Annotated in this window: 97 protein-coding genes and 1 pseudogene (1 of these 98 only partly in view); 45 read left to right on the forward strand and 53 right to left on the reverse strand. The window is 58.9% G+C overall.

Annotated features, from left to right (window positions below; genetic code table 11):
• On the forward strand, positions 1-663 hold the 3' portion of the coding sequence (locus GNX18_RS19395; protein ID WP_205828024.1) for a BapA/Bap/LapF family large adhesin. It extends 5,052 nt beyond the left edge of the window; only the last 663 of its 5,715 coding nucleotides appear in the window; the start codon falls outside the window, past its left edge; the stop codon is at positions 661-663.
• 105 nt (positions 664-768) lie between these two features.
• Here GNX18_RS19395 and GNX18_RS00825 read toward each other — a convergent pair whose 3' ends face one another.
• Positions 769-3,876, reverse strand: coding sequence for a Mur ligase family protein (locus GNX18_RS00825; protein WP_166214835.1), 3,108 nt, complete (start codon positions 3,874-3,876; stop codon positions 769-771).
• 736 nt (positions 3,877-4,612) lie between these two features.
• Between GNX18_RS00825 and GNX18_RS00830 the strand changes: the two genes are divergently transcribed.
• Positions 4,613-7,489 (forward strand): glycosyl hydrolase family 18 protein, encoded by a 2,877-nt coding sequence (locus GNX18_RS00830; RefSeq protein ID WP_138235896.1) that lies wholly within the window; start codon positions 4,613-4,615, stop codon positions 7,487-7,489.
• A gap of 97 nt (positions 7,490-7,586) precedes the next feature.
• Entirely contained in the window at positions 7,587-9,155 is a 1,569-nt protein-coding gene (locus GNX18_RS00835) for a glycosyl hydrolase family 18 protein (protein WP_138235897.1), read from the forward strand.
• 99 nt (positions 9,156-9,254) lie between these two features.
• Here the strand turns inward: GNX18_RS00835 and GNX18_RS00840 are convergent, their stop codons facing one another.
• Positions 9,255-10,067: a S1/P1 nuclease gene (locus GNX18_RS00840; protein ID WP_138235898.1), complete on the reverse strand. Its 813-nt coding sequence runs from the start codon at positions 10,065-10,067 to the stop codon at positions 9,255-9,257.
• A 281-nt stretch (positions 10,068-10,348) separates the two neighbouring features.
• On the opposite strand from GNX18_RS00840, the gene GNX18_RS00845 reads away from it, so the two are divergent.
• Positions 10,349-13,507, forward strand: coding sequence for a TonB-dependent receptor (locus tag GNX18_RS00845; RefSeq protein ID WP_166214837.1), 3,159 nt, complete (start codon positions 10,349-10,351; stop codon positions 13,505-13,507).
• A gap of 131 nt (positions 13,508-13,638) precedes the next feature.
• On the forward strand, positions 13,639-15,234 hold the full coding sequence (ushA, locus tag GNX18_RS00850; RefSeq protein ID WP_166214839.1) for a bifunctional UDP-sugar hydrolase/5'-nucleotidase UshA: 1,596 nt from the start codon (positions 13,639-13,641) through the stop codon (positions 15,232-15,234).
• A 61-nt stretch (positions 15,235-15,295) separates the two neighbouring features.
• Here ushA and GNX18_RS00855 read toward each other — a convergent pair whose 3' ends face one another.
• Genes GNX18_RS00855 through puuE form a run of 4 tightly spaced genes read right to left on the reverse strand, consistent with a single transcriptional unit; the run spans position 15,296 to position 18,193 of the window.
• Positions 15,296-16,714, reverse strand: a complete 1,419-nt coding sequence (locus GNX18_RS00855) for an AtzE family amidohydrolase (RefSeq protein ID WP_166214841.1) — start codon at positions 16,712-16,714, stop codon at positions 15,296-15,298.
• On the reverse strand, positions 16,711-16,944 hold the full coding sequence (locus tag GNX18_RS00860) for a DUF4089 domain-containing protein (RefSeq protein WP_166214843.1): 234 nt from the start codon (positions 16,942-16,944) through the stop codon (positions 16,711-16,713). Before GNX18_RS00860 ends, GNX18_RS00855 begins: the two co-directional genes overlap by 4 nt.
• A gap of 21 nt (positions 16,945-16,965) precedes the next feature.
• Positions 16,966-17,259: a DUF1330 domain-containing protein gene (locus GNX18_RS00865; RefSeq protein ID WP_166214845.1), complete on the reverse strand. Its 294-nt coding sequence runs from the start codon at positions 17,257-17,259 to the stop codon at positions 16,966-16,968.
• A 10-nt stretch (positions 17,260-17,269) separates the two neighbouring features.
• Entirely contained in the window at positions 17,270-18,193 is a 924-nt protein-coding gene (puuE, locus tag GNX18_RS00870; RefSeq protein ID WP_166214847.1) for an allantoinase PuuE, read from the reverse strand.
• A 364-nt stretch (positions 18,194-18,557) separates the two neighbouring features.
• Between puuE and GNX18_RS00875 the strand changes: the two genes are divergently transcribed.
• The 4 genes from GNX18_RS00875 to GNX18_RS00890 all read left to right on the forward strand — a co-directional run bounded on the left by GNX18_RS00875 (position 18,558) and on the right by GNX18_RS00890 (position 23,746).
• A complete protein-coding gene (locus tag GNX18_RS00875) occupies positions 18,558-20,105 on the forward strand; it encodes a gamma-glutamyltransferase family protein (protein WP_166214849.1) in 1,548 nt (515 codons plus the stop codon).
• Between the two features lie 92 nt (positions 20,106-20,197).
• The gene (locus tag GNX18_RS00880) at positions 20,198-21,436 is read left to right on the forward strand and encodes an alanine--glyoxylate aminotransferase family protein (RefSeq protein ID WP_240914334.1); all 1,239 of its coding nucleotides are present in this window, start codon (positions 20,198-20,200) and stop codon (positions 21,434-21,436) included.
• A 67-nt stretch (positions 21,437-21,503) separates the two neighbouring features.
• The gene (locus GNX18_RS00885) at positions 21,504-22,529 is read left to right on the forward strand and encodes an adenosine deaminase (protein ID WP_166214851.1); all 1,026 of its coding nucleotides are present in this window, start codon (positions 21,504-21,506) and stop codon (positions 22,527-22,529) included.
• Positions 22,526-23,746 carry an allantoate amidohydrolase gene (locus tag GNX18_RS00890; RefSeq protein WP_240914136.1) on the forward strand — a complete coding sequence of 407 codons (1,221 nt, stop codon included), beginning with the start codon at positions 22,526-22,528 and terminating at the stop codon, positions 23,744-23,746. Before GNX18_RS00885 ends, GNX18_RS00890 begins: the two co-directional genes overlap by 4 nt.
• A gap of 22 nt (positions 23,747-23,768) precedes the next feature.
• On the opposite strand, the gene GNX18_RS00895 is transcribed toward GNX18_RS00890, so the two are convergent.
• The 4 genes from GNX18_RS00895 to GNX18_RS00910 all read right to left on the reverse strand — a co-directional run bounded on the left by GNX18_RS00895 (position 23,769) and on the right by GNX18_RS00910 (position 27,358).
• Entirely contained in the window at positions 23,769-24,404 is a 636-nt protein-coding gene (locus GNX18_RS00895) for a TetR/AcrR family transcriptional regulator (RefSeq protein ID WP_166214853.1), read from the reverse strand.
• Positions 24,405-24,465: 61 nt separating this feature from the next.
• On the reverse strand, positions 24,466-25,101 hold the full coding sequence (gene upp, locus GNX18_RS00900) for a uracil phosphoribosyltransferase (RefSeq protein ID WP_138235909.1): 636 nt from the start codon (positions 25,099-25,101) through the stop codon (positions 24,466-24,468).
• A gap of 63 nt (positions 25,102-25,164) precedes the next feature.
• Positions 25,165-26,064 (reverse strand): cytidine deaminase, encoded by a 900-nt coding sequence (gene cdd, locus GNX18_RS00905; RefSeq protein WP_166214855.1) that lies wholly within the window; start codon positions 26,062-26,064, stop codon positions 25,165-25,167.
• Between the two features lie 85 nt (positions 26,065-26,149).
• Complete coding sequence (locus GNX18_RS00910) at positions 26,150-27,358, reverse strand: NupC/NupG family nucleoside CNT transporter (protein ID WP_166214857.1); 1,209 nt, start codon at positions 27,356-27,358, stop codon at positions 26,150-26,152.
• 294 nt (positions 27,359-27,652) lie between these two features.
• Here GNX18_RS00910 and deoA point away from each other — a divergent pair, with 294 nt between their 5' ends.
• From deoA to GNX18_RS00930, 4 genes are all read left to right on the forward strand, one after another.
• Positions 27,653-28,987 (forward strand): thymidine phosphorylase, encoded by a 1,335-nt coding sequence (gene deoA / locus GNX18_RS00915; RefSeq protein WP_166214859.1) that lies wholly within the window; start codon positions 27,653-27,655, stop codon positions 28,985-28,987.
• A 1-nt stretch (position 28,988) separates the two neighbouring features.
• Positions 28,989-30,278 carry a phosphopentomutase gene (locus GNX18_RS00920; RefSeq protein WP_166214861.1) on the forward strand — a complete coding sequence of 430 codons (1,290 nt, stop codon included), beginning with the start codon at positions 28,989-28,991 and terminating at the stop codon, positions 30,276-30,278.
• A complete protein-coding gene (gene deoC / locus GNX18_RS00925) occupies positions 30,275-31,255 on the forward strand; it encodes a deoxyribose-phosphate aldolase (RefSeq protein WP_166214863.1) in 981 nt (326 codons plus the stop codon). Before GNX18_RS00920 ends, deoC begins: the two co-directional genes overlap by 4 nt.
• An 80-nt stretch (positions 31,256-31,335) precedes the next feature.
• Positions 31,336-33,498 carry an aldehyde dehydrogenase family protein gene (locus GNX18_RS00930; RefSeq protein WP_205828026.1) on the forward strand — a complete coding sequence of 721 codons (2,163 nt, stop codon included), beginning with the start codon at positions 31,336-31,338 and terminating at the stop codon, positions 33,496-33,498.
• Between the two features lie 7 nt (positions 33,499-33,505).
• On the opposite strand, the gene GNX18_RS00935 is transcribed toward GNX18_RS00930, so the two are convergent.
• From GNX18_RS00935 to xdhA, 8 genes are all read right to left on the reverse strand, one after another.
• Entirely contained in the window at positions 33,506-34,834 is a 1,329-nt protein-coding gene (locus tag GNX18_RS00935) for an endonuclease (RefSeq protein WP_166214865.1), read from the reverse strand.
• Positions 34,835-35,028: 194 nt separating this feature from the next.
• A complete protein-coding gene (locus GNX18_RS00940) occupies positions 35,029-36,273 on the reverse strand; it encodes a urate hydroxylase PuuD (protein ID WP_166214867.1) in 1,245 nt (414 codons plus the stop codon).
• A gap of 106 nt (positions 36,274-36,379) precedes the next feature.
• On the reverse strand, positions 36,380-37,735 hold the full coding sequence (gene guaD / locus GNX18_RS00945) for a guanine deaminase (RefSeq protein WP_166214869.1): 1,356 nt from the start codon (positions 37,733-37,735) through the stop codon (positions 36,380-36,382).
• A 54-nt stretch (positions 37,736-37,789) separates the two neighbouring features.
• Positions 37,790-38,122, reverse strand: a complete 333-nt coding sequence (gene uraH / locus GNX18_RS00950) for a hydroxyisourate hydrolase (protein WP_166214871.1) — start codon at positions 38,120-38,122, stop codon at positions 37,790-37,792.
• Positions 38,123-38,155: 33 nt separating this feature from the next.
• Positions 38,156-38,653, reverse strand: coding sequence for a 2-oxo-4-hydroxy-4-carboxy-5-ureidoimidazoline decarboxylase (uraD, locus tag GNX18_RS00955; RefSeq protein WP_166214873.1), 498 nt, complete (start codon positions 38,651-38,653; stop codon positions 38,156-38,158).
• The gene (gene xdhC / locus GNX18_RS00960; RefSeq protein WP_166214875.1) at positions 38,650-39,558 is read right to left on the reverse strand and encodes a xanthine dehydrogenase accessory protein XdhC; all 909 of its coding nucleotides are present in this window, start codon (positions 39,556-39,558) and stop codon (positions 38,650-38,652) included. Before xdhC ends, uraD begins: the two co-directional genes overlap by 4 nt.
• The gene (xdhB, locus tag GNX18_RS00965) at positions 39,555-41,906 is read right to left on the reverse strand and encodes a xanthine dehydrogenase molybdopterin binding subunit (protein ID WP_166214877.1); all 2,352 of its coding nucleotides are present in this window, start codon (positions 41,904-41,906) and stop codon (positions 39,555-39,557) included. The genes xdhC and xdhB overlap by 4 nt, the downstream gene beginning before the upstream one ends.
• Positions 41,899-43,353, reverse strand: coding sequence for a xanthine dehydrogenase small subunit (xdhA, locus tag GNX18_RS00970; protein WP_166214879.1), 1,455 nt, complete (start codon positions 43,351-43,353; stop codon positions 41,899-41,901). Before xdhA ends, xdhB begins: the two co-directional genes overlap by 8 nt.
• 285 nt (positions 43,354-43,638) lie before the next feature.
• Here xdhA and GNX18_RS00975 point away from each other — a divergent pair, with 285 nt between their 5' ends.
• Positions 43,639-44,958 carry an NCS2 family permease gene (locus GNX18_RS00975; RefSeq protein ID WP_166214881.1) on the forward strand — a complete coding sequence of 440 codons (1,320 nt, stop codon included), beginning with the start codon at positions 43,639-43,641 and terminating at the stop codon, positions 44,956-44,958.
• Positions 44,959-45,053: 95 nt separating this feature from the next.
• Here the strand turns inward: GNX18_RS00975 and GNX18_RS00980 are convergent, their stop codons facing one another.
• From GNX18_RS00980 to gltA, 6 genes and pseudogenes are all read right to left on the reverse strand, one after another.
• Complete coding sequence (locus GNX18_RS00980) at positions 45,054-45,602, reverse strand: DUF3365 domain-containing protein (protein WP_166214882.1); 549 nt, start codon at positions 45,600-45,602, stop codon at positions 45,054-45,056.
• 20 nt (positions 45,603-45,622) lie between these two features.
• Complete coding sequence (locus tag GNX18_RS00985; protein WP_166214884.1) at positions 45,623-46,966, reverse strand: cytochrome c3 family protein; 1,344 nt, start codon at positions 46,964-46,966, stop codon at positions 45,623-45,625.
• Positions 46,967-48,982 carry an FAD-dependent oxidoreductase gene (locus tag GNX18_RS00990; protein WP_166214886.1) on the reverse strand — a complete coding sequence of 672 codons (2,016 nt, stop codon included), beginning with the start codon at positions 48,980-48,982 and terminating at the stop codon, positions 46,967-46,969.
• Positions 48,983-49,079: 97 nt separating this feature from the next.
• On the reverse strand, positions 49,080-49,244 hold the full coding sequence (locus GNX18_RS19795; protein WP_371808095.1) for a hypothetical protein: 165 nt from the start codon (positions 49,242-49,244) through the stop codon (positions 49,080-49,082).
• A pseudogene (locus GNX18_RS00995) lies at positions 49,177-49,668 on the reverse strand (hemerythrin domain-containing protein); the annotation flags it as partial. The gene GNX18_RS19795 and the pseudogene GNX18_RS00995, both read right to left, overlap by 68 nt.
• A gap of 387 nt (positions 49,669-50,055) precedes the next feature.
• Positions 50,056-51,345, reverse strand: a complete 1,290-nt coding sequence (gltA, locus tag GNX18_RS01000) for a citrate synthase (RefSeq protein WP_138235928.1) — start codon at positions 51,343-51,345, stop codon at positions 50,056-50,058.
• A gap of 659 nt (positions 51,346-52,004) precedes the next feature.
• Between gltA and sdhC the strand changes: the two genes are divergently transcribed.
• The 12 genes from sdhC to GNX18_RS01060 all read left to right on the forward strand — a co-directional run bounded on the left by sdhC (position 52,005) and on the right by GNX18_RS01060 (position 65,600).
• Entirely contained in the window at positions 52,005-52,379 is a 375-nt protein-coding gene (gene sdhC / locus GNX18_RS01005) for a succinate dehydrogenase, cytochrome b556 subunit (protein ID WP_138235929.1), read from the forward strand.
• Complete coding sequence (gene sdhD, locus GNX18_RS01010; RefSeq protein ID WP_138235930.1) at positions 52,373-52,741, forward strand: succinate dehydrogenase, hydrophobic membrane anchor protein; 369 nt, start codon at positions 52,373-52,375, stop codon at positions 52,739-52,741. Before sdhC ends, sdhD begins: the two co-directional genes overlap by 7 nt.
• A gap of 3 nt (positions 52,742-52,744) precedes the next feature.
• Positions 52,745-54,517, forward strand: a complete 1,773-nt coding sequence (sdhA, locus tag GNX18_RS01015) for a succinate dehydrogenase flavoprotein subunit (RefSeq protein WP_166214888.1) — start codon at positions 52,745-52,747, stop codon at positions 54,515-54,517.
• A gap of 18 nt (positions 54,518-54,535) precedes the next feature.
• Positions 54,536-55,240 (forward strand): succinate dehydrogenase iron-sulfur subunit, encoded by a 705-nt coding sequence (locus tag GNX18_RS01020; RefSeq protein ID WP_138235932.1) that lies wholly within the window; start codon positions 54,536-54,538, stop codon positions 55,238-55,240.
• A gap of 172 nt (positions 55,241-55,412) precedes the next feature.
• The gene (locus tag GNX18_RS01025; protein WP_166214890.1) at positions 55,413-58,238 is read left to right on the forward strand and encodes a 2-oxoglutarate dehydrogenase E1 component; all 2,826 of its coding nucleotides are present in this window, start codon (positions 55,413-55,415) and stop codon (positions 58,236-58,238) included.
• 86 nt (positions 58,239-58,324) lie between these two features.
• On the forward strand, positions 58,325-59,527 hold the full coding sequence (odhB, locus tag GNX18_RS01030) for a 2-oxoglutarate dehydrogenase complex dihydrolipoyllysine-residue succinyltransferase (protein ID WP_166214892.1): 1,203 nt from the start codon (positions 58,325-58,327) through the stop codon (positions 59,525-59,527).
• 325 nt (positions 59,528-59,852) lie between these two features.
• Positions 59,853-61,292: a dihydrolipoyl dehydrogenase gene (gene lpdA / locus GNX18_RS01035; RefSeq protein WP_138235935.1), complete on the forward strand. Its 1,440-nt coding sequence runs from the start codon at positions 59,853-59,855 to the stop codon at positions 61,290-61,292.
• A gap of 155 nt (positions 61,293-61,447) precedes the next feature.
• A complete protein-coding gene (gene sucC, locus GNX18_RS01040) occupies positions 61,448-62,614 on the forward strand; it encodes an ADP-forming succinate--CoA ligase subunit beta (RefSeq protein WP_138235936.1) in 1,167 nt (388 codons plus the stop codon).
• A 2-nt stretch (positions 62,615-62,616) separates the two neighbouring features.
• Positions 62,617-63,489, forward strand: coding sequence for a succinate--CoA ligase subunit alpha (gene sucD, locus GNX18_RS01045; RefSeq protein ID WP_166214894.1), 873 nt, complete (start codon positions 62,617-62,619; stop codon positions 63,487-63,489).
• Between the two features lie 90 nt (positions 63,490-63,579).
• The gene (locus GNX18_RS01050) at positions 63,580-64,239 is read left to right on the forward strand and encodes a DUF6795 domain-containing protein (protein ID WP_166214896.1); all 660 of its coding nucleotides are present in this window, start codon (positions 63,580-63,582) and stop codon (positions 64,237-64,239) included.
• A gap of 24 nt (positions 64,240-64,263) precedes the next feature.
• Positions 64,264-65,418, forward strand: coding sequence for a lipase family protein (locus tag GNX18_RS01055; RefSeq protein ID WP_166214898.1), 1,155 nt, complete (start codon positions 64,264-64,266; stop codon positions 65,416-65,418).
• Entirely contained in the window at positions 65,415-65,600 is a 186-nt protein-coding gene (locus GNX18_RS01060) for a hypothetical protein (protein ID WP_105101600.1), read from the forward strand. The genes GNX18_RS01055 and GNX18_RS01060 overlap by 4 nt, the downstream gene beginning before the upstream one ends.
• A gap of 84 nt (positions 65,601-65,684) precedes the next feature.
• On the opposite strand, the gene GNX18_RS01065 is transcribed toward GNX18_RS01060, so the two are convergent.
• The 4 genes from GNX18_RS01065 to selD form a co-directional block, all read right to left on the reverse strand.
• A complete protein-coding gene (locus tag GNX18_RS01065) occupies positions 65,685-66,068 on the reverse strand; it encodes a YciI family protein (protein ID WP_166214900.1) in 384 nt (127 codons plus the stop codon).
• 112 nt (positions 66,069-66,180) lie between these two features.
• Positions 66,181-67,500, reverse strand: a complete 1,320-nt coding sequence (locus tag GNX18_RS01070) for an RNA polymerase sigma factor (RefSeq protein WP_240914140.1) — start codon at positions 67,498-67,500, stop codon at positions 66,181-66,183.
• Complete coding sequence (mnmH, locus tag GNX18_RS01075) at positions 67,488-68,600, reverse strand: tRNA 2-selenouridine(34) synthase MnmH (RefSeq protein ID WP_205828027.1); 1,113 nt, start codon at positions 68,598-68,600, stop codon at positions 67,488-67,490. The genes GNX18_RS01070 and mnmH overlap by 13 nt, the downstream gene beginning before the upstream one ends.
• Positions 68,597-69,667 (reverse strand): selenide, water dikinase SelD, encoded by a 1,071-nt coding sequence (gene selD, locus GNX18_RS01080; protein ID WP_166214902.1) that lies wholly within the window; start codon positions 69,665-69,667, stop codon positions 68,597-68,599. Before selD ends, mnmH begins: the two co-directional genes overlap by 4 nt.
• Positions 69,668-69,858: 191 nt before the next feature.
• Here selD and GNX18_RS01085 point away from each other — a divergent pair, with 191 nt between their 5' ends.
• Entirely contained in the window at positions 69,859-71,304 is a 1,446-nt protein-coding gene (locus GNX18_RS01085) for a catalase (protein WP_166214904.1), read from the forward strand.
• A gap of 70 nt (positions 71,305-71,374) precedes the next feature.
• On the opposite strand, the gene GNX18_RS01090 is transcribed toward GNX18_RS01085, so the two are convergent.
• The 4 genes from GNX18_RS01090 to can all read right to left on the reverse strand — a co-directional run bounded on the left by GNX18_RS01090 (position 71,375) and on the right by can (position 75,416).
• Positions 71,375-72,145: a glycerophosphodiester phosphodiesterase gene (locus GNX18_RS01090; RefSeq protein WP_240914141.1), complete on the reverse strand. Its 771-nt coding sequence runs from the start codon at positions 72,143-72,145 to the stop codon at positions 71,375-71,377.
• Between the two features lie 146 nt (positions 72,146-72,291).
• The gene (locus tag GNX18_RS01095; RefSeq protein ID WP_166214908.1) at positions 72,292-72,837 is read right to left on the reverse strand and encodes a flavin reductase family protein; all 546 of its coding nucleotides are present in this window, start codon (positions 72,835-72,837) and stop codon (positions 72,292-72,294) included.
• A 151-nt stretch (positions 72,838-72,988) separates the two neighbouring features.
• Positions 72,989-74,641: an FAD-dependent oxidoreductase gene (locus GNX18_RS01100; RefSeq protein WP_166214910.1), complete on the reverse strand. Its 1,653-nt coding sequence runs from the start codon at positions 74,639-74,641 to the stop codon at positions 72,989-72,991.
• A gap of 118 nt (positions 74,642-74,759) precedes the next feature.
• Positions 74,760-75,416 carry a carbonate dehydratase gene (gene can, locus GNX18_RS01105; RefSeq protein WP_205828028.1) on the reverse strand — a complete coding sequence of 219 codons (657 nt, stop codon included), beginning with the start codon at positions 75,414-75,416 and terminating at the stop codon, positions 74,760-74,762.
• 192 nt (positions 75,417-75,608) lie between these two features.
• Here can and GNX18_RS01110 point away from each other — a divergent pair, with 192 nt between their 5' ends.
• Complete coding sequence (locus tag GNX18_RS01110) at positions 75,609-75,809, forward strand: hypothetical protein (protein WP_138235946.1); 201 nt, start codon at positions 75,609-75,611, stop codon at positions 75,807-75,809.
• Between the two features lie 31 nt (positions 75,810-75,840).
• The gene (locus GNX18_RS01115; RefSeq protein ID WP_240914142.1) at positions 75,841-76,341 is read left to right on the forward strand and encodes a GNAT family N-acetyltransferase; all 501 of its coding nucleotides are present in this window, start codon (positions 75,841-75,843) and stop codon (positions 76,339-76,341) included.
• Between the two features lie 18 nt (positions 76,342-76,359).
• Here GNX18_RS01115 and GNX18_RS01120 read toward each other — a convergent pair whose 3' ends face one another.
• Positions 76,360-77,205 carry an SPFH domain-containing protein gene (locus tag GNX18_RS01120; protein WP_138235947.1) on the reverse strand — a complete coding sequence of 282 codons (846 nt, stop codon included), beginning with the start codon at positions 77,203-77,205 and terminating at the stop codon, positions 76,360-76,362.
• A 72-nt stretch (positions 77,206-77,277) separates the two neighbouring features.
• Positions 77,278-77,739 carry an NfeD family protein gene (locus GNX18_RS01125; RefSeq protein WP_166214914.1) on the reverse strand — a complete coding sequence of 154 codons (462 nt, stop codon included), beginning with the start codon at positions 77,737-77,739 and terminating at the stop codon, positions 77,278-77,280.
• Positions 77,740-78,104: 365 nt separating this feature from the next.
• Between GNX18_RS01125 and GNX18_RS01130 the strand changes: the two genes are divergently transcribed.
• The 8 genes from GNX18_RS01130 (at position 78,105) to GNX18_RS01165 (ending at position 87,540) form a co-directional block, all read left to right on the forward strand.
• Positions 78,105-78,827 (forward strand): hypothetical protein, encoded by a 723-nt coding sequence (locus GNX18_RS01130; protein ID WP_240914143.1) that lies wholly within the window; start codon positions 78,105-78,107, stop codon positions 78,825-78,827.
• A gap of 102 nt (positions 78,828-78,929) precedes the next feature.
• On the forward strand, positions 78,930-80,087 hold the full coding sequence (locus GNX18_RS01135) for a phospholipase A (protein WP_240914144.1): 1,158 nt from the start codon (positions 78,930-78,932) through the stop codon (positions 80,085-80,087).
• 32 nt (positions 80,088-80,119) lie between these two features.
• Positions 80,120-80,524 carry an NUDIX hydrolase gene (locus tag GNX18_RS01140; RefSeq protein WP_166214916.1) on the forward strand — a complete coding sequence of 135 codons (405 nt, stop codon included), beginning with the start codon at positions 80,120-80,122 and terminating at the stop codon, positions 80,522-80,524.
• 139 nt (positions 80,525-80,663) lie between these two features.
• Entirely contained in the window at positions 80,664-82,637 is a 1,974-nt protein-coding gene (locus GNX18_RS01145; protein ID WP_166214918.1) for an aminotransferase class I/II-fold pyridoxal phosphate-dependent enzyme, read from the forward strand.
• Positions 82,638-82,938: 301 nt separating this feature from the next.
• A complete protein-coding gene (locus GNX18_RS01150) occupies positions 82,939-85,188 on the forward strand; it encodes a TonB-dependent siderophore receptor (protein WP_166214920.1) in 2,250 nt (749 codons plus the stop codon).
• Between the two features lie 89 nt (positions 85,189-85,277).
• Complete coding sequence (locus tag GNX18_RS01155; RefSeq protein WP_166214922.1) at positions 85,278-85,559, forward strand: hypothetical protein; 282 nt, start codon at positions 85,278-85,280, stop codon at positions 85,557-85,559.
• A complete protein-coding gene (locus GNX18_RS01160; protein ID WP_205828029.1) occupies positions 85,556-85,876 on the forward strand; it encodes a hypothetical protein in 321 nt (106 codons plus the stop codon). Before GNX18_RS01155 ends, GNX18_RS01160 begins: the two co-directional genes overlap by 4 nt.
• Positions 85,877-85,890: 14 nt before the next feature.
• Complete coding sequence (locus GNX18_RS01165; protein WP_166214924.1) at positions 85,891-87,540, forward strand: PepSY domain-containing protein; 1,650 nt, start codon at positions 85,891-85,893, stop codon at positions 87,538-87,540.
• A 104-nt stretch (positions 87,541-87,644) separates the two neighbouring features.
• On the opposite strand, the gene GNX18_RS01170 is transcribed toward GNX18_RS01165, so the two are convergent.
• Positions 87,645-87,830 (reverse strand): M23 family metallopeptidase, encoded by a 186-nt coding sequence (locus GNX18_RS01170; RefSeq protein ID WP_166220263.1) that lies wholly within the window; start codon positions 87,828-87,830, stop codon positions 87,645-87,647.
• A complete protein-coding gene (locus tag GNX18_RS01175; protein ID WP_166214926.1) occupies positions 87,827-88,615 on the reverse strand; it encodes a ThuA domain-containing protein in 789 nt (262 codons plus the stop codon). Before GNX18_RS01175 ends, GNX18_RS01170 begins: the two co-directional genes overlap by 4 nt.
• Positions 88,616-88,706: 91 nt before the next feature.
• On the opposite strand from GNX18_RS01175, the gene GNX18_RS01180 reads away from it, so the two are divergent.
• Both GNX18_RS01180 and GNX18_RS01185 read left to right on the forward strand, forming a co-directional pair.
• A complete protein-coding gene (locus GNX18_RS01180) occupies positions 88,707-89,084 on the forward strand; it encodes a YbaN family protein (RefSeq protein ID WP_166214928.1) in 378 nt (125 codons plus the stop codon).
• 182 nt (positions 89,085-89,266) lie between these two features.
• The gene (locus GNX18_RS01185; protein ID WP_166214930.1) at positions 89,267-90,043 is read left to right on the forward strand and encodes a LytTR family DNA-binding domain-containing protein; all 777 of its coding nucleotides are present in this window, start codon (positions 89,267-89,269) and stop codon (positions 90,041-90,043) included.
• On the opposite strand, the gene GNX18_RS01190 is transcribed toward GNX18_RS01185, so the two are convergent.
• The 3 genes from GNX18_RS01190 to GNX18_RS01200 all read right to left on the reverse strand — a co-directional run bounded on the left by GNX18_RS01190 (position 90,030) and on the right by GNX18_RS01200 (position 94,601).
• Positions 90,030-90,512, reverse strand: coding sequence for a (2Fe-2S)-binding protein (locus GNX18_RS01190; protein ID WP_166214932.1), 483 nt, complete (start codon positions 90,510-90,512; stop codon positions 90,030-90,032). The genes GNX18_RS01185 and GNX18_RS01190 overlap by 14 nt on opposite strands.
• Positions 90,513-90,514: 2 nt before the next feature.
• The gene (locus GNX18_RS01195) at positions 90,515-92,725 is read right to left on the reverse strand and encodes a xanthine dehydrogenase family protein molybdopterin-binding subunit (RefSeq protein ID WP_166214934.1); all 2,211 of its coding nucleotides are present in this window, start codon (positions 92,723-92,725) and stop codon (positions 90,515-90,517) included.
• A gap of 217 nt (positions 92,726-92,942) precedes the next feature.
• Positions 92,943-94,601, reverse strand: a complete 1,659-nt coding sequence (locus tag GNX18_RS01200) for an acyl-CoA dehydrogenase family protein (protein WP_166214935.1) — start codon at positions 94,599-94,601, stop codon at positions 92,943-92,945.
• A 278-nt stretch (positions 94,602-94,879) separates the two neighbouring features.
• Between GNX18_RS01200 and GNX18_RS01205 the strand changes: the two genes are divergently transcribed.
• Both GNX18_RS01205 and GNX18_RS01210 read left to right on the forward strand, forming a co-directional pair.
• Complete coding sequence (locus GNX18_RS01205) at positions 94,880-95,236, forward strand: DMT family protein (protein ID WP_166214937.1); 357 nt, start codon at positions 94,880-94,882, stop codon at positions 95,234-95,236.
• A gap of 68 nt (positions 95,237-95,304) precedes the next feature.
• Positions 95,305-96,264 (forward strand): DUF4862 family protein, encoded by a 960-nt coding sequence (locus GNX18_RS01210; protein ID WP_166214939.1) that lies wholly within the window; start codon positions 95,305-95,307, stop codon positions 96,262-96,264.
• Positions 96,265-96,317: 53 nt separating this feature from the next.
• Here the strand turns inward: GNX18_RS01210 and GNX18_RS01215 are convergent, their stop codons facing one another.
• Positions 96,318-96,704 (reverse strand): DUF2750 domain-containing protein, encoded by a 387-nt coding sequence (locus GNX18_RS01215; protein ID WP_166214940.1) that lies wholly within the window; start codon positions 96,702-96,704, stop codon positions 96,318-96,320.
• 231 nt (positions 96,705-96,935) lie between these two features.
• Between GNX18_RS01215 and GNX18_RS01220 the strand changes: the two genes are divergently transcribed.
• Positions 96,936-97,760 (forward strand): alpha/beta fold hydrolase, encoded by an 825-nt coding sequence (locus GNX18_RS01220; RefSeq protein ID WP_138235963.1) that lies wholly within the window; start codon positions 96,936-96,938, stop codon positions 97,758-97,760.
• A 61-nt stretch (positions 97,761-97,821) separates the two neighbouring features.
• Here the strand turns inward: GNX18_RS01220 and ccoG are convergent, their stop codons facing one another.
• The gene (ccoG, locus tag GNX18_RS01225) at positions 97,822-99,195 is read right to left on the reverse strand and encodes a cytochrome c oxidase accessory protein CcoG (protein ID WP_138235964.1); all 1,374 of its coding nucleotides are present in this window, start codon (positions 99,193-99,195) and stop codon (positions 97,822-97,824) included.
• 115 nt (positions 99,196-99,310) lie between these two features.
• On the opposite strand from ccoG, the gene GNX18_RS01230 reads away from it, so the two are divergent.
• A complete protein-coding gene (locus GNX18_RS01230; RefSeq protein ID WP_166214941.1) occupies positions 99,311-100,720 on the forward strand; it encodes a PLP-dependent aminotransferase family protein in 1,410 nt (469 codons plus the stop codon).
• A 15-nt stretch (positions 100,721-100,735) separates the two neighbouring features.
• On the opposite strand, the gene GNX18_RS01235 is transcribed toward GNX18_RS01230, so the two are convergent.
• On the reverse strand, positions 100,736-101,065 hold the full coding sequence (locus GNX18_RS01235) for a hypothetical protein (protein WP_138235966.1): 330 nt from the start codon (positions 101,063-101,065) through the stop codon (positions 100,736-100,738).
• Between the two features lie 321 nt (positions 101,066-101,386).
• On the opposite strand from GNX18_RS01235, the gene GNX18_RS01240 reads away from it, so the two are divergent.
• Positions 101,387-101,575 carry a hypothetical protein gene (locus tag GNX18_RS01240; protein WP_138235967.1) on the forward strand — a complete coding sequence of 63 codons (189 nt, stop codon included), beginning with the start codon at positions 101,387-101,389 and terminating at the stop codon, positions 101,573-101,575.
• A 103-nt stretch (positions 101,576-101,678) separates the two neighbouring features.
• On the opposite strand, the gene GNX18_RS01245 is transcribed toward GNX18_RS01240, so the two are convergent.
• Positions 101,679-102,170, reverse strand: coding sequence for a DoxX family protein (locus GNX18_RS01245; protein WP_166214943.1), 492 nt, complete (start codon positions 102,168-102,170; stop codon positions 101,679-101,681).
• Between the two features lie 147 nt (positions 102,171-102,317).
• On the opposite strand from GNX18_RS01245, the gene GNX18_RS01250 reads away from it, so the two are divergent.
• On the forward strand, positions 102,318-103,229 hold the full coding sequence (locus tag GNX18_RS01250) for a LysR family transcriptional regulator (RefSeq protein ID WP_138235969.1): 912 nt from the start codon (positions 102,318-102,320) through the stop codon (positions 103,227-103,229).
• Positions 103,230-103,260: 31 nt separating this feature from the next.
• Here the strand turns inward: GNX18_RS01250 and GNX18_RS01255 are convergent, their stop codons facing one another.
• From GNX18_RS01255 to GNX18_RS19400, 10 genes are all read right to left on the reverse strand, one after another.
• Positions 103,261-103,668, reverse strand: a complete 408-nt coding sequence (locus tag GNX18_RS01255; protein WP_166214944.1) for a GFA family protein — start codon at positions 103,666-103,668, stop codon at positions 103,261-103,263.
• Positions 103,669-103,710: 42 nt separating this feature from the next.
• On the reverse strand, positions 103,711-104,415 hold the full coding sequence (locus GNX18_RS01260) for a hypothetical protein (RefSeq protein ID WP_166214946.1): 705 nt from the start codon (positions 104,413-104,415) through the stop codon (positions 103,711-103,713).
• A 479-nt stretch (positions 104,416-104,894) separates the two neighbouring features.
• Complete coding sequence (locus GNX18_RS01265; RefSeq protein WP_166214947.1) at positions 104,895-105,536, reverse strand: OmpA family protein; 642 nt, start codon at positions 105,534-105,536, stop codon at positions 104,895-104,897.
• 51 nt (positions 105,537-105,587) lie between these two features.
• Entirely contained in the window at positions 105,588-109,610 is a 4,023-nt protein-coding gene (locus GNX18_RS01270) for an autotransporter domain-containing protein (RefSeq protein WP_166214949.1), read from the reverse strand.
• A 199-nt stretch (positions 109,611-109,809) separates the two neighbouring features.
• The gene (locus GNX18_RS01275) at positions 109,810-110,874 is read right to left on the reverse strand and encodes a helix-turn-helix domain-containing protein (protein WP_166214950.1); all 1,065 of its coding nucleotides are present in this window, start codon (positions 110,872-110,874) and stop codon (positions 109,810-109,812) included.
• Positions 110,875-110,916: 42 nt separating this feature from the next.
• Positions 110,917-112,461 (reverse strand): BCCT family transporter, encoded by a 1,545-nt coding sequence (locus GNX18_RS01280; RefSeq protein ID WP_166214951.1) that lies wholly within the window; start codon positions 112,459-112,461, stop codon positions 110,917-110,919.
• 238 nt (positions 112,462-112,699) lie between these two features.
• A complete protein-coding gene (locus GNX18_RS01285; protein ID WP_166214953.1) occupies positions 112,700-113,749 on the reverse strand; it encodes an oxidoreductase in 1,050 nt (349 codons plus the stop codon).
• A gap of 126 nt (positions 113,750-113,875) precedes the next feature.
• Positions 113,876-114,379 (reverse strand): YcxB family protein, encoded by a 504-nt coding sequence (locus GNX18_RS01290; protein ID WP_240914148.1) that lies wholly within the window; start codon positions 114,377-114,379, stop codon positions 113,876-113,878.
• A gap of 113 nt (positions 114,380-114,492) precedes the next feature.
• Positions 114,493-114,930 (reverse strand): erythromycin esterase family protein, encoded by a 438-nt coding sequence (locus tag GNX18_RS01295; protein ID WP_240914150.1) that lies wholly within the window; start codon positions 114,928-114,930, stop codon positions 114,493-114,495.
• 19 nt (positions 114,931-114,949) lie between these two features.
• Positions 114,950-115,270 (reverse strand): erythromycin esterase family protein, encoded by a 321-nt coding sequence (locus tag GNX18_RS19400; RefSeq protein ID WP_205828031.1) that lies wholly within the window; start codon positions 115,268-115,270, stop codon positions 114,950-114,952.
• Positions 115,271-115,343 lie beyond the last annotated feature (73 nt).

Raw genomic sequence — 115,343 nt, forward strand, 5'->3', positions numbered from 1 at the left:
GGCGTCGGCAACTTTGTGGATGTGACCGGTACGGATGTTGTAGAGGTTACAGGTACCTATGGAACCTTGTCCGTTACCGCCGATGGCAACTATGTCTATACGCCAAGTACGTCTGCTGCGTACTTTACTGAGCCGTATGACGAAGTGTTTGTCTATCGTCTGTTGCTCCCGACTGGGGAAACCGCGACAGGGCAGCTTACGGTAACGGTCGATCCGGAAGGTGTGGGCATTGCAAGTCTGATAGAACCGCTCTCGTCGGATTCCATGTCTGTGGCGCTCGTCGATGATGCTGAGGCATCAACCGACGACGATTTTGCGCTACAAAGCAGTGAATCCGGTCTGGAGACGCTCTACTGGCAAGGCGGTGAAGGTGTTGTCGCTCTGGGAGACTATGGTGGCGACTTCAGTGGTATCCAGGCTGTGGATCTTGATCAGGATAATGCCGTAACGCTTTCGGTTGGTCTTGAAGATCTGCTTGCTATTTCCGGTGGAGAGCAAGTTCCGCTCTACATTACCGGCAATAGTGAGGATACAGTGGATACGTTGGGTAACTGGACCGCATCGCAAGCAGGTTCTGCGCACGGTATCGACTATGACATCTACGTGTCTGAGGACGATCCAACGCAGGAACTTTGGGTGCAAACTGGCATCAGCGTCGTCTGACTGCCGCACATTAAAAAGCCGGGCCTAATGGCCCGGCTTTTTTTTGCTTCGTTGTTTTTTGCTAGTTCAGTTTCACGATGTCAGTTCAGTTCAGTTCAGTTCAGTTCAGTTCGCTGGCTCTGGTTCCAGCAGTTCTTTGACCAGCAAGTGCAGGCCGCTGCCATGGGAGCCTTTAAAGAAAAGGAGGTCTTCGTCGTCAATGGAATTTAGGATTTCATGTTTGAGCTGTGATGAATCCTGATATGCCGCGCTATTTATTCCTTGTTCTATTAGGGTTTCATTGATGCTCCCGATTTCCTGGCCCAGCAAGAGCACCCTATCTGCACCTGTTTCTGTGATGTGGGGGACTAAATCATGGTGGAATTGTTTTGACTGCTTACCCAATTCACGCATGTCTCCGAGAACCAGTATTTTTTTTGCGGTATGGCGCGATAATTTTGTTTCCCCGGCGAGGCGTAATGCGGCCTTCATGGATGCGGGGTTGGCATTGTAGGCCTCGTCAATGAGATGGACCTGTTTCCCCTGAATTCGTACCCGGGAAAAATCACCGCGCCCGGGCAAAGGTTTGAACAGGGGCAGTAATGGCAGTGCAACTTCAATATTCAGCCCAAGCGTATGGATGGCGGTAAGGCATGCGAGGCTGTTGATGGCCATATGCCGCCCGCGGGCCCCGGGAGTGAACTCAAAGTCTCTACCGTTCGCACTTATGACGGTTCTCCCTGTATCTGCTGTGTAGTTCTTTAGCCGAAAGTGGCTATGAGGGTGCTCGCCAAAGGTGGCCACCCTTAGCTGGTGTTTACGCGCTTCGGCTTCGATGATTGGCCACTCCGGAATATCCCTGTTGATAACGGCAATAGCGCCAGGTTTCATTCCTGAAAAAATACGGCTTTTTTTTCTGGCTATTTCTTCGGTATTGTTGTGGTACTCAAGGTGGGCGGGGTGGATGTTGGTGATCATTGCCACGTCGGGCCTGGCGATGGCAGAGTTGAGTTGCATGTTGCCCACCGCCATTTCCAGTACGGTAAATGGTGCATTCCATGGGATGGAGGCCAGGTTCCAGGATATGCCTAGGGGAAGATTGGCATTGTGCTCGGTTTTTCCGATGGTTCCCCAGGCACGTAGCAGGTGATGAAGCAGCGCGACCGTGGTGGTTTTACCGGAGCTGCCGGTAATACCTATTATCTTTCCTTGGATCTGGCTTCTTGCGTAGCGGCCCATATTCAGAATGGCATTTCTCAGGTCGGGAACCCGCAGTATTGGCGTCGAGTCTGGGAGAGAAAATTCCGGGTCATCGGTAATGACTGCCTGCGGTTTATACGAAAGTGTATTCAGGCGATTTTGGGGAATGAATCTGTCTCCATTTTTCGGCCTCACTACCACGATATTCCCGGGGCGCATGCCTGGGGGGAATATACAAAGACCAGTGGCTCGCCAGGTGGGCGATTGGGGCGGTGTTATCCAGCTGCCCGAGGTTGCGCTTACGAGATTTTCCGTATTCCAGTTGTCCGATACTGTTGCGAATCCAGTTTGACTTGCTGTGGATATAGCGCGTGTGGCGTTTTGTGTGCACTTGTTCTGGAGATAATTTCGATAGGCGACGAACCCGGAAAGGTAATGCTCCACATCATCAATTCGGACGCGGAAAGCGTGGTGTCTGATAAAGAAACTACCAAGAATCTTTCCTGGTTTTTCGAAGTACATGGCGTATTCCGGCCAGAAGTGGCCGTTTAGCAGATAGTGGGCTCGATACTCAAGGGCCGCATGAAATTTTTCCAGGTCAACGCGGGCGAGTAGATGGCTGAACGTATTCTTCTGCTGCATTCGGGTCAGCATGCGCTCGGCGGCCATCATCAATTCCAGAAGTGTTGGGAATGTGGTGATGCGCTCTAGCACAAAATCCAGATACTCGGAGAAATTATCTATGCCGAACTGGAAATATTTTTCCTCCGGCCGATAGAGTGTCAGCTCATTGACGCAGTAGCTCAGCCAGTGATCATGTGCTCGCCAGTGCTTGGCTTTGATAAAGTGCTCAAACGCCTTTTCCACAGCGGTGAGCCAGCGGTCGTCTCTTGTCAGTCCGTAGAGCCTCATTAACCCAAAGGCGGCCTCACCGTCGTAGTAGATAATGCGAAACTTTTCCTTGACCGCAAGTGAAGGGTATTCCAGCACGTGAACAAATTTTCCGCTCTGAGGGTCCTGCATGTGGCAGATTCCCAGCGCCAGTTGTTCCATCAGGGTGAGAAATGCGTCATCGCCGGTCAATGTGGTGTACTTTACGAGTGCGAGAAGGCAAACGCCATTACCTCCCAGCTTTATCTCTCTGCTGCTCTCGACTAAAAATGCGGCGGTGGTGCCGTTGGGAAGTCGTGCGGTTTTGATCAATCGGCTAGTTAGATATTCCAGCGCCTGAAGAATGGCTGACTTGAGACCTTCGTCGCCGGTGACTTCCCAGGCTTCCAGCATCGAGTAGATGCTGCTGGCGTGACGGAGGTTGTTATAGGCCGCAATCGGTCGGTCGAAACAGGGGTGCCAGCCATAGCGGAATTGACCGTTCTTTTTCACTTGGCTGGCGAGGTATGTGCTGCTGTCTCTGATTAGCCGGTATACACAGTCTTCATCGAGTTCCTGGATGATTCTGCGCCCCGCATCGCGATTTGGTCCGTTGAGTGGTAAAGGTCCTTCTGTGTTGCTGCAAAAGATTCCTCTGGTAAACAGCAGGTACACCGCTCTCTCAGGAGAAAAATCCAGCTTTATTTCCGATCCATAACGCTTCTTTGCGTAAATGATGAAATTCTTTTCATTGATGATGGCATGAGTGATCTGGTTGCCACCATAGAGCATCGCATTGGCATTCAACTCTGGTTCGAGAAAGCTGAATTTGAAGTCTGGATCAAGTGCGATACCGCGGCGGAAATAATTGCGCTTGGTTATCTCCAGTACATCTTTTAGTTGCCTCCAGGTGGATTCCCGGCTAGTGAAAACCCAGTCAACCCGCAGCCAGCAAACATCAAGCTTCTCGGTTTCCGCCAGTTCCAACGCGCAGGCCTGGCCTTCCTCCCAGGCCTGGAGAAAGCTTTGCCCTTGTACGTGGACGACGCTTGCCCGACGTTGGCTGTCACAAAGGGAAAAATACAGGGTATAGGGTGGGCGCAGTCTGGAAAGTTCCTGCTCTACGGAGGGACGAATGCGGGTGAGTAGTTCTGTTAATGACATGGCTTCCCTGCCTTTTATTTACATTTTTATTCACTGGTACGCGGCTACAGGCGCAACTTCGCACATCGCGTCTATTATAGTTCCTGCTCTGTATTTGGACGGGAGTGGCGCGAAACTATACTTGTATTGTCCCGGGAAGACTCCCCCATCGCGAGACGAGGTGGAGTGCCAAGAAGAAGCGGTCCGTAACGGAGACTGAACATGACCGTAAATAGACCCACAGCGGGTAACCACTGGTCTGAGATTGATTTCAGCGAGTGAAAAAGCGGGAAGTTTCAGTCAGCTTGATTGGGTAAATGGGGTGAGCGGTCGATATTTATCGGCCGCTTTTCTTTTGGCGTCATCTTATGACGGCTATATGGGGGATCAATGCCCAGGCACGATCTGGGTCCGATTTCGCGAGAACTACCGCGCCACAAGCCGGCTTCCGGGTGTGACTTACCTCTCAGGACTGCCTTAGAAGGCTGGTCAACACGACCTGTACCGGAGTATTGTGAAAACTTGATGACATCGCTGTCATTTTCTTGATAAAAATGACAGCGATGTCATTGTGCCCGGGTCACAGCGGGCACCAGAGGTACCTGTTCTCAGAACAGACAAGAAGTACCGGCATGGAGGTAGTTATGCCGTTCAATCGGGGGCAGCGAAGCCCGTTGAGGTATGACGGAACAACACTTCGTTGCTCTCATTGATATAGATCCTGATCAATACAAAGATAACGACAAGGTGAACATCAATGAAAGGGCTCACACCAAGCCACTGGCGCCGCGCACTGTTAGCGCTCGGCCTAGCCAGTTCTTCCGTCATCGCCGCACCGGGCGCCCCCACTATCGACTGGATGGAAACCAGCTTCGCCATCATCGAGGTGGACGACGCGGCCACCGCTTACGAGCAGCTGGTTACCATCCACGACTATGCCGAAGTGCCGGTGTCCTGGTCCAAATGGTCCGGCGATGCAGCGACCAAAGCGCAATACCTTCTGAACGGACAGGTGGTGCAGGAACAGAGTATCAGTGGCGACGGAACCCAGACCGGCAGCGCGACCCTGCAGGTTGCGGAGGGCGGGCAGTATGAACTTCAGGTCGCCCTCTGTAACGACGACGGTTGCGCCACTTCCGCCGCGGTCGACATCGTGGTGGCGGACACAGACGGCAGCCATCTGGACCCGATAGTGCTCACTGCGGGTGAAAACAACCAGCCCTATACCAACACCAGTGGTTCCGTGGTGGGCACCTATTTTGTGGAGTGGGGTGTGTACGGGCGCAAGTTCTCCGTGGACATGATTCCCGCCTACAACCTGACCCATATCATTTACGGTTTCGTACCGATCTGTGGCGGTGACGGTATCAATGACAGTCTGAAGGAAATTGAAGGCAGTTTCGCGGCGTTGCAGCGCTCCTGCAGCGGCCGCGAAGATTTCAAAGTATCGCTGCACGATCCGTTTGCCGCAGTACAGAAATCCCAGAATGGGCAGACCTATTCCGATCCCTACAAGGGCAACTTTGGCCAGTTGATGGCGCTGAAGCAGGCCTATCCGGACCTGAAAATATTGCCGTCCATTGGGGGCTGGACCCTGTCCGATCCGTTCTTTTTCTTCGGCGATCCGGCCAAACGCAAGACGTTTGTGGACTCGGTGGAGGAATTTATCCGTACCTGGAAATTCTTCGATGGTGTGGATATCGACTGGGAATATCCAGGCGGCCAGGGCGCCAATCCGAATCTCGGTGATGCGTCCACCGACGGCGAAACCTATCGCCTGCTGATGCGCGACCTGCGTACGATGCTCGACGAACTGGAGCTGGAGACCGGCCGTGAATACCAGCTGACCTCCGCCATCGGTGCCGGCTCCGACAAGATCGAAGATGTGGATTATCTCGATGTACAGCAGTACATGGATTACTTCTTCGTGATGACCTACGACTTCTACGGTGCATTCAGCCTGGATACGCTCGGCCATCAGACCGCGCTGTATGCGCCGGCCTGGAGGCCCGATACCGACTACACCACCCACAATGGTATCCAGGGCATGCTCGCCAAGGGTGTTGATCCGGGCAAGCTGGTCGTGGGCGCGGCCATGTATGGCCGCGGCTGGACCGGTGTTAACGGTTGGACCGGCAGCGACCACATGACCGGCACGGCCACTGGAGCGGTTGCCGGCACCTGGGAGGCGGGTGTGGTGGACTATCGCGATATCGTTGCGCGCCTCGCCACCGGTGAGTGGGAAGAGTATTACGATGCGACCGCCGAAGCGCCGTACATGTTCAAGCCGGGAACCGGCGACCTGATCACTTACGACAACCGTCGCTCCGTACTGGCCAAGGGCGCCTATGTGCAGTCAAAAGGCCTCGCCGGTCTGTTCTCCTGGGAGATTGACGCGGACAACGGTGACATCCTGAATGCCATGCACGAGAGCTTGGGCCATGGAGACGGCCCGCAAAATCGCACCCCGACCGCGCGCGCCGGCGGTGACCAGAGTGTGAACAGCGGTGCCGTGGTGACTCTGGACGGCGGCACTTCCAGCGATCTGGATAACGACCCGCTGACTTACCACTGGGAGCAGGTGTCCGGCGAACCGGTAGATCTGCAAAACGCGCAAAGCGCCGCCGCCAGCTTTACCGCACCGAGCGTAACGGCCGATGCGGAACTGGTTTTCGCGCTGACCGTTACCGATACCAGCGATGCCAGCAACACCGATCAGATCACCGTGACCGTGCTGGCGGATCAACCCAATCGCGCGCCCAGTGCGCATGCGGGCGACGATCAGATCGTGGTTACACCGGCGACGGTAACCCTGAACGGCAGCGGCTCCAGTGATCCTGATGGCGATGCCCTGACCTACAACTGGACTCAGATCTCCGGTGCCGCAGTAACCCTCAGTGACGCGACCGCAGCAAATCCCACGTTCTCTGCCACGGAGGTTGCCGCCAGTGCGGAACTGGCGTTCGCACTGACCGTCAGCGACGGCAGCCTGAGCGATGAAACCCCGGATCAGGTCAGCATCTTCCTACTGCCACCGGAGGCCAACACACCGCCGGAAGTATCCGTGCCCGCCCTGGTGACGGTAGCGGAAGGTGCAACGGTTTCTGTCACCGCAACCGGAACCGACGGTGACGGCGATGCGTTGACCTACACCTGGTCCGGTATGGCTACAGGCAGTGGATCGAGCATCACCATCACCGCACCGCAGGTCGAGCAAGACACGGATTTCACCCTGAGCGTAACCGTCAGTGACTCCATTGATAGTGCCAGCGCCGACGTGATCGTGCGGGTAACCAACACCGTTATCGGCGATGGCTGTGAACTCAGCGACCCCAATGCGGCGAGCGTGCCGGCATGGCAGTCCGGCGGTACTTATCTCGGTGGCGATCAGGTGAGTTATGAAAGCCTGGTCTGGGAAGCGAAATACTGGACGCAACAGGAGCCGGGCTTTACGTCCGCAGACTGGAACCTGATCAGTGAGGTGGAGGTGCCCTGGAACGCCAGCACCGCCTACAGCGGCGGGGCAGAGGTCAATCACAACAACCTGCGCTACCGCGCCCAGTGGTGGACCCAGGGCGATGAGCCCGGAGTAAACAGCGTGTGGGTGGAAATCGGACCTGCAAGTTGCCATTGAGCCCTTTATGTAAACGTGTGGTATTGCAGTACACAGGGGGCGCATTCGCGCCCTCTGTTTTTCTTTCAGCGAATAACTCAAATAAAAGGAACACATCATGAAAAGAAGTCTGCTGAGTATTGTCGCCCTCGGGCTGCTTGCCGCAGAGGCCGCTGCGGTGGACTGCAGCGCGCGCCCGAACTGGGAGAGCAGTGCGATCTATGTGGGCGGGAATGCCGTTCAGCATCTGGGCAACGGCTACACCGCCAATTACTGGACCCAGAACAATAACCCCGTGACCAACTCCGGAACCTGGGCGCACTGGAAATACGATGGTGCCTGTGACGGTAGCTCGTCCAGCTCCTCGTCCAGTTCTTCCAGTTCGTCATCGAGTTCTTCCAGTTCATCTTCCTCCAGCTCCTCCTCCTCCAGTTCCAGCGGTGGTTCCGGCGGCGGCTTGTGTACCTCGCTGCAGTATGTTGCTGGTACCAGTTACACCGCCGGTCAGCAGGTGCAGAACGTGGGGCTCGAATTCCAGTGCAATATTGCCGGCTGGTGTTCATCTTCCGCGGCCTGGGCCTACGAGCCGGGTGTGGGAATGCACTGGCAGGATGCCTGGAGTCAGGTTGGGGATTGCGCCGGCTCATCCTCCAGCTCATCTTCCAGCAGTAGCGGGGCTAGCTCGTCCTCCGGTTCCTCTTCCTCTGGCGGTAGCTCGTCAGGTGGCAACAGCGGCCTGCTGCCAAAACACGCGCTGGTCGGTTACTGGCACAACTTCGACAATGGCTCCGGTCTGTACCGCATCAGCGACGTGTCCGATGTGTGGGATGTGATTGTTGTGGCTTTTGTGGACGACGCAGGTAACGGCAACATTGCATTTAATCTGGATCCGGGCCTCGACAAGCAACAGTTCATTGCCGATATTGCGGCCAAGCGCGCTGCCGGCAAGATCGTCATTGCCTCTTACGGTGGTGAGAAGGGCACTGTGACGCTGAACACCGATGAGAATGTGGCTAACTTTGTCAGCAGCACCGCCGCGATGATTGACGAGTACGGTTTCGACGGTATCGACATCGATCTGGAATCCGGCGCGGGCGTGATGCACGGTGCACCGGTGATCCAGAACATGGTGAAGGCGGTCAAACAGTTGAAGCAGCTCTATCCCGGCATGTACCTGTCCATGGCGCCAGAACACCCCTATGTTCAGGGTGGCTACGTGTCCTACACCGGCATCTGGGGTGCCTACCTGCCGATGATCGATCAACTGCGCGACGATCTGGATTTACTGCATGTACAGCTTTATAACAACGGCGGTCTTGCCACGCCTTACAATGGCTCGGCCTACGCGGCGGGCTCAGTGGACATGATGGTGGCGTCCGCTTTAATGCTGATTGAGGGCTTCCCGCTGGGTTACGGTAGTGCGGGTTTCTTCGAAGGGTTGCGACCGGATCAAGTTGGTCTGGCGTTGCCATCCGGACCCAGCGCCGCAGGTAGTGGCTTTGCCACCACTGCGGATATCAACCGTGCACTGGACTGCCTGACCCAACAGCTGAACTGCGCAACTCTGACACCAAGCCAGGCCTATCCATCCTTCAATGGTGTGATGACCTGGTCTATCAATTGGGACATGCACGATGGTGGTATTTTCTCCGGCCCCGTGGGCAGCCATGTGCACAACCTGCCGTAATCGAGTGTTGTGATTACGCCGATGTGTTAAAAAAATCCCCGCACCAGTATGCCGGTGCGGGGATGGATGTATGCTCTCATGCCACGGGCACCCCGTCGGTCAGTGTTCGCGGGCGCCAAGAGCTCGATTGATGACGCCCGCCAGTCTAACGCCGCCCTGGCGCAGGCGCTGTTCAACAAAGGCCCGGTTGCGCTGGTAGTAGTCTTCCCCCAGAAATTTCTCCGCTGTGTACGCATAACTGTGTGCCAACGCGTGGGACTCTGCCGCCCACTCTTCGCTATGGCTGCGCTGCCAGGCTGAACGCTGCGCCTCGGTGATTTCCCATTGTTGCCGTTGGGCATACTTCCTCCAGTCTTCTGCAAAACCGGCGGGTAAATAGACGTCCCATAACGCATGCAGATTGGTGGGGAATCCGAAGAACTGCACTTCTATATCATTGCCACCGCGGTCCTCCCGCAGTCCGGTGTGCATCGGTTGGTGCAGGTCGCCCACAAAATGGGCAACAAACAACAAGGCCTCTGCGCGCTCGCTCTCTGTGGTATCCGGGCTGCGCAAAATTTCTTCATATTTCTCCAGTGCTTTCACAATACAGCCCGCGGGCGGGCAGTCTCTGGCTTCCACGTAGCCGTGCCAGTCGCGTGGAAGGTTGATGTAGTGCAGTGGTGCCGTCCATTTGTATTGCTCATCGTGGCGAATACGGTCGGCCCAGGTACTGGCTTCGGCCAGCCCAGGTTCCCCGGCAATCTGCAGCAGTTCAGTTACCCGGGATTTCACCTCCGGTTGCAGAAAGCCCCAGGCAATTTCTCCCACAATCTGGTGGCCATTGTCACCCCACGCCTGCGCATTCGCAGCGCTCAGAAGCAGAGAGAGGTTGAGGAGTATCCCGGCCAGGAAACGTTTTTCTGACTTCACTTTGCGCCCCCTTTGTCATTTTTGGATTCCCTATATTACTCGCATTCCGTCATAAAAAGCTGAACAAGCGGACAGGTTTTTGGCATGAAAGTTGCTGGATCATCTTTATGTTGTCCTATTGGTCAACATTCTGGAAGTTTTAACGTCGGTGTCACATTTCTCGCCGAGAATCTCGCCACACCGACTTCCGCCGCCAACGGTGACGACGGATACGGATAACGACAAACATCGAATTACAACGACGGTCGTTGTTAAGGCCATCTGACAATGAGGAGAACTTCATGAAACGCAGTCTTTTCCCACATGGACTTTTGTCTGTCGCCGTGATGTCGGCGATGGGTGTGGCGCCGATGGCCATTGCTCAGGAAACCAGCACCGCCATTCGCGGTATCGTGACCGGTGCGGATGGCCAGCCAGTGGATAATGCCAAGGTCATCGCCATTCATACCCCGTCCAACAGCCGTCGTGAAATTCTCTCCAGTGAATCCGGCCGCTTCAGTCTGAATGGCCTGCGTGTGGGTGGACCCTACACTATCCGCGTGGAGTCGGACGAGGGCGAAGAGGTTCTGAATGACATCTACCTGAGCCTGGGCTCACCGCTGACTCTTCCCATTGACCTGGGTGCGTCAGGCCCTGAATTGAATGCGGTTGAAGAGGTGGTCGTGGTTGGCGAGGTTCAGACTTACACCAATCGCGGTTCCAGTGGTGTCTTTGGTGAAGACCAGATTGCGAACACCGCCACTTTCAGTCGTGATATCAAAGAGGTGATTCGCGCCAATCCGCTGGCGTCAGTCAGCCCTGATGGCGTCGAGCTGAGCATCGCCGGCAGCAATCCACGCTACAACTCCATCACCATCGACAGCGTGGGCATCAACGATACCTTCGGCCTCAACTACAGTGGTTATCCTACCACCCGTCCACCCATTGCCCTGGATTCCGTGGAGCAGCTCTCCGTTGAGTACGCGCCCTTCAATGCGCGCAAGGGCAAGTTTTCCGGTGGCAATATCAATGCCGTAACCAAGTCCGGTACCAATGAGTTCCATGGCAGTGCATTCTTCGAATCCGTGCCCTGGACTGGAACTGCGAAAGACGACAAATTGTCAGAAGACGGTTCGGTAACCGAGTACGATATCGACAACGAAGAGGAAACTGTGGGCCTCACGTTCAGCGGCCCCATCCTTCAGGACAAACTGTTCTTTTTCACTTCCTATGAAAAATGGGAAGAGGAACTTGTGTTCAATTACGACCTGGACTCGCTGGCCGGACACCAGGTTACTACCGCAGAGCGGGACCGGGTTCTGCAGATTATGCAGGATGTATACGGCGTGAGCGACGGCAGCGGCGCGGCGCCATCTCCCGATAGCGACGAAAAACTGCTGGTAAAACTCGACTGGAACATCAGCGACGACCACCGCGCCGACTTCACCTACAACAAGCAGGAAGGCAAGGCCGGTCGCAACTACACCGATGACAACGGAACTCTCCGCCTCTCGTCCAACTTCCGCGTAGCCGCGGAGGACAACACCTTCTACTCGGCACACCTTTTTTCCGATTGGAGCGATGCCTTCAGTACCGAGGTGAATCTTTCCTACAAGGACTATGCGCGCAGTTCCGTGAACAGTTCCAACTGGGGAGAAATCAATATCCAGACCGAGGACGGCAGTATTGTTGCCGGCCAGGACGACAGTTACCAGGCGAATGAACTGGCCAACGAGGTCTGGACATTCGGTGTGCATGGCACCTATCTGGCGGGTGATGTCCAGTACCGTTTTGGTGCGGAAATGGAAGACACCTGGAACTACAACCTCTACGGCCGCAATGCCGACGGTACCTGGTATTTTGACAGCATCGACGATTTTGAGAATCAGGTCATCGGCGACTTCACCTATGGCAATGCTTACACCAATAATATTCAGGACATCGCCTACGACGTCAGCGCCACCACTTACGCTCTCTACGGCGAGGCTACTCTGGAACCCTTCGCCGGTTTCGAACTGGTGGCAGGTTTGCGCTACGAAACCCAGTCTGTCGACAGCACCCCGGGTCTGAACCAGAACTTCCTGGACACCTACGGTTATGCAAATACCGAGAACCTGGACGGCCGCGATATCTGGCTGCCGCGTGTCGGCTTCACCTGGGACCTGCGCGACGATCTGACCCTGCGCGGCGGGGTCGGTCGATATAGTGGCGGTACGCCACAGGTGTGGATTTCCAATGCCTACACCAACGATGGCACCACGCTGGACTCCGTTACTCTCAGCAGCCTGGATCCGGGTCTGGTGGACTTTACGCGTGTGCCCCAGTTGGCCATGGACGCCTTGGCCGCCGGTACCGGTAGCACCAACAACATAGATCCCAACTTTGAGCTGCCTTCGGACTGGCGCTATCAGTTGGCCGCGGACTACGCCTTCGATATTCCCGGCGTGGGCGAGGATTTCAACTGGACGACGGAACTGACCTACACGGACCGCCAGGACTCCGTGTACTGGCGCGATCTGTCGCGGGTAGACAGCGGCAACAGAACCGTGGACGGGCGCATTATCTGGGACAATGTCTACGCCGGCACTGAACTTGAAGGCAACTACGATCTGGAACTGACCAACGTGGACAATGGTGGCCGCAGCATCATCTGGACCACCTCACTGGATAAGGCCTTCGACAACGGTCTTTCTTTCAACCTGTCCTATACCAATCAGGACATCACCGAGGTCAATCCGGGCACCAGTTCCACCGCCACATCCAACTACCAGTACGAGGTGACGGAGAACCGCAACGAGCCGCTCGTGGGTACTGCCTACTACGAAGTGGAGCATCGCTTTGTACTGAACCTGGGTTATCGCACGGAGTTTGTGCCTGGCTACGCCACCAACTTTAACCTGTTCTGGGAGCGCCGCTCCGGGCGCCCATTCTCCTGGGTGCTGGGTTCTTATCGGGATGACGATCTCGGCGACCAGAGCGCGTTCTACCAGTCTGACGTCTACCTGCCCTATATCCCCACTGGCGCGGACGACCCCGCGGTGGATTTCGCCAGCGGTCTGAGTTACGAGGAGATCATGGCATTTGCGGAGGCAGCCGGCGTGGCTGGTTATGCCGGTGGTTATGTCGACAAGTACTCCGGCACCCAACCCTGGGTAACCACCATGGACCTGGCCATTACTCAGGAAGTGCCTGGGTTCCTGCCGGAGCACCGCGGCATCCTTTACTTCACCATCGACAATTTCGCTAACCTGCTGAACGATGACTGGGGTAAGGTTTACGACCTCGAGTTTCCGCAAAAGCTGCTGTATGACTACGACGTAAACGCGAATGGTCAGTACGTCTACCATGCACCCTTTGGTGGCACGAATGATGATGGTTCCCTGAATGCCAACAACTATGGCCGGTTCCGCGCCGAGCAATCCACCTGGCGTGTGAAACTGGGCCTGAAATACAACTTCTGATCACCGTATCCGTCATTGCTTCAAAGCCGGCGCATCAGCGCCGGCTTTTTTGCTTGAATCCCTGCAGGGACCGCACGGTTCCAGCTTCTTAACATTCCGCATCAGAAAATCACAACCATTCCGGAGCAACCATGGCCAAACAGAAACTACCTTCGCAAGGCATCGGTTTTTACACAGCATTGCTGGTGGCACTGCTACTGATTTCCGGTTGCACACCTGAAACGCCCGCAGCGCAATCCGACGAGCCTGTGCGCCTCACCCTGTTGCACACCAACGACAATCACGGCCGCTTCTGGCCCAACCAGTACGGCGAGTACGGTATGGCCGCGCGCAAGACCCTGATCGACAGAATTCGCGCGGAAGTGGAGGCGGATGGAGGCTACACCCTGCTGTTGTCCGGCGGCGATGTGAATACCGGTGTGCCGGAGTCCGACATGCAGGATGCCGAACCGGATTTCAGAGGCATGAGCCGCATGGGGTACGACGCCATGGCGGTGGGCAACCACGAGTTTGATAATCCACTCGAGGTCATCAGGAAACAGCAGACGTGGTCCAGTTTTGATTTTCTGTCAGCGAATATTTACGACGGCAGTGGCGAGCGTCTGTTCAAACCCTACCGGATTTTCAATAAAGGTGGTGTACGCATCGCGGTCGTCGGACTGATTACCGAGTCCACCCGTTTTATCGGCAACCCGGAATACGTCGAGGGGCTTGAATTTGTCTTACCGGAAAAAGAGATGGCCACGCTGTTGCCTGAACTGAAGCGCCAGGCGGAAGTGGTGATCGCGCTCACTCATATGGGGCACGAGATGCAATCCATCGGTACAGATGTCGCCCTCGCCAAAGCCGTCGATGGCATCGACCTTATCGTCGGCGGCCATTCACAGCAGCCGGTGTGCACCGATAGCGAGGGCGCGTTGCTTGCGGATTATCAACCGGGAGCGCCCTGCAAGCCCGACTTCGAAAACGGCACCTGGATCATGCAGGCGCACGAATGGGGGAAATATGTCGGCCGCGCGGACCTGGTCATCGAAAAGGACTCTGTTCAACTCGTCGATTACCAGTTGATTCCCGTCAACCTGAAAACCGGGCGAGATGAACACGCGGAAATGGTCCAGGCCAGTATCCCTCCGGATGCGGAATTGCAGGCCTTTCTTCAGGACTTTCAAGACAAAGGCGGCGAAGCCTTGCGCCAGGTCATTACCCGTGCGGAAGCAACCTTTGACCGCCGCGACAAACGCCGTCCCTCCAACGTCAGCCCGCTGGGCAGCCTGATCACCCAGGCATTCAGGCAGTTTTCCCGCGCGGATATCGCCATTACCAACAGCGGTGGTATTCGGGACAACCTGTATGAGGGCGATGTCACGGTCAAATCGCTGATGCAGGTCATGCCCTTTGCCAATACCGTCGGTTATGTGGACTTAAATGGCGAAGAGCTACAGCAGTATTTCGAGGCGATCGGACTGTCGGGCGGCAACCAGCGTGGCGTACAGTTTTCCGGTATGTCGTTTACGACCGATGGTGACATTGTTGTCGGCGATGAAAACCAGCCGCTGGATCCGGCAAAGATATACCGACTGGCGACAAACAGTTTCCTCGCCGCCGGCGGTGATGGTTATCCGTCTCTGTTGGACAAACCAACCTATGTGAACAGCGGGGTTGTGGACTTTACCACGGTGCAGCAACTGCTGGCCGGTAAGGAGAGCATATCGCCGGCGCAATTCTGAAGCATGTTGCCGCCGATGGCATTGAGCGGAGGTCCCGCGAGCGCGGGGCTTCTCTATGCTGTCAGACCGCGGCCAGCTTTCTGCTCAATGCATCTGGTTCCCGGGCAGTAAAGCCGCGGGTTTCCAGTGCAAAGGCAACTCGCAGGCACAGGTCTTCCCGCCAGGGCGCAGCGATGATCTGAACACCAATCGGCAGGCCGCTTTCTTCATCCAGCGTTGGCACCACACAACTCGGCAGACCGGCAGCGGAAATGGGCTGGGTAAAGTAACCCAGGTTCGCACGCAGGGGTTGTGCTTCGCCCTGGATGGTCAGGATTTTCTCACCCATGCGGGGCGCCACACAGGGTGTGGCCGCGGCGACAATCACATCCACATCACGGAATACTTCCGCCGCTTTTCTGGCATACCAGTGCCGCACCTGTTGTGCGCGTGCATACCAGCTGGCTGGCAGCAGGGCGCCGGCGATAAAACGATCGCGGGTATCCGGATCAAAGTCCTGGGGGCGTGTGCGCAAACGCGGCAAATGCAGGCGGCTGCCCTCCACAATGGTAATCAGGTAGGCCGCACAGCGGCCCTCCTGGGTGCCGGGTATCTCCACCTCCGATGTGCAATTCAGCGCGCGGCAGACTTTGTCTACCGCACGCGCCGCCGGGGGATAGCTTTCCAGAGAAAAGTAGCCGCCGGCGCGTCTGATTCTCAGGTTTTCCAGGCCTCGCTCCAGTGCGCCGATACAGTCCAGCGCCGGCCGGTCGGCACAGGCGTGGTCACTGTTGCTGTAGCCTTGCATTGCGTCGAACGCGAGGGCCAGATCGCGGCTGGTACGCGCCATGGGTCCCAGGTGATCGAGACTGTCGCTGAAAGGATAGGTGCCGCTGCGGGGCAGGCGGCCGTATGTGGGTTTGAGGCCGAAAATTCCGCAGAAAGAGGCGGGCACACGGATCGATCCGTTGGTGTCGGACCCCAGTGCCAAAGGCACCAGCGTGCCACCCAGCGCGCTGCCGGATCCGGAGGACGAGCCTCCGCTCATGCGCGCGGTGTCCCAGGGGTTGGCGCAGTTGCCGTAGTGCGCGTTTTCGCCGGTAAAGTCGTAGGCGTATTCCCCCATGCCGAGGGCGCCGATCAGTATTGCCCCCTCCGCTTCGAGGCGGCGGATCAATAGCGCATCGTCCCGTGCGGGCGCGTGGTCGGCATTGATGGCGGAGCCTGCGAGCGTGGGGAGGCCGCAGATGTCGAACAGATTTTTTACCGCGAAGGGGACGCCGGCGAGCCTCCCCGGCTTTTTTCCCCGCGCCAGTTGCGCGTCGATGTGTGCCGCCCGCGCCGTCGCCCGCTCCGCCAGCACGGCGGTAAAGGCGTTCGACGCCGGGTTCATTCGGGCGATGCGCGCGAGGAACATATTCACCACTTCGCGCGCACTTAAGTGGCCGGCGCTGACCTCTGCGGCAATATCTCCTGCGCTGGACAACGGTAGATCACTCACGGTGTGGTCTCGGTAGTTGTGCGCTCCCCACCGCTATCCGGCGTGAACGTGCCGGCCAGCACCAGGCTGTCCGGGTCCAGGTCGGCGGCCTCGAGAATATCCGCCATACGCGCTGCATTCGCCAGGTGCAGGCAGACACCGGCTTTCCACTCCTCGCGCACGGGAATATCTAGGATTGTCTGCATTAATTCCAGGTAGGCCGGCGGATCAATGGCATTTTTATTCGGCATGATTTTGTCCTTTGCGGTGAATCAATCCACGCCATCGCACAGCAACATATCGCACTGATAGCTGTTGTTCCGCCGCATATTGTGAATATCCGCAAGCGCGGGGTCCGCGAGCCAGGCCTGGGCCCTTTCGCGGCTCGGGTACTGCATGATCACAATGCGCTCGGAAATCCAGCCGCCGTCCAGCGTCTGCGGTTTGCCGCCGCGCACCAGGTAGCGGCCGCCGTAGTTCGCAACCGAAGGTGTTATCAGCTCGATATAGCGACGGTACTCGTCCGGATTCCTGATTTTGATATCCACGATAACGAATGCGCTCACAGCGGTCTCCTCAACGTACTTCGCCGCAGCGCGACGGGTGATGGTGCTTGTGCCAGTGTCGGGCGATGTCCTCGCGCCGGCAGACCCAGACTGCGGACTTTTCCCCAATGTATTGCAGGAAGCGCTTCAGCCCCTGCAGCCGCCCGGGGCGGCCGGCAAGGCGACAGTGCAGGCCTATATTCAGCATCCTGGGATGGCTGGCTCCCTCTTCGTAAAGGGTGTCGAAAGCGTCTTTCAGGTAGGTGAAGAACTGTTCACCGGTATGGAATCCCTGTGCGGTGGCGAAACGCATGTCGTTGCAGTCCAGGGTGTAGGGAATTACCAGGTGAGAACCATGGGGCCCGGGCGTCCAGTAGGGCAGGTCGTCGGCGTAGGAATCGGAGTCGTACAGGAAGCCGCCCTGTTCCTGAATCAGGCGGCGGGTATTCGGGCTGTCGCGTCCGGTATACCAGCCCAGCGGACGGCTGCCAGTGACCCGCTGGTGGGTTTCAATCGCCAGTGCGATCTGCGCGCGCTCTGTTTCCTCTCCCATAAACTGGTGGTCGATCCAGCGGTAACCATGGCTGGCAATTTCCCACCCCGCGTTCAGCATCGCGTCCACCGCCTGTGGGTTGCGCGCCAGTGCCATGGCGACGCCAAAAACCGTGACCGGGAAATCAAAATCAAGGAACAGCCGCCACAGGCGCCAGAAGCCGGCGCGGCTCCCGTACTCATACACGGATTCCATACTCATGTGGCGCATGGGATAGGCGCGGGCACCTATGATTTCCGAGAGAAAGGTTTCGGAGTGTGTGTCACCGTGCAGTACGCAGTTCTCCGCCCCCTCTTCGTAGTTGACGACAAACTGCACCGCAATACGGGCGTTACCCGGCCAGCGCACCAATGGGGGCTCGATACCATAGCCGATCAGATCGCGCGGGTAGGGGCTGTTCATGAGGTGGCTCCAAATCCACGTTTACGCTAATAGGCAGAATGCAAAAAGCTGACCAAGTGGATAATTTTTTACGTGGTTCAATCGGACTGCACAAGAGCGCCCGGGCGGCTTCGTGGTGTACCGGAGCAGCGGATGTGGCATTGTTGTGCGTGTTTCGTCACCGCGCCTGTTTGTAGTGCGTGATGCAGATCATCTGAAGCGGCGCAGTGATGTACGATAAACGGCGTTGCAACGTCGATCCTCAGCAACAAAAAAGTTAACCGATAGGACAGGATTTGGCGCAGATGTTGCAGCCAGCAGCAAAGCACAAACACGCGCAGCACATGCAGCGGGGCAGCCAAATAGAAATCGTTGAGAATTATTCATGACACACATTGCCTTCACCGCCCCGCACTTCAAAGCGACCGAAGCGGGAATGGAAATTCTGCGGCGCGGTGGCTCGGCAGTGGATGCCATGGTGGCCGCCGCGGCCGCCGTCGCGGTGCACTACCCCCATATGAACAGTCTCGGTGGCGACGGTTTCTGGTTGATCCAGCGCAAGGGCGAAGCGCCCGTAGCCATCGATGCCGCCGGCTGTGCGGCTGCGTCCGTCGATCCTCAATGGACCCCGCCGTACCGCGGCGTCGGCGCCGCGTTTACCTCTGCGGGCACCGTAGCCGGTTGGGAAGTGGCGCGGACTTATATCGGGCAATTTACCCAGCTTGAGCCGTTGGAAACCCTTTTTGCCGAGGCGCGCCGGGGCTGTGAGAGCGGCATTGAGGTGACCGACAGCCTGGCTACTGTACTGCGAAAATACGAGGGCTGTAAGGATATACGGCAGCTCTACTACCCCGATGGAAAACTTCCGTCTGTGGGCGCGCGGCTGTGCAATCCGCGCCTGGGACAACTTTTCGAACGGCTCGCGGCGGAGGGGCTGGACGGCTTTTACCGCGGCACGCTGGCAGAGGACATCGGCGCGGCGCTTGAGTGTGCCGGCAGTTTATTGCGGGCAACAGACTTCTACGATTACCGCGCCCGCTTGCAATCGCCCCTCAGCGTACAGACCTCGCACGCGCAGCTTTTCAACCTTGGGGCGCCCACGCAGGGTATTGCATCGCTGCTGACTCTCGCGATTTACGACCAGCTGTATGAGGCATCCTGGAGTGAACTGCAGCGGGTACACCACCTGATTGAGGCCACCAAACAGGCCTTCCGGGTGCGCGATCGCGAAGTGGCTGATCCGGCCTGCCTGAGTGAACAGTGGGATCAGCTGTTGCAGCCCGGGTATATCCGCGGGTTGGCCGCGGAGATCCGGGGGGACAGGGCGCAACCCTGGGGCAAAGTGGCGGAACCCGGCGATACCGTGTGGATGGGAGCGCTGGACGGCGACGGCACACTGGTAAGTTTTATCCAGAGTATCTACTGGGAGTTTGGCTCCGGGCTGGTGCTGCCGGAACTGGGGCTGGTATGGAACAACCGCGGCCTGGGCTTTTCCCGTGATCCTTCATCCCGCAATTGTCTAGCGCCGGGGAAAAAACCATTCCACACACTGAACCCGGCGATGGCAAATTTCGCCGATGGCGGTCGCGCGGCCTACGGCACCATGGGGGGCGAGGGACAACCGCAGACCCAGGCAGCCATTTTTACCCGCCGTTTTTATCAAGGACTGCCGCTGGCGGACGCCATAGCCGAGAGCCGCTGGTTGTTAGGGCGGACCTGGGGCGAGGCGTCTGTGAATCTGAAAATGGAACAGGCGCTCTACCAGCGGATCGGGCCGCAGCTTGCGGCATTGGGGCACGAGATACGGCCGGTGTTGAATTGCAATGGAATGATGGGGCATGCCGGCGGTATTTACATTGATGCCAGCGGTCGCGTCGAATGTGCCACAGATCCGCGCAGCGATGGCCTGGCACTCTGTGAAACCCTGGGCTAGAGAAAAGACGGTTAGATTGATGTCGAAAAAAATATTTTCCATTTTCTCAGCGGGAATAATTTACCGCGCAGCCATGGCATGAGTACTCAGTGATGTGGAATCCCGGCAAGCAGAATATGAACGGCTTCGTGCCTCCGCCCCGACTGTTGATGGGCCCCGGGCCCATCAGCTGTCATCCGCGCGTACTGCAGGCCATGTCACAGCAATTGGTGGGCCAGTTCGATCCGTCCATGACCGCGTGCATGAACGACACCATGGCTCTCTACCGCGATGTATTCCGCACCCGAAACCACTGGACGTTTATGGTGGACAGCACCGCCCGCGGTGGCATAGAGGCGGCGCTGGTGTCTTTGCTGAAACCTGGCGAGCGTGTGCTGGTACCGGTAATTGGCCGTTTCGGCCTGCTGCTGAAGGAAATTGCCGAGCGCGTCGGCGCCGAGGTGCATTGCATCGATGTCGAGTGGGGGCGTGTCGCCGAGCCCGGGCAGGTGGCAGCGGCCATTGATCGTTTCAAACCTCAGCTAGTTGCGCTGGTACAGGGAGACACGTCCACAACCATGTGCCAGCCACTTGCGGAAATTGGCCAACTATGCCGGGAGAAGGGGCTGCTCAGTTATTGCGATGCCACGGCGTCCATCGGAGGCAACCGGTTCCTGACCGACGAGTGGGGTATTTCCGCGGTGTCTGCCGGCCTACAGAAATGTCTCGGCGGCCCGTCCGGCATTGCACCCATCACTCTCAATATAGACGCGGTGGAAAGAATCAACCGCCGCCGTCATGTCGAGGCGGGGATACGCGCCAGCCACCACCGCAATGCCGCCGGTGCGCGTATCGGCTCGAACTATTTTGACCTGGCGATGATCATGGATTACTGGGGGGAGGAGCGGCTCAATCATCACACGGAGGCAACCAGCATGCTGTACGCCGCGCGGGAGTGCGCGCGCCTGTGGCTGGAAGAGGGGGGCGACAACGTCATCGCTCGACACCAGCGCACCGGCGCCGCCATGGCTGCTGGTCTTGAAGCCATGGGCCTGCGGCTGTTCGGCGACTCGCATTACCGCATGAACAACGTGACGGGCGTCTATATTCCACAGGGTGTGGATGGCGAAAAAGTCCGCGCGCAACTGCTGCAGGAGTTTGCTATAGAAATCGGAACCTCCTTCGGGCCGCTGCACGGGCGCATCTGGCGCATCGGCACCATGGGCTACAATGCGCGCATTGACGCGGTGCTGCAGACACTGGCGTGCCTGGAACAGGTGCTGCTCCTGAACCGGGTAACGGTCAATGCCGGCGATGCCGTTGCCGCGGCCCTGGATATTTTCAAGTCATAGGAACCTGCCTGCCTTTTCGTCTGCAGGCTGGTGCTTGCACGTTGCATGGACTTCTTTAGGAAAAATGATGGTAAGCGAACAAAACCGTTTTGAAGATTGGCTCCGTGCTGCGCCCAAAGCAGAACTGCACCTGCACCTGGACGGTACCCTGGAAGCGGGTCGCCTGCTGCAATTGGCGGATAAAAACAATGTGCCGCTGCCCTACAACACACTGCAAGAACTGGAAGCGGCCTATCATTTTGAAAACCTGCAGAGCTTCCTCGATCTCTATTATCTCGGTGCTTCCGTGCTGCGCGAGGAAGAGGATTTCTATGCGCTGATGATGGATTATCTGCTGCGCTGCCGGAAAAACAATATCGTACATACGGAAATCATGATCGAACCGCAGACCTACCTGCCCAATGGTATCGACTTCCCGGTGTTCATGGCCGGATTCCAACGCGCGGTGATGGAGGCCCGCAGCCGCTGGGGGCAGTCGGTGCAACTGATCCTCAGTTTCCTGCGTCACCTGCCGGAGTCGGCGGCGCTGGATGTGCTGGACAAGGCCGAACACTACCGCGATGACTTTGTCGCCATCGGTCTCGCCAGCAGCGAGCAGGGCAACCCACCACAGAAATTTACCGAACTCTATCGCCGTGCCCGGGAGCGCGGCTATCGTCTCACCGCTCACGCCGGAGAGGAGGGGCCGCCCGCATTTATCCGCTCTGCACTGGAAGACCTGACGGTAGAGCGTATCGACCACGGTGTGCGTTGCCTGGAGGATGACACACTGGTGCAAGTACTGCGTGAGCGGCGTATCCCACTCACTGTCTGTCCGCTCTCCAATGTGCGCCTGTGCGTGTTTCCCACAATGAGGCAGCACAACATCCTGCAGCTGTTGGCGCGCGGATTGGTGGTGACGGTCAATTCCGATGATCCAGCCTATTTCGGTGGCTATTTGAACGACAATTTCATCGCGCTCCACCGTGCGCTGAATCTCAACCGCAGCCAGGCACTGCAGATGTTGCGCAATGGCTTTGAGGCGAGCTTCCTTGCGACGGCGGAAAAGTCGGAACTGTTGAAAAAACTCAACGACTTTGCGGAGGCGTCGTGAGTGCCGGGCGACTACTGCAACGCTGTGAACTGCTCGCATCCATCACCGCTATCGAAGGTGGTATTTGTCGCACCTACCTCACGGAAGAGCACCGCCGCTGCAACCGGCAGGTGATGCAATGGATGCGGGAGGCCGGTATGGAAACCCATACCGACGCCGCCGGCAACTGCTGGGGCCACTATGCGGGCAGCGATATGGATGGGCAGACTCTGTTGCTCGGGTCGCATCTGGACACGGTTCCAGGGGCCGGCCGTTACGACGGTATCCTCGGTGTGCTGGCAGCCATCGAGGTCGTTGCGCGTTTCCATCGTCGCGGCAGGCGCTTTCCTTTTCATATCGATGTGGTGGGATTTGCCGACGAGGAGGGGAGTCGCTTCGGTGCCACCCTGTTGGGCAGTCGCGCCGTCGCCGGTCAGTGGGATTCAGCACTGTTGGCGCTGTGTGACGCTGAGGGTGTATCCATGGCCGAAGCGTTCATCGAGTTTGGTCTCGACCCCGCAAAGGTTGCCACGGCCTCCCGCGCTGGCGCGCGGCTGCTGGGATACTGGGAGCTGCATATCGAACAGGGACCGGTGCTAGAGGAACTCGATTTGCCACTGGGGGTGGTGAGCGCCATCGCCGGCGCGCGACGATGCCTGTTTACCCTGCAAGGCAGCGCCGGTCACGCCGGTACGGTGCCTATGACTATGCGCCGCGATGCGCTATTGGCGGCGGCGGGTGCCGTGCAACTTGTCGACGCGGTCGCGCGCCGCTGTGGCGTGGTGGCAACCGTTGGAAACATCGAGGTGTGGCCGGGTGTGGTCAACGTGATTCCCGGGTGCTGCGAATTTACTTTGGATATCCGCAGTGGCGAAGACCAGATTCGCGACCGCGCACTGGCGGAAATCATAGACGGCATTGATGCCCTCTGTGATCGCTCGCAGGTGGCGGTGACGTATCGCGAGATTCACAGCGCGGCTGCGGTGGCTTGCGCTGCGCGGCTGCGCGAGGCCGGCAGCCGCGCCCTGGCACGCTGTGGGCTTCAGGACTTTTCCCTGCCCAGTGGCGCCGGGCACGATGCCATGGCCATGGCAGCCATAACCGATGTGGGTATGCTGTTTTTACGCTGTGCGGGGGGAGTCAGCCACCACCCGGAGGAATCCGTCGACGCCGCCGATGTGGCGTTGGCACTGGATGTGCTCGAGGCGGCGGTGGAGGAGACGTGGGAGCACGCCTGATCTCTTGCGCCGAGGTGAATTGCTATTTGAGAACGCCATGTAGGATCAGGCGAATTACATCCTCGATTGCTTCTTCCCGTTGCGCTTTTGTCAGGCGCTTGTTGTCGTTCAGAATCCGGATCTGGTAGTCGTAGTCGGCGTAGTATTGCGTCGTTGCCCAGATCATATTCAAAAGGCTCTGCGGACTGACCGCCTGGATTCTGCCTTCGTCGATCCAGGACTGTATCCGCTGAAGCACGGTGACATCGCAGGAAATCAGCGCCTTGCGGATCTCTTTGCCCATTACCGGGCCGCCCTGAATAACCTCGAGCGCCCACATCCGGGAGCCCTTGGGGCGAGAAAAGGAGTGCTCCATTTTTGCTCGAATATAAGAGCGTAGCACTTCCTCCGGGTCTGATGAGTGATTGAATATCTCTGCATCCTTCTCCCAGCCTTCGAGAACATCCCGCAGTACCACGGTATAGAGATCGGCCTTGGTCTTGAAGTAATAGTGCACATTTGCCTTGGGCAGACCGGCCTTGTCGGCGATTTCCTGAGTGGATGTTCCGTTAAAACCTTTTTCCGAAAAGAGCACTTCTGCCGCGGCGATAATCTGGCGGGTGTTGGCTTCGCGAATATCTGATTTTCTTGCAGTGCCGGGCTTTTTTCTGTCGGGCATAAATGTCTGGCCATACTGGGAAATGATAGCGGGCCATTCTCTCACAAGCGCCCGCAAGCGGCTATTTGGTGGTGCCGAACAGGCGATCCCCCGCGTCGCCAATGCCAGGCAGGATATACCCTTTGCTGTTGAGCTCCCGGTCCAGGGCCGCCGCGTAAACGGTGACGTCCGGATGTCTTTCCGCGAGTACGGTCAGCCCTTCGGGAGACGCCAGCAGGCAGATAAAACGGATGTTCTTCGCTCCGTGGCGCTTGATTTTGTCGATGGCGGCGCAGGCGGAGTGGCCAGTGGCCAGCATTGGATCTACTACCAGGCAGAGTCGGCTGGATAATTGCTTGGGCGCCTTGAAAAAATATTCCACCGCTTCCAGTGTCTCGCTGTCCCGGTAGAGGCCGATATGACCGATGCGCGCGGAGGGCACCAGTTCCAACAGTCCGGACAACAGTCCGTCGCCGGCGCGCAGGATGGAAAAAAAGCACAGCTTCTTGCCCGAAAGCGTGGGCGCTTCCATTTCTTCCAGCGGCGTCTCGATGTTTTTGCTGCTGAGCGGCAGGTCTCTTGTTGCCTCATAACCCATCAGCAGGCTGATTTCTTTCAGCAGAAGGCGGAATTTTCCGGATGTCGTCTCGCGATCCCGCATGATAGTCAGTTTGTGCTGAATAAGCGGGTGGTCGATCAGTACGAAATTATTGTTCATTTGTGTATGCCCCTTGTTATTCCAGTTTATCTCGGGCCGGCAGCCAGGCGGGTCGCCGGAGCGTCAAACGGTGATTATCCGGGCCGGGTAGTATTCGGGCGCCACCCCCGGTGCAATAGAGGATAGCAGGGTGGTCACCATCGCCCGCTGACTGATTGCCGCGGCGGACTCTACCAGTACACAACGTGCAAGCTTGCGGGAAATATCCTGTGCGGCGCCGGGGCCGCATGCCATGCGGAAATTGGACAGCGCGGCATGTAACGGCGACAGGCCGGGATTGTGCGCGGCATTTTCCGCATAGCTGCCGGAAAATATTGAGCCATCTTTGAACTGCAAGGCACAACCGGAATGGTTGCCGGTATAGGGCGCATAGGAAAAACACGCCGCGTCCAGTGCCCTTAGAATCAGGTGGTCGCGGTTATCTCTTTGCAGCCTCAGCGGTTGAGGCGTGCTGGTCGCCGCCATCATATTGCCCTTCTGGCCGAGATCCATGGGGCCGAATGCGCCGGGAAGCAGTTCGGAAATATCCAGTTCGCAGTGATTGTTTCGGGCGCCGCCGGGAAAGAGAATGCTCAGGGTGCCGCAACCGTGCAGTTCGTAAAGAAACTGCCGGCAGTGACCGCAGGGCGGAGCGGATACTGCCAGGCTGGTCAGGCCGGGTTCGCGATTCGTCCAGGCGTTGGCTACCGCGGCCTGCTCCGCGTGGAGGCTGTAGCACAGCGCCTGCTGTGGAAATTCCATGTTGGCCCCCAGATAGAGCGCGGAAAATCCATTGCCGTTGCGCCGCTGGCCCCGGGCAACGGCACCGACACGGAAACTGGAGACCGGCGCCACCCCAAAAGCCGCCGCCAATGGCACCAGCTTCAGCATCAGGGTTTCGCTGTCTATGTCCAGATCCTCGCAGATACGGAATACCTGATCCGCGCGCATGACTCCGCTGCCGGCTACCTGTCGCAATTCCATGTGAAGCCGCGGGGGGAACTCGTTTAGTGCTGCCCCGATACTCGGGCAGTTATCTTGCCAGTTGGTTTGCATGTCGCTGTCGGAATTACAGGGAGGTAAAAAATCCTGCGAGCGCTGCGCTCATCAGATTGGCGAGGGTGCCAGCCAGGACGGCTTTCAGCCCCAGCCGCGCGATTTCCGGCCGGCGCAAGGGCGCCAGGCTGCCGAGACCACCGAGCAATATGGCGATGGAGGAAAAGTTGGCAAAGCCGCACAAGGCAAAAGTCACTACAACCTGAGCGTGGGGAGACAGTGCCTCTTTGTGACTGACGAAATCCGCATAGGCGACGAATTCATTAAGTACCAGCTTTTGCCCGATCAGACTGCCGGAAGTGATGCTTTCCGACCAGGGAATCCCGAGGATATAGGCAATGGGTGAAAAAACGGCGCCGAGGATGCCCTGCAAAGTCACTTCGGGCAGACCGAACCAACTGAAAACACCTCCGATGGCACCGTTGATCAATGCGATCAGCGCGATAAAGGCGATCAACATGGCGCCGATATTGAGTGCCAGTTGCATGCCGCTCAGCGCACCGCTCGCTGCGGCATCAATGACATTGGCAGGGCGATCGCGCTCGTCAAAGACAATGTCCCGCGGCGTATCCTGCAGACTCTCCTCCTCCGGAATCATCAGCTTTGCCATCAGCAGACCGCCCGGTGCGGCCATGAAGCTGGCGGCGATCAGGTATTTCAGCTCGACGCCCATATTGGCGTAGCCCACCAGCAGCGAGCCCGCGATAGAAGCCATTCCTCCCACCATCACCGCAAACAACTCTGAGCGTGTCATTCCGGCAATATAGGGTCGGATAATCAGGGGAGCCTCGGTCTGACTGACAAATATATTGGCGGTGGCGGATAGGGATTCGGTATGCCCGGTGCCCAATACGCGGTAAAAGAAGGTGCCGATAACGCCCACAATCTTCTGCATGATGCCCAGGTAGTAGAGCACGGCTACAAGCGACGAGAAAAAAATCAGAACCGGGAGCACGTTAAAGGCAAAAATAAAACCGAGTTTCTGCTTGCCCAGATCACCGAACAGAAAACCGATGCCGGCGTCCGCGTAGTTGATGACATGCTGGACGCCCTCAGACAGCGATGCGAGGGCGGACTGCCCAGCGGGTATATAGAGTACAAGGGCGGCAAAACCGGCCTGTATGGCGAAGGCTCCACCGACGGTGCGTAGCTTGATGGCTTTTCGGTTTTCCGAAAACAGAACTGCGATCACCACCAGGGCAAACATGCCGATCACACTCATATACGTGCCTGCTGGAGCTGCCTGATGCCACTTTACTCTGGTTCCAGAGCGGGGAGCAGACAGCTCAGGTTATTGATTATTTTGACCTTGGTGTGGACGCTGAAATTAGCAAAAGCGGATTATCCGGTCAATTTTCCAGGTTTCGCAAGGGCTCTGCGATCACTCGCGGAACCTCGTACTGAAAATGCAAAAAGTGGACCAGTTGGTTAGGATTGAACTATGATGTTCGGGCCGAGAAAAAAGCTGCAGTAAAACTGTAACAAACAGGGATCGAACAACAGGGATCATACGAAGATGCTGGCCCAGGAAATCATTCACGCGAAACGCGAAGGTAGTGCCCTGTCTGCGCGGCAAATCGATTTTTTTGTCAAAGGCATGATGAATGAAAGCATTACCGAAGGCCAGGTGGCGGCATTGGCGATGGCGGTTTTCTTTCGCGGTCTTGAACGTCCCGAAGCGGTTGCGCTGACGCGGGCCCTGCAGCATTCCGGCACCACGCTGGACTGGTCGGCTCTGGACCTGCCAGGGCCGGTGGTCGACAAACATTCTTCCGGCGGTGTCGGGGATAAAGTCAGCCTGATGCTGGCGCCGATGCTCGCCGCTTGCGGTACTTTTGTGCCGATGATCTCCGGCCGCGGCCTCGGTCATACCGGGGGCACCCTGGATAAAATGGACAGTATTCCCGGTTATAACACCAGTCCGGACATACCCACGTTCCAGCGGGTGGTCCAGCGGGCCGGCTGTGCCATTGTCGGCCAGACAGCGGAACTGGCTCCCGCGGACAAACGTCTCTACGGTATCCGCGATGTAACCGCCACGGTGGAATCTGTACCCCTGATTACCGCGTCCATTCTTTCCAAAAAACTCTCCGCCGGCCTCGACAGTCTGGTAATGGATATCAAAACCGGCAGTGGTGCATTCGCGGACAACTTCCCCATGGCGATAGAACTGGCTACCAGTATCGTCGAGGTCGGTCGCGGGTTGGGGTTGCCGATTTCGGCACTGATTACCGATATGTCCCAGGTTCTCGGCCCAACCGCCGGTAATGCACTGGAAGTGCGCGAAGTAGTCGATTACCTGCGCGGCGATTTTCGCGATCCGCGTCTCCACCAGGTGGTCATTGCACTCGGCGCCGAGCTGCTGCAGTTGAGCGGTCGCGCTGACGGACTTGGGGACGGGTGTGAAATGATGGAGCGGACGTTGGAAAGCGGTGCCGCCTGCGAATACTTCGCTAAGATGGTGGTGGAGCTGGGAGGCCCGCCGGACTTGCTGGATCGCCCCGATAAACATCTGGCCTGCGCGCCAGTCGTAGCGCCCGTATTTTCTCAAGATGTTGGCAGCATTGTTGAAATTGATGTGCGCGCTATTGGCAATACCGTGGTCGAACTGGGTGGCGGTCGCCGTCGCGCCTGTGATCCGGTGGATCACCGGGTCGGCCTGAGCGACATTCGCGCCCTCGGCGACACCATTGATGCCGGCACACCGCTGGCGATGATCCACGCGGCCAGCGAAGCAGACGCGGAAAGAGCCCGGTTACGTCTGTGCCGCGCGTTCCGTTTGGGCGAGCGCACCGATGTGAAGCAACAGCCGGTGATCCTGGAGCGGCTCGCCGGGTGCGGAGTCTGTTGATATGTCCGCGATCGCACCGGCCCAGGCTGGCGAGGCACCGCGCGCGTTTATTCTGGTGATGGACTCCGTGGGCATCGGCGCAACGGCCGACGCCGACCAGTTTGGCGATGCCGGTGCCAACACCCTGGGACATATTATTGCCGGTTGCCGCCGCGGGCAGGGCGATCGGGAAGGTCTGCGCCAAGGCCCGTTGGCTATCCCCAATTTGTTGCGTCTTGGACTGGGGCATGCCCTGAAAGAGTGCGGCGGTGCCGCCGTCGCCGATATTGAATTGCCTCCCGCCGTCGCCGCGGCCTACGGCCATTGCGCAGAAGTCAGCGCCGGCAAGGACACGCCAAGCGGCCACTGGGAAATAGCCGGCCTGCCGGTAACCTTCGACTGGACCTGTTTCCCCGACACCGTACCCGCTTTCCCAACGACACTGACGGATGAGCTGATCCGCCGCAGTGGTATTCCCGGCATTCTCGGCAACTGCCACGCTTCTGGCACCGCGATTCTTCGGGAATTGGGTGAGGCGCATATTCAAAGCGGTAAGCCAATCGTGTACACCTCGGCGGATTCGGTCGTGCAGATCGCCGCCCATGAAATTCATTTCGGTCTTGATCGCCTGCTGTCGCTGTGTGAAACGGCGCGTGTGTTGGTGGACCCGCTGAATGTTGGCCGCGTCATTGCACGCCCCTTTGTCGGCGACAGTGCCGACGCGTTTGCGCGCACTGGCAATCGCCGCGATTACACCACACCGCCGCACGGGACCACGCTGCTGGATCAGTTGCAGTGCAGCGGCGGTCAAGTCGTGGCGGTGGGCAAAATCAGTGATATTTTCGCCGGAAGGGGAATCGGAAGAAGTATCAAGGCGCACGGCAACATGGCCCTGTTCGACGCCACCCTTGAAGCTGCGGACGAGCCGCCGGAGAAACCGACACTGGTGTTCACCAATTTTGTCGACTTCGACACCCTCTACGGCCACCGCCGCGACCTGCCGGGTTATGCTGCTGCCTTGGAGGAACTGGACCGCCGTTTGCCGGAACTGGAAGCGCGGTTGCGCCCCGGCGATATCGCGGTGATTACCGCCGACCACGGTTGCGATCCCACCTGGCCCGGCAGCGATCACACCCGCGAGCATGTCCCCGCACTCTTTTTTGGCCCTGGTATCAGTCCCGTCCGCCTTGGGCGGCGGCACAGCTTTGCGGACATTGGCCAGACCCTGGCAGAGTTTTTCCGGCTGCCACCTCTCAACAGCGGCTGCTCTTTTTACTCACGCTTGAATTCGAGCGGAAGGCAACACGGATGAGTCAGAAAATGGCATCCACTCCAGACCCACACTGTTTTGCCAACCCGGGTGTACCGTTCAATCCCGAGTGGCTGGCGGATATCCATATAAACCGAAGCGCTGTGGAGCGTCGCACAGCTTGCCTCGTCGCGCGCCGTTCACTGACAAATCAATGGCAGACGGCCTGGCTGTTGAAAGCAATCAGCTGCATCGATCTGACGACACTGTCTGGCCAGGATACACCCGGCCGCGTGCGCCGCCTCTGTACCCGGGCGCGAGCACCGCTACCGGAAGTCTTGCAGAAAGCATTGGCTGTTGAATCGCTACCGCTGACCACGGGCGCCGTCTGCGTTTACCACCAGATGGTGGAAACGGCAGTGCGTGCGCTGGAAGGTAGTACTATTCCGGTGGCTGCCGTTTCTTCCGGCTTTCCCGCCGGGCTCTCACCAATGGAAACCCGCATCGCGGAAGTCACTGCCTCCGTTGCCGCTGGCGCGAGGGAAATTGACATTGTCATTACGCGCGCTCATGTACTGAACGGCGATTGGGAATCCCTTTATCGGGAGGTGCGGGCCTTTCGCACTGCCTGTGCTACGGCACACATGAAAACCATCCTCTCCACGGGCGAGCTCGACAATCTTAACAATGTTGCCCGGGCTTCCATGGTGGCGATGATGGCGGGCAGTGACTTTATCAAGACCTCCACTGGCATGGAATCCACCAACGCGACGTTGCCGGTGAGTCTGGTGATGTTGCGCACAATTCGCGATTACCACATGCGAACTGGCTACCGGGTCGGCTTCAAACCCGCCGGTGGTATCACAACGGCGCGAGCGGCGCTTCACTACATGCTGCTGGTGAAAGAGGAATTGGGGGATGCATGGCTGACGCCGGCACGGTTCCGCTTTGGTGCCTCAAGCCTGCTGGGGGATATCGAGAGACAGCTGTCGCAGGGGAATGCGCTGTGCCCCTACGCTGGCGCGGAGGCGGGTTACTGATAACCCGACACATTATATTGCCGGTGTAACAGGCTGTTTTTCAGCAGCTTGTTAAAGGTCAAATCAGTGGAAGCCACAATATGCAGGTTGCGGAAATTTTTACCACCATGAGCTACGGTCCCTCCCCCGAGAGTACGGCGAATGTCGATACCTGGCTGGAGAATCGCCGGGATGGTTTTGGGCTGTTTATCAACGGCGCATGGTCTGCATCGGCGAAATCCCTGGACAGTGTTAATCCGATCAATGGTAAGCCATTGGCGAAGATTGCCTTTGCCGACGGCGCCGACGTGGATACTGCGGTAAAGGCGGCGCGCGCAGCACAACCGGCCTGGGAAAGCCTGGGTGGCCACGGTCGCGCCCGTTATCTCCACGCCCTTGCCCAGTTGCTGCGAAAACGCATGCGGGAATTTGCCGTGCTGGAATCTCTCGATAGCGGCAAGCCAATTGGCGAAAGCAGTAATGTCGATATTCCCCTTGCCATTCATCACATTCACCAGCATACAGGTTGGGCGCAATTGTGTGAGGCGGAGTTTCCCGAGCGTCGCGCGCGGGGTGTTGCGGGCCTGATTATTTCCTCGGCTTACCCGTTGCTGATGGCTGCGCAGACAATCGCTCCGGCGTTGGCCGCCGGCAACAGTATCGTGCTGAAACCTTCGGAGAAGAGTAGTCTTTCGGCGCTAATGTTTGCCGAACTGTGTGAGGAAATCGGTTTGCCGCCGGGAGTGGTCAATATTGTTACCGGTGACGGTTCTACCGGCGAGTACCTGACGGATCATCCCGACGTTGACCAGCTTACTGTTGCCGGCTCTGCGGCAGTGGGCCGGAAGATTCGATATCGCACCGCTGGTAGTGGTAAAACACTGGCCCTGGATCTGGCGGGGCAGTTGGCATTTATTATTTTCGACGATGCCGATCTGGACAGCGCGGTGGAAGCGCTTGTGGATGCCGTCTGCAGCAATCAGGGGCGGCCCGGTGCAGAGCGCGTGCAACTGCTGGTACAGGAAAGCGTAGAAACGCGACTTTTGGAAAAGCTTCGCACGCGGGTAGGAAAACTGCGTGTGGGGGACCCGCTGGATCACAACACCGACCTGGCTGACAGTGTGGATTCGGCCTGGTTTGAGCGCGTCGCCGGCACGGCCGACGATAGTATTCACGAGGAACTCTTCAGACCGCTACTCAGTGTGGTGAGCTTTCGTCTGCAGTCTGAGGCAATGGAGCAGGCCAATAGCGGCAGTTGTCACCAGACGGCCAGTGTGTGGTCGGAAAATATTGACCGCGCGGTAGATCTGGCCACGGGGCTCAAGGCTGCGACCGTGGGGATAAACTGCCACACGTTTTCTGTGTTCGGCGGAGAAGGCGTACGCGACCAGCTGGAAAAATACCTGCGCCCGCGGCGCGAATTTTCATCGGGCGACGCCGCCGCGGAGGAAATGCCCGCAGCCGGAGCAGCGGAAGGCGCATTCACAGAAGATTTACTTCCGATAGTCCGCGTTGGCGACTCCGGTCAGGCGGACATCCAGGGTGCGGTGAGCGCTGCAGCCAGAGCCGCAAGCGGGGTTCCCCGCAGCGGCATCCGTCGCGCGCAGGTGCTCTACCGATTGGCGGAGAATCTGAGTGAGCGGGCGGATGAGTTTTGTTGGCGTCTCGCGCGCGCCACCGGTGTAGCCGAACAGGCCGCAAAGCGTGAGGTCGACGCGAGTCTGGTGCGCCTTTTTACCTACGCTGCCTGGGCGGACAACTACGACGGCGCTGCCCGCCAGTCTGTTCAGCGCGGTATAGCGCTGGCGCTCAACCAGGCGATAGGAGTAATCGGTATTGGCTGCCCGGATCACCAGCCACTGCTGGCACCGATCTCGCTGGTGGCACCGGCACTGGCTATGGGCAATCGGGTGGTGTTGGTGCCATCCGAAGGCAATGCGCTGGCCGCGCCCGATTACCGTCGCCTGCTCGAACAGATACTGGCGCCTTCGTGTATTCCCGATGGCGTGGTCAACATCGTCACCGGTGCGCGCGACGAAATACTGCGGACGCTGGCCGCTCACAAGCAGGTGAATGGTATCTGGTATTTCGGTAGTGCGGTGGGCAGTCAACAGATCGAGCGGGCCGCCGCGGAGGCCCTCACTCACACCTGGGTAAACGGCGGTAAATTCCCCGACTGGTTTTCCCGCGATGAGGGTGAGGGCCGGCACTTTCTGCGCGAGGCCAGCCGGGTCAAGAATATCTGGATTCCCGGCGACGAATAACGTCGGCTCACTGTCCCCAGATGGACTCCACGTACTCCGGATGATCAATAAAGGGATTGCGGTTGCCCTGGAAGTAATATGCTGCGTTGTTGCGGTCGATTTCCCAGGCGCTAACCGGGTCGCTATTGTGCCAGTCGATCAGGAGTTGCACGGCCCAACTTTCGAACACCCGGTTGCTGGAGCCGTCCAGCATGGCGTCGCCGTAGCTGCTGTTATTTTCCCAGCCGGCGATGACATCCTGGTAGCGCGTGGCCATGTAAAAATAGGCTCTGGCCAGGTCCCCTTTGAATTCATCAATGGGTTCGAACACCGTACCGGTATAGCCCTGGCTTGACTGACCGCTACCGAGTTTGCTGCCGTTACTAGAAATGGCGCTGATGCTCGCCACCTCTCCAAAGGGATAACTGCTGCGCATGGCATTGACATAGCCATCGGTGGCAAAAATGTGGTGCACGTCGGTGTTCATCGGTGCTATGGCGCCGCCAAACCAGGCGCGCGGAAAACTGTGTTCGCGGTTGTAGCAGTCGCCCTCACCGCTGTAGTTGCCGCACTGGTCGTTGATTGGCGTGTAACTGTAGGAATCACTGCCGCTGGGACGCTCCGCGTAGATGTCCAGGATGGAACCATCGTTTTCGTAGTAATAATCCAGATCGTTGGCCGCGTAGAAATCCCACAATTCTCCATAGGCGCGGGCCGTGTGGCCCTGGATGATGTTGTGCAGTGCCGTCTTCAGGGTATAGCCGCTCAGGCCGCTGGCGGATTGGTAATAGCTGCCACCACCGCTGGAACCACCACTCCCGGAACCACCGCTGCTGGAACTGCTACTGCTGGAGCCCCCACCGCTGGAGCTGGTCGGCCCAAAGGCATCCACGTAAACCACTTCCGAACCATCGAATCCTGACTGGTCGTAAAAGCGCAGCCCTACCTCAATGGTGCCGCTGCTACTGGCGGTGTAGCTGTAACTGAGCTGTTGCCACTGGCCTGTCAGCGTGTGGTTGGAGTAATCCAGATAATTATCGACGTAGAGCCGCGCGGCGACATGTCCCTCGGTATGGCGGACCCACACGGAAAAATGGTAAGTCTGACCGGCACTGACAGCGACGGTCTGGCGCAGATCCGTTGATGCCTGTGTGCCGGTTGTCACCCTCACCGATGCAGCTGACGCGCCGCTGTAAACGGCGGAAGTGGTCTGGCTGACGTCGATGCCAGCATCGACCGTAGTCCAGCCGTCGGGACTGCCACTGGTCCAGTATTCAAAATCGCCGTTGGTTACATCCGCATTCGCCCACTGACTGAATGCCGCTAGAACTACAAACGCACCAAGATAATTTTTCATTCCTATTTTCCTCGGGGTGAGTATTAACAAGCTGTTAGGGCACCAGCGAATGGTTACAGAAGCTATTGTGAGGACGACTGGGACTCCCACCGGGTTGCGGCTCCAGCTGGCCGGTTGGTGCATTCAGCGAGGGAGACGCTGAGAATACCCGTGACAATAGCGCGCCTATGTGACAGCAACGGGTGCGTTTTTTTTCAAGGTGATGAATCCGGAAACGTTGTTTTCTGTACTGCCATTACTTCATCTGTTTCCAGCGCGGCAATCAGCGCCATCCGCTCCTCTTCGCTCATACCCGCGATATTGCCCAGCGGCATGTAGCGGTTGCGCAGGGTTGGCAGGATTCTGTCGCGCGCGGCCAGAACCTGCTGCGGGGTGTCCAGCCTGAGCCCCAGTGGGGCGGCGCTGAAGCCCGGCTCGGTGGGAACTGCGGAGTGGCAGCCCTGGCAGTGCGTTTCCACCAGCGACATAGGATTTCCCAAAGATTTCCGCGCAGTGGGCGATGCAGAATCTTGAGGTGTCGGGGCAATGTTTTTCTGCGTCTGCGCCAGACCCAATGCCAGCAGCAGGGTGCCGGCGGCAGCGATTACGGGGATGTGGAACTTTAACTGGCCGCGGTGGCGGAGGTTGAAAAAGTGGCGGACGTAGGCGCCGAGGGCGACACAGGCAATCAGCGCCAGCCAGTTGAAGCGGTGCCCGTAGAGAAACGGGTAGTGATTGCTGAGCATGCAAAACACCACGGGCAGGGTGAAGTAGTTGTTGTGCAGCGAGCGGCGCCTCGCGGCCAACATGGGTGCGGCAGCCGGCTCTTCGCCGGCATCGAGCGCGCGGAGAAATCGCTTCTGCGCGGGGATGATGCCGAAAAACACGTTGCCAGCCATGATGGTGGCAAGCAGCGCACCCAGCTGCAGGAAGGCGGCGCGGTCGCTGAACAGTCGGCTTGCGAGCCAGCAGGCGATGGCCACCATCAGCGCCAGCAGCCCGTTGAACAATTGCTGGCTGCGCGGGTGCAGGAAACGAAATAAAAGTTCGTAGCAGAGCAGACCGGCAGCGAGATACAACAGGCTGGCGATGACGGCGACCGTGGGCGTTGCCGGCCACTTACCCACCTGCCATAGGTACAGGTCTGCGCGTCCATAGTAAACCAGTGTCAGCAACAGGGCGCTGCTGATCCAGGTGGTGTAGGCCTCCCATTTGAACCAGTGTAGACGCTGCGGCATGACGGGCGGCGCCAGCCGGTATTTGCCCACCTGATAGATGCCGCCGCCGTGAACTGCCCAGAGCTCTCCCGCCAGGCCCCTGGCTTTCCCTTTGTCATCCGGCACTTCCAGGTGATTGTCCAGCCAGACAAAATAGAAGGACGCACCTATCCAGGCGATGGCGGCAATCGCGTGAAGCATTCGGATCAGCAGGTTGAACCAGTCGTAAAGCAGGCTTTCCATCGGTGATCTCCTGATATTGCTGATTGGCCATGTGGACGTTGACCGGAATGGCGGAGCTATTAACCCGGCAATCGAATAATTCGTCGTGAACTATTTCATTGCCGGGTTAATACGCTGCGGGAGTAAATAGCCACTTCTGGTCCGATGCTTGTCGGTAGCCAGGGCACGCATTCTTGCCGATGGCCACACCAGACACGTAAGTGCGCTCGATGATGCGTTCATCCCCCATGCTCATATAGGCGAACAGTTCCTCGCGGATATTCCGGCAGTGGCGCAGCCGCTCGCGCAGCAGCGGTACCCGGCTGCCATTGAGCAGCAGCAGATCCGCCTCCTTGCCCGGTGCCAGGTTGCCGATATACCGCTCCAAATGCAGAGCGCGGGCGGCGCCCAGGGTGGCCATGTAAAAGGCTTCGGCGGCACCGAGGGCGTAGTCCTGGAGCTGGCAGACCTTGTAGGCTTCCCCCATGCTCTGCAATTGGCAGAGGCCGGTGCCGGCGCCCACATCAGTGGCCAGCGCAACCGGGATCCCACGCTCGCGCAGCTGTTGCAGCTCCAGCAGGCCGCTTCCGAGAAACAGGTTGGAAGATGGACAGAAGGCGACAGCAGCGCCCGCGTCAGTCAAGCGCTGTTGTTCCGATGCGGTCAGGTGGATGCAGTGGGCATAGACACTGCGCTCGCCGTGCAGGCCATAGCGTTCGTAGATGTTCAGATAGTCGCTGGCCTCGGGAAACAGGGTGGCGGTCCAGGCGATTTCGTCGCGGTTTTCACTGAGGTGGGTCTGCAGCCACAGGTCGGGGTAATTCCGCAGCAGCTGGCCGGCCACGGTCAACTGAGCGCGGCTGGAGGTGCCGGCGAAGCGGGGGGTGACGGCGTACCCGAGCCGCCCGCGGCCATGCCATTTTTCGATCAGGGCTGCGGACTCCCGCAGGGCGCGCTCCGGTGTGTCCAGCAGGGCGTCCGGGGCGTTGCAGTCCATCAATACTTTGCCCGCGATCAGCCGCATACCCGCACGTTGGGCGGCCTCGAAAAGGTGCTCGGTGCTGTGGGCAAAGCTGGTGGTAAATACCATGGCACTGGTGGTGCCGTGCGCGAGCAGTGCATCGATGAAAAAGTCGGCGTTCTGCCGGGAAATTTCCTCATCGGCGAAGCGCAGTTCCGCGGGAAAGGTGTATTTTTGCAGCCAGTCCAGCAGTTTTTCGCCGTAGCTGCCCATCACCGCAAGCTGCGGCGCGTGCACATGCGCATCGATAAAACCACAGCTGATCAACGCATCGGGTCTGTGTTCGGCGGTGCTCAGGTCGAGGCCCTGCTTCGCGGCGCGGCGCGCGTCGTCGAGCAAGGTAATATGTCCGTCGGCGAAGCCGATCACGCCGTCCTCGAAATATTCGAGGGCGCTGTCCGGGGGGGCGGCAATGTCGTCGCGAAAGTGGACGATGCGGCTGCGCAGCAGGGTTTGCTTCAACTCGGGTGCCTTTCGAATGTCATTTTTCCGTTCTCTATTCGCTGGATTTCTTTTTCAGTTTCCGCGGTAGGTGGTGTAGCCATACTGGCTCAGCAGCAGCGGGACATGATGGTGGCGGTTGCGGTCGACAACCATGAACTCCAGCGTTGCCCGGGGGAAAAAACATTCCCCTCCGTATTTTTCGAACCAGGGTTGCAACTGGAACACCAGGCTCCAGTGCTCGGGCACCAGTTCGAAGTCCTTACCCCATTGTTGGATGCGACCGTCGCTGTCGGTTTCCGCGATGGCGAGCGGCAGCCCGGCGCAGTGCAGCTCCACGGTGACACCGGCGGCGGGGAGGCCCCGGTGCAGATCGAGAATATGTGTGGTGATCGGCGCTTTGTGCATGTGAGCTGTCACTTTCCGGTGTCTTCTCCAGGGTCATACGGCGAACAATTGTCCCAGCCGCAGCTGGGTGATTTTTGCCTGTTCGTCGGCGGCGTTGCGAATCTCCTGCTCGCGGCTGTTGGCAATGCGGGACTTAATCGCGGCGAGCATTTCCCGCGCGGGTTTTCCGCTGGCGCAAACGATGAAAATAAATCCAAAAGTTTCGAAATAGACGCGATTGAGACGCCGTAGCTCTTCAAGCGTGGATGCGTCTGCAAGCGCAACCTGGCCCTGCTCGGCACTGGCGAATTTTTCATGCAATCGCTGCAGATCGCCGATGCGGGGATGGGCGGCAAAGGCTTCGAGGTAATCGCCCTCGTCGAGATAGGCCCAGACTCTTGCGGCGATATTCTGCAGTTGCTCGACGCTGGCGAACGGCGCGAATTCCTGAAGCTGATCTGCCCAGCGGTTGCAATAACAGCAGTCGAGTAGCTGGCGCTGTCGCTGCTGCGGCGCAAGCTGATTGAACTGCTCGAGAGTGTATGGCGTCACTGACGTTCCCTCTCTGGTATTCCGGCGTGTTCCACGCAGGCTTCGGATGTGCTGTTCAGGCTGTTGCGCAGGGTTTTCCAGTCAATGCCGGTGGATTTGTTTTTCGTGCCGGCGCTGAGCCGGTGTTTCTCCGCGAGTAGCTGTGCGGCGATGGATATCGCCACCTCCGCAGGCTTTTTTCCCGGCACGTGCGGCAGGCCCACCGGGCTGTGGAATCCGTCGATCTGCTCCGGTGAAAAGGACTCGCTGGCCAGGCGGTGGCGAAAACGCTGGGCCTTGGTGCGCGAGCCGATCATACCGATATAGGCGCAATCACCGCGGTCCAGCAGCGCACTGAGAAGCCGGTAATCGAGGGCGTGGTCCTGGGTCAGGATCAAGGCAAAGGCCGCAACCGGCATCTGCGATACATATTCCACCGGGTTTTCCAAAAAGTGTGTCTGCACGCGACTGTCGAGGTCGTTATCAAGCAGCGCGTCATTCACGAGTTCCGCGCGGTTGTCGATGCAATGCAGCTGCCACTGCAGAGGGGCCAGGAGCGGCAGTAGAGCGCGGGTTACATGACCGGCGCCGAAAATATGCAGCTGCAGTTCGCTGCCGGTGAAACATTCGAGCAGTACCGTGACGCTGCCACCGCAGCACTGCCCGGCGCGGGATGACAGCGGAAAGTGTTCCAGTCGCTGCCGCTCGCGGCCCTCTCTGATCAGCTCGCGGGCGCGGGCGATCACCTGGAACTCCAATTGGCCGCCACCCAGGGTGTCGAAGCTGTGGCGGGCGTCAATCACCATTTTGGTACCGCTGTTGCGCGGCGCGGAACCCCGGGTGCTGAGCACCGTCGCCAGCACCCACGGGTGGCCGCGGCGACGGCGGTCGGCGGCGGCCTCGAACCAGGGTATCTTGCTGATCACGATTGTGCCTCCGCGAAATCCTTCGCCGCACGGGCGCAGAAGTAGACTTGTTCCGGTGTGGCGGGTACACCCAGGGGAGGGCTGAAGCGGTAGTTGGCGAGACTGGCGCAGGCGTCGCGCAGGGCGCACCAGACGGAGATGGCGAGCATCAGCGGCGGCTCGCCCACGGCCTTGGAGCGGAAGACGGTTTCTTCGTCTGCTTTCCCTGCCAAATGGGAGCGGTTGAAAAAATCCACATTGAAGACTTCCGGCACATCGCCGGCCGTGGGAATTTTGTAATTGGCGGGGCTGTCTGAAAGGATCTGCCCGCGTTCATTCCAAAGCAGTTCTTCACTGGTGAGCCAGCCCATGCCCTGCACGAAACCACCCTCCACCTGACCGAGATCGATGGCTGGATTTAGTGAGTCGCCAACGTCGTGGAGTATGTCCACTCGTGTCACCCGGTATTCGCCGGTGTAAAGATCCACCTCCACTTCGGAAGCGGCGGCACCTGTGGCGAAGTACAGGAAGGGACGGCCGCGGGCCGCGGCGCGGTCGTAGCCGATTCCGGGGGTGCGGTAGAAGCCTGTTGCGGACAGGGAAACTCGGGCCAGGTAGGCGCCTTTGACCAGTTCGTTGAAAGGTATCGCGCGTTCGCCAATCCAGCACTGGTCGTCGCGGATGCCGATTTGTTCAATGTCGGCGCGGTAGGTTTCGGCGGCGTGTTCCAGCAGACGCTGTTTCAGGGTATTGACGGCATTCAGTGCTGCCATGCCATTCAGGTCGGTGCCGGCGGACGCAGCGGTGGGGGAGGCGTTGGGTACCTGGTCTGTGGCCGTGGCGGCCACATGCACCCGCGCCAGGTCTACACCGAATCCGCGCGCGACGATTTGCGCAATTTTCGTGTGTAACCCCTGACCCATCTCGGTGCCACCGTGGCTGACGTGAATACTGCCGTCGGCGTATATGTGCAGCAGTGCGCCGGCCTGGTTGAGGTGTTTTGAAGTAAACGAAATCCCGAACTTTACTGGTGTGAGCGCAACGCCTTTTTTTATGCGTGTACTGGATGCGTTAAAGGCGCGAATCTGCTGGCGTCGATTGCGATAGTCGGCGGTCTGTTCCAGCTGTTCGATCAGAGGCAGCAGTTCTTCGTCCAGTGTCTGGCCGTAGGGGGTGGTATTCCTGTTACCTCGATACAGGTTACGCTTGCGGACATCCAGCGGGTCGGCGCCGAGCGCGCGGGCGATGTCGTCCAGCATGGCCTCGGCGGCGACCATACCCTGTGGGCCGCCAAAGCCGCGGAAGGCGGTGTTGGAGACGGTGTTGGTGCGGCAGCGGTGACCGCTGATACGCGCCGCCGGGTAAAAATAAGCGTTGTCCGCGTGGAACATGGCGCGGTCGACGACACCGTCGGACAGGTCTGCGCTGTGGCCACAGAGCGCCGCCAGGTCCATCTCGACGCCGCGAATGACACCATTCGTGTCGAACCCCACGCGATACTGATTCCAGAAGTCGTGGCGCTTGCCGGTCTGTGTCATATCGTCGCGGCGTGGCATGCGGTATTTCACCGGGCGCTGGTTGCGCACGGCGAACACCGCGGCCATGCAGGCGAGTGCAGCGGCCTGGGATTCCTTGCCACCGAAGGCGCCCCCCATGCGCCGCACTTCCGCCTGCACCCGATGCACGGGCACAGCGAGTACCTGCGCTACCAGTTTCTGCACCTCCGCTGGATGCTGGGAGGAACTGTAGACTCTTACACCGCCGTCCTCGTTGGGCACTGCAATGCTGATCTGACCTTCCAGATAAAAGTGCTCCTGGCCGCGCAGGTAGATGTCACCCCGCAGCTGGTGGTCGGCATTGGCAATGGCGGTATCGACGTCGCCGCACCTCAGAGTTTGGCTCGGCAGCACGAGGTCTTTCTGATTCAACGCTTCCTGCACCGTCAGGCGAGGCTGTTGCGCGCGATAGCGTACTTTTACCTGTGCGCAGGCACGCCGTGCGGCCTCCAGGGTAGTGGCGGCAATCGCCACCACCGGCTGGCCAACATAATCCACGCACTCGCCGGCCAGCAGCAGGTCGCCGTGGAATACCGGTGACACATCCGGGCTGCCGGGAATATCCGCCTGGGTAATGATATCCACCACACCGGGCGCGCAGCGCGCGGCATCGAGTTCGATATTTTCGATCAGTGCACAGGCCTGTGCCGCGCCCACGGTCGCCAAGTGCAGCATGTCCGGCGGTTCGGGAATATCGTCCAGGTACTGCGCGCGGCCGGTAACCTGTTTGTAGGCAGACTCATGGGCGACGGTCTTCTGAATGCTCGCATCTAGCGTGTCAGCACGCGCAAGCGCCTGCGGCAGTCTACGCATGGCGTACCTCCGCCGCGCGTTTGCCAATCCTTTGCTGAGGGAGACTCTGCCAGGCGCTGCGCAGCAGGTTTTGCGCGATCTGCATTCGGTACGCCGCGCTGGCGCGGACGTCGCCAATGGGCTGCAGGGTTGTGGCGATGGCGGCCAGCGCGGTGTTGAGAGCGTCTTCATCTTCCAGCGCGCGCCCGAGCAGGGCCGATTCGGCGGCTGCAACCCGCACCGGGGTCGCCGCCATTCCTCCGAAGGCAATACGTACCTCGGTAAATACTTCGCCGCATTTGCCGGCACCGGTGCGCAGCCGGATGGCCGCCATAACCGCAGAGATATCATCCTCGCGGCGTTTGCTGACTTTGTACGCGCGGTGGAAGTCGCTCAGAGTGTGGGCCGGGAACCGGATCTCGGCCAGGTACTGCGCGTTCCCAAGCGCTGTTTTTTTGTAACCGCGGTAAAAGTCCGACAGGGGCATGTGATACTCGTTACCCTGTGCATCGGCGAGGGTAACGAGAGCATCCAGCGCGAGTAGCAGCGGCGGGAGATCCGCGATGGGCGAGGCATTGGCGATATTGCCGCCGAGGGTGCCGCGGTTGCGGATCTGGCGCGAGCCAATGCGTTCGAGCAGAGTGCGGATGCTCGGGGAGCGATCGGCAAAAAAAGATTCCATCTCGCGGTAACTCAGCGCTGCACCCAGGTGAATAAAACCGTCGCGCTCGTCGATACGGCGCAGCTCCGCCACCCGTGACAGGTCAATTATTGTATTGAGCGGGCGGCAACGTTGGGTGACTTCCAGCATGAGATCGGTACCGCCGGCGATCAGGTGCGCGTCGGGATTTTCGGCCAGTGCCTGCTGCAGCTCTTTTCGATTCGCTGGCTGGAAGTAACCCGGCGGCGTTTCGGTGTGGCCGATACTGGCCAGTTGATCAATTTGCGCTTGTGCGTCGAGGCGGTGCGACTCGTCTGGTGCGCGCACCATTTTCAGACCCGCGTCGATAATCGGCCTATAACCCGTACAGCGGCACAGGTTGCCCGAGATGGCCTCGCACACCTGTGTGCGATCCGGTTGCGGGCCATTGTCGGTGAGCAATTGCTGATAGAGGCCGGCGAGCGACATAACAATACCGGGGGTGCAGAAGCCGCACTGGGAGCCGTGGTGTTCCAGAATTTCCCGTTGCGCCGGGTGCAGTCTGCCGCTGTTGGACAGGGATTCGATGGTGACGAGATGGCGGCGGTTGGCGGCGGCCAGCGGGGTAATGCAGGCATTGACAGCGCGGTACCGGATACGCCCGTCCTCAAGCGCGCCGAGCAATACGGTGCAGGCACCACAGTCGCCCGAAGCGCAACCCTCCTTGGTGCCGCACAATCGCCTGTATTCGCGCAGATAGCGCAGCAGGGTGGTGTCTGCGGCAAGCGAGTTTTCCTCGACGAGTTCGCGATTCAGAACAAATTTCACCGGTGGCTCCTGCTGCCCGTGTTCACAGAATCCGGAAGGTGTGCTTCCGTTATCCAGCACTCAAGCAAAAAGCTGGCCAAGTGGACAGGTTTTTATGGGCGGCGCCATCCCAAGGCAAGGGCCGCCTTTGTACTCTGTGGGACTGTTTCCGGTGACTGGAATTTTTGTCGCGTGCAATAGCATCCGGACCGACAAGTACAGCATGCAAAAGTTGACCAGTTGGTTTAAAAATTGCAACAAATGTAGAGAACGTTGGAACAACAGTTGGCACTTCGGTGAACGAATATGCAAAGAGTGGTGGAGTACTTCAATTTGGGGCCGGCGGCGTCGGTGAGCGGGGTCCAGCCTGCAGACTTTTGGCGCCGCGAGCTACTCGCGGGGCTGACGACCTTCCTTGCCATGGCTTATATCACCGTGGTCAATCCGGCCATGCTCGCCGAGGCCGGGATGGACTTCGGTGGGGTGTTTGTGGCCACCTGCCTGGCGGCGGCATTTGGCTCGATTCTTATGGGCCTGCTGGGTAATTACCCGGTGGGACTGGCGCCGGGTATGGGCCAGAATGCCTTTTTTACCTACGCCGTGGTGTTGGGCATGGGGCATCCGTGGCAAACAGCACTGGGGGCGGTATTCCTGTCTGGGATACTTTTTGTTGCGCTAAGTCTGTTGCCATTTCGCGAATGGCTGATCAATGCCATCCCGCGCAATTTGAAATTGGGAATTTCGGCGGGCATCGGCCTGTTTCTGGGGATCGTAGCGCTGAGCAACGCCGGCGTAGTGGTCGACAATCCAGCCACGCTGGTGTCTCTGGGGGATCTCACTGCATTCGGACCGCTGATGTGTCTCATCGGCTTTGTCGTAATCGCGGCACTCTCCCAGCGCGGTGTCAAAGGAGCGGTGGTGATCGGTATCGTTGCAGTCAGCGCCGTGGGCTGGTTGCTGGGGGAAGTGGAATTCAAAGGTGTGGTGGCTTTACCTCCCTCGCCGGCACCGGTACTGATGCAGCTCGATATCGTCGGGGCATTGGATATTTCGATGGTCACTGTGATTCTCACCATGCTGCTGGTGGATGTATTCGACACCGCGGGCACTATGGTGGGGGTGGCCAATCGGGCGGGGCTGGTACGCCCAGACGGCTCACTACCACGCCTGGGCAAGGCACTGCTGGCAGACTCCGGTGCCACTTTGGGGGGCGCGTTGCTGGGAACCTCCTCCACCACCAGTTATATCGAGAGTGCCGCCGGCGTGGAGGCCGGCGGCCGCACTGGTGTAACGGCTATCGTCTGCGGGGTGGCATTTCTGCTGTGCTTGCTGTTTGCGCCACTGGCGCAGAGTGTACCGGCTTATGCCACCGCTGCTGCGCTGTTATTCGTAGCCTGCCTGATGGCGCGAAGCCTGGCAGATCTGGACTGGGGCGACCACAGTGAGAGTGCACCGGCAGTCGTCACGGCACTGGCAATGCCACTGGGTTATTCCATTGCCGATGGTATCGGCCTTGGATTTATTGCCTACACAGGAATCAAGCTGCTCAATGGTCAGTATCGTGAATGCCCTCCAGTGGTTTACCTGGTGGCTGGTATCTTCGCGTTGAAATTTGCTTTTCTGTAAGGAGGCTAGAAACCCTGCTGCACAGCGCCGATGCCCGTCAGTTGTCTTGGCTGGCGGACATCAGATCTCTGTGGTGCCGAAACTGGCAGCAGGGACTACAGCGGGAAACGGATTACCACACCGCCCATGGTCTGACCCAGCTCGAAGTCTTTACGGGGGCTGTCTACATGTTCGTTGTGACAGCTGACGCAGGCTGGGGACACCGCCACGTCGGGGTAGATTGCGGTGAAGTATTCGGTATCGCCGAGCTTCTCGGTACCGTAGAAATTATTGCCGGGATTCTCCACAATAAATTCAAGCCCCTGGCGTTCCAGATCTGTGCGCGGCTTATTCTGGCTGTTGATAGCCCATTGGGAGAGTAGTGCATAGTTGAAACCGGCGCCCTGTTCCGCGACCCGTTCAGAACCCATACGCAGCATCTGCGCCGGTAGCGGCAGGGCTTTGGTGTCTTTCCAGTGCTCATCCGCCTTTATCACCCCTTCTTCATTCTGCAGGCGGTTGACGACATTGTTGGTATAGGCGGCACGGTCAGCTTCAATCACTGCGAAAATGGCATCCGCCATTCGCTGTGGTGCGATGCCCTGTTGTTTTCCGCAAGCGGCAAGTGCCGCCGTTGCAGCCAAGATGAAAGCGCGAATACGCATGGTTTCCCCTCCTGTTGGGATTACTTGTTGGTTTTTATTCGGGCAATCCGGTCACGGATCAAGTTGAACGTGTCATGACCTTTTGATACTGGTGAACGAAAGTTACTTTTCAACTGGTGCTCATCCGCCAATGCGGCCACTGAAAATTCCACACCGTGGCAACTGAGGCATACCGGCAGCATTTTTTCATTGGGCTGCAGGTTGTGATTCTGGTTGTGGTTTATTGCAATTCGACCATTGTTTTCTTCCCGGGGAAGGTGGCAGCCTGCACAACTGACGCCTTCGGTCGCATCGGATTGCCAGGCTTTGAAATGCGCCGAAGCGCGATAATTGCGGCTGTGCTCGTCATCATGGCAGCCAAGACAGGCTTCTACCGCAGCGAAGCGCATGTCCAGTTCATGCGCACCATGACAGCTTGTGCAACTCAGTTCGGTACTTGCCGCCGGTTGCATGGCAATTTGGGCTGCAACAGGAGACATGGCGCCGACGGTACGCCTGAACTCTTCCGGCAGTTGCGAAGAAAATCTCAGACCGTGTTTGCCTTGTGTGAACGTTTCCCGCTGCTCGGTATGACAACCTCCACACATTGTGACAATTTCCGCACTGGTGAATTCGGTCTGATTGTCCACATGGCAACTACTGCAGTTGGTGTTGGTAAGAGCATGGGTACTGTCCGCCCAGGCATGTTGAATTCCCGTGAGCGTTTCCGGCGCAACTGACTCTATTTCCATGTCCATATCGTGCGCAGAGAGTGGTCTGCTGTCGGGATGTGTTTTCTGCCATTCACTGACAAGCGTGCGTAGCGGCAGCTGTGCATTCGCCAGTAGATCCGGGGTATTTATGCGCTCTGCGAGGAAATCCTCATAGAGGAAGCGGTTGTCGTGGTAGTTGTGGCAACCCGCGCTGGCACAGGTGTCAAAGCCGAAGCCAGCATGGCTTGGTCGGTTCTCGGCGATGTCACTGTGGCAGTGCACGCAAAAATCTCCGGCCAGGGTCACGCCCATTTCGTGGGTGATCTCCGGTTTGTGCTCGGTGTGGCAGGAAACGCACAGACGTGCATCGAGGTGCGCCAGTAGGCCGGCATTGCGGGGGTCGAGAAATTTCGTGCGTGGGTGGCTGTCGTTGGCTTGTACCAGTTCCTCTGCATGACAGTTAAGGCAGGCCTGTTGCATAAAGTCCTGGCCGGCAAAACCGTCGCCGTGGCAGGTGGTACATGCCAACTCAATCTGGTGATGGCCGTGGCTGGTTTCCCCACTGAGAAAAAATGACTTGTCTGATGCTTCGAGATTGTAGGTAATCAGTGCGGCCACGATCAGTGTCACGACCAGCCCGTAATGCCAGAACTTGAATTTATAATTTTTCATCTAGAAATAATAAACGGCGAAAATATGATAGAAGAGCAGAACCGGCAGGGCCCACAGCAAAGCATAATGAATACGTGACCACCACTTTCGGTGTTCGCGCAGCTTCATGTCTGTCCAGTGATGATTTCTGGCCATGAATACACCCACCAGGGATCCGGTGGAGGTGGCCGCAAGAAACACCAGCATAAGCGCCAGATTCAGGTTTTCCCCCAAGCGAAATCCTGTGTGAATCATGAGCACCAGAAGTGCCAGACAACCGATGATACTGTGCACATAACGCCAGTGATCAAGATGTCCGAGATCGCGATTTTTCAGGCGTTTGCGCAGGCTCAGGCTGGCCGTTAGCAGGCACAGTGTTAATAGCGAATAGCCACTTACCTGTTTCCAGAAATTGTCGTACCACATGTTTTTCAGGAACCAGCTGACCTGAACACTCCTACTGACTTCCGGTGCGGGTACGAGTGCGGCCAGTGCAATCAATAACAGCGACAGCAGAGAGACGACCAGAATGCCTCGCGCGTGACGCATAACAAGATTGGGCGCGGGGACATCGAGCAGTTCAGCGACAAATGGGCGGCAGCTGCCGCACACTGAACCTGCACCGGTTTCCGCTTCCAGATCGTGCAATGTGCGCTTGCCATTGGCGATGGACTTGCAGATTTCACCTTTTGTAACGCTGTTGCATTGGCAGACAAGGTAGCTGTCGGGTTGTTGTTTTATTCCCAGTGTGGCCTGGTCTTGCCACAGATTGCCATGTTGCTGGAATTTCTGTAGGGCACTTCTGGAAATGCTCTCGCCGTCAATGATCGACTTGCCGATACGCAGTCGCTCTTCCCACGGCCCGACAATAGTAGCTCCAACTAATTTACCCTCGCGCACCTGCAGTTCCCGGCACAACCCCTTGAAGCGGTTTTCATACCGGTAAAGCGTGGTCTGTCCGCAGGCGTCGGGCGCTGTCTGCCCAAGGAGAGCACAGGGAATATGCGCGATCTTCAGCTCTATGTCCGTGCGGCTTCCCGCGTAACCTGGAGTAGTGGATGTGTCGCCGGAAGTGCAGATATGACGGCTGCAGATGTCCGCCTGCTCGAAACCAGGGCGGACCAACTGGTAAATGCGATGGTCATACTCCGCGCATTCTCCTATAGCATAGATATCCGGATCGCTGGTCTCCATGTACTGGTTAACCTGGACACCGCGGCTGGTTTCCAGCCCACAGGCCCTTGCCAGGGTGACTTCCGGAGTAATCCCTGTGCAGAGAACAACCGCGTCGACCGCAAGTGATTCGCCATTGGAGAGCTCCGCCTTCTCCAGAAGAGATGTGCCGGTCAGGCGCGTTAAATGCACATCACACTTGAGCTCCACCTGCATGGCGAGCAGCGCAGACTTTAGATAGTTTTCCGATGAACTGCTGAGCTTGCCGCCGAGCAGGCCAGCGCGTGCCAGCAACGTCACCTGATTGCTTTGTGTTTTCAGTGCGGCGGCTGCCTCCAGGCCCAGAGCCCCAGCGCCAACAACGAGAATAGATTTACTGCGTGTGCGCAGCTCGGTTAGACGGCGGGCATCGCGGAAGCTGCGGAAGGGAATGACGTTGGGCAGGTTGACGCCCGGAATATCCGGAATCAACGGGCGGGAGCCAGTGGCAAGGATCAGTTTGGAATAGGGCTGGGGCGTACCCGCTTCGTCGTAGACGACTTTCCGCTTGCGGTCGATACGTACAATTTGTCGATTGCGGAACTCAGCGAGACGGGAGTTCTTCTTCTGCTGAACCGGATTGGCGAGATCTTCCTGTGATGCATCGCTGGATAAATACTGCGATAGCCTTACCCGGTTATAGGGAGGCTCATCTTCTTCACCGATCAGTACCACTTGGGTATCGGTGCTGTGTTCCAGTAACTTCTGGGCGCATCGCACGCCCACTGGACCAGCCCCGACAATAACGTATATCGGGTATTCCGTATTTCGTGCGGCATCCTGTTCCTGCGCGCCTGGCCGCTCTTTCTCAAAAGCTTCAGTCACTGATGTCGCCTCCCGAGTACCTCTGTGCACCCGCCGTGCGGGTAATCCCTCGAGCCATTACCAAATCCAATTTTTTGTATTTATTATGATTTCACGGTCAAGTTTGTAATAGTGTTCGACAGCCCTCTTCTATCAGCGGAATCATCAGCGGGAAGTTAATCCGCAGATCACGATGGGTGGTACAGAGTATAGAGTTCTCTTTCTTCCAGCGAGACTCTTCGGGTGAGAGCCTCTCCGATCTTTTCATAGTCGCGCTTGAAATCCAGCAGCATTTCCCTGCTGAAAACATCGCGTGAATAACGCTTGCAGAACTGAACTACCGCGTTGGCGATATCGTTCATGTCTGTGCGGAAATCTTTCACAATCTGCAGAGTATGCGAGTCATTAGTGAGCGACTGCTCCAGGTAAACGTAAAAACTTACATTCTCCTTGATAAGGTGTGCCTGGAATGTGGACTTGAATGCTTTCAGTAACTCGGCGATTTTGCGGAAATCTTGCCTTTCATACCCTTCGGACCATATCTGCTGATAAATCCGGATAAGTTCATGGTGGTCACTCTTCAGTGCCATGATGAGAGTGGGATCATAGCTGATGGTGCGGCCCTGAACCTGAGTACCACTTGTGCCTGGGCTGCTGTTGCTGTCCTGGGGCGTAGTGCGGGACTTGCCAGAAAAAATGCGAAACATTATTTGAGCCTTAATTGGGGAACGGAGTTCGTGTTGTTGTTGTTGTTGTTGTTGAGGCTTCTTTTGCTTGTCGTTCAGGTTATGGATTCTGCCGCGCAATGGCGTGAAATAAACCTTCTTTTGGGGGATATAGTCCAGTTAATTTTTCAATGCGAGAATGCTGTCACAGTTTTGTCGGGCGTGAAATGCAGCAAGCGTAGAATAAATGCCTGTTTTACGTTTTTTTTACGCTTAAATTAATTACAAGCGTACCACTTCGGCTGCTTTCAACGCGACGGGGGGCATTGCGCTGTACTGGTATACAGGCATATAAAGGGAAGCAGTTTTCAGAGCCACAAAAAAACCCGGCATGTGCCGGGTTCTTTGAACGTTCTCGTTAGAGCCGGATTAGCGGTCTTGGGGAGCAACGTAGTCGCGTGCGGTGTAGCCAGTGTACAGCTGGCGCGGGCGACCGATCTTGTACGGGTTGGAGATCATCTCGTTCCAGTGCGCGATCCAGCCGGCGGTACGGCCGGTGGCAAAGATCACGGTGAACATGTCGGTGGGGATCCCGATAGCCTTCATGATGATGCCGGAGTAGAAGTCCACGTTCGGATAGAGTTTCTTCTCTACGAAGTACTCGTCTTCCAGGGCGATTTTCTCAAGCTTTTTGGCGATGCGCAGCAGCGGATCGTTCTCGGCACCCATGGCACCCAGAACTTCGTCACAGATGCCCTGCATTACGCGGGAGCGCGGGTCGAAGTTCTTGTACACGCGGTGGCCGAAGCCCATCAGGCGGAACGGATCGTTCTTGTCTTTTGCTTTTGCCACATACTCGTCGATGCGGCTCTCGTCGCCGATCTCTTCCAGCATGTTCAGTACCGCTTCGTTGGCACCGCCGTGCGCCGGTCCCCACAGGGTGGCAATGCCGGAGGAAATGCAGGCGAAGGGGTTGGCGCCGGAGGAGCCCGCGAGGCGGACGGTGGAAGTGGAGGCGTTCTGTTCGTGGTCCGCATGCAGCAGGAAGATCACGTCCATGGCCTTGGCTACCACGGGGTCGATCTTGCTCGGCTCGCAGGGGTTGCCAAACATCATGTGCAGGAAGTTTTCGGAGTAGCTGAGGCTGTTGTCCGGGTACATGAACGGCTGGCCCTTGCTGTGCTTGTAGCACATGGCGGCGAGGGTCGGCATTTTGGCAATCAGGCGATCGGCGGAGATTTTGCGGTGCTCGGGGTCGGTGATATCGAGGGAGTCGTGGTAGAAAGAGGCGAGGGCGCCGACCACACCACACATCATGGCCATCGGGTGTGCGTCGTAGCGGAAGCCCTTGAAGAAGTTGACCAGGGATTCATGCACCATGGTGTGGTTCATGATGCCGCTGACGTACTCTTTCTTCTGTTCGACGGTCGGCAGTTCGCCGTTCATCAGCAGGTAGCAGGTTTCCAGGTAATCGGATTTTTCCGCCAGCTGCTCGATAGGGTAGCCGCGGTGCAGGAGTACACCCTTGGCGCCATCGATGTAAGTGATCTTGGACTCGCAGGAGGCAGTGGACATAAAGCCCGGGTCGAAAGTGAACAGACCTTTGCTTGCCAGGCTGCTGATATCGACAACGTCGGGGCCGACGGTACCGGAGTAGACCGGCAGGTCGAGTTGGGCGTCGATACCGTCGACCGTGAGTTGAGCTTTCTTGTCGGACATTGTGGACTCCTAAAAACTATTCTGTTGCCAGCTTTTTTAATTTCCACACAAACCACTGAAATAATTCAGCGATTCTACGGCCCGGAGAGGGGCGCGTTCCGCGCTCATCTGTGATCACCTTTTTATAGGAAGGTGTATCGCAGGCGTTATATGTGCACAGACAAAACCCGGGAAGTGCCGGATTCTGCGGGCTCGGAGGGCCTTCGTTGGCGGCATCCGGACGCGGATATGGGGCTAGCGGGCTTTTGAGCGCGGCCAAACTTAAGTGCCGCGCCTCAAATTGTCAAACCAAATCGGATCGGTTGACCCGCGGGCGCACCGCAGGATCTGTTGCTTGTGGCGCGGGTGGCAGGGAATTTGCCTGTGGGGGAGGGGGTTCTGGCGCGTAAATTCGGTTCCTCTGCCGGGAGGATGAAATACGCGATTCATACCTTGGTCTGTGGTGTGGCGTGGAATGCTACTGGTATAAAGCCTGCCGCAAGGGCCGCGGTTCGTTGTGTTTTGAAATTTGAATGCCTATAATCCGCGCGGCTTGCGCCGTGGTAAGGCCACTTTGTACAAGACCTCGTCAGGTTGTGTGGATAGTGATCAGCAAGCTCGCCCGGACTACTCGAATTTAACGGGCGCCCCGTCTTTCAGGGCAACAAGGTGTTTTTCCTGTGAAAAAAAACAGACCTGTCAATTTAGACATTTCTACCATTAATCTCCCTGCACCAGCGTTGGTTTCGATTCTGCACCGTATTTCCGGTGTGGTGCTGTTCGCTGTGGTTGCACTTCTTCTGTGCATGTTGGATTCCAGTCTGGAGTCTGAGCAGGGTTTCCAGAAAGTAGCTGAGTTTTTTACCAGTGTTCCGGCAAAGCTCGTACTGTGGGCTTCCCTCGCTGCGCTCATTTATCACCTGGTCGCCGGTGTACGTCACCTGATCATGGATATGGGTATTGGTGAGAGCCTGGAAGGTGGTCGCCGCGGCGCCATCATCGTACTCGTGCTTTCTGTTGTACTCATTCTGCTGGCGGGGGTCCTGATATGGTAAAGGCAGTCACAGGTTTCGGTCGCAGTGGTCTCTACGACTGGTTTATTCAGCGCGTCAGTGCCGTGGTACTGGTGGCTTATACCCTCTTTATAGTGGGTTTCATTTTTCTATCCAAAGATTTCGGCTACGCCAGCTGGTCCGCGCTGTTTGAGCAGCGCTGGGTGCGCGTATTCAGCCTGATCGCCCTGATCTCCACAATCGCTCACGCCTGGATCGGTCTCTGGTCCGTGGTGACCGACTACCTCACCAACCGCATGATGGGTGGCAAAGCCACCGTGCTGCGTATTCTGGTGGAGGTGCTGTTGGGCGCTGTTGCCGTGTTTTATGCGGTGTGGGGCATTGAAATTCTGTGGGGTGTGTAAGACATGTCGAATATGCGAACAATTACCTTTGACGGTATCGTAGTTGGCGGCGGCGGCGCGGGTATGCGCGCAGCCCTGCAGATGGCCCAGTCCGGTTTCAAGACTGCGGTGATCACCAAAGTATTCCCGACCCGTTCGCACACGGTTTCCGCCCAGGGCGGTATCACCTGTGCGATCGCCAGTGACGATCCCAATGACGATTGGCGCTGGCACATGTACGACACCGTCAAGGGCTCCGACTACATCGGTGACCAGGACGCGATTGAGTACATGTGTTCCGTAGGCCCGGAAGCGGTGTTCGAGCTTGAGCACATGGGTCTGCCGTTCTCCCGTACCAAAGAAGGGCGTATCTATCAGCGTCCGTTCGGCGGCCAGTCCAAGGACTACGGTCGCGGCGGTCAGGCAGCGCGCACCTGTGCGGCGGCGGACCGTACCGGTCACGCCCTGCTGCACACCCTGTATCAGAACAACGTCAAGCACAACACCGTATTCCTGAACGAGTGGTTCGCGGTGGACCTGGTGAAAAACCAGGACGGCGTGGTTGTGGGTGTGATCGCCATTTGTATCGAAGACGGCGAAGTGGTCTTCATCAAGTCCAAGGCCACCGTATTCGCCACCGGCGGTGCCGGCCGTATCTTCGCGTCCACCACTAACGCGCACATCAATACCGGCGACGGCGTGGGTATGGCCCTGCGCGCCGGTGTACCGGTGCAGGACATCGAAATGTGGCAGTTCCACCCCACCGGTATTGCCGGCGCCGGTGTGCTGGTCACCGAAGGTTGTCGCGGTGAAGGCGGTTACCTGATCAACAAGGACGGCGAGCGTTTTATGGAGCGCTACGCGCCCAACGCCAAAGACCTGGCCTCCCGCGACGTGGTTGCCCGTTCCATGGTGCTGGAAATCCTCGACGGCCGCGGTGCCGGTCCGAACGCCGACCACGTGTTCCTGAAGCTGGATCACCTGGGCGAAGAGCTGCTGCACAGCCGCCTGCCGGGTATCTGTGAGCTGGCCAAGACCTTCGCCCATGTGGACCCGGTCAAGGAGCCGATCCCGGTTGTTCCCACCTGTCACTACATGATGGGCGGTATCCCCACCAATATTCACGGCCAGGCCCTGACCCAGGATGCCTCCGGCAACGACCAGATCGTCGACGGTCTCTTTGCCTGTGGTGAGGTTGCGTGTGTTTCCGTACACGGTGCCAACCGTCTGGGCGGCAACTCGCTGCTCGACCTGGTGGTGTTCGGTCGCGCTTCCGGCCTGTTCATCGAGAAGGCCCTGCGTGAGGGCATCGAGGCCCGCGAAGCGAGCGATTCCGATATCGAAGCGGCGATGTCCCGCCTGAATCGTCTGGAAACCACCAACAACGGTGAGAAAGCCTCCGATCTGCGCACCGAGCTGCAGAACGTCATGCAGAACCACTTCGGTGTATTCCGTCGCGGCGACTACATGGCCGAAGGCGTGAAGAAACTGGAAAGCCTGCGCGAGCGTATCGCCAACGTGCGCCTGGACGACAAGTCCCGCGCGTTCAATACCGCGCGTATCGAAGCGCTGGAACTGCAAAACCTGCTGGAAGTGGCGGAAGCCACCGCGATCGCGGCGGAAGTCCGCACCGAGAGCCGCGGCGCCCACGCCCGCGAAGACTTCCAGGAGCGCGACGACGAAAACTGGCTGTGCCACTCCATGTTCTTCCCGGCGGAGAAACGTGTGGGTAAGCGCGCGGTCAACTTTGCGCCCAACACCGTGCCCGCTTTCGAGCCGAAAGCGCGTACCTATTAATTCGGGAGCGGAAAGAATATGTTGAAAGTAAGCATCTACCGTTACAACCCGGAAACCGATTCTGCGCCCTACATGCAGGATTACGAGCTGGATACCCAGGGCAAGGACCTGATGGTGCTGGACGTACTGGAGCTGTTGAAGGCCCAGGACCCGTCACTGGCATTCCGTCGCTCTTGCCGTGAGGGCGTGTGTGGTTCCGACGGTATGAACATTTCCGGCAAGAACGGTCTTGCCTGTATCATGCCGATCTCCCAGGCGGCCCCCAAGGGCAAGCTGGTACTGCGTCCGCTGCCCGGGCTGCCGGTCATTCGCGACCTGGTGGTGGACATGGAGCAGTTCTACACCCAGTACAAGAAGATTGAACCTTACCTGCAGAACAGCACACCGGCTCCGGCCATTGAGCGTCTGCAGTCGCCGGAAGAGCGTGAAAAGCTGGATGGCCTGTACGAGTGTATTCTCTGTGCCTGCTGTTCCACTGCGTGTCCGTCTTTCTGGTGGAACCCCGATAAATTCATCGGTCCCGCGGGCCTGTTGCAGGCTTACCGCTTCCTGGCGGACAGCCGCGATACCGCTACCGATGAACGCCTCGGCAAACTGGATGACCCCTTCAGCGTATTCCGCTGCCACGGCATCCAGAATTGTGTGAATGTGTGCCCGAAGGGTTTGAATCCCACCCGGGCCATTGGCCATATCCGCAATATGCTGATAACCCGCGCCGTATAGCGTGGGTTACCCCACCAAAAATAATCACAATTAGGCCGACAGCAGCGCAGGTGTCAGGCCTATACGAAGAAGGGGAGGTGTCTTATCAGCACCTCCCCTTTTGTGAGTGAAAAGACAGGAAAGAGCGGCGCGGAATTTAAAGGGTGCGCGTCGTCAATTGAGGTAGGCATTAATGCACGAAAGCACTATGGAGGAGCTCTGGCGGACTTCGCACATCTCCGGTGGTAACGCCGGATACGTGGAAGACCTGTACGAGACCTATCTGCACGACCCAAGCGGTGTACCGGAAGAATGGCGCAGTTACTTCGACAGTCTGCCGCGAGTGAACGGCGGTGATGTCTCACATGCCGCTATTCGTCAGCATTTCGAACTGTTGGCGAAGCATCGTACCCGCCCGCTGTCCGCCCCTGGCGCCGGCTCTGTCAATATCGAGCACGAGCGCAAGCAGATCAAAGTTCTGCAGCTGATCAATTCCTACCGCCACCGCGGCCACAAAAAGGCCACCCTCGACCCGCTGGGCCTGATGGCACGCGAGCAGGTGCCGGATCTACAGCTGAACTACCACGGCCTCACCGAAGGCGACTTCGACACCACCTTCCAGACCGGCGATCTGTTCTTCGGCAACGGCGAAGCGACCTTGCGCGAGATCGTACAGGGCCTGGAAAAAACCTACTGTGGAACCCTCGGTGCGGAAATCATGCACCTGTCGAATCTCGACGAGCAGCAGTGGTTCCAGCAGCGTCTCGAGCGCAGCCTTTCCAAGCCCAGCTTCGGCAACGACATCCGCGTGGAAATCCTGCAGCGCCTGTCCGCCGCAGAAGGCCTCGAGCGCCACCTGGACTCCAAATACCCCGGCACCAAACGCTTCGGCGTGGAAGGTGGCGAGAGCCTGATCCCGTTGATGGACGCCCTGATCCGCCGCTCCGGCACCTACGGTGTGAAGGAAGTGGTGATCGGCATGGCGCACCGCGGCCGCCTGAACACCCTGGTTAACATCCTGGGTAAAAATCCGGCGGACCTGTTCGAAGAATTCGAAGGCAAGAAAACCCTCGATACGTCCGGCGACGTGAAATACCACCAGGGTTTCTCCTCCAACGTGATGACCCCCGGTGGGGAAGTGCACCTGGCGCTGGCCTTCAACCCCTCGCACCTGGAAATCTGTGCCCCGGTGGTGGTCGGTTCCGTGCGCGCCCGCCAGGACCGCCGCGGCGACAGCACCGGCGAGAAGGTGATGCCGATCAACATCCACGGTGACGCGGCGTTTGCCGGCCAGGGTGTGGTGCAGGAAACCCTGCAAATGTCCCAGACCCGCGGCTACTACACTGGCGGCAGCATTCACCTGGTACTGAACAACCAGGTGGGCTTCACCACCAGCAAGCGCGAAGATGCCCGTTCCACCGAGTACTGTACCGATGTGGCGAAGATGATCGACGCCCCGGTGCTGCACGTGAACGGCGACGATCCGGAAGCGGTGGTGCTGGCTGGTCTGCTGGCGGTGGACTATCGCTACGAGTTCAAGAAAGACATCGTTATCGATCTCGTTTGCTACCGCCGCCGTGGCCACAACGAGACCGACGATCCCTCCGGTACCCAGCCGCTGATGTATCAGGCGATCCGCAAGCAAAAAACCACCCGCACCCTGTATGCGGAAAAGCTGGTGGCGGAAGGCATCCTCAGCAAGGATGCGGCGGACGCGCTGGCGAACGATTACCGCGAGAAGCTGGACCGAGGCGAAGACGTGGCCACAGGTCTTGTGAAAGAGCCAGACTCCTCCATGTTCGTGGACTGGACGCCATTCCTGAACCACGAGTGGACCGCCGAGGGCGATACCGGCTTCCCGCTGACCAAACTGAAAGACGTAGCCAACCGCATGACCACGGTGCCCGATGGCATCGTGATGCAGCGTCAGGTAGCCAAGATTTACGAAGACCGCCGCAAAATGGCCGGCGGCGGCCTGGAACTCAACTGGGGTATGGCGGAAACCCTGGCCTACGGCACACTGCTGGAACAGGGCTACATGATTCGCTTTACCGGTGAGGATGTGGGGCGCGGTACCTTCTCCCACCGCCACGCGGTGCTGCACAGTCAGAAAGACGGTCAGACCTACATTCCACTGCAGCATATGTATGATGGGCAGCCGCGATTCGACATATACGATTCGCTGCTGTCTGAAGAAGCGGTTCTGGCGTTCGAGTACGGTTACGCCACCACCACCCCGAGATCCCTGGTGGTTTGGGAAGCCCAGTTCGGCGACTTCGCCAACGGCGCGCAGGTGGTGATTGACCAGTTCATCACGTCTGGTGAGCACAAGTGGGGCCGTATGTGCGGTCTGGTAATGCTGCTGCCGCACGGCTACGAAGGGCAGGGCCCGGAGCACTCCTCCGCGCGTCTCGAGCGCTTCATGCAGCTGTGTGCCGAGCACAACATCCAGGTGTGTAACGCCACCACCCCGGCGCAGATTTTCCACCTGCTGCGCCGTCAGGCAATCCGTCCGATGCGCCGCCCGCTGGTGATCATGAGCCCGAAGTGGATTCTGCGTCACAAGCTCGCGACCTCGACCCTGGACGAGCTGGCCAACGGCACATTCCACAACGTCATCCAGGATCAGGGTGTCGATGCCGCCAAGGTGAAGCGACTGATCCTGTGCTCCGGCAAGGTTTACTACCATCTGCTGGAAGCGCGCATGGAGCGCGAGCAGGAGGACGTGGCATTCGTGCGCATCGAACAGCTGTACCCGTTCCCGGACGACGAATTCCTGGCCGCGGTTTCCGCATTCAAGAACATCGAGAGTGTGGCCTGGTGTCAGGAAGAACCGATGAACCAGGGCGCCTGGTACTCCAGTCAGCACCACCTGCGCCGCCTGCTGAAAGAGGCGCACCCGAAGCTGGAGCTGGAATACGTCGGCCGCGCGGCCTCCGCTGCACCGGCGGCGGGCTACATGTCCACGCACCTGGAAGAACAGAACAAGTTCATCAATGAGGCGCTGACTGTCAACTAAGGCAGCAGTACAACGAAGAGCATGGGGCCGCGAAAAATGAAAAAGGTTTTTCCGGCGCCCAACAGAAATCTCAGGAAACAGGACCAATGACCATCGAGATTAAAGCGCCAACTTTCCCCGAATCCGTTCAGGACGGCACCGTTGCCACCTGGCATAAACAGGCAGGGGAAGCCGTGTCCCGCGATGAACTGATCGTGGATATTGAAACCGACAAAGTGGTGCTGGAAGTTGTTGCGCCGGCAGACGGCGTCCTCAGTGAAATCATCAAGGGTGAGGGTGAGACCATCCTCTCCAACGAAGTGATCGCCATTCTGACCGAAGGTGCCGCCGGTAGTACTGCTGCTCCGGCTCCGGCTGCGGAAGAAAAAGCCGCTGCGCCGGCACCGGCTGCTGCCGGCAGCGACAAGATCGCCATGCCGTCCGCCAAGAAAATGGCGGCCGAAAAAGGCGTGGACCTCGCTTCTGTCGAAGGCAGTGGCAAAGGCGGTCGCGTGCTGAAAGAAGATGTGATGAAAGCGGGCTCCGCGCCGGCAGCGGCTGCTGCACCGGCTGCGGCTGCTGCGCAGGTAGCGGTTGCCCCGGGCGAACGCGTCGAGAAGCGCGTGCCGATGACCCGTATGCGCAAGCGCATCGCCGAACGTCTGCTGGACGCATCCCAGTCCACCGCCATGCTCACTACGTTCAACGAAGTGAACATGAAGCCGATCATGGATCTGCGCGCGAACTACAAAGACCTGTTCGAGAAGACCCACAATGGCACCCGTCTGGGTTTCATGGGCTTCTTCGTAAAAGCGGCGGTGGAAGCGCTGAAGCGTTACTCCGCGGTAAACGCGTCTATCGACGGTGACGACATTGTTTACCACGGCTACCAGGACATCGGTGTAGCGGTTTCCTCACCGAAAGGTCTTGTGGTACCGATCCTGCGCGGTGCGGAGAACATGGGCCTGGCGGATATTGAGAACAACATTCGCGATATGGGTGTGCGCGCGCGCGACGGCAAACTGTCTATCGAAGAGATGACCGGCGGTACCTTCACCATCACCAACGGTGGTGTGTTCGGTTCCCTGCTGTCCACCCCGATCCTGAACCCGCCGCAAACCGCCATTCTGGGTATGCACAAGATCCAGGATCGCCCGATGGCAGTGAACGGCAAGGTGGAAATCCTGCCGATGATGTACCTGGCGCTGTCTTACGACCACCGCCTGATCGACGGCAAGGAAGCGGTTGGCTTCCTGGTAGCGATCAAGGAAATGATCGAAGACCCGGCGCGCATCCTGCTGGAAGTGTAATTCCTGCAATTTGAATTAGATGGAGCTGTGGCGGCTCTGCTGCCGCTGGTCTTTTCCGGGACACGCCGTGAATACGTCCCTGTAGGCTCTTCCGCGAGTGATCCGGCCGCTTCAACGCGGCGCCTACGGCCCATCTCGCGGAAGGTCCCGGAAAAGACCAGCGGCACCAGAGCCTTCGCATCGAAGCACTGTTGCTTTGAAAGAATTAAGCCTGCAATCACAGGCATCAGCGGCAAGAAGACCGCCTCAGGGAAAGCCGGGCAGATCCCCGGCGATGTGGATATGAATCCGCATTCGTTGAATCCACTCAAATTTGGAACAGACCATGTCAGAAAAATTTGACGTAATCGTAATCGGCTCCGGCCCCGGTGGTTATGTGGCCGCAATTCGCGCAGCGCAGCTGGGTCTGAAAACTGCCTGTGTTGAAAAATGGGTAAACAAAGAAGGCAAGACCGTCAACGGCGGTACCTGTCTGAACGTGGGTTGTATTCCCTCCAAGGCGCTGCTGGACAGCTCCTGGAAATACCACGAAGCGAAAGACGCGCTGGAAGTTCACGGCATCGAAACCGGCAAGGTAAAGATCGATGTCAAAAAAATGATCGAGCGCAAAGAAGGTGTGGTCAAGCAGATGTCCGGTGGTATCTCCGGTCTGTTTATGGCCAACAAGGTGACCTCCATCCAGGGTACCGGCAAGCTGCTGGCTGGCAAGAAAGTGGAAGTAACCGATAAAGACGGCAAAACCACCACCTACGAAGCGGACAACGTGATCCTGGCTTCCGGCTCTGTTCCGGTAAACATTCCGCCGGCGCCGGTAGACAACAAAATTATCGTCGACTCCACCGGTGCGCTGGAGTTTACCGAAGTACCGAAGCGTCTTGGTGTAATCGGTGCGGGCGTAATCGGCCTCGAGTTGGGTTCTGTATGGAATCGTCTGGGTTCCGACGTGGTTGTACTGGAAGCCCTCGACAGCTTCCTGGCCATCATGGATCAGCAGATCGCCAAAGAATCCCAGAAGATTTTCAAAAAGCAGGGCCTGGATATCCGCTTGTCCTGCCGTGTGACCGGCTCCGAGGTCAAGGGCAAAGAAGTTGTTGTGACCTACCAGGACAAGGACGGCAACGAGCACCAGGAAACCTTCGACAAGCTGATCGTGTGCGTGGGCCGTCGCCCCTACACCGAAGGTCTGCTGTCTGAAGACGCCGGTGTAAAACTGGACGAGCGCGGTTTCATCTACGTCAACGACCTGTGCATGACTTCCGCACCGGGCGTGTGGGCGATCGGCGACGTGGTGCGCGGCCCGATGCTGGCCCACAAAGCGTCTGAAGAAGGCGTGGTGGTTGCCGAGCGCATCGCCGGTCAGAAGCCGATGATGAACTACGACGTGATCCCGAATGTGATCTACACCCACCCGGAAATCGCTGCGGTTGGCCGCACCGAAGAGCAGGTGAAGGCCGACGGCGAACCCTACAACGTGGGTGTGTTCCCGTTCCTGGCGGTTGGCCGTGCGGTTGCTGCCAACGAATCCTCTGGCATGGTGAAGATCATTGCCCACGCGGAAACCGATCGTGTACTGGGCGCCCACATCGTAGGCCCGAGTGCTTCCGATCTGGTGCAGCAAGTGGCGATTGCGATGGAATTCGGTTCCAGCGCGGAAGACATCGGCATGACCGTATTCGGTCACCCGACCTTCTCTGAAGCGGTCAAGGAAGCGGCGCTCGCCGTCAACGGTCACGCCATCCACATGGCAAACCGCAAGAAGCGCTGATCAGCGCGACTCGCATGTCGGGGTGGATACAGAAATATCCGCCCCGGTTTCATTTCAGAGCCCGGATTTGTAATGAAGCACTTCGGGGCTTTGTCTAAAGGTGCAGAGCAATCTGCAATTGGTAAACACATTTCAAATGTGAATTGGTATTGACTATGAACTTGCATGAGTATCAGGGCAAACAACTGTTTGCAGCATACGGATTGCCGGTTTCCAAAGGCATTGCAGCGGAAACCCCGGCAGCGGCAGCAGCGGCAGCAGACGAAATCGGCGGAAACAAGTGGGTTGTAAAGGCCCAGGTACACGCCGGCGGCCGCGGTAAAGCGGGCGGCGTGAAGCTGGTGGACTCCAAGGCAGAAATCGAAGAATTTGCCAAGAAGTGGCTGGGCAACAACCTGGTAACTTATCAGACAGACGAAAAAGGTCAGCCGGTTTCCCGCATCTTGGTAGAAAGCTGCACCGACATTGAACAGGAACTGTACCTGGGCGCGGTGGTAGACCGCTCTACCCGTCGCATCGTTTTCATGGCCTCCACCGAAGGCGGTGTTGAGATCGAGAAAGTTGCGGAAGAGACTCCGGAAAAAATCCTGAAAGCCATCATCGATCCGCTGGTAGGTGCTCAGCCTTACCAGGCGCGTGAGCTGGCGTTCAAACTGGGCCTCGAAGGCGACCAGATCAAGCAGTTCACTAAGATCTTCCTGGGCCTCGCCAAGATGTTCAAAGAGAAAGATCTGGCTCTGCTGGAAATCAACCCGCTGGTCATCACTCCAGAGAAGAACCTGCACTGTTTGGATGCCAAGATCGTGATCGACAGCAATGCGCTGTACCGTCACCCGGACCTGCGTGAAATGCACGACCCGTCTCAGGAAGACGCCCGTGAAGCACACGCTGCCAAGTGGGACCTGAACTACGTAGCGCTCGATGGCAACATCGGCTGCATGGTGAACGGTGCCGGTCTGGCCATGGGTACCATGGACATCGTGAACCTGCACGGCGGCAAGCCGGCCAACTTCCTGGACGTTGGCGGCGGCGCGACCAAAGAGCGCGTAATTGAAGCGTTCAAAATTATTCTGTCTGACGAAAATGTGAAGGCAGTTCTGATCAACATCTTCGGCGGTATCGTTCGCTGCGACATGATCGCAGAAGGCGTGATCGGCGCAGTGAAAGAAGTCGGCGTTAAAATCCCGGTTGTTGTGCGCCTTGAAGGTAACAACGCCGACCTGGGAGCCAAGGTACTGAGCGAAAGCGGCCTGAACATCATCGCAGCGACCAGCCTGACCGATGCTGCAGAGCAGGTAGTAAAAGCCGCGGAGGGTAAATAATCATGTCCGTATTGATTAACAAAGACACCAAAGTAATCTGCCAGGGCTTCACCGGCTCCCAGGGTACTTTCCACTCCGAGCAAGCGATTGCATACGGCACCAAAATGGTTGGTGGTGTAACTCCGGGTAAAGGTGGTCAGACTCACCTGGGCCTGCCGGTATTCGACACCGTGAAAGAAGCGGTAGAAGCGACCGGTGCAGAAGCGTCCGTAATCTATGTTCCGGCACCTTTCTGTAAAGACTCCATCCTGGAAGCGGCCAACGGCGGCATCAAGCTGATCGTGTGCATCACCGAAGGCATTCCCACCATGGATATGCTGGATGCCAAGGTTAAGTGCGACGAGCTGGGCGTACGCCTGATCGGCCCGAACTGCCCGGGCGTGATCACTCCCGGTGAGTGCAAAATCGGCATCATGCCGGGTCACATCCACAAGCCGGGCAAAGTGGGCATCGTTTCCCGCTCCGGCACCCTGACCTATGAAGCGGTTAAGCAGACTACCGACTACGGTTTCGGCCAGTCCACCTGCGTGGGCATCGGTGGCGACCCCATCCCGGGCTCCAACTTCATCGACATTCTGGAAATGTTCCAGAACGACCCGCAGACCGAAGCGATCGTCATGATCGGTGAGATCGGCGGTTCTGCGGAAGAAGAAGCGGCTGCTTACATCAAGGCAAACGTCACCAAGCCGGTGGTTTCCTACATCGCAGGTGTTACCGCTCCTCCCGGCAAGCGCATGGGCCACGCCGGTGCGATCATCTCCGGTGGTAAAGGCACTGCCGACGAGAAATTTGCTGCTCTGGAAGATGCCGGCGTTAAAACCGTGCGCTCCCTGGCGCAGATCGGCGACGCACTGAAGGAAATCACCGGCTGGTAATTTCCCGCTGCGTGTTTGCTTTCGAAAACGGGTCTCATTGAGGCCCGTTTTTTTTTCGCCTGAATTTTGGCCCGGGAATGAAAGAGACCGATGCTCGAGCGTTCCATTTCGTGCCAGTTTTCCCGCGGATTTCTGACTGCGCACTTTCCCGAACCCCATTTTAGTGGCACTTTTGACCCATGGATTCAGGTCTCACCATTGGAGGCGAGCTTGTTGTTTCGATGGTTTTTTTTATTGGTTGGTATTTCATCTATCTGGAACTGTAGTGCAGATTCCGGGGCTGTTGTTTCTCGTGAGAAGGAAGGGAATATGTTCGGGGAGGAAAAGAAAAAAGAGACCTATGTGATTGCATCACCGCTGGCCGGCGTGCTGCTGCGGGATGGCAAGCCGATGGCGAATGCTCGTCTGTTGCGACGCCTGACCTGGAACGGCAATGAAGAAGGGATTTTGCAGGAGTTCTTTACTGATGATCAGGGGCGCTTTGAGCTACCGGTGCATGAGGAAAAATTGAGGTTGAATTTTCTGATTCAGTTTGTGAGTAAATCCACGGTTTACTCTGAAAACGAGAGTGATGAAAATTTGATCTGGTACAGCAGTAAATTGACCTCGGGTCTTTATTCTGAGCTCAATGATAAGCTAGGAGAGGTAATTTGTGATTTGTCCGATGAAAACATTGTTGTACATGGGACAGACTCAATTGTGCCAAATATTATGACTCGCTGTCGCTGGGAAGGTATGAAGCGAGCCTAAACTTGTAGATAGGAAGGGGGAGAAATGGAGGTTTCACCTAAGGATGCTGCTGATCTTGCGAACGGCGTTTATTCGGTTAATCAGGGGGACCCCGTAGGGTTGAAGATTTTTTTGTCGTCTCCTGTATTTTCACAGGAAGCCAATCCGAAGCTTCTCAAGGCATCAGTTGGTGGTAGGGTTTTCCGTACAGCTAAGGATGGGTTCGGTATTAGTAACCTTGGTGGGGCCCAATATAAAGGGCATGCCTTTTTGGTATTCAGAGGTACGACGGAGGCGAATAACAAGGCCGATTTTATAACCGATGCCCGCATAGGTATCACGATTTCAAAAGCCGGTTTGCCGGTACATGTCGGCTTTAATCACACTTTTAACAGCATGTTGCCGGAGATCCGCAACTTTCTTGCTGAGGCGGATATTACCGGGCCGGTGCACTGCATCGGCCACAGCCTCGGCGGTGCGGTGGCTTCCCTGGCGGCGGACTGGGTATCGAGAAATACATCGTACCCGGTGCGCTTGTATACGTTTGGAGCACCGCGTGTCGGTACAGATTGGTTTGTTAATCGGACGACAGTCTCTATTGGGCGTGAGAACATGTACCGTATTTATCACAAGACCGATCCGGTGCCGATGGTTGCGCTGTATCCCTTTATGCAGGCTCCCTACGGATCATCGGGCTTTTACATTCATTCACCAGAACCGTTGATTTCCGGGGCTGCTCACTCAATGAGCAAGTATGTCGAGTCTGTGAAAAATAAAGCCTGGAATCAGGTTGGAGATATTCCGGATCAGCCTTACGACGTTGAGGCTGCGGTCGAAGGTTGGCTCAAATCCAAATCCCTGGTCGACAGCAGTAGCCCGGCGTTCTGGCGTTGGGTAGATGCTGCCCTTATCTATGTGGTGAAAAAAGTATTGATGGGTGCGGTGCTTGCTTTGCAGGGGGCCTTTATCGGCGTTCTTACCGTAGCAGACAAATTCGCGATCATTCTCGAAAGAGGCTTACATCTCGCCGAGAGCATCAGCCTTTGGGTGGAACTGTTGATCCGAAAACTCTTGCAGGCGCTGGGCATGAAAGTGGAGGCCAGCAAAGAGGCCATCACCCGTTCGCTTATCCGGCAGGTACTGGTGCGGCTCATCGAAAAGGCCAATCGTGAAGCCCGCAACGCGCTGAGGAATCTGTGAGTTTTCTAATTCTTCTGGGAAAGCTGCTGGCGTCCTTCCTGTTGGGGATGGCGGTTTTGGTCGGTGCCCTAATGGCCAACCCGCGCTGGCACAGCGGCAACTACCGCCCCGCGGCGGGTTACGCCTCGGGGTTTATCTTTTTTATCGGTGGTCTGGCGGGGCTCTATTACCTGTGGGTGTAGTGCCGGTAATGGAGCCTGAGTGCCATCTGCGGTTTTGGCCGCGTACGGACCGCCATATCGTTGCCGTTGTTCGCTGCTATGCACTCAGCCCGCGTTACCGCCGGCCTGATTGCCTTCTTCCCGCAACTCGCGTGTGGGGCGGACTTCTATTGAGCCATAGCGCGCCGGCGGAATCTTCCCGGCGACGGCAATGGCTTCATTGAGATCCCGCGCTTCCAGCATATAGAAGCCGGCGAGCTGTTCCTTGGTTTCCGCAAAGGGACCATCCGTGGTGGTGATGCGATTGTCCCGCATGCGCACCGTGGTTGCGCTGCTGGTGGGTAGCAGGGGGCTGCCGGTGATGAAGTGGCCATTGGCAGTGAGGCTGGCAACACACTCCATACATTCCCGATTCAGGACATCCCACTCCTGTTGGGACATACGTTCCATGACCTTTTCATCGTAATAAACCAGTGCCAGATACTTCATGGGTTGCTCCTTGGATTAAGTTGAAGTTGTCGTGCGTTTGCAGTTGTTTCTCTAACTGGTCGATTTGCGGCCATCGAATTCGACAGGGGCGCAAAAAAATATTGAGACAGGTTTAATTCTCAGCCAACTCCGCCAGTCTGCGGTGGAGGAAGCGCTGTTCTGGTCCCTGCTGGGCCAGTGCAAGTGCGCGCTCGTAGGCGGCGCGCGCGTCGTCAAGATGGCCAAGGCGTCGACACAGGTCCGCACGGGCGGCGTGGGCCAGGTGATAGTCACTGAGCGCACCGCGGGCGAGCAGGGCATCGATGAGTTGCAGCCCCTGCTCGGCGCCATCGCGCATGGCGATGGCGACGGCGCGATTGAGTTCAACGATGGGCGACGGATAGCGCTCGAGCAGGGTGTCATAGAGGCCGACGATCTGCTGCCAGTCTGTGGCGTCCATGTTAGGCGCTTCCGCGTGAACCGCGGCAATGGCCGCCTGCAGGGAATAGCTTCCGAAGCGACGGCTGCCCAGTGCGCGCAGTACCAGGCCGATGCCCTCGCGGATCTGCTGCTGGTCCCACAGGGTGCGATCCTGCTGTTCCAGCAGAATCAGGTCCCCCTCGGGGGAGACGCGGGCGGCGCGACGGGAATCCTGCAGGAGCATCAGTGCTAGCAGGCCCTCCACTTCCGGATCTGGCAACAGCTGACTCAGCAAACGCGCGAGGCGAATGGCTTCGGCGGCCAGATCGTGCCGGAGCAGACTGTTGCCGCTGGAGGCGGAATAGCCTTCGTTAAAGATCAGATAGATCACGTGCAGGACCGACTGCAACCGCTCGGGCAACTGTTCCGGCTCGGGAACTTCGTAGGGAATCCCGGCATCGCGAATTTTTGCTTTTGCACGCACGATGCGTTGTGCCAGGGTGGGCGTGGACGTGAGAAACGCGCTGGCAATCTCTTCCGTGGTCAGGCCACACACTTCCCGCAGGGTCAGTGCCAGCTGCGCCTCCGGTGCGATGGCGGGGTGACAGCAGGTGAAGATCAACCGCAGGCGGTCGTCCTCGATCCCCTGTTCCTCCTCGTCCTCTGTGGCCAGCTCGGATTCCAGCTGCTCGGCGATATCTTCATAAGACACCGTAAAGCGCGCCCTGCGGCGAATCTGGTCGATGGCTTTGAAGCGTCCAGTGGAGACCAGCCAGGCGCGCGGGTTGTCGGGCACGCCATCGACAGGCCACTGGGTGAGCGCAGCAGTGAAGGCTTCGTGCAGCGCCTCCTCGGCCAGGTCGAAGTCACAGAGCAGGCGGATCAGGGTTGCCAGTACGCGGCGGGACTCGGTCTCATAGAACTGGTTGAGCCAGGTTCGGGTTACCGGGGGCATAGATTCGCTCTTGTTATGGGCGCTGGTGCCGGTGTTATTGTCGATGTTCTTGCCGACGTGGGCGTTCAGATTCTGCAATGTTCCCGCAGAAATGCCACCACTTCCTGCTGATTTCCCCGGAATAGAATACGGCTGCCATTTTTCTCCAGCTGGTAGTCGTACATGGGATCGTAGTAGTCGTGCAGCAGGGCCGCGATCCACTCGCGGTGCTGGTCAACGGTGCCATCGCGCAATTGCTGGGTGAGTGCGGAGTGCATGATGGTATCGAGTTTCTGGTAGCGCTCTCCCCCGAGGCGACGGGTGATGTTGGCGAGATTGTTGCGCAGCGTCTCGGCAAATTTTTGCGCGCCGATTTCACCTCCGAATGTATTCTCGAACTCCGTGCAGAGATCGATCACATAGTCTTTCAGAATGCGCTCTATCCGGTTCTCCCGGCTATCTTCCAGCCACACCAGCGGGCTCGTTTGCATTGCCCGGTGCAGAGAGAGTGGCACCGAGCAACGGCCGATCAGGCGGCTTTCGTCCTCCAGCACAAATCGGTTGCTGCCTCTGTGGCGTTGTTTGAGAACGTCGATGGCGAGGGCATTCTCAAAGCCGATCTGCGGCGGTTGCGGTGACGCTTTTTTGCCAAAGCTGGAGCCGCGGTGATTGGCGTGTCCCTCAAGATCTACGGCGTTATCCAGTTGCGCGAGTACTTCGGTCTTGCCGGTGCCGGTCATTCCACCTACCAGGGTAAAGTCGCACTCGCGCGCGGCGCGTTCAATTTCCCCGATCAGAAAATGGCGCATGGCTTTGTAACCGCCGGTAATGCGGGGATAGGGGATACCCGCGTCATATAGCCACTGCTGAGTGATCTGGGAGCGCAGGCCGCCGCGAAAGCAGAACAGGTAGCCATCGGGGTGGACGCGTGCAAATTCCGCCCATGCATCCACGCGCGCCTCTTTCACCTTGCCACCGACCAGTTCGTGGCCCAGGGCAATGGCCGCCTGTTGACCCTGCTGCTTGTAGCAGGTTCCGACCTGCTGGCGCTCGCTGTCCGTCATCAGCGGCAGGCTGACCGCGTTCGGAAACGAACCCTTGTTGAATTCCACTGGTGCGCGCGTGTCGATCAGCGGCAGGTCATGCAGGAACATTTCGCGATAGTCGGCGCTGTCCTGTCTCAGGGGCGGCGGGCTCATACGACGATTACCGCGGGCGCTTCGCTATTACTCTTTGGCCCCAGTGTTCCTATGGCGGTGAGTGTCAGATCGAATTCGGCGGCCGCCGCAAGGAATTCCTGTTCGCCCTCTGCGGCGACGGCCACCAGCAGACCACCACTGGTCTGCGGGTCTGCGAGCAACAATTTCTGCTGCGCGTCCGATAGCTGCACCCTGTGCCCATAGCTGTCGAAGTTGCGCCCGGTGCCCCCGGGAATACAGCCCTGTTGCAGATAGTGCTCGACACCCGCAATTCGCGGCACCGCATCGAAGTTGAGTCTTGCGGTGAGCCCGCTGCCGTCTGCCATTTCCACCAGGTGCCCCAGCAGGCCGAAACCGGTGACGTCGGTCATGGCTTTGACTCCGTCGATGCGCGCGAAGCGGCTGCCGGGGCGGTTCAGGGTGCACATGAGGTCGCGCGCGACGCCCACATCCTCCGGCCTCAGCTTGCCCTGCTTGTCCGCGGTGGTGAGCACGCCGATACCCAGTGGCTTGGTGAGGTAGAGCCTGCAGCCGGCGCTGGCGGTGTCATTGCGCTTCAGCCAGCGCCTTTCCACAACGCCGGTGACGGCGAGGCCGAAAATGGGTTCGGGGGCGTCGATGGAGTGGCCGCCCGCCAGCGGGATACCCGCCGCGTCGCACACCGCGCGACCGCCGCGAATCACCTCCCGCGCCACTTCCGGCGGCAGCACATTTACCGGCCAGCCGAGGATGGCGATGGCCATCAGCGGGTCGGCGCCCATGGCGTAGATGTCGCTGATGGCATTGGTGGCGGCGATGCGGCCGAAGTCGAAGGGATCGTCGACGATGGGCATAAAGAAGTCGGTGGTGGATACCACGCCGCGCGTGTCATCCAGCGCGTAAACGGCGGCATCATCGCGGGAGGCGTTGCCCACCCACAGCCTGGGGTCGTCGATCTGGGAGCCGCTGCCGGCGAGAATCCGGTCGAGCACTGCGGGGGATATCTTGCAGCCGCAGCCGGCGCCGTGGCTGTACTGGGTCAGGCGAATGGCGGCGGGGGCTGCCGCAGCGGCTGGTGATTGACTCATATGGGCTCCGGCGGATGACTATGGCGCAAGTTTACTGGCTTGAGCCGGTGGATTTCATCCGCAGCGTTCCGTTGTGCACTATGTTTTTGTCTGTTTCTGCCCGCGCGTGCGGGCGGCGCTCCCGCAGGGAGCGGAGTCACAAATGAAATAGGCCGAAATAAAACGGAAACAGACGCGGAGGAACCAGCCGAGTGAGCAAAGATAAATCCAATCGCACGACCAACGATGCCGGCAATCCTGTCGCCAGTGATGAATTCTCGCTGACGGTCGGTGCTGACGGCCCCATCCTGCTGCAGGATCACTACCTGATCGAGCAGATGGCCAATTTCAATCGCGAGCATATCCCAGAGCGCCAGCCCCACGCCAAGGGCTCCGGTGCCTTCGGCCATTTTGAAGTCACGCACGACGTGAGCGCCTACACCAAGGCGGCGGTGTTTCAGCCCGGTACCAAGACCGATACGCTGATCCGCTTTTCCACCGTGGCGGGAGAAAAAGGCAGCCCGGATACCTGGCGCGACCCGCGCGGCTTTGCCCTCAAGTTCTACACCAGCGAAGGCAATTACGATCTGGTGGGCAACAATACCCCGGTATTCTTTATCCGCGACCCGATGAAGTTCCAGCAGTTCATTCGCTCGCAGAAGCGCCGCGCGGATTCCGGCCTGCGGGACCACGACATGCAGTGGGATTTCTGGACCCTGTCACCGGAGTCGGCACATCAGGTTACCTGGCTGATGGGAGATCGCGGCGTACCCAAAACCTATCGTCACATGGACGGCTTCTCCTCCCACACTTACATGTGGGTCAATGCCAAGGGCGAGCGCTTCTGGGTGAAATACCACTTCAAAACCGACCAGGGGATTGAGTTTCTCACCCAGCAGGAGGCGGACCGGATCGCCGGAGAGGATTCCGATGCGCACCGCCGCGACCTGTTCGAATCCATCGCCCGCGGCGACTATCCGAGCTGGACATTGCGGGTCCAGATCATGCCATATGAGGAGGCGAAGAATTACCGCTTCAACCCTTTCGATCTCACCAAGGTCTGGCCCCACGGCGACTATCCGCTGCACGAGGTGGGCAAGCTGGTGCTGGATCGCAACCCCACGGACTTCCACACCGAGATCGAGCAGGCGGCGTTCGAGCCCAGCAATGTGGTGCCCGGTATCGGCTTCAGCCCGGATAAGATGTTGCAGGGCAGGGTGTTCTCCTATGCCGATGCCCACCGCGCGCGTATCGGCGTCAACTACAAGCAGATTCCGGTGAACCGGCCCAAGTCCCCGGTGCACAGCTACAGCAAGGATGGCGCCATGCGGGTGGAGAACGTCTCGGATCCGGTTTACGCGCCGAACTCCAAGGGCGGGCCCAGCGCCAATCACACTTACACGGAAAAGTGGGAGGCGAGCGGCGAATTCATGCACGCGGCCTACACCCCGCATGCGGAAGACGACGACTTTGTACAGCCCGGCGTGCTGGTGCGGGAGGTGATGGACGACGCAGCGCGGGACCGCCTGGTTTCCAATGTGGTTGGGCACCTCAAGGCGGGCGTGTCCGACGAGGTCCTGAAGCGCGCCTTCGAATACTGGCGCAAGGTGGACAAAGACGTGGGAGACCGCATTGAGCAGGGCGTGAAGAAAAAGTAAGGCGATATGCGGGATCGGGGCGCGCCCGATCCCCCACGGAAAGCTGGGCCAGGAAACTGGCCCTGGAACTTCAGCTTGTCTGATTCAGGTCGTCGAACTGGTCGATCTGGCGCACCATCATTTCCGCCGCCTTGGCGGTGTTGTAGTCCATCACCAACTGCGGTTCATCGGTAAATACACCGTCGACGCCCATGGCGGCGACGAGATGCAGGTCGTGGGCGTTGTTGACGGTATACACGTAGCTTTTCAGCCCCCGCCGGCGGCCGTCCGCGATCATTTCCTGGCAGACGAAGTCCAGCCCTAGATGTTGGGAGTAGGCCTGCAGTGGCTCGGTGCTGGCGGCGAGGTCCAGTGGCACGCCATAGATAAGCACACCGCGGCGTACCTGAGGGATCAGTTTGAGGCACTCGTGAATCTGGCGGTGATCGAAGGACGACAGGATGTACTGTTCGTAGCTGGCGCCGTTGTCGCGGATGTAGGACTCGAGTTCCATTGCGGCGAGCGCCGCGCAGCTGGGGCCCTTTAGCTCGATATTGAGCTGTACGTTGTTGCCCACCAGTTCCAGCACTTCCCGCAGTGTCGGTACCTGTTCGCCGCCGGGTAGCAGCATCTGGCGCAATGCGGCGGGGGCCACCTCCGTCAGCAGCTCCTGGCCGGCGAGCAGTCGGCCCAGGCGGCGGTCGTGCTTCACGATCAGTTCCCCACCCACATTCCACACATCGATCTCGACGCCGTCGATATCAAATTCCAGCGCGTGGGTGATGGCCTGCAGGGTGTTTTCCGTGGCCCGTTTCGGGTAGCCACGGTGGGCAAAACAGAAGAGCGTATCGGTACTGTACATTTCGACGTCCACGGTGGCGGAGGCCTCCCCAGGGTGTACCAGAAGTATGAATGTGAGGTTACGGCAGTACCAAACTGCCGTCTCCAAATTCTACAGTGACGAGTGGGGTATGGTGCCAGAATGTAGCGGAATGGGGTCTATGACCCTTACTCGCCCGCCAGCGCGCGGTAGCGGCCGCGGTGGAAGATCAGGGGCTCGCCGCCGCTGGCGGAGAATTCCAGTACCTCACCGAGCAGGATGGTGTGGTCGCCGCCGTCGATGTTCTGTGCGCGGCGGCAGTGGAACAGGGCGGCGCAGTCGTCCAGTTGCGGGACGTTGCCCGGGCCTGCGTGCCATTTCACCTGTCCGAACTTGTCGGCGCCACGGCCGGCGAACAGGTTGGAGACGTGCTGTTGATCACCCTTCAGTACGTGCACCACAAAACGCTCGCACTGGGTGAAGGCGGCGTAACCCAGCGAGCCGCGGTCGATGCTCCACAGAATCAGCGCCGGGTCGAGAGAGACGGAATTGAAACTGTTGACGGTCATGCCCACCGGCTGGCCGTTGGCGTCGAGAGTGGTGACCACGGTGACGCCGGTGGCGAACTGGCCCAGGGTGTCGCGCAGGGCGCGGCTGCGCTCCGCCGGGGACTGCTCGGAACTGCCAGAATGGTCAATGCTGGCCTGGGCTGCGGAGTTGCTGGGTACCGTCATAGATCGATCAAAAGTTGTTCAATTTTTGTGCTGGAGGCCATTTTACGGGAAAAATGCCCACGTTGCGTGATTTTCTTTGGACGCACCGGCTATGGGGGTAATAGCCGGCGCGTGCAGACAGCGCAAAACGGTGCAGAAGACTGCCGGGTCTTCAATCCATCAGGGGCGCGCAGCGCTTGCTGAGGGCGTCGCGCTCGGTGATGGCGTTGCCGGTCAGGGCAAATCCCAGCAGTTTGCCGGCGCCATCCAGGAACTCGGCGCGCACACCGGCAGCGGTTGCTGTGACTTGCCATTCTCCCTGGCTACCGTGCCGCGGCGGGCACACCACGGTGGGGCGCAGAGTTGTTTTCACGGCCACCGGCAGGCTGCCGTAGTGCACCGGGGTCGGTGTTCCGGTGAGGGTCTGCGCCAGGGCGCGGGCGCTCTGGGTAAGCGGGGCGACAAAGTAGAGACTGTGGCCGTCCACCTCGGCACAGTCGCCCAGAGCGAAGATATTGGCGTCGCTGGTGCGCAGTTCCCGGTCGGTGACGATACCGCGGTTGGTGGCGATACCCGCCACGTCAGCGAGGCCGGCGTTCGGTATCAGACCGAGCGCGGCGAGGGCGATGTCCGCGTCGATGATCGTGTCATCCCCGCTTGGGCCACCCCCCAGCTGCGCGCGGATACCGTCAGCGCGGCGGGCAATGGATGCAACGCCAGCGCCGAAGTGGAAGCGCACACCGGCCTGCTCGAGGGTTTGCTGGATATCGCGTCCCGCGGCCTCCGGCAGCAGGTTGGCCAGTGGCCAGGGTTGCAGGTCCACCAGATCCACCTCGTAGCCCGCCTGCACCAGGTCGTTGGCAAATTCGCAGCCGATCAGTCCGGCGCCGATCAGCAGCACGCGTTTGCGGTTGGCGAGAGCGGTGCGGAAGCGGTGGTAATCCCCCAGGGTGTTGACCCGGAACAGGCGCGACAGCCCGTCGCCTGCAATGGCGGGCAGAGGTGCACAGCTGGCACCGGTGGCAAACACTAGGCGGCCATAGCGCACTTCCGAGCGAAGGCCGCCGTTGTCGGAGACCAGGGTCAGCAAGCGGGACTCGCGGTTCACATCGGTCACATGGGTGTGCACCAGAATTTCCGCGTTCAGTTCCCTCGCCATGTCCTCGGCACTGGCGGTGGCCAGTTGCGCCGGTGTCTTGCCGTGGGCGAGGGATGCGGACAGCAGCGGTTTGGAATAGAAAGTGCCGTCGTCGCCAGAGATCAGCAGCAGCGGCGTACGCTGGTCCAGCTTGCGGAATTCCTTCGCCAGGTGATAGCCGGCGAGGCCGGTGCCGATGATGACCAGCGGATCGGTGTCGTCCAGTGCCGGCACTTCCGGAGGTGGCGGCAGTTCTTCTGCTTCCGGCTGGCTCACCAGCACCATGTCGAAGTCTTCCTTACCCACGCCGCACTCGGGGCAGGTCCAGTCGTCGGGGATGTCTTCCCAGCGGGTGCCGGCGGGGATGCCTTCTTCCGGAGCGCCCCGGGACTCGTCGTACACCCAGCCGCACACCATGCACTCCCAGATGCGGCCGGCAGCGGCCTGAGGCTTGGCGGCGGCCGCGGGTTTGCTTTCCACGGCGGTTGTGGCCGCGGCTTTCGGTGCTTTGCTGACGACCGCGAGCATCAGGAATTCGTCTTTACTGGCGCCGCACTCGGGGCAGGTCCAGTCGTCGGGTACATCTTCCCAGCGGGTGCCCGGGGGAATACCGTCGTCCGGCGAGCCCTTGGCCTCGTCGTAAATCCAGCCACAAATCTGGCATTCCCAAACACGAAAATCGGACATGAAAACCTTTTATCTACAAATTGGTGTAAATCGAGAGGCTGGGGAGTGTAGGGAAAAACGGGGGGAAAGTTAACTTGTGGCTAACGCAAACCGGTAGCCACAAGGGAAACGGCTTGAGTCAGTCCTTGGTGGACTGGGCCAGGTTGGTGAGCGCGCGGTGGTAGATGTCCTGAATCTGCGCGGTGTTTTCCACTGTGACCTGCAGATCGTTGACCAGTCCGTTGGACAGGCCATAACACCAGCCGTGGACCGAGAGGTTCTGGCCGCGCTCCCAGGCGTCGCGCACCGGCGTGGTCTGGCACACGTGGATCACCTGTTCCAGCACATTAAGCTCACACAACAGGTCCACCCGGTCCTCTTCCGGGAAGAGTTCGATCAGGGTGTGGTGTTTGTCGCGCACATCCTTGATATGGCGCAGCCAGCTTTCGATCAGTCCCAGGCGGGTGTCTTCCAGCGCTGCGCGCACACCGCCGCAGCCATAGTGGCCTACCACCATGATGTGTTTGACCTGAAGCACCTCCACCGCATACTGCACCACCGACAGGCAGTTCAGGTCGGATGGCACCACCACATTGGCCACGTTGCGGTGTACGAAGAGTTCGCCGGGCAGCAGGTCGACAATCTGGTTGGCGGGCACGCGGCTGTCGGCGCAGCCGATCCACAGGTACTCGGGGGACTGCTGTTCTGAGAGTTTGAGGAAGAAATCGGGCTTTTCCCGGCGGGTGGCTTCGGACCACTCGCGGTTTTTCTGGATCAGGTCATTTAGCTGTGACAAAGCAATCATTCCGTCGTGTGCATTGACCGCGCAGGATAGCGTTTTTGGGCTGGCGCGCCAATGCAGTGCCGCGGCAAATGAAGCGGGGCGGCGGATTCTGTATCGAACGCTGGTATCACATCTGCTAACCTGCCGCGTCATCGGATGTTCGCCAGCCAACCAATCCAGTCGTTCAGTGAAAGGAGAGGCCTGATGGGTCTTCGCAATACCGTGCTCCGCCGCCCGCGCCGTCTGAACAAACACAATGCCACGCTTTCGCGCCGGCGCCTGAAGATGCGCTGGCTGTTGGCCCAGCGCGCCCGTGTGCGCAATTACCGCCGCTTTTTTCACACCCAATGCGAAATTGCCGCGCTCGCCGAGACCAAGCGGCAGGCGGGCGAACAACAGCAATGACTTTCGAAAAACAAGTATTGGAGACAGAGGTTTGACGATTCAGGAAAACGCGCAATTGGAAATGGTGCTGGTGGATTACCGCGATCAGAAACAGGCCGCCGATCTGTTGGCCTTGCTGGATGAGTACGCGCGAGACCCCTTTGGCGGCGGCGAACCACTGCCGGATATCTGCCACCGTGAACTGGTCGAGCGGCTCGCCGCTTTTCCCGGGGCATTTTCCGTCATCGCCTATCGCGGGGAGCAGCCGCTGGGGCTGGCGAACTGTTTTATGGGGTTTTCCACATTCTTGTGCAAACCGCTGGTGAATATCCACGATGTCGTGGTGAGTGACGCGGCGCGCGGGCAGGGTGTGTGCACGCGGCTACTGGAAAAGGTGGCGCAGGAAGCCCGCGAGCGCGGCTGCGCAAAGATTACTCTGGAAGTGCTGGAAAAAAACCACCCCGCCCGCGCCGCCTATCGCAAATGCGGTTTTCGGCCCTATGCACTGGATGAAGAGTACGGGCAGGCGGAGTTCTGGCAGCGCTATCTGTAGCGCTGCCAGAGAATAGATTTAACGGTTCAGCAGACCTTTGATCGCGTGCGGCAGGTCCGCCGGGAAGATGATGTTTTTGGCATTGTCGGACGCGGAGAGATTTTCCAGCGCGCCGATATAGCGCTCGCCCAGCAGATACATCACCGGCAGCTCCTTGTCGCTGATCGCGCGGGTGACGCGCTCGATGGCCTCGCGGCTGGCATCGGCGAGAACGATCTGTGCCTGCGCATCCCGCTTGGAGGCTTCAAGACGGCCGTCCGCTTCCAGGATTGCCGCCTGCTTTTCACCTTCCGCACGGGTCACGGTCGCGCGGCGCTGACGTTCCGCCGCGGCCTGTTCTTCCATCGCCTTCTGCATGGTCGCCGAGGGGTTGATGTCCTGAATCTCAACCGTCTTCAGATTGATGCCCCAGTCCGCGATATCGTCGGAAATGCCTTCCTTAAGCTTCGCCTTGATCAGGTCGCGGGACGACAGCGCCGAGTCCAGTGACATTTCACCGACGATGGAGCGCAGTGCTGTCTGTACCAGATTCTGAATGGCGATCTCGTAATCCTCCACCCCGTACACGGCCTTCTCCGGCGACACGATATTGATATAGGCCACCGCGTTGGCAATGATCGTGGCGTTGTCTTCGGTGATTACCTCCTGGGAGGGAATATCCAGCACGATATCCTTGGTGGTCACCTTGTACGGCACCTGATCCACATAGGGAATAATGATATTCATACCCGGGTTCAGGGTGCTGTGGTATTTGCCCAGCCGCTGCACGATATGTTTGGAGCCCTGGGGCACAATCCGCACACCCATGCCAATGGTGACGATCACCAGAATCACCAGTGCGACTACTACAGATAATCCTTCCACGTTGGTTTCCCCCAAAAATCGGAATCGAAGTTGTTTGATAATGATGGTTTTATAACGGTGGTCAGCGGATTCTCAATGAGGGCTTACCACCAGGGTGTTGCCTGAAATATTGATGACCTTCACCCGCTCGCCAATGGCGATTTCACTGGTGCTCATGAACGACCATTCGTCCTCGCCGAGGATCGGCGCCGGGAAGCGCAGACGGCCGCGGGGTTTGCCGATATTCGATTCGATCACCGACCCCACCTGGCCGGTGAGCGCTTCCATCGCCATGCCGGAGGTGGTACGGTCTTTCCAGTTGGGTTTGATGAATTTCAACCACAGAAATACCAGAGCGGCCGACATTCCCGCCCACAGCAGCAACTGCGCGGCGATGGGCATGCCCACCAGCATCAGCAATACCCCCATGGCAAGTGCGGCGAGTCCGAACCAGAACAGGATAAATCCGGAAACAAAAATTTCCGCGGTGACCAACAACAGCCCGAGAACGAGCCAGTGCCAGTAAGCGATATGCGTATTGAGCCATTCGAGCATGTGGTCCTTCCCCCTGAATATTTTCCTGGCAAGTGTCGCTGTAACAAATTGGTAGCAGCAAACCCGGCGATTATGCCCGAAAGTTGTTCCGCACGGGCATCTCGTGTGTTGATGGCGAAAAGGCGCAGGCTTGGTGTGCCGACTCACGGGGTTCTCCCGTTCAGCAAATATTCAGCTTGGTGATACTGGCATCCTGTGTTCAGACCCAACAAAAAGTTCCCGCAAACGTCATAAATTCGCAGCAAATCTGTATGCCTGTGCAATACTTTTTGTATGCGAAAGCGCAAGAAAACATGCATCAAACTTGTGCGTGTGCACCGATCAAATCACTTTCAGCATCAAGAGAAATCACGGACGAAGATCTTATGCGAATGACTGCTAACCTGGCCCAGGGCCGCTACCAATACAGTTGCGATGGCCGAACCATGCCGGTGCATGATGACTGGCAGCTGGGGCGCGATGCAAAGGGCAATCTGGCGCTGGTCGCCCGGCGGTTGGTGGGCGACGAAGGGCACGGAATGGAAGTGCGTGCGCTGATGGCCGCGGGCCTGGTCACCGAGTGTCGCGTGTTGTGGAAAGATGAAATGGGCGAGGTTAATGCCCGCTATCGTCTCGCTCCCCGCGCCGGCGAGGTACCTGCTATGGGTTCCCCCATCGAGGCGGAGTGGGCCGGTCCCAACGGGTTGCAACAGAGTGTGCTCGACGGCGACAACCGGCTGCTGTTTCCGCTGATGCGGATTTTCATGGGGCCGCTGTTGCTGCGCCTGTGTGATATGGAGTTTGGCGTGGAAGTGGTCGCACCGGATATCGTCGACCCCTCACAGCGCGGTAAATTGTTGGCGCCCCGGGTGAATCACCGTCGCGCGGCCAGTTTGCCCGGCGATGCCAATATCCAGGGCGTTCACGATCTGGGGTCGGATATCCGCGTGTTTTCCTACCTCGGCGACGAAGCGGAGCGCGACGCGCATTGCTTTGTAGACCGGCGCGGCCTGCTGGTGGGGTACGACTGGCCGAGCAGCACCGGGCGCCTGTGGCAGGTGCGCCTGCGGGATCTGGAGTGGTCCCCGGAGCTGGTTTCTCTCTGTTGAGACGAATACGCTTCGGGCACAGATCAGGATCTGACCCGTTGCACAACTCTGGTTAATAAAGCGTGTACACTGGCACTCTGCATCTGTTCAGGAGCGCCTGTTTTGTCTGCATCGCGTCGTTGTTTCCCTCTGATTCTGTTGCTGTTGTGTAGTATCCAAATTCTGCCTCACGCTGCCGCCCAGGTGGTTGAGCCGCCAAATGACGCGTTGCCACAGGAAGCAGAAGGCGGCGCCGACGAACCGGACGTCGAGCTGCTGCAGATGGACGACTCGCTGCAGAGTGAGGAGACGCGCCAGCAGAACTGTCTGCGGGAACAGCTGGTTACCGCACCCGCCAATATCACCCTGGAAGAAATGCGTATTCGCTGCAAACTGGCGGTGATACGCGACAATCCGCAAGCGGAGACCCCGCTGTTTGCCACGGTGCCGGAAGCGGAACCGCTCTCTGAAGGAGAGGTGTTGTTCAGTGAGCGCGCCAAGGCCATTCGCGAAGCGGCAGAAAACCCGTTTACTCTCGCATCCCACAAGGTCAACTACCTGTTGCCCGTCACCTACAACCCGTCGCCCAACAAGGCGGGCCTTGAAGGCGAATTGGTGAACGGCGAGCCCGTCGATCTGGATTCGATAGAGGTGCAATTCCAGCTCTCGGTGCAGGTACCGGTGTGGCGGGGATTTCTGGGTAAGGCGTCGTTCATGAGTGTCGCCTACACCAACCGCTCCTTCTGGCAAGCCTACAACTCCGACGATTCCTCACCGTTTCGCGAGACCAACCACGAGCCGGAGCTGATCATGACCTGGTTGAACGATTGGACAGTGTTCGGCTTCCAGAATGTCGCCAACCAGCTCGCCGTCAACCATCAGTCCAATGGCCGCAGCGAACCTTATTCCCGCAGTTGGAACCGTATTTACGCCAATTTGGTGTTTGAAAAGGACGAGTATTTTCTTGCGTTCAAGCCCTGGTACCGCATTCCCGAAAAGCGCGAAGACGACGACAACCCGGATCTCGAGTTTTACCTGGGACACTTCGAACTCACCGGCGGCGTGGATCTGGGGCAACATGCGGTGTCGATAATGCTGCGCAACAATCTGCGCTCCGACAACAAGGGTGCGGGTGAGCTGCGCTGGAGTTTCCCCATGGGGCGGAGGGTGCGTGGCTACGTGAAGTACTTCAACGGCTACGGCGAGAGCCTGATCGACTACGATGAATCGGTGCAGACCCTGGGGATTGGCTTTGAACTTGCCCGGGGCACCGGAAGCTGAAGCGCCCTGCTGAAAACCTGCAAGGTCCAAGGATGGGATTTGACGACACCTACAAACTGAGCGCCCACGCGGTAATCACCAACGATGCAGGTGAGGTGCTGCAAGTGCGCGCCACCTACGCCGACAAATCCTGGGGGCTGCCCGGCGGCGCACTGGATCTCGGTGAAACCATTCATGAGGCACTGCACCGGGAGTGCCGCGAGGAACTCGGGCGCGACATCGTCATCGACTATCTGAGCGGCGTATATTACCACCGCGTATATAACTCCCACGTGTTCATTTTTCGCGCCCACTTCAAGGGCAATGGCGAAATTCGCCTGTCTTCCGAGCATTCCTCCTACGATTATTTCCCGCTCGTCGAGTTAACCCCGGTACAGCGGGTGCGGGTAGTGGACTGTCTTCAATTCAGCGGTGAGGTGCGCAGCGCAAAATTTTGACTTGCGCTGTATTTGTGATCACAAATCCGATATGGTTCGGGTTTAGTGGAATGAGGGGGCAGATTGCCGCCGGCGCCATCTAGCGCCTTTTCCCTCCTTTTGCTTCCACCTTCTATGCTGAAAGATAAGAAGAAATGTTATGGATCTGGAAGTAACGATGCCTGATCTGGGCAATCTGAGCGAGCAGCGCCAGCCACTGGAATGCCGCGTGGCCCTGGTGAGCAGTGATCGCGAGCTGAGTAACAGTTGGGTGAGTGCGCTGAACGCCACCGCCGCGCAACACGAAAACCCCCTCGGGCTGCGGTTTGAGGCGGTGACCGTGGGGGCAGTGGAGAAACGCCTCCTCAACGAGGACAAGCTGCAGGCACTGATCATCGATGGTGGCAGCAGTCCGGATGAGTTGAAGGATGCGGAACTGCTGGCCGATCGCATGCACGACCTGCGCGCGCAGCTGAATGTCTTCCTGGTGGCGCAAGATTCTTTCTTGAGCGACCAGGGCGGGGCGCCCGCGTCGGTGCGCAAGCGCTTTGACGAGCTGTTCGACCGCCGCGAGGGCAACTTCAACCACATGTTCCGCCTGGTGCAGGCATTCATTGCCCGCCGCGCCTCCACGCCCTTTGCCGATACCCTCAAGGAATACGTGTTTTCCGCCCGCGATGCCTGGCACACCCCCGGCCACTCAGGCGGCGACAGCCTGCGCAACAGCCCGTGGGTGGGGGATTTCTACCGTTTTATGGGTGAACACGTGTTCAATACCGATCTCTCGGTATCGGTGCAGGTGCTCGACAGTCTGCTGGAGCCGCACTCGGTGATCCAGGAGGCGCAGGACCTCGCTGCCCAGGCCTTCGGTGCCGAGCACACTTTCTTTCTAACCAATGGCACATCCACCGCCAACAAGGTGGTTATCCAACAGATCCTCGGCGGCGGCGGCAAGATCATCGTTGACCAGGCCTGCCACAAGTCGGTGCACCACGCCATTGTCATGAACCGCGTGGAGCCGGTCTATCTCAAGTCCACCCTGCACCCGGAATTTGGCATATACGGCCCGGTGCGCCGCGCGGATATCGAACAGGCGCTGGATGACCATCCGGATGCGGGGCTGCTGGTCATCACCTCCTGCACCTACGACGGTCTGCGCTATGACCTGAAACCGATCATCGACTATGCCCACGAGCGCGGTGTGAAGGTGTTGATCGACGAGGCCTGGTATGCCCACGGCTACTTCCACACCGAGCTGCGCCCCACCGCGCTCGAATGCGGGGCTGATTACGTCACCCAGAGTACCCACAAAATGCTGTCCGCTTTTTCCCAGGCGAGCATGATCCATGTGCAGGACCCGGATTTCGATGAATTCCGCTTCCGCGAGAATCTCAATATGTACGCGTCCACCAGTCCGCAGTACTCGATGATTGCGAGCCTGGATGTGGCCCGCAAACAGATGGTGATGGAAGGCTACGGCTGTCTGCGCCACTGCCTGCTCATGGTGGAAACCCTGCGCCGGGAAGTGGACGCCACCGGCGTGTTCCGCGCGCTCACCCGCGAGGACCTGATCCCGGCGCCGCTTGCCAATGACAATATCCGTCTGGACCCCACCAAGGTCACCATCGATGTCAGTGCGAGCGGTTATTCCGGTAAGGAGATCCAGGTAAAACTGTTCGACCAGTTCGGCATTCAGGTGGAAAAAACCACCTACAACACCGTTACCGTGTTGGTGACTCTCGGCAGTACCGAGAGCAAACTGCTGCGTCTGGTGCACGCACTGAAAGAGCTGGCACGCAACCCGCGTCGCCGCAGTCATATCAGCGCGTCGCGTCAGCTGCCGGAGTTCACCCAGCTGAACTGTCTGCCGGCGGATGCCTATTTCGCCGAGACCGAAGAGCTGCCGCTGATGGACAACGGCGTGGTGGCCGAGAAAAAACTGGTGGGACGCACCTGCGCCGATGAAATCGTACCCTATCCACCGGGGATTCCCGTGCTGGTGCCAGGGCAGGAAATTTCCGCGCAGATTGTGCAGTTCCTGCAGCAGCTGTTACAGGGGCAGAACACCACGGAAATTCACGGGTTGATTTTCCGCTCCGACGAGCCAATGTTGCGTGTTGTGAAGAAAAACTAAACTCTCGCGCTGATACCGCTCTCGCTATTTGGCTTCGTATCCTGACCATTTTCCGGGCTCCTCGTTAGAGGAGTCTGTTGATTTATGGTCACCTTTCTCCGCGTTTTATGACGAATCGTCAGCACTCCTGATTTTCTCGCAATCCCCTTGTATTCAATCTTGCGCCAGGCGGTAGGCGCAGCTATAGTTGCGCCCGCTAAACAAGGTGCTAATGATAATGTTTTGCGTTTAGTTGTGCGCATTAGCGCGGGTATGCCGCTCGCACATTCCGGCTTTCTCACACAATTCCATCGGAGCTGATATGTCACTGCGATCACCTGCGGCTGCCCGTTTTCTGGCGGCGTCACTTCTGTTTGTCGGTATTGCCGAGGCCAACGCCGAGCGCGCGGCGCGGCCGGGGGTAAAGGAAAACCTCGAAGAAGTGGTGGTGACCGCCACGGGTCTCTCCAAAGCGAGTTCGGCGACCAAAGCTGGTATTCCCATCATTGAATCGGCGCAGACCGTGTCTGTTATCAGCCGCGAAGAGATCGACCTGCGCGCTGCCTCCACCATCGCCGATGCCCTGTCTTACACTGCCGGTGTGCAGCCCGAGGCGTTCGGTATCGACAGCCGCACCGATGAAATTTCCGTACGCGGTTTTGGTGCCGGTGGCTTCTCTAGCAACAGCAACTTTGTCGATGGCTTGCGCCTGCCGGCCGGTGGCCAGTGGACCCGTTTCGGTTTCGATACCTTTGGCCTGCAGCAGGTGGAGGTACTGAAAGGCCCATCCAGCGTGCTCTACGGCCAGTCTGCGCCGGGCGGTATGGTGAACATGGTGACCAAGCGCGCAGATGGCAACACCACCCGTGAACTGTTGGTTCAGGGCCAGGGTTACACGGACCTGGACAATTTTTCCGGCCGCATCGCTTCCGATTTTGGCGGCAATCTGAATGAAGCCGGCACCGTCAGCGGGCGTCTCGTCACCGTCGCCGAAGACGGCGGCAGTCAGGTGAATGACGTCGACAAGAGCCGCTACTACCTGTCGCCGAGCGTGACCTGGAAACCGAGCGACGCCACTACCTGGACCCTCCTGACCCAGTATCAACGGGACGAGGGCGGCTCCACTTTTCAGTTCCTGCCGGCACTCGGTTCACTGGAGTCGTCTAACGGTCAGTACATCGAAAACGACGCGAATATTGGCGAGCCGGATTGGAACACATTTGACCGCGACCAGTTGCTGGTGGGTTCCTTCCTTGAGCACGATATCAGCGACAGCCTGACCCTACGCAACAATCTGCGCTACACCCACATTGAAACGCTTTATCAGGTCACCGTGCTGTCTGGCAACACCATTGCCGACTGCTCTGCCACGACTTTTGGCGACCAGTGTATCGACGGTCAGACCATCGGCCGCCGCGCCGTGCAGGGTGATGGCGAGAGCGACGGCTATGCCGTCGACACCCAGCTTGAGGGCCGTTTCGATACCGGCAACCTGCAGCACACCGTGCTCGGTGGCGTCGACTACTTCCATACCGAGTGGGAGCACTTCCGCGATCTGGTGAGCCTGCCGGGCCTGCCCCGTGGTCAGGTCGACCCGCTGTGGGACATCTTCAACCCCGAGTCCCGCGGCAGTGGCACCTATGCGGACAATATGAATCCGCAGGTATACAGCGCTGCGGTGAGCAAGCAGAGCGGCGTATACCTGCAGGACCAGATCAGCACCGGCAAGCTGCGTTTCAATATTGGCGGCCGCTACGACTGGACCAACGATACCAGCACCAATCTTCTGACCGGGAGCGAATTTGAGACCGAAGCGGATGCCTTCACCTGGCGCACTGGCGCGGTTTACCTGTTCGACAATGGTTTCGCGCCCTATGTAAGTTACTCGGAATCGTTTCTGCCACAGCTGGTCGATCCGTCCAGCACTTTGAACGGTGTGCTGTTCGACCCGACCACCGGCGAGCAAATCGAGGCGGGGCTCCGTTTCCAGAGTGGCAACAATGTCTATGTAAGCCTGGGTGGTTTCGAGATAACCCAGCAGAACGTGTCCACCCCGGATCCGAACGGCACCCTGTGCGGCAATTCCACCTGCCGCGTACAGACCGGTGAAGCGCAGGTGCGCGGATTAGAGCTGGAAGGCCGCGCGGCGCTCGCGTCCGGCACCACCCTGATCGCCTCGGCCTCGCGCCTGGACGCCGAGGTGACCAAGTCCAACGATCCGATTGTTGGCAACACCATGCCGCAGGTGCCAGACATGCTGGCGTCGCTGTTTATCGACCACCGCATTGAGCAGGGCGCGCTGGCGGGGCTCGGATTCGGCGCCGGCGTGCGCTACACCGGTGAGAGTTTCGGCGACACCAATAACACGCTCGAAATCGGTGATTACACCCTGTTTGACCTGCTGGCCCGCTACGACTTCGGCGTGGCGCGTCCAGAACTGGATGGCGTATCCCTGTCGCTGAATGCGCGCAACCTGAACGATGAGCGCTATGTGGCAACCTGTACCGCCACCGCGGCCTGTTACTACGGCCAGGGCCGCGTGGTGACCGCGCGTCTTCAGTACCGGTGGTAACCCGCAGTAAAAGAAGCCTGACACTGCACCCTCCGTTCTGGCTGTTTAACTTCGTCGGGGATATTGCGAATTAACAAGGGAATAACCCAGTGACAGTGCTACTTCTGAGTTCAGCTGCATTGCTAATCGCGCTCGGTGCGGGACTGTTGTACCTCGCCAGCCCGAATCAACGCGTTTTTTCCGCTGTTCTGCCTGCGCGCCTTCTGTTATGGGCCGGACTGCTAATGCTGGCGCTTGCGCTGGTACTGCTGCTGCAGTATTCCGGCACCGCAACATCGGTATTCATTCTCTTCACCGGCGTGATGTTCACGTGGACCATTCCGCCGATGGTCATTGCTTACCTTCGACACAAGCGGGAGGTGCAATCGTGAGCGCGAAACTGCCCAAAGCACAGCAGCTCTCCAGTGCCAACTGGTTCGGCAAGGTGTGTGCCGGTGTGATTGCCGGTTTTATGCTGACCCTGGCCATATGCGGATTACTGGCCCACTTCGGGCCACTCGACGTGGGGTATTTTTCCGCACAGTCGCAGATCAGCATGTGGCTGATGTCCCCGGTGTGGGGGCTGATCATGAGTTTCTGCTTTCTGTTCCGGAACGGCGTGCACGCCTGGGCCTGGTTGGGTAGTGCCAATGCGGTTCTGTGGGGGCTGCTGTTGGGCAGCCAGTATCTGGTGGGGCAGGGCGGATAATCGAGCAGAGAATCATGAAGATACGTAGCGACATTGTGCGCATGTACCGCGACATCCACAGCTGGGTGGGTATTGTCTGCGGGCTTGCACTGTTCATCGCGTTTTATGCGGGCGCCATCACCATGTTCGAAGCGCCGCTGAAGCGCTGGGCGTCACCGCCGATGCATGTTACCGAGCACACACCGTTGGAGCGAACCCCGGAACTGGTAGAAAAAGTGCTGGCGGAATATCCCAAGGCCGCGCTCAATTACGACATCACACTTGCACCAGACCTGGAGCGGCCGGCCCGCATGAGCTGGAACAGTGGCCCGCGCGGTAGCGGCACCACTTACTACGCAGAACTCGCGCAAGATGGCTCCCTGCTGGTACACAGCGAGGGGCCAAGTGCGGTGGGCCAGTTAGTGGATGACCTGCACCGGCAGATCGGGATTCTGGTGGACCACGATATCGCCATGCCGATCATGGGCATCATTTCGTTTTTGTATTTTATCGCGCTGGTATCCGGTGTAATCGTGCTGCTGCCGACGCTGGTGAAAGACCTGTTCATCTTGCGTATCGGAAAAAATCTGAAACGTATGTGGTTGGACTTTCACAATGCTCTCGGGCTGTTCAGCCTGCCGTTCCACATCATTATGGCGCTGACTGCGGTGGTGTTTGCCTTCCACGATCAGTTCTACGATGCCCAGGGCGCGCTGCTGGCCAAGAATGATCGCATCGCGATGGAGGAGGAGCACGCAGAGCTACACCGCAACCAGGTGCCGCTGAACCCGCAGCAGATCGTGGCGCGTCTGAAAGAACAGTCGCCGGACTTTGAGCCCGTGTATATCAATTATCACTACGAGGAAGACCACGGTGTTGAGATGCGTGTGGCGGGCAGCAACCCCCGTTACGGCATGCGCGGCGCGACGTTCGGTTTTGCCGGCGTCGACGCTTACACCGGCGACCTCACCATGACCGGCTACATGCCCGGTGAGCAGGACGGCTGGTTTGCCACGGTGACCAGTTTCTTTGCACTGCACTTCGGCAACTTCGGTGGCAACCCCGTGCGTTGGGCGTACTTTCTGCTCGGGCTTGCAGGCGCGGTATTGTTCTACACCGGCAACCTGCTGTGGATCGAGACCCATCGCAAAAAGCGCCGCAAAGGGTACGAACATCTTGATGTGCAGCAGACGCGCGCGTCGAAAATTCTGGGTGCGCTGACGGTGGGTATTTCCCTCGGCTGCATCGCCGGCATCTCTTCTACCATTGCCGCCGCCAAGGTGCTGCCACTGTGGACGGATGCTGTGGGCGCATGGCACACCGGGATTTACTATGCCGTATTTTTCCTGTTCAGTGCCTGGGCATTTATTCGCGGTGCCGCGAGGGGGGCGGTGGAGCTACTGTGTGCATCCGCCATCGCGACGCTGCTGATTCCTCTGGTGAGTCTATTTTCGGCCTTTCTCCCCGGTTTTGGTTGGAACCACGGCGGCAGCAGTTATCTGATTGATATCGTGGCTGTCATTGGTGCCGGCAGTTTGGCATTGCTCGCGCGCAAAACCCTGCAGCGGATTCACCGTGCGCCGGAATATAGCATCTGGTATGTGGGCACTGACGAGAGTGCACAGTCGGCCGGAGCAACTGAACCGGAAACTGACGCGGTGAACGTCGCTTCCAGCCCGACCTGATGGAACGACGGTATCGAGGCTGAAACGAAAAAAGCTGCGCTCGGATGAACACAGCTTTTTTGAAAGAATATCGAGCTCGGGCATTACCTGCGCCGATTGGACTTCTACTGCTTCGCCAGTACCCGCACAGGTTGCTCCGCAAAAAACGGAAGCTGGCTGGCGGGATCGATCATCTCACCGTTCTGACGCAGCTCCCAGTGCAGGTGTGGGCCTGTGGCTTTGCCGGTGCTACGCACCAGACCGAGGATCTGCCCCTGATTTCGCTGAACTCGGCTCGGCCTAAGTCTCAGTTTTTGCTATCGGAGCCGCTGTGCTCTCCAACCGCGTAGCGGATGCCTCCGAGAATATGCTGCAGAAATAGCGGGTCCCGATAGCTCTCCCCGGTATGTCCGCCGGCGGTATAGAAAGCGCGCCCGCCGTCGTACTCGTGATACCAGGCGATGGGGTGATTCTCCCCGTTCTCTCCGCCCTCATAGGTGGACTCGTCGAGCTTCATTAACACCCGGATATCCGGGTTCACGGATTTGAAGTTGTACCACTCGTCAAAGCGCCGCCAGCGGTTGCCCTCCAGCTCTGCCTGTAAAAAACCGGTGGCCGGGTGCTCGAAATCCACCACCACCTTCTCCGCTTCCTGCTGTTGCGGATGGTTGGCAAAATAGGCTCCCACCAGCTTGTTGTACCAGGGCCACTCGTATTCCGTGTCCGTGGCGGCGTGAATTCCCACAAAGCCGCCGCCGGAACGGATGTAGTGCTCGAAGGCCCTGCGCTGGCTGTTACTGAAAATATTGCCGGTGGTATTCAGAAATACCACCGCGTCGTAGCCAGCCAGTGTGTCGCTGTCGAAGAGCGCCGCGTTCTCCGAGATGTCCACCGCCAGCCCTTCTTCCAGCCCCAATTCCAGCAGGGCCTTTTTGCCATCGATAATGGACTCATGGCGCCAGCCATTGGTTTTGGAAAAGACCAGGATTCGTTTTTCTTCCGCGGTTTCTGCGGCCTGCGCAAAGGCGGGTGACAGCAGAGCGCCGATGGCCAGGGCGACGGCAGAGGGGGAGAGCCATTTATTTTTATTCGGCATTTTGGTTTCCTTGGGGCTTTCATTGCGTTCAGTAGCGCAGTCTCTCAGAATAGGGCCTTGAATTGAACATGCCTCGGGAGAAGGGTGCTTTGTGAGCCGTCGCCCGTTACAACGCTTCTGCTGGCTGGCCCTGGCCTGGTCTTCCCTGGGCCTGGCGGTGGCTGGCGCCGTCTTGCCTCTGCTGCCCACAACACCATTTCTGTTGCTGTCGGCCTGGGCCGCGGCTAAAGGTTCTCCGCGGCTGGCTCACTGGCTGGAGGAGCACCCCCGATTCGGACCGCTTCTGCACGCCTGGCGCACCCAGGGGGCTGTACCTCTCTCGGCCAAGATAACGGCGTTGGGGTTGATGGTGTTTAGCTGGCTGACGCTCTTCTGGCTCGGAGCGGGCTGGATACTGCTGGCCATGCTCGGCCTGCTGTTTGCCACCGTGGGCACCTGGCTCGCAACCCGCCCGCTGCCGGGAGAGTGAAGATCCCGCTCGTCCTTTACGATAATGTCAGGGGCCAATTAGGGCCTGAGTCACGGCTCCATTTAAACTTGCCAACTTGAAGGCAGAAGCCTTGAACAATCATGTTTAAACAGTTGTCGACATTCACCTCTCGAATAGCCTCTTTACATCGACACAGGTTACTCAGCTATGGAGCCGGGGATGTGGTCGCGCCCATGGTGGCTTGGGGCCTGTACCTGCTTGCCCTGACCTGCTACTGCCTGGTTTACAAGCAAGTCCTTTTGTCCAGCCCTGTCAACTGGGTGGTGGCCTGGGATACCCTGGGTTGGGCTTGCCGGGAATGGGGGGCGTGGTTGATTCTCACCCCTGTAGCGCTCAGGTTCTTGCGACGCTACACCCATGTCGGTGACAAGTCGGTCGAGCCGTGGCTGGGGGTGACGGCGCTGCTAGTTGTTGCCCTGCTGATCAGAATCAGTCTCGATCTGATGGCCAAGACAGGAGACGAAATCGCCAGTCTGGTCATTCTGTTTCCACGCTATCTGGTGGCGTCTTTGGTGGTGCTGCTGGTGTGGCGCTTCTACCTTTGCCCCAAGGCTGTCCGGCGGACTTCGACAACGCCGGACGCAGGCGAGGCCACCGCACCGGAACAGTGCCCAGAGTCTATCCTGGTAAACAAAGGCAGCGGCCAAACTCTGCTGCCCATTAAACAGATCCAGTGGTTAAGCGCATCCGGCAACTATGTGGAAGTGCATTGCGAAGAAGCGAGTTATCTGGTTCGTTCAACCATGCAGCAATTACAACAAAAGCTGCCGGCGGACAGCTTCCTGCGCATTCACCGCTCTTATATCGTCAATCGGGAGGCCATCAGCCAGATCACCGCGCGATCATCCGGAGGTGGTGAGGTTCTGTTGAACAACGGGAAAACACTGGCCCTGAGCAAGAAGTTCCGCCGGGAATTGCAGCAGTTCAAGCTTCAGTAACGGGCTTTTCGGCATGCGCTTCCGCCGCCTGTCTGATGGCCTTTCGAATACGGGTATAGGTGCCGCAACGGCAGATATTGGTCATGTTGTCGGAAATTTGCTGGTCTGTCGGCTGATTGATGCGCTCCAGCAGCGAAACTGCCGCCATGATCTGTCCGGCCTGGCAATAGCCGCACTGAGGGACGTCCTGATCCAGCCAGGCCTGTTGCACCGGATGTAACTGCCCTGTGGGCGCCAAGCCTTCGATGGTGCGGATCTGGCTGCCCTGCAACTGCCCGACGGGTAACAGGCATGAGCGTACTGCGGTGCCGTTAATATGTACTGTACAGGCACCGCACTGGCCTATGCCGCAGCCGAACTTACTGCCGGTCAAACGCAATTTTTCGCGAAGAAACCAAAGTAACGGCATCTCCTCTTCGCCCGGGCTCACTTCGACCTCTTGCTGGTTCACGGAAAAGTGAATGGCCATAGTTAAATCCTGATGTGCTCTGAAAATGGCATGCGGCGCAAACGCAGGCCGCTGGCGGCAAAAATGGCGTTGGCCAGGGCCGCCGGCGCGGGTGGGACGGGGGGCTCGCCCACACCAGTGGGTTCCCTGTCGCTTTCGATGATTTCTGTTTCTATCTCAAGTGGCGTTTCCCCCATACGCATCCAGCGCAACTGGCCAAAATTGCGGGTCTGCACCTGGCTGTCTTCGATGACGGCTTCATTGAACAGTGCGGCATTCAAACCGTCGATAAGGCCCCCTTCCATTTGCGCGCGGATATGGTTGGGGTTGACCGCAAAGCCGCAGTCAATAGCACCCCAGGCCTTTTGCAGGGAAAGCTGTTTGTTGTCATCCACATGCACCTGCAGCACAAAGGCCACATAGGTGCCGAAGGTAACGTGCCCGGCGATGCCCAGCCCTTCTCCCTTTTCCAGCTTCCGCCCCCAGCCCGCCATTTCGGCGGCGGAGCGGTAGCAGCGGGCCATACGCCCCGAGTCAAGGTGGTCGGCGGCCCAGTAATCAATGGGGTGGGCTTTGGCCGGTTCCATCAGGGCCAGCCGGAACGCCAGTGGGTCGGCAGCGGCCGCATGGGCCAGCTCATCCAGCATGGATTCAATGGCAAAGGCCTGCTGCATTTGTCGTGGCCCGCGCCAGGTTCCCAGGGGAAACGGCTCGTTTCCAGCCAGGCTTTCTATCCGGCAATCTCTGACCAGGTGTGCGGGAAAATTGTGGGATTCCGCCTCACCGGCGGTTTGCGCGTGGCGCATATGCCAGCCGTGAATCCGCCCCTGTTTCACGCCGGCGCGTATCTGCACAGCCGCCGCGGGGGCGAAGAAGTCCCGTTCCATATCGTTTTCACGGGTCCAGATCACCTGGACCGGCTGGCCGACTTCGTGGCTGAGCCAGATGGCCTCGCGCAGATAATCCGCCTCGCCTTTGCGGCCGAAGCCACCGCCCATGCGCTTGTTGATGACCTCCACCTTGAGAGCGTCTATGCCGGCGATCTCCTCCACCGCCAGTGCCGCCGCGTGGGGCCATTGGTGGCCCACCACTACGGTGGCGCTGTCCTTGCGCACGTCGGCGATGCAATTGAGGGGCTCCATGCACGCGTGGGCGAGAAAGGAGCGCTCATAGCAGTGTTCCAGGACTTTATCGGCCTGCTGCAACGCCCGCGTCACCTCGCCGTCGTCCCGCAGGTGTTTGCCCGGTTGATCGGACCGTGCCAGGGCCTTGAGGGTTTCCCTGTGCGCCTTTGAGTTCAATCCCGCGTATTGAGGGGTATCTTTCCAGGTTGTTTTCAGTACGTCTTTGCCCCGCATGGCGGCCCAGAAGCTGTCCGCGAGCACGGCGACACCGGCGGCGCGCAACTGGGTTTCTCCGTCGGGCCAATGGGGGCCACTTTCGTGTGGCATTTCCACAACCTGCCTGACGCCGGGCACCGCCAGGGCGGCCTTTTTGTCATAGCTGGCAATTTGTGCCCCCATAGCCGGAGCCCTGTCTATGGCCACCTGTAGGGCATTGGCGTAATTCTCATCTATACCAAACAGAGGCGCGCCGGTGACGATGTCCCTGGCGTCGATGGCCGGCTGGTTTTTGCCCATGATATGAAACTGGGCGGGCTGCTTGAGCTTCAGATGATTGGTATCCACCTGCCGGCGCGCGGCCTTTTCGGCCAGATCCCCGTAGCTGAATTTACGACCGGTGGGGGTGTCGATTATCTGACTCAGTCTGGCCGTCAGCCGTTCCGGGCTGCAATCCCACCGCTCCGCCGCCTCTTCTATCATCATGCGTCTGATCGTCGCGCCGGCGGTGCGCAGGTAGGTCCAGTTGTTTTTCAGCGTCTGGCTTCCCCCTGTGCCTACTTGCGCGTGGTCGTAGACCAGGTCTCCCTTCCGGTTGCGTGTCAGGTAGGTGGGCATATTGAGGTCGAAGCGGATCAGGGACCAGTCCAGATCCATTTCATCCGCCAGTATCATCGGCCCCGCAGTGCGCATGAACTGCCCCATCTCCATAATGGGGGATTGCATGACGACGGTATTGTCCCTGTTGATGCTGACATACACACACCACTGGGGAGAGACCGGCTGTTGCGCACTACTGCTTCGGGCGCGCAGGGGCAGGGTGACGGAAACCAGCATGGCGCCGGCTGACAGTGCCGATATTTTTAGGAAATGACGTCTGTGCGGGTTCTGCATACTCGCTCACCTGACAGGAAGGGGGGATTGGTTGGCCTGTTGAGAGTGGCTACAGCCTATAAAATCCTGGCAATTGGGATAAAGGACTGTGGGACAAGTGGACGAAATCCGTGTTGAAGGCGCGGGGAGGATCACCCAGGTGGTTTTAGGCGTCTAGTCGGCATCTGCACCCATCGGGGGAAGCGGTGCCCCCATGAGGGGGCTTGCGAAAGGAGGTCTAGGCAGAAAGGGGATTGCCCCGCTCGATGATGGTTTTCACATCCACGCCCACCGGCAGGGTACCGGTATTGCCGACGCCCTGCGCACCGAGGCGCGAGGCGATAAAACCTTCCGCCACGGCGCTGTTGCCGGATTGCATCAGAAGGTGGCTCTGCATGGTCAGTGCGAGCTGGTCGACGATATGCCGCGCGCGGAATTCGATATCGTTGAAGTCGGCCAGCTGGTTTTTCAGTTGCGCGATAGCGCGGTCGTAGCGGAGGTCGCTGCCCTTGCTCTGTTCCAGTTCGTCGAACCAGTTGCCGAGCACTTCCGGGGTTTTGGTGATGGCGCGCAGCACGTCGAGCGCCTGGATGTTGCCGGAACCTTCCCAGATCGCATTGATTGGCGCATCGCGGTATAGCCGCGCAGTGATGAAGTTTTCGATCACGCCGTTGCCACCGAGGCATTCCATCGCCTCATAGGCGTGGTGCGGAGTGCGCTTGCAGATCCAGTATTTGCCCACTGCGGTGCCGAGGCGCATCAGCAGCTTCTGCCGCTCGCTATCCAGATGGTCCATGGCTTGGGCCATGCGCATGGTCATCGCGATGGAACCCTCTACTTCGAGTTGTAAATCGGCGAGCACGTTCTGCATCAGCGGCTGATCGATCAGAGCTTTGCCAAAGGCGCTGCGGTTTGCGGCGTGGTAGATCGCCTGCACCACCGCCTGGCGCTGGCCGCCACTGGAGCCGATCATGCAGTCGAAGCGGGTGGCGGAGACCATTTCGATAATCGCCGGTACACCGCGACCCTCTTCGCCTACCAGCCAGCCCAACGCGCCGCGCAGTTCGATTTCTGACGAGGCGTTGGAGACATTGCCGGCCTTGTTCTTGAGCCGCTGCACCTGGATTGGGTTTTTCGCGCCGTCCGGGCGCCAGCGAGGTACCAGGAAGCAACTAAGGCCGGCGTCTGTCTGCGCCAGCATCAGAAAGGCATCGCACATGGGTGCAGAGGTAAACCACTTGTGGCCGACAAGCTCATAACTGCCATCGCCAAGCGCTGTGGCGGTGGTGGTGTTGGCGCGCACATCAGAGCCGCCCTGTTTCTCGGTCATACCCATGCCGATGGTGAGGGCCGATTTCTCGGTGTGCGGGCGGTTGCTGGGGTCGTAGCCGCGATCGGTGATTTTGGGCAACCACTCCTTCGCCAGCGACGGCGTCAGTTTGATTGAAGGCACTGAGGCAAAGGTCATGGTTACCGGGCAGCCGTGGCCGGACTCCACCTGGCTGTGCAGATAGTATTTGGCCGCGCGCACCACGTGGGCGCCGGGTTTGGGATCGGTCCAGGGCGCGGAGTGCAGCCCTTCACTCATGGCCAGCTGCATCAGCTGGTGGTAGGCGGGATGGTAGTTGACCTGATCGACGCGGTTGCCCACGCGATCGTGGGGTTCGAACTCCGGTTTGTAGTGATTGGCCTGGAATCCGCGTTCGATCCACTCCGGCCGGCCGCAGATCTCGCCATAGCGCTGCAGGTCGTCTTCACCCCAGTGGCCGCCGTTGCGGGCGACGGCGTCCCTGAGTGCGGCATCGCCGGCGTAGAGATTGTGGCCGTGCAGTGGCTTGGGCTGGTTGAGTACCGTGTGGGTACTGGCGAGGTCTGAAGGCGCTTGAGGTGCACTCATGGATCTCTCTCCGTATTGTTTTTTGCAGGCCGCAGGGCACAAGCATAGCCAGCGCGCGTGGCGTTGCGGGATATCCTAGAGGTTTGCGCCCGGTGGGGCTTGTCTTGCGGCGCCGGATTGATTGGCCACTTGCGCCAGATTTGTAAGGCACCGATCTGGCCGCAGGCCGACACATCGTCTTCGCGGTCATGCAAAGGGCTGTTCTGGCGGTGGAATCCGGTGTAAAACGCGCTCTCCCGGTGCCTGTTCTGGCGCCATTTCTATTCCGGTACCCTATCGTGCATCCAATTCTGACTGCGACCGCATTACTGGTAATCAGCAATGTATTTATGACGTTCGCCTGGTACTCCCATCTCAAGGAGCTGAGCCACAAGCCGTGGATCATCGCCGCACTGCTGAGCTGGGGAATTGCGCTGTTTGAATACCTGTTCCAGGTGCCCGCCAACCGGGTCGGCTACTCCGCGTTAAACGTGGGGCAGCTCAAGATCCTGCAGGAGGTCATCACGCTCTCGGTATTCGTGCCGTTTGCGGTCTACTACCTCAAGGAACCGCTGAAGCTCGACTATTTATGGGCCGGGCTGTGTATCCTCGGCGCGGTGTTCTTTATCTTCCGCAGTAAGTGGGCCGGTGCCTGAGGCCGGCCTGCAGGGTAAACTCCGCCCCCTCTGCACACGGCTTTCATATAACGAACAAGGAAAAAAAGATGACGGGATTTTACGTGGGCGCCTATGCAACGGCTCCGGTGACATCATCCTGGGACCCGGAGGTCCAGACCGCTTACTTCAACGGCCTCAAGGCCATCCCCGGCATCCGCGGGTTGGAGCACCCGTTTACCGGCGCGCTGCACGGACACGACGACGCCTGGTTCCTCACCAATATCGATCCGCACTGGGACTTCGTATTTACCGGCATTCCCGGGGTGATGGGGCGCCTGGGTGAAGACGCGGGCTTCGGTATCGCCTCCAGCGCAGAGGCCGGCCGTCAGGCGGCGCTGGCGTTCTACCAGGAGGCGCGACAGGCCATCCGCAAACTCAATGGCCACCTGGGGCGCCAGGCGGTCCAGGCGATGATGATCCACACCGCGCCGCGTCCGGCAGAGGGCGTTCGCCCGGATGCGGCGGCGCTGGTGGCGTCACTGCAAGAGATGGTGTCCTGGGACTGGGACGGCGCCGCGCTTGTAATCGAACACTGCGATACCCGCATTGAGGGCCAGGTGCCGTCCAAAGGCTTCCTGACCATCGAAACCGAGATCGAGGCCGTCCTGGAAGTAAACCGCAATACCGGCGGCAATCTCGGCCTGTGTATCAACTGGGGCCGTTCCGCGCTGGAAACACGCAGTGTGGACGGGCCGGTACAGCACATTGAGGCGGCGCGCACTGCCGGCCTGCTGCGCGGGTTGATGTTCTCCGGCGTCTCCGGTGCCGAGGGTCCCTACGGTGCCTGGGCAGATACCCATATGCCGCCGGCAGGCGCGACGGGCACCTTCGAGCCCAGCTCCCTGCTCAACGAAGCGGAATTCCGCCGCTGTGTGGAAGCTGCAGACCCACAGGCGCTGGATTACATGGGTATCAAGATCGGCGTGCGCCCCGAGTCCCTGACGACGGAACAGCGCCTAGCCTACATTGAGAGCGCGCTGGGCATGCTGCAGCGCGCTGTCGGTTGAGCGTCTCGCGAATCCCTTGCCTCAAATAAAAAGCGGGCATTGCGCCCGCTTGTTCAGAATCGCGCAAGTTCGTCCCGCAGGTCCTGCCCCAGATCGTCCGACCCGGTGATCCACACGCTTTTATCCGCACCGGGAAACACCCCGATTTCGATGCCGTCTTTGGCCAGCCCCGGGAGCCAGCGGCTCAGGAACTGGGGCAGGGGGATACCGCGGGGCTTCAAATCGCTGTCGTCTGCGGCGTAATCCCCGGCAAATGCGGCGCTCGGCCACACTGGCAGGTATTCGAACTCCCCTTGGTCCTCCGCATGCAGCTTGAGGAAGTGCTCCTCGCTGTTGACCAGAATCCACACCTCCCGCTCCTCGCCAACGGCGTCGAGAAAGTATTCGTAGCGGGCTTCGCAGTCCAGATCGAGGATCGCGTTCAGGTCGTCGTTGTTCATTGTTTGGATAACTCTCAGCTCCGGGTTAATGGGGCAAGGTTACGCTACTCCGGGGGCTCGTCCCAATGCTTTCTCTGGCGGACAAATGCCGCACGGAGCCCCGGCAGCGGCTCTCGCGTCTGCTAGTCTGGCTAGATCGGGTCAGCCGGATTTCCTCTGGTTCTGGCCGTCAAACCTTCTTCCCCCGAATGTTTCATTCAAAAACCTGTCGCGACCTGCGAGGAGAGCACGATGCCGACGATCACCACGAAAGATGGCGCTGAAATTTTTTACAAGGATTGGGGCTCAGGGCAGCCCATTGTGTTTCACCACGGCTGGCCACTGAGCAGTGACGACTGGGATGCCCAAATGTTGTTTTTCGTGCGTCAGGGGTTTCGTGTCGTCGCCCATGATCGCCGCGGCCACGGCCGCTCCAGTCAGATTGCCAGCGGGCACGACATGGACCACTACATCATGGATGTCGCCGCGGTCACCGAGCACCTGGGGTTGGCGGACGCCATTCATATCGGCCACTCCACCGGAGGCGGCGAGGCGGCGGGCTATGTGGCGCGTTTTGGTCGGGGCAGGGTAGACAAGCTGGTGATGATCGGCGCCGTACCGCCGATCATGCTGAAAAGCGACAGCAACCCGGAGGGCACGCCGATTGAGGTATTCGATGACTTCCGTAAACAACTCGCGGCCGACCGCGCGCAGTTTTACCTCGATGTTGCCAGCGGTCCCTTCTACGGGTTCAACCGCAAAGGCGCGGAGATTTCCGAGGGCGCCATACGCAACTGGTGGCGCCAGGGAATGATGGGCAGTACGCTGGCGCATTACGAAGGAATCAAAGCCTTCTCGGAAACTGACTTCACCGAAGACCTGAAAAAAATCGAAGTGCCCACGCTGGTGATGCATGGCGACGACGATCAGGTGGTGCCGATCAAGGCCTCCGGAATCAAATCCGCGGAAATTCTTAAGGATGCCACCCTCAAGGTGTACAAAGGCTACCCCCACGGCATGGCGACCATCCACGCGGATGAAATCAACAACGACATATTGAAATTCATCCAGGCGTGAGCAGTGCGTCGAGCTAGAACGTCGGGTGTGGGGGGACGAGATATTCGCGCCGTGCTCTGAATCAATAGGACCTGGTCAAAAAGGTTGTATTTTTCACTGTAGACAAGGTCTCCCCCCTAAAGTGAAAGGTCAATTCTGTCTTCGGCAATGTCAGGTCGCGCGCGCACACGCGGTAGGGAAACCAATAGGCACTGTCTTCCGCGAGGTCGATTTTCCGCGGGCCAAACAGGCGGAACTCGCCTTCCCCGCTAATTGACACATCCACAAAGCGCTGAGTCTCGCTGTATCCCTCCACCTTGACCTGATACACGTTACACACCGTGTGCTGATCCACCTGCCGGAACATCGCGCCGCGGTCGCGCCTGATTTCCACCAGCAACTGGGTAGTCTGGGTGAAGCCGTACAAGACCGCGGTAAAGGCCAGCAGCATTACCGCGGCATAGCCGGCCAGGCGCGGGCGAAGGAAGCGGGAATTTTCGCCTTGCAGCTGCGCCTCGGAGGCGAAGCGGATGAGTCCCGCGGGGCGTTCGAGTTTTGACATAACCTTGTCGCACGCATCGATGCACGCGGCGCAGTCGATACATGCGGCCTGCAGGCCATCGCGAATATCGATACCGGCGGGGCACACCTGCACACAGAGCCCGCAGTCGACGCAGTCACCACTGTTGTCGCTTCCTTTGCGCAGGTTCGCGCGGGGTTCGCCGCGGCGCGCGTCGTAACTGACGGTCAGTGTATGTTCGTCGAACATCACGCCCTGGAATCGCGCGTAGGGGCAGGCGTGCAGGCAGATTTTCTCGCGTACCAGCCCGGCATTCAGATAGGTTAGCCCTGCCATGATCAGGATCCAGCCGGAGACCGCCGCCGACAATTCGAATTGCACCGCGGCAGACAGGATCTCGCGCACGGGCACGAAATAGCCGGTGAAGGTGATGGCGGTAGCGAGGGCGAGCAGTATCCAAAGCAGGTGTTTGAGCAGCCGGCGGAGCATGATGTGCAGGCCAAGTGGCGCGCCGGCCTGCCGGGCTCTCTTGTCCGCCCGGCCTTCGGTCAGATCCTCAACGCGGATGAACAGCCAGGTCCAGATACTCTGCGGACACGCGAAGCCGCACCACACGCGCCCCCAGGCCACCGCGAGAAAAAACAGCAGGGCGGCACTGGCGATCAGCAATCCCGCCAGCAGGGACAGGTCGCGCCACGACAGCGCGTGGCCGAAGAGGATGATCCGGTGCTGTTCAAACGAAAACAGCAACCAGGGCTGGCCGTCGAACTGCACCCACACCAGCCCGAAGTACAGCGCGAGCAGAGGCCAGCTGATCAGGCGCCGCACATTCTGGAAGTAGCCTTCCGTCAGTCGCACATGAAACTTGCCATCGCGGGTGGGTGGTGGGGCGGAGTGCAGGGCAACCGGTTCCTGAACAACGGGAATTTTTTCCATGACAACTCATCCGCGCAGATTTAGACGGCGGCAGACTACGCCGGCCCGCCCGATAGGTGCAGGCATAAAAAAATAAAATACAATGGGTACAGATTGAGGGGCTGGAGTTGAGTGGGTGACACAGGAATTTCGCTACCAGCAGCTGGAGGCGTGGTTGTTGCAGGGCATCGAGGAGCAGCGCTGGCGGCAGGGAGAGCGCTTGCCCTCGATTCGGACCCTGTGCCGGGAGCACAAGCTCTCCAAGGCCACCGTGCAGCACGCGCTGCAGCGGCTGGAGGTACAGGGCCAGGTTGAGGCGCGGCCCAAGGCGGGCTATTTCGTATCCCTGCAAGCGCCTGCGGTAAACAGACCCGTTAGCCGAGCCCGTATCGAGGCGCCGCGGCCGGTAACGGTCAGTGAACTGCTGCAGGACATCATGCGCCGCAGTGCGGCCTTCGATCTGCTGCCACAGCATTCACCCGGCGATCTGCCCCCCGGTATCGTCGCCCTCAACCGCGCCATCGGGCGCTCGCTCAGGCGGCAAAGCGGCCAGGATTTCCAGTACTACGATGAACCCGCCGGCAACGTCGCGCTGCGCGACCAACTCGCGCTGCACATGGCCCGGCGGGGATGGCCGTGCGAGCCGGATGCGCTGTGTATCACCTCGGGCTGTCAGCACGCGTTGTTTCTCGCCCTGATGGCCTGCTGCAATCGCGGCGATGTGGTGGCGGTAGAGTCGCCGGGATTTTACGGCGTGATGCAGATCATTGAGCAGCTGGGACTGCAGGTGGTCGAAGTGCCGGCCTCGCTCGAAACCGGAATGGATATCGATGCGCTGGAAGATGTTTTGCAGCGCTGGAAGGTGCGCGCGTGCGTTGTCTCTCCCGCATTCGCCACCCCCGGTGGCGCATTGATGCCGGAATCGTCCAAGCGCCGGCTGCTGGCCCTGGCGGAGTCTTATGATCTGGCCGTTATCGAAGACGACATCTATGCCGATACCGCACTGGGGGCCGTCCCCGATCCGCTCAAAGCGCTGGACAGGGATCAGCGGGTAATCCTTTGCAGCTCCTTCTCGAAATGCCTCTCCCGGGATCTGCGGATCGGATGGGTTTCCGGTGCCCGCTGGCACGCGCGTATCCTCCACCTGAAACTGGTGACGCAGTTGTCCAGCAGCCAGTTTGTGCAGCGCGGCCTGGCGGAGTTCATGGCCGACGGCAGCTTCACCGCGCATTTGCGCCGGCTGCGGACAGAATTGCGAACTCAACGAGACCGCCTGCTGCAATTGCTGAACGACTGGCCGGGAAGTCTCCGGGTGAGTAAGCCACAAGGAGGCCTGGCGGTTTGGGTGGAACTGCCCAGCGGGGAGGATACGCTCGCGCTCTACGCCAAAGCATTGCAACAGCAGGTGGTGATCACGCCCGGTCCGTTGTTTTCGGCATCGGGGCAATTCAGAAACTGTATGCGCATCAGTTTTGCCCACCCGTGGAATCCGCTGAGAGAGCAGGCGCTCCGTCGGCTGGCGGCGTTATGCGCCTCGAATCCATAGCGTTGTGGCCGTGATTCAGATCGCGGCCAGAAAACCGCCGAGCAGCAGAGTCAGGGCAATGGTGAGTAGCCCCTGGATGATCGCAATAAGAATACCCTTCAGAAAACCGGTGCCCAGCACCAGCATGTAGGCGATGGCAGCGAGTGGAATCGTGAGCAGTAATCCGAGCTCCGCGCTGACACCGGGAATTAGCGCACCCACAAAATGCTGAATGATCACCGCCAGCAGCAGCGCGAAAAGGCAGGAAAAGACACCGGTATTGCGCGCGCCCAACATGCCGGCCGCTATTTTCAGCGGCAATACCAAAAGCGCCACCACAATGATCAGGAGGATCAAAAATTCCATTCAGGCTCCCGCGTTGTCTGTCGTTGATTGGAAATTATGGAGCTCAGACTATAGCGCGGTGTGGTTGATTTGGCATTTTCCAGTCATTGCGGTGTTTTTCGCGCTCAATGGTTGGTGCCGAGATATCGAGACCTTGTGAACGAAATGTGAAACAGCGCGCAAACAGAGATGCTTTTGAGGGGCGTGGCAGTGGCGCAGGCGAGGAGCGGAGGAGATGTGTGTGGAGCCGGTGAGCACTCCTACCAGAAACCAGAAACTCCTTTGCAGGATGAAAAATACGTCTACGCTTACTTAGGAACGGTAGACATCAGGAGTGCTGATATGGCGTCGATGGAACAAATCGAGATGGATAAACACCGCAAATCCCTGGACCGGGATGTCTCGCATCTTGTGGATAAATATCTCAAGGCGATGGAGTGGGATATCCCCGATGTGGATGAGCCCGCCGCGCGGCAAATGATCCTCGATGAAATCAAGCGGGAAGTCGGGCGCATCGAATCCCAGCACTGATTTGACACGGCGCGGCTGCCGGTGGCCCGGCGGCCGCCCTTCCACCAGCATCGAAAATCCGCCAAATCGCCCCCGGTTGGGGGCGAAAGACGACTTGCCGTGGTTAGGCCGCGCGACCTGCAGGCTGTACGGCATTCCGGTTACTACCATCTGCCAAGATGCTGCTCAGGCCGTTATCCACGGCGTAGACACCACCACCCTGAATGGCCAGCGCCACGGTTGCCGCCAGCAGCGCCAGTGCGAATTCATAGCCGTTGTTGGACATGAACAGGCCGTTGTCGATATGGGTGCTGAAAATCGCCACCACCATGGTGAAGGCGCTAACAGCGGCTGCCGGCCGGGTCAGCAGACCGAATACCAACGCCAGGCCGCCAAAGAATTCCGCACTGCCCGCCAGCAGGGCCATCAGGTATCCCGGCTCCAGACCAATGCTCGCCATCCACTGCCCGGTGCCCTCTAGCCCATAGCCTCCAAACCAACCAAACAGCTTCTGGGCGCCGTGCGCGGCGAGGATGATACCGACCGGCACGCGCAGGGCCAGGGCGCCCAGTCCGGCGTTCGAGTTCAAAATCTTGTTGATCACTTGAGTGTTCATAACCGTTCTCCACATTGTTGGGTTTGGGCGTGGTGTAGGAACCTCACCAGCTTGAGATGCAGTCTAATGGCAACATTTCTGTATATAAATATGCGTTCTGTTGATCTATTATCAATAAAATATTGGCAATATGGCCGGGAATATCCCATGGACCGGATTAGCGCGTTGAACGCTTTCGTGGCAGTTGCAGACGAGGGTGGCTTCAGTAAGGCCGCGGACAAGCTGAATTTGTCGAATCAGCTGGTGAGCAAGTACGTGTCGCAGTTGGAGGAGCATCTCAAAGTGCGCCTGTTCAATCGCACCACGCGGCGTGTACGCCTGACGGAGGAGGGGGCGCAGTGCTATCAGTTTGCCCAGCAAATCTTGGAAAGCCTGGCGGACATGGAGAGCCAGTTGGGCGAGATGCAGAGCGAGGCGCAGGGACATCTGCGCATCAGCGCCCCGGTCACCTTTGCTACCCGCCACCTGGCGCCGTTGATTGGGGACTTTAAGAAAGCGCACCCGGCCGTTGGTATGGAACTGCAGCTCAACGACCGCAAGGTGGACGTGGTAGAGGAGGGGTTCGATGTGGCGCTGCGCATCGGCAAGCTGAAGAACTCGTCGTTCATTGCCCGGCGCCTGGCACCGATACGGCTGGTAGTGTGTGCATCCCCGGACTATCTGGCGCGGGAGGGCGTACCCGAAACTCCGGAGGATTTACGCCCGGAGCACTACCTGCGCTATAGCTATCTGGAACCCGACCCCGCCGAGTCACGACTGATGCTCGCGCTGAAAAGAAATAGTGCAGCCACTGCCGCAAGCCTGGCGAGCAACAACGGCGAAATCCTCATGCAGGCCGCCATTGCCGGACAGGGCTATGTATTGCAGCCAACGTTTATCGTCGGCGACGCGATCAAAGCGGGCAAACTCCGCGCCATTCTGCGGACGTTCGAGCCGGAGCCTCTCGGGCTTTACGCCGTCTATCCACACAGGAAACTGCTGGCGACAAAGCTCAAAGTATTTATCGAATTCATCAGCAGCTATTTTGGTGACCCGCCGTACTGGGATGACTTTGAGTGATGGCTGCCCCTGTATCGACTCATAAGATGCATCAATGCTGATCTGCAGGGTGATTAACCCCGTCATAGGTCGGGATTCCCTCGATCTTGAGCGGGTTGATACCCTCCAGGCAGGCCACGTTAAACCCGAACTGGGTCGGATTCGAGCGTCGTTGGTGGTGGGTGTAGATACCGCAGTTCCCACAGAAATAATGCTTCGCCGTTTTGGTATTGAACTGATAGAGCTTAAGGTGCTCCGCGCCCTTCACGATCCTAATGCCATCCAGCGTCACAGAAGCCGCAATGGCGCCGCGCCTGCGGCACATGGAGCAATCGCAGCGGCGGACATCAATCAGCCCTGCTGGCAAATCGAGTTCCAATTCTACGGCGCCGCAGTGGCAGGTCGCTCGATGCTTTGGCTGTATTTTAACGCCATCCACTTCCGCTAAGTTAGTCGGCAATTTTTCATCCTTTGCTTAGGCCAAGTCGTATAGCAGTTAACTTTAAACGCGTTTTTCCCACATTTCTTGTTCGCTTGATAATTCACCGCAACCATAAACCTCCCAGGCTGGGACCGGAAAACCGATCCTGGCGGCAGTGCTTGTTGGCTTGATCCCCGCTATGCTGGCGATATGTTGAGCCCAAGTGCCACAGTTGTGTCCCCCATGCCCTAATAAATTAAACTTGGGGGTTTGCGTAGCATTCTTCCACTCAGCTTTGGCAGCATTAAATGCTCTATTTCCGGAGTTGAAATCGACCAGCCAGCTTCTGTATTTTGCGCCTATCAAGAAGTTACTTTCCGATACCTGCCTGGCCTGCTCCGCATAGTACCTTCCTTTGTGCAGGTTTCCGTCTTCTGGCTTTTCGGAAGCTTTATCTCCGTTCTCTAAAGGAATGGTCCGTCGAAATCGTTCAATGCGTCCGGGTACTACTTGCCTTGATGATTGCAATAACCCCAGCTCATTGAGTGAATTACCTCTCGCTGGGTATAAATGGAATCCTTTATGTTTTCGGTAACAGTCGTCAGTTTCATAACCATGGCCCCATTCGAATACGATTACCTGATGCCCGAAGGTAAACGAGCCTTGGGAGAGAATGGTAATTACCATTTCATTTTCATTCAGTGGGTAGCCTGTGTATCGACTTCGAAGGGTGTGCCCTATAGGTGCCGTTTGCCATGCGGTATTCGGGTCCAATTCAGTGGCCATGATCTTCCCTGTGGTATTAAATTTTTTTAAAAGCCGACGCTGGATGCTAGCAGGAATACTTTTCTGCGAACAGATTGTAGGCGTTACTTTCGACTCGGTATTTCATGAGAATATTGGTGCCATTTGGCCGGGTGGGCAGTAGCTGTCCGCCAAAAGGTAGTCGGAATTCGGGCGTAATTTTAACGTAATCGGTCGCGGGATGTTTTGGCGGGGATCCCCAAAGAAATCGGATGTAGCGTGAGTAAAATACCCGCACACGAATCGCTCTGCAGATTTGTGTGCGGAGACTTAAAATGGATATTTGGTTTAACCTGTCTTGTATGGGAAAAAGAGAGAATACCACTGCGGGATTTGGGAGCGTTGCGACGCTATGAATGCTGGTTGTCCATATCGACCTATAGGTGATACAGCTGAGCTTCCACCAGAGCTGCTTTTCGCGGGCGGCCGTGAACTGGTAAACGGCTGCATACCGGGGATTCCTACTTTTCATTGGCCCAGGAAACAGTGACCAGTACCCGTCGGTACGGAGCCAGGCAGGCTATCTTTTCCGCGCGCGGCAGGCTAGTGGGGCAGTTGTTGTCGGCTTGGCTTTCCCCTAATGCGCTCGGGGCGATGGCGGTGTCGTTTGCACCCCGCTCGCGTAGCCAGTCGCTTACAGTTTGCGCGCGACGGGTGGAGAGCCGCCGATTGTCCTCGGCCCTGCCCATAGGATCCGCGTGACCCTCTACCCGAAACAACAGTTGCGGCAGCTTTTTCGCTGGCAGTTGTGCCAGGAAATTTTCCAGGGCGCTGAGCGCATTGCTGTCCAGTTGATACTGGCCGGAGGCGAAGGGCAGGGTGATGGACAGAGGCTGAAAAGCGTGCGACTCGGAGGCGGGTTCGGGCTCTGGCGCGGTTTCGGCTATTTGTGGCGGTCCCGCCAGCGACGGGTCGCAGTCCGGCAGGGCGTGGTCCACCCGCCAGTCGGCATTGCGCCAGCAGTGGCCATCGCGGTCGCGCAGCAACTGGCCCTGGCGGTCGCTGGCATAGCCGGGAAAGTGGTCCGTGGGTTTGTCCGCGCCGGCGCAACCGGCCAGGAGTAGGGCGGTGATGGCGGCGAGTGTTTTTTGTTTATTCCGCATGGATGATTCCTTGTTTGTACCTGCAGGTGACTGTGTGCAGGGTGATTTGGCCTACCAGCGATACTGGGCGCCAAGCTGTCCGCCGTGCACTTCGCTGTCGCCACCAAAGCGGCCGCGGTAGCCAGCCCACAGAGACAGTCTTCGACTGATGTGCATTTCCGCCGACAACGATGCGTCCAACTGAGTGGCGTCTATGTCTGCGCTGTACAGGCTAAAGGTGTCGCCACCGGCGAAGCGCGCATCCTGTTCCGCCGAGATGTCGCCGAAGCCGCGCACCGCGGCCAACCCGGCTTGCACCTGAACCCAGGTGCCGTTGGCCAGGAAGGCCCGCGACAGATCCAGCCCCAGGGTTGCCTCGCCGCTGCTTTGGCTGTTGCCCGCCACGGTCAGCTCCGCGCCGCTGGAGCCTTTCTCTGTAAAGCCGTTCCGCTTCAGGCGTTCGCTCGCGGCCTGGGCGTAGGGGCGCAGGTCCAGACCGGCCCAGTGCAGGTCCAGGCCCGCTTCCAGAGCCAGGCGGGTGCCGCGAACGGAATCGGATGCGCTGAGTCGGTCTGCGTCAACTTGGCGGCGATAATCCGTATCTCCGTCGGCATAGCTCAGATCCCCGCGCAGGTACAGCGGGCCGTCGCTGTCCCAGCGTGCGTAAAGTCCGAGGTAGCGGGCGGAAAGGTCGCCTTCGGCATCGCGGTTGCGGTAATCCAGGTCTGCGTCCGCCGCTGCAAGCGCGGTGCCCAGCAGCCACTGCTCGTTCCAGCGCGCGTCTGCACCGGCCGCGAGCAGTTGGCCGCTCATGCGATAGCTGGCGTTGCCAGTGATCCGCTGCCCGTCCTCTTCGAAGCGAGTGGATTCCACCTGTACCCACGCGGCGGGGCCCTCGCCGTGCTCGCCCGGTGCCGGGCCGGCAGCCAGGGCACCCATGGGTGAACTCTGGCGGCGGAGTTCTGCGGAGAAGCGTCGCTGCAGTTCGCGGCTGGCGTTGATACCAGCGAGCAGGCTGTCGCCACTCAGGGCTTCGAAGGCAGTGGGCGCGGAGTCCGCATCCAGGGTCACCACCCTCTGGTACACCGGGTGCTGGCGGCCAAGGGTCTCTATGCCGCCGGCGGTGGCGCGCTGGTTGCGGGTGCGCGCCAGGTCGCCGAACAGCAGATCGTTGCGGGTCAGTTCCAGATAGACGTGGCTGGCGTCGTAACTCAGCTGCGGCGCGAGGAAGGCATAGTTGGTGGTGACGGCGCCGAACTGGCCGTCGATGCCGCCGTCGGCGACAAGGATGGTGTAGTCGGTAAAGGGTTCGAAGTCGCCGCTGGCCACCACATGCACTGCCGAGCCGTTCCCCAGAGTCGTTCGGCCGCTGACATGAATCTGGTCGCCGTTGCCGTCAGCGTCCACGTCCGCTAGGTAGACTGAGCCATCGCCGAAAGTGAGATCACCGTCCACGGTTAGGGTGCCGATGGTATTACCGGGGGCCAGAATACCGCCGCTCTGTAGTTGAGTGCTCCCCACTGTACCGCTGCCGCCGAGGACAGCAGCGTCCTGTACGGTGAGGGAGCCACCGAGGCTGCCGTTTACCATCAGCAGGCCCGCGGCGATGGTGGTGCTGCCCGCAAAGCCGGCGCTGTTGCCGCTCAGGGTCAGGGTGCCCGCGCCGGTTTTGCGCAGGCCTTCGCTGCCGGCGACTGCGCTGTCGATGGTGGCGGTCCAGGTTTCACTGCCGACACCGCCGTCGCCGACGCGAATTTCGCTATCGACGCTTAGGGTCAGAGTGCCGCCGGTGAGCCGATAGCCGTCGCTGGCGAATTGCAGGCCGGTGGCGGTTATCTCGCCATCGCTGGTGTCGAGGGTCACGGTGCCAGCTTCGCCGCCGAAAATGGCGAAGCCGGGTTGCGAACGCATGGCGCCGGTGAGGATGCCCTGAGCGTCCGCCCAGACTTCCGCAGACGCGGACCAGGTGCCACTGCCGCCGCCTAGTTGGCTTTCGCCGGCCTGGCCGTTGGCATTCCAGAAGTTCAGGACCATGCCGCTGGTGTTGAGCAGGTTGATCTGGCCACCTGATGTTTCACCGGAGAGATACTGGAAGGCAATCACCGTCTCGTCCTGGGCATCGTCGAGCAGCAGGCCGCCGTTGCTCAGGGTGAGGCTGCCATCGTAGTCAAATAGGCGGTAGAGGCCGGGGCCGAAGCCGCCGGTGTCGGTGATATTGAGGATGGTACCCTCCAGGGCCAGGTCGCCGCTCACCGTTACGCTGTCGCTGTCGCCGGGGGTATTGAAATCCGCGCCCGGGGCGCCGAACTCGAAGTCGAGAATCGAGCCCAGTGCCAGAGTCAGGTCGCCGTCCACGGTGAGGGTGCCGGTAGAGTTGCCGGGGGCCAGAATGCCGCCTTCTTCCATGGTGGTGCTGCCCACTGTGCCACTGCCGCCGAGGGTGGCGCCGTTCTGCACGGTAAGGTCGCCACCCAAGATGCCGTTGACCGCCAGCAGTCCCTGTTCGACCAAGGTCGCGCCGGTAAAGCCGGAGCTGTCGCCCGAAAATTCCAGTGTGCCGCTGCCTGTCTTTTGAAAGGAGCTGACGCCGGTGAGGGCGCCCGCATAGGCGGTATCGCCCGTCTGATCGACGGTCAGCCCGGCACCGCCGGTGGCCAAGGTGCCGCCCGCGCCGGAAAGGGAGGACATGACGAGGTCGTAGCCGTTGAGATCCAGGGTGCCGCCGTTGATGGTGAAGGCGGTGTTCTGGACCAAGGCGGTCGAGGCGCCGGCCAGCAGGGTGCCGGCCTCAATAGTGGTACTGCCGGTATAGCTGTTGGCGCCCGCGAGTGTCAGCGTGCCTGCACCCAGCTTGGTCAGGCTGCCGCTGCCTTGCAGATCCGTGGCGATGCCGATGTCGAAGCCGTTGCTGTCGATATAGGCGCCGCCGGCGGCGATGGTCACATCGCCCGCGGCGAAGCTGCGCAGGAAATCTGCCTGGTTCGCGGTCGCGCGCAAAATGCCGCCATCGAAGGTGAAACTGGCGCCGCCGTCGCGTTTTTGCACAAACCCGGTTTCCAGCACCCCGCGGCCAGTTTCCGTGCCGGACAGAAGAAGCGCGCCGCTGCTACCGTCGGCATCGCCCAGCGCAAGCGCGGCCGCACCCACCTTGCCGCCGTCTTCGATATTCAGCGTGCCGCTGCCATCAATGCCGACAATGATCCAGCCGGAATTGGTCCAGCCCGAACCAGCGCCGGTCACCGTCACCGTGCCGGTGGAACTGGAGGAGCGGCCGATATAGCTGGAGCTATTGCTGACCGTGCCGCCGTTTTCGATATTCAGCGTGCCGCTGCCATTAATACCGACATAGAGCCAGTTGGAATTGGTCCAGCCCGAGTCTTTGCCGGTCACCGTCACCCTGCCGGTGGAACCGTGGTTGGCGCCGATATAGCCGGCGGTATTACTGACTGAGCCACCGTCTTCGATATTCAGCGTGCCGGTGCCATTAATGCCGACATGAAGGGCACTGGAATTGGTCCAGCCCGAGCCTTCGCCGGTCACCGTCACCGTGCCGCTGGAACTGGCGTCGTAACCGATATAGCCATCGGTATTGCTGACCGTGCCGCCGCCTTCGATACTCAGCGTGCCGGTGCCGCGATTGCCGACAGACAGGCTGCCATTATTGGCCCAGCCTGAGCCCTCACCCGTCACCGTCACCATGCCGCTGGAGCCTGTGTCGACGCCGATAGTGCCCCAGAGATTGCTGACCTTGCCGCCGTTCCGGATTACCAGCCCGGCATCGTCGCCAGCCTGATGGCCGATAAAGAGGGCCCCCTCAAGGTTCCACGGGCTGTCCTGCGTGCCCGTGGTGCCGTCGCCGCTGCCGTCCACTATCTCGATACTGGCGCCGTCGATTATCTGTACCGCCCCAGCCGGCGTGGCCGCCAGCGCCAGCGTCAGTGCGAGTGGGCGCAACCCGCGCCTCGGGCTCCGCGCGGCAGCCTTTTCGCCCGGGGTGGCGGAGCCGCTGCCCGCGCGCGAGGCGGTTGCCAGTTCCGAGACTACCTGAAACAGCCGCAGGCTGTGATTGAAGGTGATGCGGTAGTTGTGGTTCATGCCTCTTCCCCGATGAGAAATGCGTTCCAGTGCCCGCGCTTTGTGTGACACAGCGCGAAATCGGGCGGATTATGCGGGCGCCGGGAGAAGGGGTGTTATGCGAGGAGTCTCGGGGGAATTGCAGTATGTCTCAGCGCCGCTGCGCGCACCGTGCTGGCTATTTACAAGCGGGCTTTGCCGTGGATATCAAGGGGGGCCGTCAGCCGTGGCGCAGCTCCCGCGGACTGATACCGAAATGGTGGCGGAACAAACGGCTGAAGCTAGCGCTGTCCAGAAAACCGCAGCGGGCGGCAATCTCGGCGATGGTGAGGTGGGGCGGGGCGCTTTGCAGCAACTGGTGAACCCGCTGCAAGCGGGCGTCGCGCAGGTACCCGGCCACGGTGAGGCCCTGTTGTGCGAAGGCGCGGTAGAGGCTGGCGCGGGAGCAACTCAGATGGCGGGCAATGGCGCGGGCGTTGAACTCGGGATTCGCCAGTTGCTGCTGAACAAGGTGCTGTGCGGCGAGGAACAAGCCGTTGCCATTCCGATGACCTGCGCCGTCCGGTTCATCCAGAGCGCTGCTGCCGAGCGCCGCCAGGGCAAGATCCTGGGTCTGTTCCAGCATCAGGGCGCGCTCGTGCGACGTCAGCCGGCCCCCATATTGCGCCAACAGCTGCAACTGGGCGTGAAAGAAGGGATACAGGCGGCTGTGGCGCAGGCCGGCGATCACCTGGCTGGGCGGGGGTAAATAGCCGCCCAGGGCCTTGCGCACGCTTTCCCGCTCCAGTGTCAGATGCACGCCGCTGTGCTCTTCCCAAGCGGTGCGCGAGGGGTAGGCGGGGTCGTAAAAGATCAGTTCTCCGGGGCCGGCACTCTGCACGCGGTCTCCAGCCTGTTCGTGATGGCGTTTACCGGCGAGCACGAGTCCCAGGTTTATCGGTTCGCCTTCATACAAACGGCACTGGCGCTCGGTGCGCCTACCGGATACGGCGTCAGACCGGTACCAGAAGAGGTTTCCGCGGGGGGTGAAGAGAGCGCTGGCGCGAGCGCTGAAGCCGCGCCTCTGGTTCGTGTCGGGACTGTCGGCATCCCAGCCGTGGAGCACGGTTTCCCGCCAGTAGTCATAGGCCTCGGCAGGATTCTGGCCGGCAGTGGAAATTTCCAGAGATACATTGGCTCTGGGCCCGCCGTACTCCGGCGACCAACAGCCCAGCTTCGGATTCCAGCGCCAGATTTCCGGCGTCCAATCCCAGTATGCGGACTTGTCACCCTTGTTCGCGGTCAATCGAGTCCCTCGCCCCAGCGCTTTATGCAGGAGGTTATCGTGTCACAAGCGCTGCTGCGCAAGCAACACGATCAGGCTCCCCGCGCTCCCGAGCACAATCAGCAGACCCGGCAGCCCGGCCAGGTTGGCGAGCATCTTGATACCGTCGACTCCCAGAAAGGTTACGCTGCACCAGCCCACGGCCCCGATCACGCCCGCCCATAGCAGTTTTATTCCGAACGGCGAGTTCATCTCCCGCGCTGTGACCACGCGCTTGCACAGGCCGCCAATCGCATCCGTATTGGAATCGGTGGCGGTTATAAATGAGATAAGACAGGCAAAGATGAAAAACAGGCTCAGTGCAAAACCGCCGGGCAGGTAGCCGAACAACTGGTAGGCCATGATCGCCAGGCCTTCGCGCTGGTAGGCGCCGTACATGGCACCCTCGTTGTGGATATCGAAATAGAGCGCGGACAGACCGAAGACGGAAAACCACAGCGCGCCGAAGGCAGACGGGAGCAGCAGGTTCACCAGGATGAACTGGCGCACGGTATAGCCGCGGGCGATCTTGCCCAGGAATAGACAGGAAAGGGGAGCCCAGGCAAACCAGCTGGCGAAGAAGGCCGTGGTCCACCACCCCGACCAGCGGCTGCCTGGTGGTTCGTCCAGCATCAGGTGACGAGGAATAAATTCTGATAGATACGTTAACAGGGATTCGCCGCCGGCCCGCGCGATAAACGCGCTTGGGCCCAGCGCCAGCACATACAGCATTAACATCAGAAAAAGCACGGTATTGACGCGGGCCAGCAGCTGAATGCCCTGGCGCAAGCCGCTGGCGGCGGAGAGGAGCGCCACCGCGATGATAAAGGCCGAAGTTACCGCGTACACCAGCGGTGATTTTTTAATGCCAAACAGCATCTGCAGGCCGTCGCCGATCAGTAACAGTCCGCCACTCAGTACCGCCGACATACCCACCACCGCGGAAAACAGCACCATCCCATCCACCAGCTGCGCGACCGGGCCGCGCAAGTGCGTGCCCAGCAGCGGATGCAATAGTGCATCCACGGAAAAACCGTAGCCGCGGTTGTAAAAGCCCAGTGCAAACGTCAGGCCCGCCACCGTGTAGATGGCATAGGGAACCAGTGTCCAGTGCACGAATACCGTGGACATAGCGAATCGCAGCGCGCCGTCACTGCCCGCCTGCACACCGGCGAAAGGGGGCGGCTCGCGAAAGTGCAGCACCGGTTCCGCCACCGCCCAGAACAGGATACCCATGGCGATCACGGTGGTCAGGGATACGGAGAACCAGCGGAAGGGGGAGTAAATGGGTTTTGCGTCATCGCCGCCGATACGAACGCGGCCGAGCGGGGATACAAATACAGCAATGCACAGCAGCAACAGGGCGAGCGCCGAATACAGATAAAGGGGCGATAATCTATCGACAATTGCGGCATTTAGAGCGCCGGCAACGCGCACAAACTGCGCCGGGTCCACGGCGATTGTCACCAGTGCCAGCAACATGGCGGCAAGAGTGGGCCAGAAGGCGATGGGTTTCAGTTCTCGCAAGGGGGAGGCGGGCCCGTCTCTGGTTGCCGCGGGGGATAGCATTTGGCCGTTTCCGGATTATTGGGTTGGGTGAATACCTTATCGCTGTGGCCGGCGCTGTGGCAAATAAAGTCAGCGGTCGCTATTTATTCTCCTTGGCTGGTTTCCCTTACTTTTGTGTGGGAGCCGGTAATTTCATATTCAATGGCTTCGCATAAACAACGGCCGGTTAATTTTTGCATGATTCATTCCTTTCAAAAAATAAGGCACCAGTTTTTTTCATTCTGTGCTTGCGGTGCGGTTACTCGCGGCTATCGATTTTAATTGTTTGGCCACTGGCACTGCTCTGCTGCGCAAGGAGGACCAAGCGTATGCCGTAAAGGGCCTGTTCTGCGCTTACCGGGACTTTGCCGCCAAAAAGAACCGCCCGGGCCAATTGCTGGAAGTAGTGCTGGTAACCTCCGGTTTCAGTGGTGACCTGAGTCGTGCCATTGGCCGTGTAAAGCTGACCGTATTGCTCGGGAGCTTCCTGGGCCCAATTTGCTGTCACCGGTAACAGCCCGGCTTTCAAGCGGTCTTCCTGCGGGTCCAGGCCGAACTTCACGTAGCTGCCGGCCGTGCCCTGCACCTCGAAGCGCAGATTCGGTGAAGCGCAGAAAGGACTGCTGCGAAGCACCGCCAATCGCTCCGGGTAGTGCAGGGTCAGGTGGAAAAAGTCATCGACCTCGGCGTGTGGTCGCAGTGCTTTTACCTGCGCAGTGATCGCGGTCGGAGGGCCAAACAGCTGCAGCGCCTGGTCTAGCAAGTGCGGCCCCAGATCGAACAGGATACCGCCGCCCTCAACGTTTGACTCGCGCCAGCGCTCGCGCACCTCGGGCCGGAAGCGATCGAAATGGCTTTCAAAGTAACGCACGGTACCCAGGCGGCCATCGTCCATCAGTTTCCGTACGGTCAGGAAATCTCCATCCCAGCGCCGGTTGTGGTAAACACTCAGTACCCGCTGCTGTTTGCGGGCCAGCGCGATCAGCTCTTCGCCCTGTTCGACGCGGGTCACGAAGGGCTTTTCCAACACTACATGCTTGCCCTGCTGCAGCGCCAACTTGGCCAACGCAAAGTGTGCTTCGTTTGGTGCGGTGATGATCACCAGATCGGCATTACTTTCGGTCAGCAGCTTCTCGGCCTGTGTATAAACCTCTACACCCGGATGTTGTTGACGCACCACGTCTCCCTTGGACGTGCTGACCGCGGTGAACCGAAAGGGCGGCAGGTTCAGAATAAACGGCAAATGAAAGGTCGTGGCGGAAAAACCGTAGCCGATGACGGCGGTTTTGATTTCGGCAGTTGTACTCATGGAAAACAGTGCTCCGCGGTGCTCATTTGAAAAACCATATCCACCGACACGACCTCAACGTTTAACGGTACGTAGTGTCGATCAAAGCCTGCAAATACGGTCGCTTACCTAAATGGGGGCTGGTCTTTATGAGCGGGTTCCGGCTTGCCCATTGGCTTTGGCAATAATCTCGTTCACCAAGTCTGCAGGAAACAGCGATTTGGACAAGTACTGCCGGCTGCCGGATTTGGCCACCAGTATCAGTCCCAAATCGGTTTCGATAACACGCTCGATATCAGACCACATCAGCGCTGTTTGCGCATAGGCGTTCTGTGTCTGGATACCGTCTTCATCTATGGTTAATTTCACTTCGGCACCGGCACCTTTCCCCCACATCTGCCGTGTTAACCACCAGGCTCGCCGGAAGCGAATATGCAGCAGCTCCAGAACCGCCAACGCGATCAACATGTAGCCGGCGACTTTAGATTGCTCGATGAACAGCAGTAACCCGGCACCAGCCGCAAACAGTAATATCGGGAACAGATAATTGGGCTTGGCGCCTTTCCCGTGGGGTAGAGACTGGTCGAAACACTCGGCAAGGTATTCTCGGGATAACGTAAATTGTGTACTAAACGGTTGCACTGGAGCCACTCGTTATTTTCGGTTGGTTGTCAGGTTTGATGTTATACCTGCCCCGATGATGGTAGATAGGCCATTTGCGGGCCTACCTGCTCGCCAAGGGCAGCGTATTCGGCATCGGCGGATTATATGCCGAACGGCCAGGTCTCTGGCGGCTCCTGCTGGTCCCAGCCCTCGGTGAGATCCAGGGGTTCAAGCGCGGTGGTTTCATCCAGGTGAAATAGCACATCGAACTGGTCGCGGATATCTACGTAAAAATAGTGGCTCAGCCGTTCCGTTTCCGGCCGGTAGATGACGCCGATGGCCCGCTCCAGCAGCGGCTCGCGCAGGGTGTCGCCGTGCAACGGGCTCATATCGAGATAAAAACGGCCGAGCCCGCTCTGATGGAACAGTGCTTCGGCACTGCCTTCCAGTGCTGGCCGCACCCAGCGATGGTCAGCAGTATCACCCCACTCTTGAGCCGCAGTGACATGTCCTGTGTAGGTGGTGAATCCTACCAGTAATGCCTCGCCAGCAGTTTTTTCACGCACCAGTTGACCGACATTGAGTTCCCCGCGTTGCACCGATTCCGTGGCTCGCGCATCACCCAGGTGCGAGTTGTGCGCCCAGACCGCAACGCGCGCTGGCGTCGCCGCCCAGCCCGCGCACAAAGCGGTTGATGCGGTAGACATCGGGCCAGTCCCCCTCCACGACTACAGCGTCGATACCCTGTTCCTCGATCATGCGTCGGGTGATTTCGGCGCGGGCCGTGTAAAAGTCATGGGTGCCGTGGCTGGCCTCACCCAGAAGTATGAACCGGCGACTGGCGGCCTTTGCGAGCAGGGCATCGTAATCGCCGGAAGTACCGTTCAAGGGCAGGACGTGGTGTTGAATCGAGGCCAGTGACGAGCGGGAATCGGCCATACGATTTCCCCATCATTTCGCTTAAGACTGGTGGGTTCGCACGCAGTGCGGAACCCGTTGGACGAAAGTGTAG

It is taken from the genome of Microbulbifer sp. SH-1 (assembly GCF_011326135.1).
In the GTDB taxonomy this organism is placed as follows: Bacteria; Pseudomonadota; Gammaproteobacteria; order Pseudomonadales; family Cellvibrionaceae; genus Microbulbifer; species Microbulbifer harenosus.

What these genes read in the sequence shown, in the direction of transcription:
- GNX18_RS00825 (WP_166214835.1), bottom strand. Translation starts at nt 3,876, where the DNA reads ATGTCATTAACAGAACTACTCACCCGCATTCGTCCCTCCGTAGAGCAG.
- GNX18_RS00830 (WP_138235896.1), top strand. Translation starts at nt 4,613, where the DNA reads ATGAAAGGGCTCACACCAAGCCACTGGCGCCGCGCACTGTTAGCGCTC.
- GNX18_RS00835 (WP_138235897.1), top strand. Translation starts at nt 7,587, where the DNA reads ATGAAAAGAAGTCTGCTGAGTATTGTCGCCCTCGGGCTGCTTGCCGCA.
- GNX18_RS00845 (WP_166214837.1), top strand. Translation starts at nt 10,349, where the DNA reads ATGAAACGCAGTCTTTTCCCACATGGACTTTTGTCTGTCGCCGTGATG.
- ushA (WP_166214839.1), top strand. Translation starts at nt 13,639, where the DNA reads ATGGCCAAACAGAAACTACCTTCGCAAGGCATCGGTTTTTACACAGCA.
- GNX18_RS00860 (WP_166214843.1), bottom strand. Translation starts at nt 16,944, where the DNA reads ATGCCGAATAAAAATGCCATTGATCCGCCGGCCTACCTGGAATTAATG.
- puuE (WP_166214847.1), bottom strand. Translation starts at nt 18,193, where the DNA reads ATGAACAGCCCCTACCCGCGCGATCTGATCGGCTATGGTATCGAGCCC.
- GNX18_RS00875 (WP_166214849.1), top strand. Translation starts at nt 18,558, where the DNA reads ATGACACACATTGCCTTCACCGCCCCGCACTTCAAAGCGACCGAAGCG.
- GNX18_RS00880 (WP_240914334.1), top strand. Translation starts at nt 20,198, where the DNA reads ATGTGGAATCCCGGCAAGCAGAATATGAACGGCTTCGTGCCTCCGCCC.
- GNX18_RS00885 (WP_166214851.1), top strand. Translation starts at nt 21,504, where the DNA reads ATGGTAAGCGAACAAAACCGTTTTGAAGATTGGCTCCGTGCTGCGCCC.
- GNX18_RS00895 (WP_166214853.1), bottom strand. Translation starts at nt 24,404, where the DNA reads ATGCCCGACAGAAAAAAGCCCGGCACTGCAAGAAAATCAGATATTCGC.
- upp (WP_138235909.1), bottom strand. Translation starts at nt 25,101, where the DNA reads ATGAACAATAATTTCGTACTGATCGACCACCCGCTTATTCAGCACAAA.
- cdd (WP_166214855.1), bottom strand. Translation starts at nt 26,064, where the DNA reads ATGGAATTGCGACAGGTAGCCGGCAGCGGAGTCATGCGCGCGGATCAG.
- GNX18_RS00910 (WP_166214857.1), bottom strand. Translation starts at nt 27,358, where the DNA reads ATGAGTGTGATCGGCATGTTTGCCCTGGTGGTGATCGCAGTTCTGTTT.
- deoA (WP_166214859.1), top strand. Translation starts at nt 27,653, where the DNA reads ATGCTGGCCCAGGAAATCATTCACGCGAAACGCGAAGGTAGTGCCCTG.
- GNX18_RS00920 (WP_166214861.1), top strand. Translation starts at nt 28,989, where the DNA reads ATGTCCGCGATCGCACCGGCCCAGGCTGGCGAGGCACCGCGCGCGTTT.
- deoC (WP_166214863.1), top strand. Translation starts at nt 30,275, where the DNA reads ATGAGTCAGAAAATGGCATCCACTCCAGACCCACACTGTTTTGCCAAC.
- GNX18_RS00930 (WP_205828026.1), top strand. Translation starts at nt 31,336, where the DNA reads ATGCAGGTTGCGGAAATTTTTACCACCATGAGCTACGGTCCCTCCCCC.
- GNX18_RS00935 (WP_166214865.1), bottom strand. Translation starts at nt 34,834, where the DNA reads ATGAAAAATTATCTTGGTGCGTTTGTAGTTCTAGCGGCATTCAGTCAG.
- GNX18_RS00940 (WP_166214867.1), bottom strand. Translation starts at nt 36,273, where the DNA reads ATGGAAAGCCTGCTTTACGACTGGTTCAACCTGCTGATCCGAATGCTT.
- uraH (WP_166214871.1), bottom strand. Translation starts at nt 38,122, where the DNA reads ATGCACAAAGCGCCGATCACCACACATATTCTCGATCTGCACCGGGGC.
- xdhB (WP_166214877.1), bottom strand. Translation starts at nt 41,906, where the DNA reads ATGCGTAGACTGCCGCAGGCGCTTGCGCGTGCTGACACGCTAGATGCG.
- GNX18_RS00975 (WP_166214881.1), top strand. Translation starts at nt 43,639, where the DNA reads ATGCAAAGAGTGGTGGAGTACTTCAATTTGGGGCCGGCGGCGTCGGTG.
- GNX18_RS00980 (WP_166214882.1), bottom strand. Translation starts at nt 45,602, where the DNA reads ATGCGTATTCGCGCTTTCATCTTGGCTGCAACGGCGGCACTTGCCGCT.
- GNX18_RS00985 (WP_166214884.1), bottom strand. Translation starts at nt 46,966, where the DNA reads ATGAAAAATTATAAATTCAAGTTCTGGCATTACGGGCTGGTCGTGACA.
- gltA (WP_138235928.1), bottom strand. Translation starts at nt 51,345, where the DNA reads ATGTCCGACAAGAAAGCTCAACTCACGGTCGACGGTATCGACGCCCAA.
- sdhD (WP_138235930.1), top strand. Translation starts at nt 52,373, where the DNA reads ATGGTAAAGGCAGTCACAGGTTTCGGTCGCAGTGGTCTCTACGACTGG.
- sdhA (WP_166214888.1), top strand. Translation starts at nt 52,745, where the DNA reads ATGTCGAATATGCGAACAATTACCTTTGACGGTATCGTAGTTGGCGGC.
- GNX18_RS01020 (WP_138235932.1), top strand. Translation starts at nt 54,536, where the DNA reads ATGTTGAAAGTAAGCATCTACCGTTACAACCCGGAAACCGATTCTGCG.
- GNX18_RS01025 (WP_166214890.1), top strand. Translation starts at nt 55,413, where the DNA reads ATGCACGAAAGCACTATGGAGGAGCTCTGGCGGACTTCGCACATCTCC.
- odhB (WP_166214892.1), top strand. Translation starts at nt 58,325, where the DNA reads ATGACCATCGAGATTAAAGCGCCAACTTTCCCCGAATCCGTTCAGGAC.
- lpdA (WP_138235935.1), top strand. Translation starts at nt 59,853, where the DNA reads ATGTCAGAAAAATTTGACGTAATCGTAATCGGCTCCGGCCCCGGTGGT.
- sucC (WP_138235936.1), top strand. Translation starts at nt 61,448, where the DNA reads ATGAACTTGCATGAGTATCAGGGCAAACAACTGTTTGCAGCATACGGA.
- sucD (WP_166214894.1), top strand. Translation starts at nt 62,617, where the DNA reads ATGTCCGTATTGATTAACAAAGACACCAAAGTAATCTGCCAGGGCTTC.
- GNX18_RS01050 (WP_166214896.1), top strand. Translation starts at nt 63,580, where the DNA reads ATGCTCGAGCGTTCCATTTCGTGCCAGTTTTCCCGCGGATTTCTGACT.
- GNX18_RS01055 (WP_166214898.1), top strand. Translation starts at nt 64,264, where the DNA reads ATGGAGGTTTCACCTAAGGATGCTGCTGATCTTGCGAACGGCGTTTAT.
- GNX18_RS01065 (WP_166214900.1), bottom strand. Translation starts at nt 66,068, where the DNA reads ATGAAGTATCTGGCACTGGTTTATTACGATGAAAAGGTCATGGAACGT.
- mnmH (WP_205828027.1), bottom strand. Translation starts at nt 68,600, where the DNA reads ATGAGCCCGCCGCCCCTGAGACAGGACAGCGCCGACTATCGCGAAATG.
- selD (WP_166214902.1), bottom strand. Translation starts at nt 69,667, where the DNA reads ATGAGTCAATCACCAGCCGCTGCGGCAGCCCCCGCCGCCATTCGCCTG.
- GNX18_RS01090 (WP_240914141.1), bottom strand. Translation starts at nt 72,145, where the DNA reads ATGTACAGTACCGATACGCTCTTCTGTTTTGCCCACCGTGGCTACCCG.
- GNX18_RS01095 (WP_166214908.1), bottom strand. Translation starts at nt 72,837, where the DNA reads ATGACGGTACCCAGCAACTCCGCAGCCCAGGCCAGCATTGACCATTCT.
- GNX18_RS01100 (WP_166214910.1), bottom strand. Translation starts at nt 74,641, where the DNA reads ATGTCCGATTTTCGTGTTTGGGAATGCCAGATTTGTGGCTGGATTTAC.
- GNX18_RS01110 (WP_138235946.1), top strand. Translation starts at nt 75,609, where the DNA reads ATGGGTCTTCGCAATACCGTGCTCCGCCGCCCGCGCCGTCTGAACAAA.
- GNX18_RS01125 (WP_166214914.1), bottom strand. Translation starts at nt 77,739, where the DNA reads ATGCTCGAATGGCTCAATACGCATATCGCTTACTGGCACTGGCTCGTT.
- GNX18_RS01130 (WP_240914143.1), top strand. Translation starts at nt 78,105, where the DNA reads ATGCGAATGACTGCTAACCTGGCCCAGGGCCGCTACCAATACAGTTGC.
- GNX18_RS01140 (WP_166214916.1), top strand. Translation starts at nt 80,120, where the DNA reads ATGGGATTTGACGACACCTACAAACTGAGCGCCCACGCGGTAATCACC.
- GNX18_RS01145 (WP_166214918.1), top strand. Translation starts at nt 80,664, where the DNA reads ATGGATCTGGAAGTAACGATGCCTGATCTGGGCAATCTGAGCGAGCAG.
- GNX18_RS01150 (WP_166214920.1), top strand. Translation starts at nt 82,939, where the DNA reads ATGTCACTGCGATCACCTGCGGCTGCCCGTTTTCTGGCGGCGTCACTT.
- GNX18_RS01165 (WP_166214924.1), top strand. Translation starts at nt 85,891, where the DNA reads ATGAAGATACGTAGCGACATTGTGCGCATGTACCGCGACATCCACAGC.
- GNX18_RS01175 (WP_166214926.1), bottom strand. Translation starts at nt 88,615, where the DNA reads ATGCCGAATAAAAATAAATGGCTCTCCCCCTCTGCCGTCGCCCTGGCC.
- GNX18_RS01190 (WP_166214932.1), bottom strand. Translation starts at nt 90,512, where the DNA reads ATGGCCATTCACTTTTCCGTGAACCAGCAAGAGGTCGAAGTGAGCCCG.
- GNX18_RS01195 (WP_166214934.1), bottom strand. Translation starts at nt 92,725, where the DNA reads ATGCAGAACCCGCACAGACGTCATTTCCTAAAAATATCGGCACTGTCA.
- GNX18_RS01200 (WP_166214935.1), bottom strand. Translation starts at nt 94,601, where the DNA reads ATGAGTGCACCTCAAGCGCCTTCAGACCTCGCCAGTACCCACACGGTA.
- GNX18_RS01210 (WP_166214939.1), top strand. Translation starts at nt 95,305, where the DNA reads ATGACGGGATTTTACGTGGGCGCCTATGCAACGGCTCCGGTGACATCA.
- GNX18_RS01215 (WP_166214940.1), bottom strand. Translation starts at nt 96,704, where the DNA reads ATGAACAACGACGACCTGAACGCGATCCTCGATCTGGACTGCGAAGCC.
- GNX18_RS01220 (WP_138235963.1), top strand. Translation starts at nt 96,936, where the DNA reads ATGCCGACGATCACCACGAAAGATGGCGCTGAAATTTTTTACAAGGAT.
- ccoG (WP_138235964.1), bottom strand. Translation starts at nt 99,195, where the DNA reads ATGGAAAAAATTCCCGTTGTTCAGGAACCGGTTGCCCTGCACTCCGCC.
- GNX18_RS01235 (WP_138235966.1), bottom strand. Translation starts at nt 101,065, where the DNA reads ATGGAATTTTTGATCCTCCTGATCATTGTGGTGGCGCTTTTGGTATTG.
- GNX18_RS01240 (WP_138235967.1), top strand. Translation starts at nt 101,387, where the DNA reads ATGGCGTCGATGGAACAAATCGAGATGGATAAACACCGCAAATCCCTG.
- GNX18_RS01245 (WP_166214943.1), bottom strand. Translation starts at nt 102,170, where the DNA reads ATGAACACTCAAGTGATCAACAAGATTTTGAACTCGAACGCCGGACTG.
- GNX18_RS01250 (WP_138235969.1), top strand. Translation starts at nt 102,318, where the DNA reads ATGGACCGGATTAGCGCGTTGAACGCTTTCGTGGCAGTTGCAGACGAG.
- GNX18_RS01260 (WP_166214946.1), bottom strand. Translation starts at nt 104,415, where the DNA reads ATGGCCACTGAATTGGACCCGAATACCGCATGGCAAACGGCACCTATA.
- GNX18_RS01265 (WP_166214947.1), bottom strand. Translation starts at nt 105,536, where the DNA reads ATGCGGAATAAACAAAAAACACTCGCCGCCATCACCGCCCTACTCCTG.
- GNX18_RS01270 (WP_166214949.1), bottom strand. Translation starts at nt 109,610, where the DNA reads ATGAACCACAACTACCGCATCACCTTCAATCACAGCCTGCGGCTGTTT.
- GNX18_RS01280 (WP_166214951.1), bottom strand. Translation starts at nt 112,461, where the DNA reads ATGCTATCCCCCGCGGCAACCAGAGACGGGCCCGCCTCCCCCTTGCGA.
- GNX18_RS01285 (WP_166214953.1), bottom strand. Translation starts at nt 113,749, where the DNA reads ATGAGTACAACTGCCGAAATCAAAACCGCCGTCATCGGCTACGGTTTT.
- GNX18_RS19400 (WP_205828031.1), bottom strand. Translation starts at nt 115,270, where the DNA reads ATGGCCGATTCCCGCTCGTCACTGGCCTCGATTCAACACCACGTCCTG.